At 68.3% G+C, this 113962-nt stretch carries 106 protein-coding genes, 3 tRNA genes and 1 pseudogene (1 of these 110 cut by a window edge); 27 read left to right on the top strand and 83 right to left on the bottom strand.

The features are described 5' to 3' along the window. From ACK5NO_RS06805 to rsmI, 5 genes are all read right to left on the bottom strand, one after another. Positions 1 to 716: the 5' portion of a G5 domain-containing protein gene (locus ACK5NO_RS06805; protein ID WP_416811906.1), read on the bottom strand. It extends 76 nt beyond the left edge of the window; only the first 716 of its 792 coding nucleotides appear in the window; it begins with the start codon at positions 714 to 716; its stop codon lies beyond the left edge, outside the window. A gap of 123 nt (positions 717 to 839) precedes the next feature. Next, on the bottom strand, positions 840 to 1625 hold the full coding sequence (locus ACK5NO_RS06800) for a TatD family hydrolase (protein ID WP_416811905.1): 786 nt from the start codon (positions 1623 to 1625) through the stop codon (positions 840 to 842). 68 nt (positions 1626 to 1693) lie between these two features. Next, positions 1694 to 3490, bottom strand: coding sequence for a methionine--tRNA ligase (gene metG, locus ACK5NO_RS06795; RefSeq protein WP_416811904.1), 1797 nt, complete (start codon positions 3488 to 3490; stop codon positions 1694 to 1696). A 34-nt stretch (positions 3491 to 3524) separates the two neighbouring features. Then, a complete protein-coding gene (locus tag ACK5NO_RS06790) occupies positions 3525 to 4394 on the bottom strand; it encodes a D-alanyl-D-alanine carboxypeptidase family protein (protein ID WP_416811903.1) in 870 nt (289 codons plus the stop codon). After that, entirely contained in the window at positions 4387 to 5241 is an 855-nt protein-coding gene (gene rsmI, locus ACK5NO_RS06785) for a 16S rRNA (cytidine(1402)-2'-O)-methyltransferase (protein WP_416811902.1), read from the bottom strand. Before rsmI ends, ACK5NO_RS06790 begins: the two co-directional genes overlap by 8 nt. Positions 5242 to 5438: 197 nt before the next feature. On the opposite strand from rsmI, the gene ddaH reads away from it, so the two are divergent. The 3 genes from ddaH to ACK5NO_RS06770 all read left to right on the top strand — a co-directional run bounded on the left by ddaH (position 5439) and on the right by ACK5NO_RS06770 (position 9215). After that, on the top strand, positions 5439 to 6308 hold the full coding sequence (gene ddaH / locus ACK5NO_RS06780; RefSeq protein WP_416811901.1) for a dimethylargininase: 870 nt from the start codon (positions 5439 to 5441) through the stop codon (positions 6306 to 6308). A gap of 108 nt (positions 6309 to 6416) precedes the next feature. Continuing rightward, positions 6417 to 7934 carry a dolichyl-phosphate-mannose--protein mannosyltransferase gene (locus ACK5NO_RS06775; protein WP_416811900.1) on the top strand — a complete coding sequence of 506 codons (1518 nt, stop codon included), beginning with the start codon at positions 6417 to 6419 and terminating at the stop codon, positions 7932 to 7934. 78 nt (positions 7935 to 8012) lie between these two features. Next, positions 8013 to 9215 carry an AI-2E family transporter gene (locus ACK5NO_RS06770; protein WP_416811899.1) on the top strand — a complete coding sequence of 401 codons (1203 nt, stop codon included), beginning with the start codon at positions 8013 to 8015 and terminating at the stop codon, positions 9213 to 9215. Positions 9216 to 9462: 247 nt separating this feature from the next. Here ACK5NO_RS06770 and ACK5NO_RS06765 read toward each other — a convergent pair whose 3' ends face one another. Together ACK5NO_RS06765 and ACK5NO_RS06760 are read right to left on the bottom strand one after the other, a co-directional pair. Further along, complete coding sequence (locus tag ACK5NO_RS06765) at positions 9463 to 10428, bottom strand: FKBP-type peptidyl-prolyl cis-trans isomerase (protein WP_416811898.1); 966 nt, start codon at positions 10426 to 10428, stop codon at positions 9463 to 9465. 130 nt (positions 10429 to 10558) lie between these two features. Continuing rightward, positions 10559 to 11020 (bottom strand): Lrp/AsnC family transcriptional regulator, encoded by a 462-nt coding sequence (locus ACK5NO_RS06760; protein ID WP_416812007.1) that lies wholly within the window; start codon positions 11018 to 11020, stop codon positions 10559 to 10561. 173 nt (positions 11021 to 11193) lie between these two features. On the opposite strand from ACK5NO_RS06760, the gene ACK5NO_RS06755 reads away from it, so the two are divergent. After that, positions 11194 to 12276 (top strand): ornithine cyclodeaminase, encoded by a 1083-nt coding sequence (locus ACK5NO_RS06755; protein ID WP_416811897.1) that lies wholly within the window; start codon positions 11194 to 11196, stop codon positions 12274 to 12276. Here ACK5NO_RS06755 and ACK5NO_RS06750 read toward each other — a convergent pair. From ACK5NO_RS06750 to ACK5NO_RS06715, 8 genes are all read right to left on the bottom strand, one after another. After that, positions 12245 to 13207, bottom strand: coding sequence for a lysylphosphatidylglycerol synthase domain-containing protein (locus ACK5NO_RS06750; protein WP_416811896.1), 963 nt, complete (start codon positions 13205 to 13207; stop codon positions 12245 to 12247). The two genes, ACK5NO_RS06755 and ACK5NO_RS06750, sit on opposite strands and share 32 nt — an antisense overlap. Further along, a complete protein-coding gene (locus tag ACK5NO_RS06745) occupies positions 13204 to 14349 on the bottom strand; it encodes a polysaccharide pyruvyl transferase family protein (RefSeq protein WP_416811895.1) in 1146 nt (381 codons plus the stop codon). Before ACK5NO_RS06745 ends, ACK5NO_RS06750 begins: the two co-directional genes overlap by 4 nt. 5 nt (positions 14350 to 14354) lie before the next feature. Beyond that, positions 14355 to 15575 carry a glycosyltransferase gene (locus ACK5NO_RS06740; protein WP_416811894.1) on the bottom strand — a complete coding sequence of 407 codons (1221 nt, stop codon included), beginning with the start codon at positions 15573 to 15575 and terminating at the stop codon, positions 14355 to 14357. Positions 15576 to 15628: 53 nt separating this feature from the next. Then, entirely contained in the window at positions 15629 to 17965 is a 2337-nt protein-coding gene (locus ACK5NO_RS06735; protein WP_416811893.1) for an AAA family ATPase, read from the bottom strand. Between the two features lie 60 nt (positions 17966 to 18025). Further along, positions 18026 to 18799, bottom strand: a complete 774-nt coding sequence (locus ACK5NO_RS06730) for a DUF6544 family protein (protein ID WP_416811892.1) — start codon at positions 18797 to 18799, stop codon at positions 18026 to 18028. Between the two features lie 200 nt (positions 18800 to 18999). Further along, positions 19000 to 19197: a hypothetical protein gene (locus tag ACK5NO_RS06725; RefSeq protein ID WP_416811891.1), complete on the bottom strand. Its 198-nt coding sequence runs from the start codon at positions 19195 to 19197 to the stop codon at positions 19000 to 19002. Between the two features lie 104 nt (positions 19198 to 19301). Next, positions 19302 to 19377: transfer RNA gene (locus tag ACK5NO_RS06720), tRNA-Ala, on the bottom strand. A 45-nt stretch (positions 19378 to 19422) separates the two neighbouring features. After that, the gene (locus ACK5NO_RS06715; RefSeq protein WP_416811890.1) at positions 19423 to 20154 is read right to left on the bottom strand and encodes an SDR family NAD(P)-dependent oxidoreductase; all 732 of its coding nucleotides are present in this window, start codon (positions 20152 to 20154) and stop codon (positions 19423 to 19425) included. 124 nt (positions 20155 to 20278) lie between these two features. Here ACK5NO_RS06715 and ACK5NO_RS06710 point away from each other — a divergent pair, with 124 nt between their 5' ends. From ACK5NO_RS06710 to ACK5NO_RS06700, 3 genes are all read left to right on the top strand, one after another. Continuing rightward, positions 20279 to 20905 (top strand): HdeD family acid-resistance protein, encoded by a 627-nt coding sequence (locus ACK5NO_RS06710; RefSeq protein WP_416811889.1) that lies wholly within the window; start codon positions 20279 to 20281, stop codon positions 20903 to 20905. A gap of 145 nt (positions 20906 to 21050) precedes the next feature. Beyond that, positions 21051 to 23300 carry a glycoside hydrolase domain-containing protein gene (locus ACK5NO_RS06705; RefSeq protein WP_416811888.1) on the top strand — a complete coding sequence of 750 codons (2250 nt, stop codon included), beginning with the start codon at positions 21051 to 21053 and terminating at the stop codon, positions 23298 to 23300. Then, positions 23297 to 24583, top strand: a complete 1287-nt coding sequence (locus ACK5NO_RS06700; protein ID WP_416811887.1) for a glycosyltransferase — start codon at positions 23297 to 23299, stop codon at positions 24581 to 24583. Before ACK5NO_RS06705 ends, ACK5NO_RS06700 begins: the two co-directional genes overlap by 4 nt. A 63-nt stretch (positions 24584 to 24646) precedes the next feature. On the opposite strand, the gene ACK5NO_RS06695 is transcribed toward ACK5NO_RS06700, so the two are convergent. The 3 genes from ACK5NO_RS06695 to glp are packed head-to-tail and all read right to left on the bottom strand — an operon-like array spanning position 24647 to position 27502. Continuing rightward, positions 24647 to 25642: a hypothetical protein gene (locus ACK5NO_RS06695; protein ID WP_416811886.1), complete on the bottom strand. Its 996-nt coding sequence runs from the start codon at positions 25640 to 25642 to the stop codon at positions 24647 to 24649. Between the two features lie 53 nt (positions 25643 to 25695). After that, positions 25696 to 26283: a GNAT family N-acetyltransferase gene (locus ACK5NO_RS06690; protein ID WP_416811885.1), complete on the bottom strand. Its 588-nt coding sequence runs from the start codon at positions 26281 to 26283 to the stop codon at positions 25696 to 25698. After that, a complete protein-coding gene (gene glp, locus ACK5NO_RS06685) occupies positions 26276 to 27502 on the bottom strand; it encodes a gephyrin-like molybdotransferase Glp (RefSeq protein ID WP_416811884.1) in 1227 nt (408 codons plus the stop codon). Before glp ends, ACK5NO_RS06690 begins: the two co-directional genes overlap by 8 nt. Before the next feature lie 99 nt (positions 27503 to 27601). Between glp and ACK5NO_RS06680 the strand changes: the two genes are divergently transcribed. Together ACK5NO_RS06680 and ACK5NO_RS06675 are read left to right on the top strand one after the other, a co-directional pair. Beyond that, positions 27602 to 28228 (top strand): 5-formyltetrahydrofolate cyclo-ligase, encoded by a 627-nt coding sequence (locus tag ACK5NO_RS06680; protein WP_416811883.1) that lies wholly within the window; start codon positions 27602 to 27604, stop codon positions 28226 to 28228. Between the two features lie 10 nt (positions 28229 to 28238). Further along, a complete protein-coding gene (locus ACK5NO_RS06675) occupies positions 28239 to 28439 on the top strand; it encodes an FmdB family zinc ribbon protein (protein ID WP_416811882.1) in 201 nt (66 codons plus the stop codon). A gap of 45 nt (positions 28440 to 28484) precedes the next feature. Here ACK5NO_RS06675 and ACK5NO_RS06670 read toward each other — a convergent pair whose 3' ends face one another. The 7 genes from ACK5NO_RS06670 to manA all read right to left on the bottom strand — a co-directional run bounded on the left by ACK5NO_RS06670 (position 28485) and on the right by manA (position 37979). Further along, complete coding sequence (locus ACK5NO_RS06670) at positions 28485 to 32495, bottom strand: hypothetical protein (RefSeq protein WP_416811881.1); 4011 nt, start codon at positions 32493 to 32495, stop codon at positions 28485 to 28487. 180 nt (positions 32496 to 32675) lie between these two features. Then, positions 32676 to 32748: transfer RNA gene (locus ACK5NO_RS06665), tRNA-Arg, on the bottom strand. Positions 32749 to 32787: 39 nt separating this feature from the next. Then, positions 32788 to 33771: an aldo/keto reductase gene (locus ACK5NO_RS06660; RefSeq protein ID WP_416811880.1), complete on the bottom strand. Its 984-nt coding sequence runs from the start codon at positions 33769 to 33771 to the stop codon at positions 32788 to 32790. Between the two features lie 128 nt (positions 33772 to 33899). Further along, positions 33900 to 34631 carry a C40 family peptidase gene (locus tag ACK5NO_RS06655; RefSeq protein ID WP_416811879.1) on the bottom strand — a complete coding sequence of 244 codons (732 nt, stop codon included), beginning with the start codon at positions 34629 to 34631 and terminating at the stop codon, positions 33900 to 33902. 123 nt (positions 34632 to 34754) lie between these two features. Beyond that, entirely contained in the window at positions 34755 to 35471 is a 717-nt protein-coding gene (locus ACK5NO_RS06650) for a metal-dependent transcriptional regulator (protein ID WP_416811878.1), read from the bottom strand. Beyond that, on the bottom strand, positions 35468 to 36802 hold the full coding sequence (locus ACK5NO_RS06645; RefSeq protein WP_416811877.1) for a UDP-glucose dehydrogenase family protein: 1335 nt from the start codon (positions 36800 to 36802) through the stop codon (positions 35468 to 35470). The genes ACK5NO_RS06650 and ACK5NO_RS06645 overlap by 4 nt, the downstream gene beginning before the upstream one ends. A gap of 43 nt (positions 36803 to 36845) precedes the next feature. Continuing rightward, complete coding sequence (gene manA, locus ACK5NO_RS06640) at positions 36846 to 37979, bottom strand: mannose-6-phosphate isomerase, class I (RefSeq protein WP_416811876.1); 1134 nt, start codon at positions 37977 to 37979, stop codon at positions 36846 to 36848. 40 nt (positions 37980 to 38019) lie between these two features. On the opposite strand from manA, the gene serC reads away from it, so the two are divergent. Together serC and ACK5NO_RS06630 are read left to right on the top strand one after the other, a co-directional pair. Further along, positions 38020 to 39144 (top strand): phosphoserine transaminase, encoded by a 1125-nt coding sequence (serC, locus tag ACK5NO_RS06635; RefSeq protein WP_416811875.1) that lies wholly within the window; start codon positions 38020 to 38022, stop codon positions 39142 to 39144. After that, on the top strand, positions 39141 to 39998 hold the full coding sequence (locus tag ACK5NO_RS06630) for a CAP domain-containing protein (protein ID WP_416811874.1): 858 nt from the start codon (positions 39141 to 39143) through the stop codon (positions 39996 to 39998). The genes serC and ACK5NO_RS06630 overlap by 4 nt, the downstream gene beginning before the upstream one ends. A 91-nt stretch (positions 39999 to 40089) precedes the next feature. On the opposite strand, the gene ACK5NO_RS06625 is transcribed toward ACK5NO_RS06630, so the two are convergent. Beyond that, the gene (locus tag ACK5NO_RS06625) at positions 40090 to 40986 is read right to left on the bottom strand and encodes a DUF3027 domain-containing protein (protein ID WP_416811873.1); all 897 of its coding nucleotides are present in this window, start codon (positions 40984 to 40986) and stop codon (positions 40090 to 40092) included. Positions 40987 to 40992: 6 nt separating this feature from the next. After that, on the bottom strand, positions 40993 to 41376 hold the full coding sequence (locus tag ACK5NO_RS06620) for a cold-shock protein (protein WP_416811872.1): 384 nt from the start codon (positions 41374 to 41376) through the stop codon (positions 40993 to 40995). 175 nt (positions 41377 to 41551) lie between these two features. On the opposite strand from ACK5NO_RS06620, the gene ACK5NO_RS06615 reads away from it, so the two are divergent. The 3 genes from ACK5NO_RS06615 to ACK5NO_RS06605 all read left to right on the top strand — a co-directional run bounded on the left by ACK5NO_RS06615 (position 41552) and on the right by ACK5NO_RS06605 (position 43066). After that, positions 41552 to 42265 (top strand): hypothetical protein, encoded by a 714-nt coding sequence (locus ACK5NO_RS06615; protein WP_416811871.1) that lies wholly within the window; start codon positions 41552 to 41554, stop codon positions 42263 to 42265. 92 nt (positions 42266 to 42357) lie between these two features. Continuing rightward, positions 42358 to 42651 (top strand): WXG100 family type VII secretion target, encoded by a 294-nt coding sequence (locus tag ACK5NO_RS06610; RefSeq protein WP_416811870.1) that lies wholly within the window; start codon positions 42358 to 42360, stop codon positions 42649 to 42651. Between the two features lie 103 nt (positions 42652 to 42754). Next, entirely contained in the window at positions 42755 to 43066 is a 312-nt protein-coding gene (locus ACK5NO_RS06605; RefSeq protein ID WP_416811869.1) for a DUF4031 domain-containing protein, read from the top strand. 74 nt (positions 43067 to 43140) lie between these two features. Here the strand turns inward: ACK5NO_RS06605 and groL are convergent, their stop codons facing one another. The 3 genes from groL to ACK5NO_RS06590 form a co-directional block, all read right to left on the bottom strand. After that, on the bottom strand, positions 43141 to 44763 hold the full coding sequence (groL, locus tag ACK5NO_RS06600) for a chaperonin GroEL (RefSeq protein WP_416811868.1): 1623 nt from the start codon (positions 44761 to 44763) through the stop codon (positions 43141 to 43143). A 294-nt stretch (positions 44764 to 45057) separates the two neighbouring features. Further along, positions 45058 to 45681 (bottom strand): LytR C-terminal domain-containing protein, encoded by a 624-nt coding sequence (locus ACK5NO_RS06595; protein WP_416811867.1) that lies wholly within the window; start codon positions 45679 to 45681, stop codon positions 45058 to 45060. A 10-nt stretch (positions 45682 to 45691) separates the two neighbouring features. Then, positions 45692 to 45985 carry a DUF3263 domain-containing protein gene (locus ACK5NO_RS06590; protein ID WP_416811866.1) on the bottom strand — a complete coding sequence of 98 codons (294 nt, stop codon included), beginning with the start codon at positions 45983 to 45985 and terminating at the stop codon, positions 45692 to 45694. A gap of 178 nt (positions 45986 to 46163) precedes the next feature. On the opposite strand from ACK5NO_RS06590, the gene ACK5NO_RS06585 reads away from it, so the two are divergent. Next, a complete protein-coding gene (locus ACK5NO_RS06585) occupies positions 46164 to 46832 on the top strand; it encodes a uracil-DNA glycosylase (RefSeq protein ID WP_416811865.1) in 669 nt (222 codons plus the stop codon). Positions 46833 to 46842: 10 nt separating this feature from the next. Here the strand turns inward: ACK5NO_RS06585 and ACK5NO_RS06580 are convergent, their stop codons facing one another. The 7 genes from ACK5NO_RS06580 to ACK5NO_RS06550 form a co-directional block, all read right to left on the bottom strand. After that, positions 46843 to 47598 carry a hypothetical protein gene (locus tag ACK5NO_RS06580; RefSeq protein WP_416811864.1) on the bottom strand — a complete coding sequence of 252 codons (756 nt, stop codon included), beginning with the start codon at positions 47596 to 47598 and terminating at the stop codon, positions 46843 to 46845. Between the two features lie 17 nt (positions 47599 to 47615). Then, positions 47616 to 48140 (bottom strand): signal peptidase I, encoded by a 525-nt coding sequence (locus tag ACK5NO_RS06575; RefSeq protein WP_416811863.1) that lies wholly within the window; start codon positions 48138 to 48140, stop codon positions 47616 to 47618. Between the two features lie 12 nt (positions 48141 to 48152). Continuing rightward, the gene (locus ACK5NO_RS06570) at positions 48153 to 48554 is read right to left on the bottom strand and encodes a hypothetical protein (RefSeq protein ID WP_416811862.1); all 402 of its coding nucleotides are present in this window, start codon (positions 48552 to 48554) and stop codon (positions 48153 to 48155) included. A 242-nt stretch (positions 48555 to 48796) separates the two neighbouring features. Then, positions 48797 to 48869 (bottom strand) — tRNA-Thr (locus tag ACK5NO_RS06565). Between the two features lie 110 nt (positions 48870 to 48979). Next, positions 48980 to 49786, bottom strand: a complete 807-nt coding sequence (locus tag ACK5NO_RS06560; RefSeq protein WP_416811861.1) for a DsbA family protein — start codon at positions 49784 to 49786, stop codon at positions 48980 to 48982. Positions 49787 to 49790: 4 nt separating this feature from the next. Further along, entirely contained in the window at positions 49791 to 50330 is a 540-nt protein-coding gene (locus ACK5NO_RS06555; protein WP_416811860.1) for a MauE/DoxX family redox-associated membrane protein, read from the bottom strand. Between the two features lie 113 nt (positions 50331 to 50443). Further along, on the bottom strand, positions 50444 to 52060 hold the full coding sequence (locus ACK5NO_RS06550; protein ID WP_416811859.1) for a serine/threonine protein kinase: 1617 nt from the start codon (positions 52058 to 52060) through the stop codon (positions 50444 to 50446). Between the two features lie 160 nt (positions 52061 to 52220). Here ACK5NO_RS06550 and ACK5NO_RS06545 point away from each other — a divergent pair, with 160 nt between their 5' ends. Both ACK5NO_RS06545 and ACK5NO_RS06540 read left to right on the top strand, forming a co-directional pair. Continuing rightward, positions 52221 to 53384 (top strand): ABC transporter ATP-binding protein, encoded by a 1164-nt coding sequence (locus ACK5NO_RS06545; RefSeq protein WP_416811858.1) that lies wholly within the window; start codon positions 52221 to 52223, stop codon positions 53382 to 53384. 367 nt (positions 53385 to 53751) lie between these two features. Next, positions 53752 to 55197, top strand: a complete 1446-nt coding sequence (locus ACK5NO_RS06540; protein ID WP_416811857.1) for a DUF4032 domain-containing protein — start codon at positions 53752 to 53754, stop codon at positions 55195 to 55197. 52 nt (positions 55198 to 55249) lie between these two features. Here the strand turns inward: ACK5NO_RS06540 and rlmB are convergent, their stop codons facing one another. Genes rlmB through ACK5NO_RS06515 form a run of 5 tightly spaced genes read right to left on the bottom strand, consistent with a single transcriptional unit; the run spans position 55250 to position 59342 of the window. Continuing rightward, the gene (gene rlmB, locus ACK5NO_RS06535; protein WP_416811856.1) at positions 55250 to 56215 is read right to left on the bottom strand and encodes a 23S rRNA (guanosine(2251)-2'-O)-methyltransferase RlmB; all 966 of its coding nucleotides are present in this window, start codon (positions 56213 to 56215) and stop codon (positions 55250 to 55252) included. Between the two features lie 59 nt (positions 56216 to 56274). Further along, positions 56275 to 57696 carry a cysteine--tRNA ligase gene (gene cysS, locus ACK5NO_RS06530; RefSeq protein WP_416811855.1) on the bottom strand — a complete coding sequence of 474 codons (1422 nt, stop codon included), beginning with the start codon at positions 57694 to 57696 and terminating at the stop codon, positions 56275 to 56277. 10 nt (positions 57697 to 57706) lie between these two features. Further along, positions 57707 to 58195 (bottom strand): 2-C-methyl-D-erythritol 2,4-cyclodiphosphate synthase, encoded by a 489-nt coding sequence (gene ispF, locus ACK5NO_RS06525; RefSeq protein WP_416811854.1) that lies wholly within the window; start codon positions 58193 to 58195, stop codon positions 57707 to 57709. Next, positions 58192 to 58863: a 2-C-methyl-D-erythritol 4-phosphate cytidylyltransferase gene (ispD, locus tag ACK5NO_RS06520; protein ID WP_416811853.1), complete on the bottom strand. Its 672-nt coding sequence runs from the start codon at positions 58861 to 58863 to the stop codon at positions 58192 to 58194. Before ispD ends, ispF begins: the two co-directional genes overlap by 4 nt. After that, positions 58860 to 59342 (bottom strand): CarD family transcriptional regulator, encoded by a 483-nt coding sequence (locus ACK5NO_RS06515; RefSeq protein WP_416811852.1) that lies wholly within the window; start codon positions 59340 to 59342, stop codon positions 58860 to 58862. Before ACK5NO_RS06515 ends, ispD begins: the two co-directional genes overlap by 4 nt. 159 nt (positions 59343 to 59501) lie before the next feature. Between ACK5NO_RS06515 and ACK5NO_RS06510 the strand changes: the two genes are divergently transcribed. Then, the gene (locus ACK5NO_RS06510) at positions 59502 to 59969 is read left to right on the top strand and encodes a hypothetical protein (RefSeq protein WP_416811851.1); all 468 of its coding nucleotides are present in this window, start codon (positions 59502 to 59504) and stop codon (positions 59967 to 59969) included. Positions 59970 to 60377: 408 nt separating this feature from the next. Here ACK5NO_RS06510 and pstB read toward each other — a convergent pair whose 3' ends face one another. From pstB to ACK5NO_RS06480, 6 genes are all read right to left on the bottom strand, one after another. Beyond that, positions 60378 to 61157, bottom strand: coding sequence for a phosphate ABC transporter ATP-binding protein PstB (gene pstB / locus ACK5NO_RS06505; protein WP_416811850.1), 780 nt, complete (start codon positions 61155 to 61157; stop codon positions 60378 to 60380). Between the two features lie 18 nt (positions 61158 to 61175). Continuing rightward, positions 61176 to 62156, bottom strand: coding sequence for a phosphate ABC transporter permease PstA (pstA, locus tag ACK5NO_RS06500; protein ID WP_416811849.1), 981 nt, complete (start codon positions 62154 to 62156; stop codon positions 61176 to 61178). Continuing rightward, a complete protein-coding gene (gene pstC, locus ACK5NO_RS06495; RefSeq protein ID WP_416811848.1) occupies positions 62156 to 63151 on the bottom strand; it encodes a phosphate ABC transporter permease subunit PstC in 996 nt (331 codons plus the stop codon). The genes pstA and pstC overlap by 1 nt, the downstream gene beginning before the upstream one ends. A gap of 91 nt (positions 63152 to 63242) precedes the next feature. Beyond that, complete coding sequence (locus tag ACK5NO_RS06490; protein WP_416811847.1) at positions 63243 to 64376, bottom strand: phosphate ABC transporter substrate-binding protein PstS; 1134 nt, start codon at positions 64374 to 64376, stop codon at positions 63243 to 63245. Between the two features lie 155 nt (positions 64377 to 64531). Next, entirely contained in the window at positions 64532 to 65227 is a 696-nt protein-coding gene (locus ACK5NO_RS06485; RefSeq protein ID WP_416811846.1) for a response regulator, read from the bottom strand. Further along, a complete protein-coding gene (locus tag ACK5NO_RS06480) occupies positions 65224 to 66366 on the bottom strand; it encodes a sensor histidine kinase (protein ID WP_416811845.1) in 1143 nt (380 codons plus the stop codon). Before ACK5NO_RS06480 ends, ACK5NO_RS06485 begins: the two co-directional genes overlap by 4 nt. A gap of 143 nt (positions 66367 to 66509) precedes the next feature. Here ACK5NO_RS06480 and phoU point away from each other — a divergent pair, with 143 nt between their 5' ends. After that, positions 66510 to 67169, top strand: coding sequence for a phosphate signaling complex protein PhoU (gene phoU / locus ACK5NO_RS06475; protein WP_416811844.1), 660 nt, complete (start codon positions 66510 to 66512; stop codon positions 67167 to 67169). Between the two features lie 180 nt (positions 67170 to 67349). Here phoU and ACK5NO_RS06470 read toward each other — a convergent pair whose 3' ends face one another. The 23 genes and pseudogenes from ACK5NO_RS06470 to dacB all read right to left on the bottom strand — a co-directional run bounded on the left by ACK5NO_RS06470 (position 67350) and on the right by dacB (position 94565). Next, positions 67350 to 68093 carry a phosphoglyceromutase gene (locus ACK5NO_RS06470; protein ID WP_416811843.1) on the bottom strand — a complete coding sequence of 248 codons (744 nt, stop codon included), beginning with the start codon at positions 68091 to 68093 and terminating at the stop codon, positions 67350 to 67352. A 72-nt stretch (positions 68094 to 68165) separates the two neighbouring features. Continuing rightward, entirely contained in the window at positions 68166 to 69224 is a 1059-nt protein-coding gene (locus ACK5NO_RS06465; RefSeq protein ID WP_416811842.1) for a lactonase family protein, read from the bottom strand. 64 nt (positions 69225 to 69288) lie between these two features. After that, positions 69289 to 69609: a histone-like nucleoid-structuring protein Lsr2 gene (locus tag ACK5NO_RS06460; RefSeq protein ID WP_416811841.1), complete on the bottom strand. Its 321-nt coding sequence runs from the start codon at positions 69607 to 69609 to the stop codon at positions 69289 to 69291. 110 nt (positions 69610 to 69719) lie between these two features. Beyond that, positions 69720 to 69914: a hypothetical protein gene (locus ACK5NO_RS06455; RefSeq protein WP_416811840.1), complete on the bottom strand. Its 195-nt coding sequence runs from the start codon at positions 69912 to 69914 to the stop codon at positions 69720 to 69722. 1 nt (position 69915) lies between these two features. Continuing rightward, the gene (lysS, locus tag ACK5NO_RS06450; RefSeq protein WP_416812006.1) at positions 69916 to 71382 is read right to left on the bottom strand and encodes a lysine--tRNA ligase; all 1467 of its coding nucleotides are present in this window, start codon (positions 71380 to 71382) and stop codon (positions 69916 to 69918) included. 227 nt (positions 71383 to 71609) lie between these two features. After that, positions 71610 to 72509: a carboxylating nicotinate-nucleotide diphosphorylase gene (gene nadC, locus ACK5NO_RS06445; protein WP_416811839.1), complete on the bottom strand. Its 900-nt coding sequence runs from the start codon at positions 72507 to 72509 to the stop codon at positions 71610 to 71612. 227 nt (positions 72510 to 72736) lie between these two features. Next, entirely contained in the window at positions 72737 to 74431 is a 1695-nt protein-coding gene (locus ACK5NO_RS06440; protein WP_416811838.1) for an L-aspartate oxidase, read from the bottom strand. Between the two features lie 143 nt (positions 74432 to 74574). Next, positions 74575 to 79326 carry an endo-1,4-beta-xylanase gene (locus tag ACK5NO_RS06435; protein ID WP_416811837.1) on the bottom strand — a complete coding sequence of 1584 codons (4752 nt, stop codon included), beginning with the start codon at positions 79324 to 79326 and terminating at the stop codon, positions 74575 to 74577. Positions 79327 to 79703: 377 nt separating this feature from the next. Further along, positions 79704 to 80165, bottom strand: a complete 462-nt coding sequence (panD, locus tag ACK5NO_RS06430; protein WP_416811836.1) for an aspartate 1-decarboxylase — start codon at positions 80163 to 80165, stop codon at positions 79704 to 79706. 4 nt (positions 80166 to 80169) lie between these two features. After that, the gene (gene panC, locus ACK5NO_RS06425) at positions 80170 to 81018 is read right to left on the bottom strand and encodes a pantoate--beta-alanine ligase (protein WP_416811835.1); all 849 of its coding nucleotides are present in this window, start codon (positions 81016 to 81018) and stop codon (positions 80170 to 80172) included. After that, positions 81015 to 81899, bottom strand: a complete 885-nt coding sequence (locus ACK5NO_RS06420) for a Rossmann-like and DUF2520 domain-containing protein (RefSeq protein WP_416811834.1) — start codon at positions 81897 to 81899, stop codon at positions 81015 to 81017. Before ACK5NO_RS06420 ends, panC begins: the two co-directional genes overlap by 4 nt. After that, the gene (locus ACK5NO_RS06415; protein ID WP_416811833.1) at positions 81892 to 83595 is read right to left on the bottom strand and encodes a PH domain-containing protein; all 1704 of its coding nucleotides are present in this window, start codon (positions 83593 to 83595) and stop codon (positions 81892 to 81894) included. The genes ACK5NO_RS06420 and ACK5NO_RS06415 overlap by 8 nt, the downstream gene beginning before the upstream one ends. 7 nt (positions 83596 to 83602) lie before the next feature. Then, positions 83603 to 84082 carry a PH domain-containing protein gene (locus ACK5NO_RS06410; RefSeq protein ID WP_416811832.1) on the bottom strand — a complete coding sequence of 160 codons (480 nt, stop codon included), beginning with the start codon at positions 84080 to 84082 and terminating at the stop codon, positions 83603 to 83605. A gap of 132 nt (positions 84083 to 84214) precedes the next feature. Continuing rightward, entirely contained in the window at positions 84215 to 84700 is a 486-nt protein-coding gene (locus tag ACK5NO_RS06405; protein WP_416811831.1) for a DUF3180 domain-containing protein, read from the bottom strand. A 7-nt stretch (positions 84701 to 84707) separates the two neighbouring features. Beyond that, positions 84708 to 86612 (bottom strand): 2-amino-4-hydroxy-6-hydroxymethyldihydropteridine diphosphokinase, encoded by a 1905-nt coding sequence (folK, locus tag ACK5NO_RS06400; RefSeq protein ID WP_416811830.1) that lies wholly within the window; start codon positions 86610 to 86612, stop codon positions 84708 to 84710. 4 nt (positions 86613 to 86616) lie between these two features. Beyond that, positions 86617 to 87462, bottom strand: a complete 846-nt coding sequence (gene folP / locus ACK5NO_RS06395; RefSeq protein ID WP_416811829.1) for a dihydropteroate synthase — start codon at positions 87460 to 87462, stop codon at positions 86617 to 86619. A gap of 3 nt (positions 87463 to 87465) precedes the next feature. After that, the gene (gene folE, locus ACK5NO_RS06390) at positions 87466 to 88089 is read right to left on the bottom strand and encodes a GTP cyclohydrolase I FolE (RefSeq protein WP_416811828.1); all 624 of its coding nucleotides are present in this window, start codon (positions 88087 to 88089) and stop codon (positions 87466 to 87468) included. Further along, entirely contained in the window at positions 88082 to 90202 is a 2121-nt protein-coding gene (ftsH, locus tag ACK5NO_RS06385; protein ID WP_416811827.1) for an ATP-dependent zinc metalloprotease FtsH, read from the bottom strand. The genes folE and ftsH overlap by 8 nt, the downstream gene beginning before the upstream one ends. A 191-nt stretch (positions 90203 to 90393) precedes the next feature. Beyond that, complete coding sequence (locus ACK5NO_RS06380; protein ID WP_416812012.1) at positions 90394 to 90897, bottom strand: hypothetical protein; 504 nt, start codon at positions 90895 to 90897, stop codon at positions 90394 to 90396. A gap of 243 nt (positions 90898 to 91140) precedes the next feature. After that, positions 91141 to 91275: pseudogene (locus tag ACK5NO_RS06375) on the bottom strand (type IV toxin-antitoxin system AbiEi family antitoxin domain-containing protein); the annotation flags it as partial. A 290-nt stretch (positions 91276 to 91565) separates the two neighbouring features. Continuing rightward, positions 91566 to 92102 (bottom strand): hypoxanthine phosphoribosyltransferase, encoded by a 537-nt coding sequence (gene hpt / locus ACK5NO_RS06370; protein WP_416812005.1) that lies wholly within the window; start codon positions 92100 to 92102, stop codon positions 91566 to 91568. 21 nt (positions 92103 to 92123) lie between these two features. Beyond that, complete coding sequence (gene tilS, locus ACK5NO_RS06365) at positions 92124 to 93122, bottom strand: tRNA lysidine(34) synthetase TilS (RefSeq protein WP_416811826.1); 999 nt, start codon at positions 93120 to 93122, stop codon at positions 92124 to 92126. A 30-nt stretch (positions 93123 to 93152) separates the two neighbouring features. After that, positions 93153 to 94565, bottom strand: a complete 1413-nt coding sequence (gene dacB / locus ACK5NO_RS06360) for a D-alanyl-D-alanine carboxypeptidase/D-alanyl-D-alanine-endopeptidase (protein ID WP_416811825.1) — start codon at positions 94563 to 94565, stop codon at positions 93153 to 93155. A 62-nt stretch (positions 94566 to 94627) separates the two neighbouring features. On the opposite strand from dacB, the gene ACK5NO_RS06355 reads away from it, so the two are divergent. Further along, positions 94628 to 95152, top strand: a complete 525-nt coding sequence (locus ACK5NO_RS06355; protein WP_416811824.1) for an inorganic diphosphatase — start codon at positions 94628 to 94630, stop codon at positions 95150 to 95152. 162 nt (positions 95153 to 95314) lie between these two features. Here the strand turns inward: ACK5NO_RS06355 and ACK5NO_RS06350 are convergent, their stop codons facing one another. Together ACK5NO_RS06350 and ACK5NO_RS06345 are read right to left on the bottom strand one after the other, a co-directional pair. After that, positions 95315 to 95839, bottom strand: coding sequence for a hypothetical protein (locus ACK5NO_RS06350; RefSeq protein ID WP_416811823.1), 525 nt, complete (start codon positions 95837 to 95839; stop codon positions 95315 to 95317). A 269-nt stretch (positions 95840 to 96108) separates the two neighbouring features. Continuing rightward, entirely contained in the window at positions 96109 to 97620 is a 1512-nt protein-coding gene (locus tag ACK5NO_RS06345; protein ID WP_416811822.1) for an NlpC/P60 family protein, read from the bottom strand. A 205-nt stretch (positions 97621 to 97825) separates the two neighbouring features. On the opposite strand from ACK5NO_RS06345, the gene metX reads away from it, so the two are divergent. Beyond that, positions 97826 to 99022 carry a homoserine O-acetyltransferase MetX gene (gene metX, locus ACK5NO_RS06340; RefSeq protein ID WP_416811821.1) on the top strand — a complete coding sequence of 399 codons (1197 nt, stop codon included), beginning with the start codon at positions 97826 to 97828 and terminating at the stop codon, positions 99020 to 99022. A 27-nt stretch (positions 99023 to 99049) separates the two neighbouring features. Here the strand turns inward: metX and ACK5NO_RS06335 are convergent, their stop codons facing one another. The 4 genes from ACK5NO_RS06335 to ACK5NO_RS06320 form a co-directional block, all read right to left on the bottom strand. After that, on the bottom strand, positions 99050 to 99619 hold the full coding sequence (locus tag ACK5NO_RS06335) for a hypothetical protein (protein ID WP_416811820.1): 570 nt from the start codon (positions 99617 to 99619) through the stop codon (positions 99050 to 99052). Positions 99620 to 99721: 102 nt separating this feature from the next. Next, entirely contained in the window at positions 99722 to 100270 is a 549-nt protein-coding gene (locus ACK5NO_RS06330; protein ID WP_416811819.1) for a hypothetical protein, read from the bottom strand. A gap of 152 nt (positions 100271 to 100422) precedes the next feature. Then, a complete protein-coding gene (locus ACK5NO_RS06325; RefSeq protein ID WP_416811818.1) occupies positions 100423 to 101091 on the bottom strand; it encodes a hypothetical protein in 669 nt (222 codons plus the stop codon). Positions 101092 to 101224: 133 nt separating this feature from the next. Further along, positions 101225 to 102211 (bottom strand): hypothetical protein, encoded by a 987-nt coding sequence (locus ACK5NO_RS06320; RefSeq protein ID WP_416811817.1) that lies wholly within the window; start codon positions 102209 to 102211, stop codon positions 101225 to 101227. A 220-nt stretch (positions 102212 to 102431) separates the two neighbouring features. Between ACK5NO_RS06320 and ACK5NO_RS06315 the strand changes: the two genes are divergently transcribed. From ACK5NO_RS06315 to cysC, 5 genes are read left to right on the top strand one after another with little or no spacing between them, the layout of a single operon-like run. Next, positions 102432 to 103193, top strand: a complete 762-nt coding sequence (locus ACK5NO_RS06315; RefSeq protein WP_416811816.1) for a 3'(2'),5'-bisphosphate nucleotidase CysQ — start codon at positions 102432 to 102434, stop codon at positions 103191 to 103193. Then, positions 103190 to 104098 (top strand): sulfate adenylyltransferase subunit CysD, encoded by a 909-nt coding sequence (cysD, locus tag ACK5NO_RS06310; RefSeq protein WP_416811815.1) that lies wholly within the window; start codon positions 103190 to 103192, stop codon positions 104096 to 104098. The genes ACK5NO_RS06315 and cysD overlap by 4 nt, the downstream gene beginning before the upstream one ends. Further along, positions 104098 to 105345 carry a sulfate adenylyltransferase subunit 1 gene (locus tag ACK5NO_RS06305; protein WP_416811814.1) on the top strand — a complete coding sequence of 416 codons (1248 nt, stop codon included), beginning with the start codon at positions 104098 to 104100 and terminating at the stop codon, positions 105343 to 105345. Before cysD ends, ACK5NO_RS06305 begins: the two co-directional genes overlap by 1 nt. 16 nt (positions 105346 to 105361) lie before the next feature. After that, complete coding sequence (locus ACK5NO_RS06300; RefSeq protein WP_416811813.1) at positions 105362 to 106321, top strand: sulfite exporter TauE/SafE family protein; 960 nt, start codon at positions 105362 to 105364, stop codon at positions 106319 to 106321. Then, positions 106318 to 107433, top strand: a complete 1116-nt coding sequence (gene cysC, locus ACK5NO_RS06295; RefSeq protein WP_416811812.1) for an adenylyl-sulfate kinase — start codon at positions 106318 to 106320, stop codon at positions 107431 to 107433. Before ACK5NO_RS06300 ends, cysC begins: the two co-directional genes overlap by 4 nt. 19 nt (positions 107434 to 107452) lie before the next feature. Here the strand turns inward: cysC and ACK5NO_RS06290 are convergent, their stop codons facing one another. From ACK5NO_RS06290 to ACK5NO_RS06265, 6 genes are all read right to left on the bottom strand, one after another. Next, positions 107453 to 108055, bottom strand: coding sequence for a hypothetical protein (locus ACK5NO_RS06290; RefSeq protein ID WP_416811811.1), 603 nt, complete (start codon positions 108053 to 108055; stop codon positions 107453 to 107455). 195 nt (positions 108056 to 108250) lie between these two features. After that, complete coding sequence (locus ACK5NO_RS06285; RefSeq protein WP_416811810.1) at positions 108251 to 108562, bottom strand: hypothetical protein; 312 nt, start codon at positions 108560 to 108562, stop codon at positions 108251 to 108253. Beyond that, positions 108559 to 110049, bottom strand: coding sequence for a hypothetical protein (locus tag ACK5NO_RS06280; RefSeq protein WP_416811809.1), 1491 nt, complete (start codon positions 110047 to 110049; stop codon positions 108559 to 108561). Before ACK5NO_RS06280 ends, ACK5NO_RS06285 begins: the two co-directional genes overlap by 4 nt. A gap of 5 nt (positions 110050 to 110054) precedes the next feature. Next, positions 110055 to 111560: a polysaccharide biosynthesis tyrosine autokinase gene (locus ACK5NO_RS06275; protein WP_416811808.1), complete on the bottom strand. Its 1506-nt coding sequence runs from the start codon at positions 111558 to 111560 to the stop codon at positions 110055 to 110057. A 36-nt stretch (positions 111561 to 111596) separates the two neighbouring features. After that, positions 111597 to 111923, bottom strand: coding sequence for a PqqD family protein (locus ACK5NO_RS06270; RefSeq protein WP_416811807.1), 327 nt, complete (start codon positions 111921 to 111923; stop codon positions 111597 to 111599). Further along, positions 111920 to 112885 carry a hypothetical protein gene (locus ACK5NO_RS06265; protein WP_416811806.1) on the bottom strand — a complete coding sequence of 322 codons (966 nt, stop codon included), beginning with the start codon at positions 112883 to 112885 and terminating at the stop codon, positions 111920 to 111922. Before ACK5NO_RS06265 ends, ACK5NO_RS06270 begins: the two co-directional genes overlap by 4 nt. Positions 112886 to 113099: 214 nt before the next feature. Here ACK5NO_RS06265 and ACK5NO_RS06260 point away from each other — a divergent pair. Continuing rightward, a partial coding sequence (locus ACK5NO_RS06260) for an N-acetylneuraminate synthase family protein (RefSeq protein ID WP_416811805.1) occupies positions 113100 to 113962 on the top strand: 863 nt, incomplete at its 3' end.

The raw sequence follows: 113962 nt of genomic DNA, 5'->3' as shown, positions 1-113962 counted from the left end.
CCCCAGCTGATCTGCGTCGCGGGGTTGGTCGCCCAGTCGGCGCCGTGCGAAGCCATCTTCGAACCGGGCAACGACTGCGGGATACCGTGGGCGCCGGACGAGCTGTTGTGGGCAGCCGAGTTCCAGCCGGATTCCTTGGTCCACAGCGCGTTCAGGCACTGCCACTCCGAGCCGGTCCAGCCCTTGATGTTGGCGGCCATCTGCTTGCCCAGCGCGCGGTTGGCGCCGGAGTCGGAGGTCTTGGGGATGCTCAGGGCACCAACGGAGACGACCTCGTCGACGGGCTCGTCGACCACGACGCGGATGCCCGCCTCGCGCTCGACTTCCACGCCGTCCTTCAGGGTCACGGTGTAGCTGACCAGAGCGGTGCCGTCTTCGCCTTCGACGACGACCTCGTCGGTGCCCTCCATCGCGGAGTAGTCCTTCTGCTCGACCGAGTCGTGAGCGATGGGCTCTTCCTCGGTCCGCGTGACGACTTCGAGGTCAGAGGCCCCGGCGGACACGGGCGCGACTTCCTGGGCCACCGCAAGCTCGGTGGAGGTGTCCTCCCGGTCCTGCGCGAAGGCGTTGACTCCCACGGAAGCGAAGGATCCAAAGGCGAACGCGCTCAGCGCGATCGACCCCGCGACAGCGCGAGTGCTGCGCTTGCGCGAGGTGGTGCGTTCACGCACGTCCCTGCGGCCACCGGGGGAGGCGGCCCTGCGTCGATAGCTCACTCGGTCAGGTCCTTTCTCCGGGACGCCAAGGCGCCCGTAACCGAACTGTTATCTCACAGGTCGGGAGCAAAACGCCAGTCCGGACTCTCCCCGCGAGAGCCCATGTCGACCTTCTCAGGCGATCTACCAGGGACCATACAGGTCGTGCGAGGTGTTCCACACCTGGGTGCAAAACTGCTCGAGATCCACGCCCTGGACCCTCGCCACCTCGCGTGCGGTGTGCGCGGCTTGCGCGGGCGAGTTGGGGGCACCCCGGTGCGGATGCGGCGTCAGGAACGGCGAGTCCGTCTCGATCAGGGTGAGCGAGGGGGGCGTCACCGCCGCCGCCGCACGCAAGTGATTCGCGTTCCTAAAGGTCACCGTGCCGGCGAAACTCAGGTACCAGCCCTGCTCGGCGCACACCCGCGCCATCGCCGCGTCACCCGAGTAGCAGTGGAACACCGTGACCTGGGGGGCGCCGTCGCGCATGAGAACGTCGATCACCTCGGCGTGCGCATCGCGGTCGTGGATCTGCAGCGGCAGGCCCAGCTCCTTGGCCAGCGCGATGTGATCGCGGAAGGCCCGCACCTGGGCGTCGTGACCCTCCGGTCCCGTGCGGAAGAAGTCGAGACCGGTCTCCCCGACCACGCGCATGCGGTCGCCGCGCGCGAGCGTGGCGATTTCGGCGAAGGCCTCGTCGTACTGGCCCGCGGCAGCAAGTCGAGCCGCGTCGTTGGGGTGAAGCGCCACCCCGCCGAGCATCGAAGGGAAGCGAGCCACCGCATCGGCCGTCCATCGGGCCGACTCAAGGTCGCACCCGATCTGGACCACCCGGGTGACCCCCGCATTGGCCGCCTGCTCGAGCCGTGTCTCAACGGACAGCGGCTCGTCGCCGGCGGGGTACTCGAGGTGACAGTGATTGTCGACCATGGGCGCGGGAAGTGCCTGCGGAATCGAAGGCCACTCACCCGAGCGACTCGATCGAGAGCGCGCCGAACTCACTCGTCGCCGGAGCGCATGCGCTCGAGCTCCGCCTCCACGATGTCGTCATCCAGCTTGGTGAAGATGGGCGAGGGCTGCGCCACGCGCGTGCCAGGCACCACCTCGCGGCGGTGCCACGTGCCGTGCGCGGACGAGTAGTCGCCCTGGATGACCGGGTAGTGACGGTCGGGCAGGTCGAGGTCTTCGACCTCGTTCATCACCGGCATGGGCGCGAACACGCCCTCACCGCCGAGTGCCTCGTGCACCTTCTGCGACGAATGCGGCAGGAACGGCGCGAGCATGGTGTTGGCGTCCGTCACGAGTTGTGCGGCGACGCCGAGCACGGTCTTCATGCGCTCGGGGTCTTGCGTTTTGAGCTTCCACGGCGCGGTGTCCGCCAGGTACTTGTTGGCCTCACCCACCACGCGCATGGCCTCGGAGATCGCGGCACGCTGACGCTGCCCGCGGATCAGGTCGCCCACGGCTGCGAAGCCGGCCTCGGAGCCAGCGAGCGCGGCACGGTCCACGTCCTGCAGGTCCGTCATCGCAGGGATCGAGCCCACATTCTTGTGCAGCAGCGAGGCCGTGCGGTTGACCAGGTTGCCCCAACCGGCGACCAACTCGTCGTTGGTACGGCGCTTGAACTCGGACCACGTGAAGTCGGCGTCCGAGCTCTCGGGGCCCGCCACCGCGATGAAGTACCGCAGCGCGTCGGGCTGGTAGCGGCTGAGCATGTCGCGCACGTAGATGACGTGGCCGCGGCTCGAGGAGAACTTGCTGGATTCCATGGTGAGGAACTCGCTCGAGACCACCTCGGTGGGCAGTTGCAGGTCGCCAAACTCCGACAGGTTGCCGCCCTTGGTACCGCGACCGTTGGCGGCGAGCAGTTCGCCGGGCCAGATCTGCGAGTGGAAGGTGATGTTGTCCTTGCCCATGAAGTAGTACGACAGCGCGTCGGGGTCGTTCCACCACTGGCGCCATGCGTCGGGCTCGCCCTCGCGACGTGCCCACTCGATCGACGCAGACAGGTAGCCGATGACGGCGTCGAACCACACGTACAGGCGCTTGGAGGAGTTGGACTCCCAGCCCTTGAGCGGGACCGGGATGCCCCAGTCGATGTCGCGCGTCATCGCGCGCGGGCGCACATCGTTCAGAAGGTTGAGCGAGAAGTTCAGGACGTTGGGACGCCAGCCGTGACGCGCGCCCAGCCACTGCGACAGTGGCTCCACGAGTGAGGGCAGGTCGAGGAAGAAGTGCTCGGTCTCGATGAACTTGGGGGTCTCGCCGTTGATGCGTGAGACGGGGTTCTTGAGGTCGATCGCGTCGAGCTGGTTGCCGCAGTTGTCGCACTGGTCGCCGCGCGCGCCGTCGTCGCCGCAGATGGGACAGGTGCCCTCGATGTAGCGGTCGGGCAGGGTGCGGCCCGTCGACGGCGAGATCGCCCCGCGGGTGGTCTGCTCGATCATGTAGCCGTTGGAGTGCACGGCCTTAAACATCGCCTGCGCCACCTTGTAGTGGTTGCCCGTGGTGGTGCGCGTGAACAGGTCGTAGCTCAGTCCCAGCGAGACCAGGTCTTCGACGATCACGCGGTTGTAGCGGTCCGCGAGCTCCTGGGGGCTTACGCCCTCCTGGTCCGCCTGGACCAGGATCGGGGTGCCGTGTTCGTCGGTGCCCGACACCATGAGGACGTCCTCGCCCGCCATGCGCATGTAGCGGCTGAAGACGTCAGAGGGCACGCCAAAACCGGCAACGTGGCCAATGTGACGGGGCCCGTTGGCATACGGCCAGGCGACAGCGGAGAGGATGCGTGACATGGCGCCCATTCTAGGGACCGGACCCGCTCCCCTCTCACTCGTAGTCGGGAGCGGGGTCGAGCCCAAACACCTCTTCCATGGCCGTGATGCCTTCATCGTGCATGGACGTGGCGAGTTCCACGCCCACGTAGCGCACGTGCCACGGCTCGTAGCGGTAGCCCGTGACCTCCTCGGTGCCCTGCAGGTAGCGAATGATGAAGCCGTACTCGTGGGCGTGCTGCGCGAGCCACTGACCCGCGGGCTCCTCACCAAAGCACTCCTTGAGGCGGCACGCCTGCGACGAGTACAGGTCCGCGGCCAGGCCCGTCTGGTGTTCCGAGTGGCCTGGCCGGGCGGAGAAGCGGTCCGCTCGGGTCTGGCCCCAGGTGGACACATAGTCCTGGTAAATGCTCTGTTGGAACCCGAACGGCCGATACGCCGTGCCCATGTTCAAGGAGTGGCCCTGCTCGCTGGCCGCCGCGCGCATGTCCGTCATCGCTTGCGCGGCCTCTGCCGTCATCTGCTGTCCCTCGATGGCGACCAGATCATCAGGGGTGAATCCCTCGGGCTCGAGACCGCGGCGCTTGTTGACGACCACCCAGATCGAGGCGGGGTCGTCGATCGAATGCTGCGTGAGGTCGATCCCTGCCGTGATGCGCCCCACCGCGGTCGCCGTCGGGCTAGGCGTGGCGGCCTCGGGGGCCGTGACGGCGCCCACGGTGGGGGCCGGGGTGGTGGTCGGCTGGGCCGTCACTGTCACGGTGGGTAGGGCCGATGCGTCGGCTGGCTCCGGGGCGCCGTCACCCCACAGGGCCCAGGCACCCGCGACGAGGCCCACTCCGACGAGGCCGTACCCGGTGTAGGTCGCCGCGCGCCTGCGTGTGCGCGCCGCTGGCGCGGTCGGTGCGCGGTGCGCCCTAGGCACGCGCACCGTCCGACTGCGACCGGGCGTCGAGGACGGCGGCGTACAGGTCGCGACGGCTCACGCCGCCTGCCTGAGCGAGATCCGCGACGGCATCCTTGGATCGTTCACCGGCCTCGATGCGGCTCAGCGCCTCGGCGACCAGGGTGTCGACGCTCGGTGCGGACGCGGGGCGACCCGCGACCACGATCACCATCTCGCCCCGGGGCTGCTCCTGACGCGCCCATGCGGCGAGCTCCGCGAGTGCACCGCGCTTGGTCTGCTCGTAGGTCTTGGTGAGCTCGCGGCTGACGGCAGCGGGCCGGTCTGCCCCCAACGCCGCCGCCATCGCCTCGAGGCTGTCCTCGAGACGGTGCGGGGCTTCGAAGAACACCATCGTGCGCGGCTCGGCCGCGAGCGCCGTCAAGGCTCGGGCCCGCTCACCGGCCTTGCGTGGCACGAAACCCTCGAAACAGAACCGGTCGGTGGCGAGGCCCGACAGCGCGAGGGCCGTCAGGACTGCGCTGGGCCCAGGGAGGACGGTGACGTCGACTCCTGCGGCGACGGCCGCCTCCACCAGGCGAAAGCCGGGGTCGGAAACGGTGGGCATCCCCGCATCGGACACCAACACGACAGTGTCGCCCGCGGCGGCGCGCTCGACCAGGCGCTCGGCCCTGTCCGCCTCGTTGTGGTCATGCACGGCGATCAACTCGCCGGCGATCTCGACCTCGAGGCGCCTGGCGAGATCCCGCGTGCGCCGAGTGTCTTCTGCGGCCACCACATCGGCTTGGGAGAGGGCCTGCTTCAGTCGCTCGGAAGCGTCACCGGCATTGCCAATGGGCGTGGCTGCCAGCAGGATGCGTCCGGTCATGGGACCAGCGTCTCATGGCCCACGCATCGGCCCGGCGACGGCCCAGCCGCTGCTCGCCGGCGGCTTGCCCCGGAGCCTAGTCAGCGCATCGGCCCGCAAGAATCCTTCGCTCCACCGGCGTTCGTCGCTCGATCCGTGCGCCGGTTGCTCAGTTTCTTGCGCGCTGGACTTGAGATGCTGAGCGGGAAGGAGGTGGCATGAGCAACCCCACCGCGGCCCGCGAGGCCAGAGCCCTGTCCGTGCTGATGTGTCGTCCCACGTATTTCACGGTGTCGTACTCGATCAATCCGTGGATGCATCCGGAGAACCCCACCGACACCTCGCGAGCGATCGCGCAGTGGGACGCCCTGGTGGCGACGTATCGGGAACTCGGCTTCGAGGTCGACTTCATCGACCCACTGCCGGGCCTGCCCGACATGGTGTTCGCGGCCAACGGCGGGCTCGTCGTGGACGGCCTGGCCTACACGGCTAACTTCCGCTACGACCAGCGCCGCCCCGAGGCAGGCGCGTACGCGGAGTGGTTCGCGGGCGCTGGCCTCACCGTGGCGGACGCGCAGTTCATCAATGAGGGCGAGGGCGACCTGCTCGTGGTGGGCGACGCGATCCTGGCGGGCACCGGATTCCGCTCGACGACGGAGTCCCACGCCGAACTCGCGGGGCTAGTCCGGCACCAGGTGATCCCGCTCACGCTCGTGCGCGACGACTTCTACCACCTCGACACCGCGCTCGCTGTGCTGGATGCGCGCCCCGGCCACGAGCAGATCGCGTACCTGCCGAGCGCCTTCGACGCGGCGAGTCTGGAGGTCCTGCGCTCGCGCTACCCCGACGCGATCGAGGCCAGCGAGGACGATGCGGCGGTGTTCGGACTCAACGCCGTCAGTGACGGACTGCATGTGGTGACCGCGGCCGCGGCGACGCACTTCCAGGCGCAATTGGCCGAGCGCGGCTTCGAGCCCATCGGCGTGGACATGTCGGAGTTGCGACTGTCTGGCGGTGGCGCCAAGTGCTGCACGCTGGAGATCCGCCGCCACCCCTCCACAAGTCAAATGGATCCATTTGCTGAGTAATGACGCGTCCCAACCCCGTCAAATGGATCCATTTGCTGAGTCGAGCGGCACCTCTTCCCCGTCAAATGGATCCATTTGACGGGGAAGAAGGGAACTAGGCTGGCGCGTGTGATCCTGGAAAGAGCCTGGCGCTGGCGCGTCGCCCTGATGGCCACCAGCGTGGGTGTCCTTGCCGCGATACTTCGTCTCGTGGGCCTTGCCTGGCCCCAGGCACTGGTTTTCGACGAGGTCTTCTACGCGCGCGGCGCCTACTCGCTGCTCGCTCTCGGATACGAGGGTGAGTGGGAAGGCGACAACCAGGACTTCGCCAACGGCGACTTCTCCCACCTGACCACGCAGGGCGACTACGTGGTGCATCCCATGGTGGGCAAAATGCTCATCGCACTGGGCATGCGCTGGTTTGGCCCCACCCCCTTTGGCTGGCGCTTCATGGCCGCCGTCGTCGGCATCGCCACCGTCGTCCTCGTCGCGCTGATCGCCCGCCAGCTCCTGCGTTCGACGCTGTGGGGTGGCGTCGCTGGCCTGCTGCTGGCCGTCGATGGCGAGCACATTGTGATGTCGCGCACCGCGATCCTCGACATCTTCCTCACGTTCTTTGTGGTGGCAGGCTTTGGCCTGCTCGTGGTCGACAGGGCACAGACGCGCGCCAAACTCATGCGCGCGGCACACGACGCTCGCAGCAGGCTCGAGATATCGCCCGATGCGCCCATCCCCGGCATGGGCCCTGGCACCGGGATCAGGTGGTGGCGTCTGGCGGCCATCGTCACGTTCGGCCTCGCAGCCGCAGTCAAGTGGTCCGGCCTATGGTTTGCCGCTGCCTTCCTCATCCTGTCCGTGATCTGGGACTGGGCAGACCGCCGCGATGCCAAGGTGGAGCTGTGGTTCTGGGGAGGCTTTGTCCGTGCCATCCCCGCGTTCTTCGCGACCGTGGTGTGGCTGCCCGTGACCTACGTCATCACCTGGTGGCCGTGGTTCGCCACAGACGGCAGCTACAACCGCCACTGGGCGGAGAACAATCCCGGCGAGGGCCTCACCTGGTTGCCCGACTCACTGAACTCGCTCCTCCACTATCACCTGCAGGCGTTCTCCTTCCACGAGGGCCTGGACAGCGCGCACAACTACGAGTCCAACCCGTGGTGGTGGCCCATCCAATACCGCCCCACGGCCTTCTACTTCGAGGACGTGCCCGACGCCGACTGCGGCGCCGAACGCTGCGTGAGCGCCATCCATGCGATCGGCAACCCAGCGCTGTGGTGGGTGGGCACGGCGGTTCTCATCTACGCGATCTGGCGTGTCATCCGCCACCGCGACCTGCTCGCGCTCACCGTCACGGTGGGCGTGCTCGCCGCGTGGATCCCGTGGCTTCCGTACGCGCACCGCACCATCTTCACCTTCTACACCGTTGCGATGGCACCCTTCATGGCGATCATGGTGGCCTGGGCGCTCAAACGGCTCGCTCAACCCGACCGCCTGCGCGGGGCGTTCGACCGCACCGGTGTGATCATCGCCGTAGTCTTCGTCGCGCTCGCCCTCATCCTCGCCGGGTTCTTCCTGCCCATCTGGACGGGCGACCCCATCCCCTTCCGCTACTGGCAGTGGCACATGTGGCTGCCCACCTGGGTGTAGCGCCCTCCCACCTTGCCCGGGCGGGCTCGGCGCGCGTGGCTCACGCGCATCGGCCGTGTGCGCTGGCACCATGAACGCATGGCCAAATCCAACGCCGATGCGCCGCCGCCCCAGTCCGTTCGCAAGGCCGCCAAGGTCAACCACGCGGCCAACGCCGCGCACGACGCGTCGCCACCCGCGTGGGTCAACAAGTTTGTCTGGACGGCGCTGTGGAAGGTCGTGGCGGTCGGCGTGATCGTGGCGCTTGGCGTCGCTATCGTGCTGCAACTCGTGCACCTGCTGTCGCTGCTGCTGATCTCGCTGTTCTTTGCGCTCGCGATTATCCCCGGCGTCGAGGCCCTCACCCGCCGCTTCAACATGCCCCGAGGCGCGGCAGTGGGCATCATCTTTCTCGCTGCACTGACCGTGGTGGTGCTGCTAGTGGCCGTGCTCATCCCCGCGATCGTCGAGTTTGCCAGCACCGTGAGTCGTAACTTCTCCACCTGGATTGCCACCCTCGATGGCTGGAGCAAGGACTACCTTGGCGGCGAGGTGATCGACCAAGAGGTGGCCGAACAGGCCGCCGCGCCCGTGCTGCGCGCGGTCCAAGAGTGGGGCGACAACGTGCTGGGGATCGTCGGCTCCGGGCTGGGCCTGGTGTTCGACCTGTTCACCATCATGACGTTCACCTTCTACTTCGCGGCCGACTTCCCGCGCCTGATGCGCGCGATCATGCGCCGCATGCCCCCCGAGCGTCAGGCTGTGGCGACGTGGGTAGCGCGCACCTCGATCGAGCAGACGGGCGGCTACTTCTATTCGCGCCTGCTGCTGATGCTCGTGTGCGGGTCGGGCGCGTTCCTGGTGATGATGATCCTGGGCCTGCCGCTCGTGTACGCGCTGCCGATGGCGCTGTTCATGGGATTCGTCTCGGAGTTCATCCCGTTTGTGGGCACCTACATTGGTGCGGCGATCCCGATCCTGGTGATGCTCGCCGTCCAGGGAGTGGTTCCTGCCGTGGTGCTCCTGGGCTACGTGCTCGTGTACCAGCAGGTCGAGAACTACGTCCTCAACCCCCGTCTGTCGTCCAAGACGATGGAACTCAACGGCGCGGTCGCTTTCGGTGGCGCCATCGCTGGTGGTGCCATCGCTGGGCCGATGGGCGCGTTCATGGCGCTACCCGTCGCGGCCCTGATCACCTCGATCGCCAAGAACACAGGACGCACCTACGAGGTCCTCGAGGACTCCGACGGCGACGGCCTTTCCGAGCACGAGACCACGCCGCGCGAGGCTGCGGAGAACTAAGCTCTCGTTGCTGGGTGGTCCGCGGGATCTGCGACAGTTCCGAACATCTTTGCGCCGACACGCCGTGGCGTTGGCGCCGTGCGGACCGTGGATCCCGCGTGTCGCGCCGCGAGTGTTCGGAACTGTCAGCAGGCGAACGCGCTAGCGACCCGCGACCCCGTGCCTTGGTGAACTGCGCACCACCCAGCAACGACGAACGCCGGCCACCCCTCACAGGGTGACCGGCGCTTGTCGTGAGCGGGAGTGCTCACTCCATCGTGTCGAGCAGGTCCACCACGAACACGAGGGTCGAGCCACCAGGGATGCTGGAGTTGCCCTCGTCGCCGTAGCCCAAGTCGGAGGGGATCACGAGCAGCACGCGGCTGCCAATGTTCACACCCTCGAGGCCCTGGATCCAGCCGTCGATCAGCATGCCTTCCACGAACTCGAAGGCGGCGGGGTAACCACGCGACCACGAGGAGTCGAAGGTCTCGCCGTCCCACAGCCAGCCGGTGTAGTTCACGGCCACGACGTCGCCCTGCTCGAGCGGCGCACCTTCGCCCTGGATGAGCGTCTCGGCGACCAGTTCCTCGGACTCAGTGGCGCCCTCGAAGGAGATGGTGGGGTCGCCCTCACCAAAGGTGACGGTGGGCAGGCCCTCGGTCGTGGGCTCGACCTCGGTGCCGGTGGCCGACTCGGGAACGTCGGCCATCACGGCGTCGACGGTGAGCGCCATCAGGACGGTGGACTCTTCCTCACTGGTGGAGGTGGTGCCCACGCTCGCGTAGATGATGTCCGAACCGGGCGTCGCGGCCAGGAAGGCGTTGTACAACTCGGGGTCGAAGAGGTTCTCCTCGACGTTGAGGTACTCGGGAGCCTCGTAGGAGTAGGTCGAGTACAGCTCGGAGCCGTCACTTCCGTCGACGATGGTGTAACTCACCTGGATGATGTCGCCAGCCTCGATGAGGTCGCCCTCACCCTCGTTGACGATCCGGGTCGAGGCCGCGGACACGGAACCGGGGGTCTCGAACTCTAGGGTCGGCACACCGGACTCGTCCTCGGTCCAGGTGATCTGCTCGAGCGTCGCGACGTCCGCTGCCGAACCGAAGTCCCCAGACTCGGCCGAGGGGGAGCCGCTCGTGGCGTCGGATTCGGGCTCTGCCGAGTCCGAGCAGCCGGCCAGCAGCAGGGTGGTCGCGGCAGCGGCCGCAACGAAACGTAGGGGCTTGTTCACTGGAAAGTGCTCCTCAGGTGGTTCACGGTCATGCGTCGGCGGATGCGGACACGACCGACGCAGCACAGGGACAACCGATGGGCCGCGCGAAAGGTTCCCGGCGAGTCCGATGGCCCGCCGGGAAATGACCCTATCGCGCCTGCTCGTCCAGCGTGTGCGCTGCATAGGGACCGAAAAGCCGAGACAACACGATGGCGGACCGCGTCGAATCCACCTGCGGCGCGAGCCGCACCTTCTCGAGCGCCACCTCAAGATGCGTCGGGCTCTGCGCTCGAATCCGCACAATCGCATCGGCGCTACCGGTCACGGTGAAGGCCTCGTCGACGTCGGGGATCTGGCTGAGGATCCGGGTGAGTTCTGCAGGCGCGACGGTGCCGCGGCAGAACAACTCGACATAGGCCTCGGTGGAGCGGTTCTCGATCTGCGGGTCGATCAGGGTGGTGAACCCCTGAATGATGCCGTCGGCGACCATGCGGTCAACGCGCCGCTTGACGGCGGACGGGGACAGGCCCACCTCGTCGCCGATGTGCGCGAAACTCGCGCGACCGTCCTCCCTCAACAAGCCCAGGATGCGTCGGTCCAGTCCGTCCACGCTCATCGATCCCCCTCGGATGCTCGTCTGTGCACGATGCGCCACCTGCACGCAAGTTCCGTGCGCCCAGCACCGAGACTACGCAAGGAAGACTCCGTCCTGTCAAGAAACCGGCACGACGTCCTTGCGAGACTGGAAGCAGCACGACAGCACACCGCACACAGGAGGCCCCCATGGTCGAGTTCGTCAGTGTCGAGTCCATGCGCCACTGGGTCGCGCGCGAGGGCGCGGAGCACCTCATCGCCCAGCTCGCCGGCGTCGTCGAGGCCGACCTACGTCGCTGGCGCCGCTTTGAACGCGTCCCACGTATCGCGTCCCACTCTCCCGTGGGCGTGATCGAACTGATGCCCACGTCCGACGGCACTCACTACGCCCTCAAGGTCGTCAACGGCCACCCCGACAACCCAGCGCGGGATCTGCAGACGGTCGCGGCCTTCGGAGTCCTCGCGGACGTCGACACCGGCTACCCGCTGATGATCTCCGAGATGACCATCCTCACCGCCCTGAGGACCGCCGCGACGTCGGCGGTGGCGGCACGCGCCCTCGCCCGACCGAGCGGCCGCAACCTGGCGCTCATCGGCGCGGGCAGCCAGGCGGAGTTCCAGGCACTCGCCATGCGCGCAGCCGTGGGTATCGATGCCGTCACCGTGTGGGACACCGACCCGGCGGCCATGGACAAGGTCGCCCGCAACCTCCACGGAAGCGGCCTGAGGATCCGCCTCGCGAGCAGCGCGGCCGATGCGGTGGCTGGCGCAGACATCGTGACCACCTGCACGGCCGACAAAGCCAACGCCACGGTTCTGACGGCGGACATGATCGAGCCAGGCATGCACCTCAACGCGATCGGCGGCGACTGCCCCGGCAAGACGGAGCTCGACGCACACATCCTTCACGACGCCCACCTCGTGGCGGTCGAGTTCGAGCCCCAGACCCGCATCGAGGGCGAGATTCAGCAGGTCTCTCCCGACTTCCCGGTCACGGCCTTGTGGGACATCCTCACGGGCGACGCCCCTGGCAGGACGGCCGATGCGCAGGTCACCATCTTCGATTCCGTGGGCTTTGCACTCGAGGACTTCAGCGCCTTGCGCTTTGTCAGGGATGCGCTGCACGGCACCGACCTCATGGAGGACATTGACCTGGTGGCCGAGCCTTCCGACCCCAAGGACCTCTTTGGCTACACGCAGGGGTCGCACGCCGGGCAGGAATCGCAGCCAGGCTTCGCGTTCAGCGCGTCGGCGCGGTCCTTGCCAGCGTGACCGCGAGCGCCCAGAACAGCAGGTCGCACGCCGCGGACCACACGCGACTGAGCAGCACCACGAGCGCGGCGGTCGGCGCGGGCAGGATCACCAGCAGCAGCGCCATCTGAGTCGCATCGCGCGTGCCAAGTCCGCTCGGCACCAGCGGTGTGAGCATGCCGACCACGCCGGACAACCCGAACGCCCCCACCAAGAACAGCAGGTCCGCGTAGCCCACCTCGGGCACCACGGAGCGCATGAGCAGCGCATATCCCAACCCCGACACGAGCGCCCCACCGCCGTACAGCGCGAGCGAGTCGCGCACCACGGGCCAGTCCACGGCGACGGAGATGTCGCGCCTCAGCGCGCGCGCCCCGAGCGCCAGCAGTCGGTTGAATACCGGTGGGATCATCGCGACGAATCCCGCGAGCGCACCCGCGACGGCGATCCAGCGCAGCACTGGCGCAATCTCGCCGATCCTCGGGTCCACCGCGAGCATCGCGAGCGATACTGCCGCGACCGCGACCACCTGGGCGGCGGCTTCCACGAGAGTCGACACGGCCAGCCGCGCCTTGGAAATGCCCTGCTCCGCGGCCAGGTAGATCTTGCCTGCGATCCACGGGATGGTGCCGGGGATGTAGCGCGCAAGCCAGGCTTTCGCGTAGATGTCGCCCATCACCCTGAAGCGCGGCAGGTGGTCCGCGCCCAAGCGGGTCAGCACCACGCGCCACACGATCACGCCCAGGTACCGGAAGCCCAGCGCGATCACCGTTGCGGCCGCCATCCAGCCCCAGCCCACCTCGATGTCGTCGAGCGCATGCCAGTCGACGGTCGCGAGAAAGTACCCGAAGGCGGCGACCACGGCCGCATAGAACGCCCACTTCACGGCCGTCATCCAGGGCCGATGCGCGGGCTGGCTCCCACCCTCCGCCGTCACCTCATCCGTGGTCACGGCGCAACCGCCGCGGCAAAGTCGGCGCGCAGGCGCGCCCGCATGGCCGCGAGCGCGGCGGCGGAGCGCTCGGCCTGCGCGGAGTCGTCCACGACGGCGTCCGCCATGGAGCGGAAGTCAGCGAGCGCATCGGCTTCCAAGAGCCGTTCGATGGGGCGGGTGTAGCCGGCCGCGCCCACCTGGTCGGCATAGAGCCTGCCCTTGTCGACGTAAAAGTAGGTCACCGTGGGCACGCCCACGGAGGTCGCGACGATTCCGGCGTGCAGGCGCAACGCCACCAGCAGGTCCGCCCCGGCGTACACGGAGCGCAACTGTTCGGGCCCTAGGTCGTCGGCGGCGAGCACCGTCACGGCCTCAGGGCGCGCGGCGCGGGCCGCGAGCGCCATGGCAAAGTCCGGGTCCTGGCCCATGTGCATGGGGGCGAGCACCACGGCGCCGACCGTCGCGACCAGGTGGTCGATCATGTCGACGATCCGGTCGCCGAGCAGCTGAGCATCGGGCGAGACCTGCTCACGACGCCAGCGGTGGGGCAGCCAGCCGCCCTTGCGGTAGTGGAACCATTCGCGAGGCGCGACGATCGCGTAGCGCGGCGCGGGCCGCTCGACCTCGACCAGGTCGGTTGCGTACACCGCGCAGTCGAAGCTCGCGGTGACCTTGTGGGCGACAACGCCCCAGGCCAACAACTTGTCGCGGGACTCCTCGTCGCGGGTGAGGAACGCACGGCAGCGGCCCACGGTCGCGGCGACCAACCGCCGACTCGACGGCGCCGAGGTGGGCCCGATCCCCTGGAAGACGCCCACGAGGTTGCGGTTCGCCAGCCGCACGGCCGCCATCTTCACGGCCCAATACCAGACGCCCAAGCGGTTGGTGTAGTCCTTGAGCAGCTCCCCTCCGCCCCACAGCACCAGGTCGGCGGACCGCGCGGCGCGCATGAGCCGCACGAGCGCGAACGGCGACAGCGAGTGGATGTCCTGGTCGAGCACACGGGCCCCGTACCAGGCGGCATCGCGCTCTGGATGCTGGGAGATGAGCGTCACCTGCGCGCCCGGCAGAGTGTCCCGGATCAGCCCCAGCAGGCCCGCCGCGATGGCACGGTCGCCACGGTTCGCGGCCAGGTCGGAGTTGATGACGAGCACCTTCACGCCGGTCATCCTTCCACGGCGCGCGCCCTGGTCGCGGCGCGCAGTCGCCCGAGAGTGACCGGCGCGAGGGCTTCCCAGGTGAGGCCCTCGGCCCGCTCGCGCGCGGCCCTCGCACGACTCGCGCGCTGCGCGGCCGGAGCGGTCATCGCCTCGATCAGGGCCGATGCGAGGGCTGGGGCCTCGCCCGCCGGCACCAGGGTCACGACGTCGGCGAGCAGGTCCTGGGCGCCCGAGGCGTCGGAGGCCACCACGAGCGCGCCCCGCGCAATCGCCTCGAGCGCGGCGACGGGCAGGCCATCGGCGTCGCCATCGGAGGCCACCACGGAGGGCACCGCTACCACGCCGGCCTGTGCCTCGATCGCGGCCTTGGCCTGACCGGTCACGTAGCCGTGGAACTGAACCCCCTCGAGGGGTGCGGCGAGCGCCTCGAGTTGCTCGCGCATCGGCCCTTCTCCGCCAAGAAGCAACCGGGCATCGGGGACGGCAGCGCGCACGGCGGGCCAGGCCTCGAGCAGCACGTGAATGCCCTTTTTCTCCACCAGGCGCGCGATCACGGCAACCGTGTGAGGGTCGCCCTCGATCGCGGCGGCGGCGTGAATGCCCATGGGCTCAATGTCCAGGCGCGCGGCGAGCGCCTCGCGCTCGGCACCGTCGAAGAAGGCGAGCAACTTGTCCGCGGTCTGGCGGCTGACGGCCGTCGCGAAGGCCGCGCGCGAGGTGACGCGTCGCACGATCCTGGTGCCCAGCGGTCCCAGGCGGCGCAGCACGGCCACGTCAGAGGCGTGGGTGGTGAAGCCAAACGGCACCCCGGCCCGGCGTGCCACCCCTGCGGCGACGATCGCTTGCGGCGTGAACCAGTGGGCGAGGATCACGTCGGGACGGTGGACACCGACCGCACTCGCGAGCGCGCGCCGCTCCCCCGCAAACAGCATCGGGACCGCGGCGGCCATGGCCTTGTGGGCACGGATGGCGGGCATGATGCCGTGGGCGGTCAAGGTCTCCAGGCGCCGCGGGGCATACCCAAAGCGCTCTTGGGTGACGCGGCTGTCGGCACTTTCGGCGCGCGGCCAGGTCAGGCGGCGCGACACGGGAGTGTGCGGGGCGAGCACGGTGACGGTCACGGCGGGGTCGGCGGCCGCAAGAGAGAGGGCCTGGTCGAGCACAAAGCGCGGCACGGCGTCGGCCTCATGGGCCGGCACCGTGGAGGCGACCACCAGGATCTTCACGGCTCAACGGTAGTGGTTGGCGGCGGTGAGGCAGTGAGGCTCGGGCGGCGACGTCAGGCGGGTGCTTGGTCGGCGACGCGGTCCTCGACCCACCCCAGGAACTCGTGGGCGTCGATCACGGGCTTGCCGTACTCGGCGGCCTTGCGGGCCTTGCCCGACTGCGTGCCGCGCTCGGCGACCACCAGCACGTCGGTGCGGGTCTTGGTGACGGTGTCGACGGGGGCCAGGCCCACGCCGCGCGCGATGGCCTTCATGCGCTCGCGGTCCATGAGGCCGTGGGTAGAGGTCATGACGGTGCCGGTGAAGCACACGCGCGTGCCGGCGCTGAGGAGGTCGGCGATGCTGAGGGGCGCGGCGATCTCGACGGTGGGGTCAAGAATGGCGACCCCAAAGTGGTCCTCAGCGGCGCGAATCCGGTCGAGCACGGCTTGATCGCGGTCGATGACCCTGCCCCAGGCCGTCTCGAGCAGCCCACCGAGCACGGCCGCGGGGTCGTCTTCGGCGGACAAGTTGCCGCCCACGACGAAGCCCTCCGGACCGCCAATGCCGAACTCGCCCGTGGTGCGCGCGAGCAGGTAGCCCCGCCCGCGAGGCAGGGCGCTAAAGCCCGTACCTTGGAGCGCGAGCCGCTCCTCCTTGAACTCGTGCCAGCGGGCGGCGCCGTCACGGATCGCGCGCGCCCGTTCGAGCGCGGTGGGGGCCTTGAGCCGCTCGCGTTCCTCGGCGACGAACGCGCCCACTGGCACCTCGACGCCTAGCGCCATGGGTTCCACGTGACCGTTGCGCTTGAGTTCGAAGTCGATCCACGACAGCGCCTGGTCGATCCCCACGCCCACGGGCACGCGGCCAGCGAGCAGGGGCGACAGCGAGGCCCACGCCTCGGCGAGGACGGGCGCGAGTTGCACGTCCCTTGTGGTGAGGCCGTATTGCGATTGGGCCTCATACAGGTCGCTCGTGGGGTTGACCACCGTGGTGGCCTCGTCGCCATCATCAGTCACCACGGCAATTTCGATCGGTCGCGGACGGTATCGGTCCCCGACGGAACCCACCGTGAGCATCGCCACGTACGCCTCCCCTACCGCAGCGGCGTCGCTGTGCCCGCTGGACGCCAAAAAGCGCCTGATACGCGCATCGGTCTTGAGGTCGCGCGGCAACACGTTGCGCCGCAGTACCAAGCCCTTGAGGCTCGTGCAACGGCTGAGCGCCACGTACAGCTGCCCGTTGGCGAAGGTGCCGCCGGTGAGGTCGACCACGACGTTGTCGAGGGTCTGGCCCTGGCTCTTGTGGATGGTGATGGCCCACGCGAGCTTCATGGGCAACTGGGTGAAGGCGCCCACGATCTCGCGTCCCAGCCCGCTTCCCGTCACCGTGGGCCGGGTGATGTCCCAGGTGTGGGGCGTGACATCGAAGGTGTCGCCCTCCCTGGTCTGGACGCGGGCCACGGGGCCCTCGCGAGTGTCCTTCAGGGAGACGATGCGCCCGATAGTGCCGTTCACCCACCGGTCGTAGGGGTCATTGCTGAGCAGCATCACCTGGGCGCCCTCGGCCAGTTCGAGGACCTCGTCGGTCGGCAATTCGAAGCCATCGGTGTCGCCTGTGAGGCGCCCTCGGATCTTCCACACGGGGGCGTCGAGCCGCTCGAGCATCTGGCGATTGCGGGAACGCACAATCCTGTTGGTGGTGGCCAGGGTCAGCCACATCTCATCGGTGGGCGGCTCAAAGTGGGGATCGGTACGCAGGTTCAGTTCGCGCCTGGCATCCTCCAGCAGGGCGCCCTCGCGCACGGCGTTGAGGATGTCGACCAACTGGGCGTCGCCGTGCTGGCGGAACACGTGCGTGAGCTCGACCAGCCTGAACGCCTGCGAGTCGAAGGACCGCGCGGAGAAAAAGTAGGGCGTGCCGTAGTGGTCGTCAAAGTAGTCGACCTCGTCGTCGCGCACCACGGGAGGCAACTGGTGCAGGTCGCCGACGAGCACCAGTTGCACGCCGCCAAACTGCTGGCCGGGCCGCGGACCAAACCTCTCGAGAGCCGCCGCGAGCGCGTCGAACAGGTCCGCTCGCACCATCGACGCCTCGTCGATGATGAGGACCTCGAGCTCCTTGAGCGTGGCGGCAAAGCGCCCCGGGTAGTACCGCTCCGAACGCACGGACTGCGCACTCACGCTCGGAGGGAACGAGAACAGGCGGTGGATGGTGAAGCCGTCCACGTTGAGCGCCGCAATGCCCGTAGGCGCGACCGTGACGACCCGCCTGCCCGTAGTCGCTAAGAAGTGGCGGATCAGCGTGGACTTACCGGTACCCGCGCGGCCCGTGAGGAACAGGTGATGACCGTCGCGCAGCAACGACAGGGCGCGAGAGAACTCATCCGTGATCTCGAGCGGTGCGCCCATGGTGCTGCCTCGCTTTGCCGTGGCGGTGGTGGACCACAGAGTACGCGGGGCCGCGGCGGCCTAGTGAAAAACGGCCGAGTCGATTTCCATCTCGATGAATGGCTCGCCGCCCTGGTCGAGGTTCCAGCCCGCCTCCATGCGGGCAGGGAGTCGGAAGCCATCACCATCGCGCACACCTTCGCAGCGCACCACAAAGTTGTGCATGGCGAAAGCCCCTCTGTCGGGATTGCCCCAGCGGGGCACTCTCACGGTGCGGAGCAGTCCGTCCTGATCCACGTCGATCTCGACGCCGTGGGCCGTGCCGTCAATGTGGATGTGTGCGATCGCCCGGTGCTCGTCGACCGGGGCCCAGGCAACCGCAGGGTGGAGCGCAGCCGCAGGCGTGAGCACCAGCTCGCTTGCGAGGCGCCCCGCCGCGCTACGCGTGACGTCCGCATCCGATGCGGCCACCACGGGGATGACTCCTCCGAGGCGCCAGCGCATCTGCCCTTCTGCTCGGGTATAGCGATCGAAGCCCGTCACCGCGACAGGGCCGATGCGCGCGCGGGCTGACCACACGAAGCCGACCCCTGCAGCGATCACCTGCCGAGCGGTGTAGGGCCGCCACGCCCCCACCCGGATGCGCCCGTGAGACCCGATGGACGCTGTGGTCGACAGCGGCACCTCCGACGGCACTGAGTGAGAGATCCACCGCTTCACTGGCACGGGCAGCGTGTCGACCACTTGGGCAGCGATCGGACTCAGCGGGTCACGGTGGGCGGCAACCCAGTGCCACTCAGCGGCGATCTGCCGCGCGGCCCGAGGGATGGCAAGCGAAGGTGGCCCCTGATTCACGTTTGCGAGCGTAGCGACGCACCCCATCGACGGTAGGTGCCGAGGTCCCGGGTCCACCACCAGACGGTGAGGGGCGACGAACTGTCTCGTGACGGGACTGGGGTTGACCCCACCCCACTTCGCACTCGCACTCGCGCGAGCACGCCGCCTGCCACCTCGCACACCCCGAATACGGCCGCGGCCTTGCAGTGCTTGCGGCTCTACAGCACGGCCAGGGTGATCGACCCGCAAAGGAGGACGAGAGTCGCGACAAGGATGAAGCCCCACCAGCGACCCGAAGGCATGGGCGGCACGCACGCGACAAACCATGCGACGCCAAGAGCGACCGCGCCAGCCGCCGTGCCCCAGCGATTCGGGCGTTCGATGAAGTGGCCGCGACGAGTATGGATGATGCGCATGGGGCCATGGGTAGCGTGAGCCTGTCAATCACGAACGGCTAGCGGCCTCACGGCTCACTACGCGCGAAGCCCCCGGAATCCGCTGAGATTCCGGGGGCTTTCCTTGGTGGAGCTGAGGGGAATCGAACCCCTGACCTTCTCATTGCGAACGAGACGCGCTACCAACTGCGCCACAGCCCCAAAGTGCTCAGATAGGTTATCACCTGCGGAGCACTGCCCTGCAACTCACTCCCGGTGCACCACCTGCGCGGAGGTCTGGTCGCGCGCGAGCATGAGGATCTGGTCGATGTTCACGTGCGAGGGGCGGGACGCGACCCATGCGACGGCCTCGGCGATGTCCTGCGCCTGCATGGGCGTGCAGCCCTCGTAGACCTTGGCGGCCTTGGCCTCGTCGCCGCCAAAGCGCACCACCGAGAACTCGGTCTCCACCATGCCGGGGTCGATCTCGCTCACGCGCACCGGCTGGCCCAGCAGCTCGATGCGCAGCACTCTGGTGAGGGCCGCGACCGCGTGCTTGGAGGCGTTGTAGCCGCCGCCGCCGCGGTACGGCTCGCGCGCCGCGATGGAGCCAATCGTGATGACCTGGCCGTCGCCCGACTCGATCAGCTTGGGAAGCAGCGCCCGCGTCACCCGCAGGGTGCCCATCACGTTCATCTCCCACATGCGCTGCCACTCGTCGTCGTCCGACTCGGCGATCGAGGCCGTCCCGAGTGCGCCGCCAGCGTTGTTCAGCAGCAGGTCGCAGGCGGGGATCGCATCACAGAAGGTCGCCACGGAGGCAGCGTCCGTCACATCAAGCGGCAGCGCCGTGCCACCGATCTCCTCCGCGAGCGCCTCGAGCCTGTCCATGCGGCGAGCCCCGACCACGACGTGCCATCCCTCCGCGGCGAGAGCCCTCGCGCTCGCCGCACCAATCCCACTGGACGCTCCGGTCACCACCGCCATCTTTGCCGCCATCGCATTTGCTCCTCGTCTCGGCACATCCTTATCCCCTTAAGTATTGCTCCACGGCACCACCACCCACGCTCGCGGGCGTCCACGCGCTAGCCTCGTCCAAGGGGGCACACACCAGGAGGTTCACATGTCTCAGCACGAACGCCCGCAGTACACCGTCGACGGTGTCGCCGTGAACGCCGAACAGCTCGGTCGCGTCGCCATCGGCTTTGCCCGCTCGGTCATGGGCATCCTGGGACTCATCGCGGTTGCGGCAGGTGTCGCGCTCATGGTGTGGCCAGGCCCGACCCTGGTGGTCCTCGGCGCCCTCACAGGAGCCTTCTTCACCCTCACTGGCGTGGTGCGCATCGGCCTGGGAATCTTCATGCGGGGCGTGCCCACCGGCTTCCAAGTCCTCAACGTCATCATGGGCCTGTTCCTGCTGTTCAGCGGCGTCGTGATCCTCAAGAACCTCACCGCCGCGACCGGCGTACTGACGGTGATCGTCGTGGTCCTCATCGGCATCAGCTGGATCATCGAAGGTGTCACGACCCTGCTCGAGACCGGCCGCGGCCACGGCTCGCGATTCGGTTGGGCCCGTGGCGGCATCGCCATCCTCGCGGGTGTCGTGGTGCTCGTGGTGCCCACCTGGTCGGCCATGGCGCTGGTGATCGTCACGGGCGTCTCGCTCGTCCTGCTCGGCCTTGCGGGACTCACCCAGGCCTACCTGCTGGGCAAGGCCGTGCCCAAGGGGCCCGTCACGCTCGACCAGTAAGCGCATCGGCCACCACGGCAGAGGGCCGATGCGCCCGTCACCTGACCGTCACAGTCCGGCAATGCCTGTGCAAAGCCCGCACCGTACCGTCGAGTCATGACCGCGCGGGCCGCCGGCCCGCCAGCGACGGGGACGGAGGGCGGCCATGCTCGAGCACGTCGACCCCTTTATTGGCACCGGACAGACCGACCTGCCTGCCCCAAGCGGGCTGGCCGCGACGTGGTGGTGGCCCAAGCCCCAGGTGGGCAACACCCACCCGGGCGCGACCTATCCGCTAGGGATGGTGAGCGCGTGCGCCTACTCGGGTGGGTATCCCACGGGCTACGGCCCCTACGAGTTGTCCACCGAGGGACTACCGCCGCGCCTGCATGACGGCGACCACGCCTCCGGCTTCACCCACTTTCAACAGTCGGGCACGGGCGCGATCCGCAAGTACTACAACTACTTTCGCGTCACGCCCATGCTCGAGCCGCTCGACGTGCTGGGCCGCACGTGGGACCTCACCGCCGAACAGGCCAGCCCCGGCTACTACCGCGCCACGCTCGACAGCGGCGTGCACGCCGAACTCACGGTAGGCCCCAAGTCGGCCGTCCACCGCTACACCTTCCCCGAGCACTCGGACGCGCGCGTGGTGGTCGATTTCTCGACGGGCGGCCTGGCCATCCCCTACGGCGCCACCGTGCCGCTGCGGGCACACCTCGAGTCGATCGCCCCCGGCATCGCGCAAGGGCAGATCGTGGTCGAGGGCGCGCCGCTGGCCGTGCACCTCGAATGCGACGTCGAAGGCTGGCGCCAGATGCTCTGGTACGACCGTCGCCTGATGCCCGGCGGCACGCGGCTCGACCTGGACCACATCCGCGCCACGACGCTGCGCCCGTTTGGGCTCATGTGGGCCGGCCCGTCGCTCGCCGGACAGACCGTCGAGTTGCGCATCGGCTTCTCGCTGCGCGGAGTCGAGCAGGCACGGGCAAACCTGCGCGCCGACTGCGGTGAGCACTCCCCCACCTTCGAGCACCGCCGCGCCTCGACCGAGGAGCAGTGGCGCGAGCGGCTCGACGCCATCCGGGTCGAAACCGACGACCCGGAGCGCCGCCAGGTGTTCGCCACGGCGCTCTATCACTCGCTCATCAAGCCGTCCTTCGCGGCGGACGAGAGCCCCTTCTGGCCCGCCAAGGGCCCCTGGGTATTCGACGTGTCGACCATGTGGGACATCTACCGCACCCAGTTGCCGCTGCTCACTGCGCTCTTGCCCCACAGTGCCGTCGAACTCGCCAACGCCCTGCTGACCGTCTGCGAAGAGGAAGGCAACCTGCCCATCGGCTATCGGATGGCGCGCGGCTCCGACCGGTTTGGACGCCAAGGCAGCGCGCTCGCCCACACCCTGCTCGCCGACATCTGCCACCTGGGCCTGCCCGGCATGGACTGGGACTGGGCGCTCGTGCACCTCGCCACGGACCTGCGCCGCACCTACGGCGAGGACTTCCTGCTGCGCGGCCACGCCCATCCCATCAGCCACACCCTCGACCTCGCCTTTGGCTACTGGTGCACGCGCCACGTGGCGGCGCTCGTGGGGGACGGTGCGCTGGCCGCCGAGTTCGACGACCTCGCCACCCGCTGGGTCAACGCCTACGACCCCGAGACCGGCCTACTCAAGGACTCCACCTTCTACGAGGGCTCACGCCACAACTACTCCTTCCGGCTGCAGCACGACATGGCCGCGCGCATCGCTCTCGCGGGCGGCGACAACAGGTTTGTCGCGATGCTCGACGAGTTCTTTGGCTACGGAGCCGATGCGGTGGTTCAGCCTGGGCTCCGCCCCTCGGCCGATGAGATGCTCGCCGGCTACGCACTGGGGCGCTTCGAGGGGCTCAACAACGAGCCCGACATGGAGGCCCCGTGGGCCTACCTGTACGCGGGCCGGCCCGACCGCACCGCGGAGGTGGTGCACGCCGTGGTCAACCAGCAGTTCGGGACGGGCCGCGGGGGCCTGCCCGGCAACGACGACTCCGGTGGACTGTCGAGCTGGTACGTGTGGGCGAGTCTGGGACTGTTCCCCGTGGCGGGCCAAGGGATCTTCCTGATCCACCCGCCGTCGTTCCGCTACGCGAGTGTGCCGATGGCGCGCGGCACGCTCACCATCGACACCTCGGGGTTCGTCGAGCCCACGCCTGATGGGGCCGTGCAGTACGTCCAGGCGGTCAGCTTCAACGGGGCCGCCGTGGACGGTGCGTGGCTTCCTGCCACCACGCTGCACGACGGCGGGCGGCTGCACATCACGCTGGGGCCCCAGCCGAGCGACTGGGCAAGGTCGCATCGGCCCCCGTCGTACGGACCCGGCCAGCCACCCGGCCACCCACTCGGCCACCCACCCGGCCCCGCGGAGGCGACGCCATGAGCACTCGACCCTGCCGCAGGCTCATCATCGTGGTGCGCGCCGATCCGGTCATCTGTGGGCACTCTGGGGAGGCACGCAACCTCGCCGAGTCGGCCCTCACCCGCGGCTTTGACGACGTGCGCATCCTCACGTGGCCGCTCGACCGGCTCCAGGAGACCGGACTGCCGCTCAAGCCGCTCGACACGGTGCTGCCCTATAGCCCTGGCATCACCGTCGAGCGCCCCGCGCCCGTGGGCGGCTACAAAATTCCCGACGGGCGCTTCACCGCTGGGCTGGTCGGCAGGCTCGTCGAACTGTTCACCGACGGTGTGCCGACCGTGTGCCTGTCGCTGTACCTGTCGCCACACACGCTCGCCGTCGCAGAGGCGGTGCGCGTGGCGCGCGCGACCGGGCTGCCCATGGACGTCACGACGGTGGCCGAGGCGGTGGGCTCCGACGTCACCTCAGTGGTACGCGCGTGCGTCGAGGACGACCGGTTCGGAGCCGCGGCGCACGTACTGGCCTCGTACCTCGACCATGACGTATGTGTGGCCGTGTCGGAGTACACCAAAGACGTGATCGTCGCAGCGGCAGAACAGATCGACGCTCGCCACGGCACCGCGTTTGCTGCGCAGTGCAGGCGCCGCGTCGACATCTCCTACCCAGCCATCGACACGGCCGCGTACCTGAACCTCGACCCGGCGACCACCGCATCGGCCCTGTCCCGGCGAGGGCTCACGCGCGACGGCTACGTGCTGTTCCTGTCGCGGCTGAGCCTGTCCAAGGGCGTCGCGGATCTGATCGACGGCTTCGCGGCCTCCATGGCGGGGCACTCGATGCGCTTGGTGATTGCCGGCCGCGGCCCCGACGCGGACTACCTGCGCGAGTATGCGCGATCGTCGATGGCCGCCGACCGCATCGTGTTTCTCGACGACGTGGGCGACGAGGAAAAGCCGCACCTCATGTCCGCGTGCGCCGCCTACGCCCTGCCGTCCAAGCCCGGCGACGAGTTCACCGAGACCTTTGGCATCGCCCCCGTCGAACAGATGCTCGCTGGCGGCGGGCCCGTCATCACCTGCGCGACCGGCGGCATCCCCGAGGCCGTGGGCGACACCGCGCTCATGGTCCCCGTGTCCAGCCCGAGCGCGATCGCGGGGGCTATCGACACGGCTGTGCTCGGCATGTCCGATGCGGCACGCACCGCCCATCGCTCACGCGCCCGGGCGCATGCCATGCAGTTCGACCGGACACCGGTGTTTGACCGGCTGTTCGAGAAGGTCGCGGTGGCCGCGCGCACGCGTTGAGGGCCGGACCGGTGTGACTTCCTGACTGACGATCGCGAGAACGCCAGTCGCGAACGCACCGGTTCAGGCAGAGGCGCGGCGGCGGCGAGCGAGGATCGCGTCGAGGGCAGCCGTGGTGGGCGCGGCCTCGTCGAGCTCGTACTTGGCGGTCGAACGCTCGGGAGCGTCGTCGGCGCGCAAGTCGCCCCACCGAGCGGCGCGGGCCTTGGAGGCGTCGTAGTCCTCGTCAGAGATGGGGCGGGCCTCACGCTGACGCACGGTCGGCTTGAGCGTGTAGGCCGGCGCAGGGACGTTGGCAGGCGTCCAGGGGATGCTCACCTCGGGCTCGGCCTCGGGGGCGAGGGGGGCCGGCTGGACCGCTGGAGCCTGCAGCGGGGCCAGGTCCTCCGCAGTGACAATGCGGATGGCCTGGGTCGCGACATCGGACGGCTCCGCATCGTGACCAGCGGCACGCTCGCGAGACACCACCCGCAGGGCCTGAGTCGCGGTCGCGGCGGCCTCAACCTCGCGGGAGACCGCAACCATCTGGGAGTCGGCGCCGCGCTGCGCAGCAGCGGCACGCGAGCTCGAGGCGACCACGCCCACCAGCACCGACGTGGCCAGCGCACCCACCACAGCGGAGGCACTGGCAAAGATCACGAGCGACCACGCGACAACGGTGACGGCCGCGGCGACCAACGCGACGAGCGCGCGGCGGCGGGCCTGCGCGGCGCGCACCGCACCGATACGGGCCTGGTCGCGACGCATGGCGTACTGCTCACGCTGGGCGTGGACGGCAGCCCTATCCAACGGCGTGGCGGGACGAGACATCTGCTCGACCCGCGCATCGGCCCTCAGGGCGCCGGTGCGCAGCAGCGGCACCTCGCCCGAGTCGGTCGACGGGCGGGCGACCACTCGCTCGACACGGTCCGCAGAGGACTTCACCACGCGCATGTCGGACGAGTAGCGGTCGTCGACGCGCACGAGCGCGTACTCGCCCCGTTCCCGCACGCGCTGAGGCAGGACGTAGGCGATCACGAGTCCTAGCGCGATGATCGCGAGCAGTCCTACTGGGGGCATGGCAACGACGGTACGACCCGCCAGGCCGTCAGCGGCGCAGGGCGCGCGGCGTGTCAGGAGCCGTCAGACCAATATCGGCCGATTCGGGGCTCACCTTGAGTCAGGGCAAACACCAGGTGGTCGCGCCATGCCCCGTCAATGAAGAGATACGACGGGCGCAGCCCCTCCTCGCGAAAGCCAAGTTTGCGCGCCACGCGCAGGCTCGCATCGTTCTCCGGGCGCACCGCAATCTCGAGTCGGTGGATGCCCCGCGAGAAGGCGAACTCGCTCGCGAGCGCCACGGCCCGGGGGACGATTCCGCGACCGGCGTGGGACTGCGCGACCCAATAGCCGATGGATGCGCCGCACTCCGCGCCCCACCGGATGCCCGCAACGCTCACGCGTCCCACGAGCGCACCCTCGTACAACACCGCAAATGGGTAGGCGCTCTCCTCGCGCCACTGGCGGCGCTCGCGCCTGACCAGCTGCGGATACGTCACCGGGGCCTCACCCCTGCCCGGCGGAGCAGACGCCTCCCACGGCGCCAACCAGGCACGATGCCGGCGCCGCACCGCCATCCACTCGGTCTCGTCGCGACGCGCGAGGCACCGCAAGGTGATCTCGCCGGCAGTCAGCTCGACCGGACGCACGCGCTCAGCCACCCCACACGGTGCAGCGCACCTCATCGCCCGCGTGGACAATCCGCGGTTCAGGGCCGCTCCACACCACAGCGTCCGCCCCCGAAAGGTCCGCAAGCGACAGGTCCTCGGAGCCGAGCGGCGTCACCGCGAGCGCGCCCGACTCGTCACGGTCAACGATGACGGGCATGCCCGTGACCACTCCCGGCTGGGCGATCCACCGCTTGCGGGCACGGGCCTTGAACGGTGTGCGCTCGACGTTGGGGTGCCCGCACAGCACGCGCACCGCCCGGCGCACGTAGGCCTCGAAACCCATCGCCGCCGCCGCGGGCGATCCTGGCAGCGCGATCACCGGCACCTGACGTTCGCCGACGGTGATCATGCCCAGCCCGTGCCTGCGACCGGGCCGCAACTGTAGGTCGACCACCTCGAACTCGCCCAGGCGCGACAGCACCTCAGCCACGGTGTCCTGGGGTCCGTCCGACAGCCCGCCGGTGGTGATGATCATGTCCGCCCGCACCAGCTGGTCCTCGAGCGCGTCGCGCAACCGCAGGGCATCGTCGGGAACGGCGCCCACCCGGTAAGGCTTGGCGCCAGCCTCCTGGGCCAGCGCGGCAATCATGTGCGTGGTGGCCTCTGGGACGCCTCCTCCGGTCCTCGTCGAGCCAGGTTCGATCAGCTCATCGCCCACCGCCATGACCACCACGCGCGGGACCGGCTGCACGCGCACCCGCACGCGACCGAGCGCGGCAGCAACGGCCACCTGACGCGGGCCCAGCCGGGTGCCCGCCGCGACCAACACCGTGCCAGAAGCCGCATCGAAGCCGGCCGGCCGCACGCCCTCGCCGGGCTGCACCGTACGGGTGATGCCCACCCGCGCCACGCCCCTGTCGGTGTCCGCCAAGGCCACCACCGCATCGGCCCCCCAGGGCACCGGAGCGCCGGACGGGATCCGCGCGGCGGCCCGGCGCACGTGGCGCCGCGGCGAACGCACGTCGAACGTGACGTCGTGAGACACGGCGAGCACGGCCGGACGGTCGGGGCCAGCATCGATAGTGTCCGAGGCGAGCACGGCGTAGCCGTCGCGCGCCGCGACCGGACCCGCAGGCATGGGAGCAGGGGCGATCAGGTCCTCGGCGAGCGTGGCTCCCACAGCATCCGCAAGCAGCACATCCAGCACCTGACCGGGCCTCAGCGCCTGGGCCACGGCATCACGATGGGCGGCCAGGCTGCGTTCAGTCATGGCGCCATTGTCCATGTGTGCAGCAAGACCAGGCAAGCAAGCGACAGATGTCCGGCGAGGGATGCCCACCCGGGACCTCGGACTGACACAATGGAACACATGTCGACGCGCCCCCACGGCACCCGCGCACCGTCGCCCGAGGATGCCAAGGCCCAGTTGCGAGCATCAATCCGCAAAGCACGCCTGCACCGCTCCGAGCGACGTCGCGAGGAGTTGGCGCTGCTGCTGAGGGACTACGTCCTCGCAGTTCCCGAGGTTGACCAGGCACGATGCGTCTCCGTCTACGCCTCCCGCACCCACGAGCCGGGAACGTTGCCGCTCATCGAGGCGCTGCACGCACGGGGCGTGAAGGTCCTCATTCCCTGCCTGGGCGATGGACTCCAGCGCGGCTGGGGCACCTACATTGGCGCCGACGACCTCATCGAACGCGCCCCAGGCCGCCCGCCCGAGCCCTCCGGCGAGTTCCTTCCTGGCGACGCCATCCACAGCGCCGATGTGGTGGTCGTGCCCGCTCTCGCCGTCGACTCCCACGGCACTCGCCTGGGCCAAGGCGGCGGCTGGTACGACCGTGCGCTTGAGGGACTGAGCCCCACGGTCCCGGTGATCGCGTTGACCTACGCTGCCGAGTTCCGCGGGCCAGACGAGCTGCCCCTGCCAAGGGAGGCTCACGACCTCGGAGTGCACGCCGTCATCACGCCACAGGGGCTCACCTCGCTGACCGCGTAGAATAGTCGGCATGCCCACGTACGCTTACGCCTGCCGAGCCTGCGGTCACACCTTCGATGCCGTCCAGTCGATCCACGACGACGCCCTCGAGGCCTGCCCCTCGTGCTCCGGTTCCGTGCGCCGCGTGTTCGGCAACGTCGGCGTGACCTTCAAGGGGTCGGGCTTCTACCGCAACGACTCTCGCGCAGCCGCCAAGTCCTCGACGGACTGACACCGCTTCGACGGCGCAGGGCCCGGCTTAGCCGGCCCCGCTCGTTTACCAGTGCGGCGGGCGCTCGCGCTTGATCTCGTCGTCCCTGCTACTGCCGCCGCGTTCGCCCCAGCCCTCATCCATGTCGTCGCGCGAACGCGTGGGGATCAGCGGGCGGTCGGCGCCTCGTGACGTGACGGGCAAGGTCGGTGGCACCGGGGCTGGCTGATCGTCAGTTGCCTCGTGGGTGGTTTCCACCGCGTCTTCGTGATCCTCAGTTGCCTCGTTGGTGGGGGTGGCTGGGGTGGCGGCGTCGTCGAGGCCGTCCAGGTCCAGCATGCCCGGCACCTCGATCGGTGCCTCGGGCTCGGGCTCGGGCTCGGGCTCGGGGGCCGATGCGGCGGCTGGCTCGGGCTCGGGCTCGAGTTCTGGCTCGCTGTCCTGAAACTCCGCCGCGATCTCGATCTCAAGTGATTCCTGCACCTGTTCGGGCTGGGAGTCCTCGATGGCGGCGATCACCTGCTCGGCGGCCGCGTCGGGGTCCATGAAGACGTCGAGGGTCCACAGCGGCACGACCGTCCAGCCGAGCGCCTCGAGGGAAGCACGCTGCCAACGCATGCGGTCGCGCAACGATGCGGACCCGGCGGGAGCGGCCTCATCGGTGACGACCGCCACCGTGTAGCCACGGTCGCGGGGACCGCCCACGGCCATGGGCACGGCATCCGGTCCGTTGCCGTACCGCACGTGCACGCCGTAGCCCTTGAGCCGCAGACGCTGCGCGACGTCGGCGAGCAGCCAGTCGCTCGGTGCGGGCTCGGGACGCTCGAGTGCGATCGCACGGTCCTGGGCCGCGACCAGCAGGTCGCGCAGGTCATCGACACCCGATCCCTCGGGGGACTCCACGGGCAGCTGGTCCACCGCGAGCGCCGTGAACACGGTCAGCCGTTCCCTCGTGGCGACGAGCGCCTGCACCAGTGCCTCCCGGCCCCACGACTCGCTCAGCGGACCCAGCGCGGAGGGAGCTGCTCCGTGCTCGTCGCAGGCGTAGCCGAGAGACAGCACCACCTCGTCGACAACGGAGCCCGCGACATCTCCCAGCACGGCGACTGGCACGCTTGCGGCGAGACGCGGCGAGCGCTCCTGCAGCCCGTCACGCAAGCGCGCAGCGTGGAGGGCAGAACCCGCCACGACCACGACCGAGCGGCGCGGCAACGACCCGTGCGCGTGTTCGATGTAGTCGACGACCGCGCCGACCTCGGCAGGCGTGGACTCCACCTGGTGCTGCCCCGCCACCGGCGCGCCGACGGCCTCGATGGTTCGCACCTCAAGCGCGCCAGCGCCACCCGCGGCGGGCAGTGCTTCAAGACTGCGCCCGTAGGCGGCCCGGCTCAGCGTCGCGGTCACGCGCACATCCCGCGGCTGCGGGGTCGCGTGCATGGTCACGCGCGGCAACATGGCCGCAAGCGCGGCCACTGCTGACCGGGTCGCGGCGTGCGCGTCGCCCAGCACGACCACCTGCTTGGCGCGCGCGAGGGTGGGCACCAGTTCCGCAAGCGCGAGTGACTCACTCGCCACCACGACGGCAAGATCGAGCGCGCGCGTGGGAGGTGCCAGGCGCGAGACCTGCTCCGCCTTCGCAATCACGACGGGACGTAGCGCCGTCGTGAGTGCTCCAAAGTCGCGCCACAGTTCCTTCACGGACGCCTCGCGCCCTTCGACGAGCGCGGCGAACAGGTCGCGCGCTACGTCGGGATACCGCGCAATGGTGCTACGGCGCCGCTCGGCGGCCGCTCTCATCAGGGGGCCGATGCGCGAGCCCGCAAACGATGCATCGGCGCCTCGGAACGCCTCGACAGCCACTCCCAGCTCGCCGTATTCGGTGAGCGTCGGATCGGACGTCACGATCGCGTCGAAAGCGGCGGCCCACCACGCAAACTCGAGGTCGCGGCGGATCTGCTGCTCGGAGGCGTCGCGGCGGCGCAAGTCGTCGACCAAGTCGCCCAGTCCTGCCGTCACCACGTCCAGTTCGAGTGGCTCGACGACTGCGCTCTCGATGGTGCCCGGCAATCCCTGCGCAAGGCGGTCGAGTTGGGAGATCATCTCGTCCCACGGCAAGGCCGCGATCTCTTCTTCGCCTGCGGCGGCCTCGGCACTCACGCGCAAGGTCTCCCACAGCCGCACGGCCTCGCTCGCGCGCTCGGAGAAGATGTCGTAGTCGTCTGGCACCGTAGGCCAGCCGCCCGCCGAACAGTGCGACCTCCACCGCAGGGCGAGCTCATGCGCGCGCACCAGGTCGGCGTGGAGCGACTCCTTGCCTCGGCCGGGGCGCAATAGTTCGATCGCGCGACGGAGAAGCGCGCGTCGCTCACGGCGAGGGATGTCCACGTAGCGGGCGGAGCTGCGCGGAGCGGTGGCGGCGACGAGGTCGTGCAGCGAGCGGTGGAACACTGCGGGCGAGAAGATCTCAAGGATCTCGCGCAGGTCCTCGAACATCCGCACCTGGTCAATCCACACCAGCATCGATTCGGCCTCGTCGACACCCGTCTCATGGGCCGCGATCGCGGCCTCGGCCCGAAGCTTGGGGACCACGCGACCCAACAACGTCGTGAGAGCCTCGTCGAGGTGGGCTCCCTGCTCGGCCTCGACGGTGGCCTGCCACCACGGCTCGAGCGTCTCTCCGCCGACCTCGGGCTGCGGCGCGGGAGCCACCTGCTCCGGCGCCTCGGGAGAATCGGGCGCGATGGCGACCCGGATCGCGGCGCTGACCGAGGCGAACCCGTGCTCGGCGACTACGGCGCCCGCCTGGGGGCTCAGACGCAGCGTGGTCTCAGGGCTGGGCTCGGACGTGGTCAGGCGCACGATGGCCTGGACCGCCTCGAAGGCGCTCACGCCCCAGGGCCGGTGCGAGCGGTGCAGCGCGTCGAAGCGGCGGTGTAGTTCCGCGCGGGCACGCAGCAAGGTCTCACCGGCGACTCGCAGCGACGCGTCGTCGACCTGTGGCGTGCCCATGGTGATGGACTCCAGCAAGCGCGCGCGTGCATGGGAGTTCCACGACGCCTCAGTGGCGTCAATGACGAGGTCCCCCGCACCCACCGCGCGCAACCGTTCCGCGATCGCCACCAGGGTGCGTTCTGCGCCACCGACCACGCCCACCGTACGTCCCGACGCCGCACCGTCTGCCGCGAGCGCTGCCGCCATGCCCACCGCATCGGCGCCAGGAGGGGCCTGGAGGAACACTTCACGGCCAGTCGCGATGAGGTCAAGCACCGCGAACTGGACGTCATCCAGATCGCCGATCCCGCGCTCGGCGAAGGGGTCGCGGTCACCACGCGGGAAGGCCGGCAGGGGTTCGCCGAGTTGGGCGAGCGCGTCGTGGTCGCCTGCGGCCGCCGCCAAGATGGTCGACCCTGCGATCACGGGGTCGCAGTCGTCCAGGTCGTCGAGCAGGCGTTGCTCGGGGTCGTCGAAGGCGCCCAGCAGCAGCCGGTCGCGCACCTCGAGTTCCGGCCCGAGCAGGTCGGTCAATCCTCGAACGGCCTCCCACAGCGGGCGCGGATCAAAGTCAGCGCCCGTCGATACCTGCGGCAGCGACAACTCGCGGCCCGCCGCCACCGCGCGCTCCCTCAGCAAGGACTGCAGCACCGGATTGAGCGAGGCGTCGTCGCGAAGCGTGACCTGCACATCGTCGGTGCGGAAGCGCTCGAGCCCGATGGGTCGCATGAGTAGAGGCATCTCGACGGGCCGGCCGTCGTCGTGCCAGGCGACCGTGCCGATGACCATGGCTGCCGTCCAGGCCCCGGTGGCGGCCCGGACCTGCTCGGCCTCATCGAGCATGAGCCGAGCGCGGTGCAGTCCCGCCTCGCGCCCCTGGGGATCACGCAAGATCGACGACACCGCGGAGGGCCGGCCGGCGAACAACTGTGCGAGCCCGGAGGGGTGTCCAGCACGAATGTCGATCAGGCGCGCGCTTGCCGCGGCGAGGTCCCGTAGAGGGGAAATGGTGGAGCGGTCGTGCAGCTGCTCTCGCCACTCACGCAAGGCGTCGGCGACCAGCGCGCGCCCAATGTAATCCACCACTCCCCTACGTTATCTGGCGAGCGCTGAGACCGGTCACCACCACGCCGCTGACAAGCGCGCGCCAGGCCCGGAAAGCAAGACAGTGCGCGCCGACTTGTACAGCCGACACGCACCGTTGGAGGGATTGTGGACCCCCATGCGCCTCGCCGTCAAACCGGCGGGCAACAGCGGGCTCCGCAGTGCGCCTGGACAGATTCGAACTGTCGACACCCGCTTTAGGAGAGCGGTGCTCTATCCCCTGAGCTACAGGCGCCAGGGCACATAAAAGCGTACCCGTAGTGACCGCAGCGGGTCACCACCGCGCGTGGACGTACTCCCTCACGCGGTTGTTGTAGATCTGAGCGAGCGCGGCCAGCGTCTCCTCATCAATCGACGGCAGATCTGCCGCGGCGGCATTCGCACGCGCTTGGCCGGGACGCGACGCACCGGGGATGATCGTCGCCGCGCCTGTCTGCGCGATCCACGCGAGCGCAAGCTGCGCAGTGGTCCACCCCTCAGGAGTCAGGGCCGCCACCTCGCGCGCCGCGGCCACCCCTACGTCATAGGGCACGCCCGAGAACGTCTCGCCCACGTCGAACGCCTCGCCGTGGCGGTTGAAGTGGCGGTGGTCGCCCTCGCCAAAGGTGGTGGCCTCGTCGTACCGCCCCGTCAGCAGGCCCGACGCCAGCGGCACCCGCGCAATGATGCCAGCACCCACCTCGTCGGCGGCGGCGATCACCTGTTCGAGCGGCTTGCGCCTGAACACGTTGAGAATGATCTGCACCGTCGCCACGTCGGGATCGCGCAAAGCCGCAAGCGCCTCGGCACAGGTCTCGACCGATACCCCCACGTGCGCGACCCGGCCCTCGTCACGCAAGGTGCGCAGATCGTCATAGGTGCGCGGGTCCTCGAGCACCGCCGTCGGAGGGCAGTGCAACTGCACCAGATCCAAGGTGTCGACGCCCAGGTTCTCGCGCGAGCGATCCGTCCAGCGGCGAAAATTGTCGAGCGTGTACTGGTCGGCTTCATGCGGCTGCGCGCGCCGACCCATCTTGGTCGCCACGGTCAGGCCATCGCGGCCCCTGGCCTCCACAAACTCGCGCACCGCTCGTTCGGAACGACCATCACCGTAAACGTCTGCGGTATCGAAGAAGGTGACCCCCGCATCGGCGGCGGCGTGAAGGATCTCCTGGGCCGTGTCGTCAGCCACCTCGGACCAGTCGGCTCCCAACTGCCAGCACCCTTGGCCGATCAGCGAAACCTCGCGGCCCAGCCGCGGCACCATCGTCGTACGCATGTTCTCACCATAGGCGCTCGGCTCGTCACCGCGTCACTCCTGGGCCGGGCCGATGCACGGGTCGGGAAACGCCGCAGCCGCCGCCCCGGGCTGGGGGACGGCGGCTGCGGTAAGTCGCGTACGGGCGCTTAGCCCGTGACGCGCACGTATGTGGGGTTCGACTGCCAGATCGCGCGGAACTGGATGGTCTTACCAGGCACCGGAGCGTCGATCTGCAGGTTGGGACCCGCGTAGATCGCCACGTGGCCAGGGCTCACGATGATGTCGCCAGGCTGCGGTGAGGACACTCGCGTGCCGACGTTGTAGTACGCGCCGGACGAGCGCGGCAGCGAAATGCCGAACTGGCCGAAGACATAGCTCACGAATCCGGAGCAGTCGAAGCCAGCGGGGGTCGAGCCGCCGCGCTTGTAAGGCACGCCCACATACTTGGCGGCCTCAGCGACAATGGCCGACCCGGAGATCGCGGCCTTCACATTTGCCGACTGTGCCACGGGTCGCGCGTTCGAGCTCGTGCTGGACGACGAGTTCGACGAGGTGGTCGAGCGCGTCACGACAGGTGCCGGCGGCGGGTCCTCCTTGACGTTGATCGTCGGCGACGAGAACTCGAGGTCTGCATCCTCAGAGGCGGTCACGGCGGAGGTGACGGCGGCCAGATCAGTCGCAGCAGCAGCGTCGGACTCAGAAGCATCACCGGGAATAGTGGTGAGCGCCAACGTGTTGGGATCGATAGTGCCGTCAGTGGTCAGGTCTTGTGAGACGAGCGCTGCTGCTGCGGCTCCCGTCAGCGGCACTACGACGAGTGCTGCGCCGGCCGTAGCCGCCACTGCACGCGTCTTGGCGCGCATGTATCCGTACTTCAATGCCACGTTCCTTCCGCACAGCCATCCGGTGCGTCGATGTTGCCGGGATCTCTCTTTCCTTGCGGCTCTGACACGGTGTCAGCGCCCTCCAAGAGGTCCCCGAGGTGGTCTTCCTCAGCCCTACTAGCGGACCACGTTACCATTTCGTGATGATTCGCCAAGTCGAGATTCCACAAACACGTGGCGGGCGGCCTCTCGCGAGAGCGTGAGCTCGCCCCGCTCGGTCGCCAGCGAGACGGCCTCGCCTACCGCGACAATCTCTAGCATCGCCCCTGGTACAAGACCGATCTCGACGGCGGCCTCGAGGAAACCCTGAGCCGCCTGGGGGTTCTCCCCGATACGTATCAGGGTGGCATTCCTCACACCAGAATCTGCGGCAGATTCGAGTGAGGAACCCGTGTTCGGGGCCGAGACGGCGTCGAATCCGAGTTCCTCGAGCGCAGGGATGGGGTTGCCATACGGCGACACCGTGGGCTCATGGAGAAGCTCGAGCAAGCGGCGCTCGACCCTCTCGCTCATCACGTGCTCCCAGCGGCATGCCTCATCGTGGACGTAGGGCAGTTCGAGCCCGATGACGTCGAGCAGGAGCCGCTCGGCAAGCCTGTGCTTGCGCATCACCCGCACGGCCGTCGCCTCGCCCTCGTTGGTGAGTTCGAGCCTGCGCTCGGGCGTGAGCCGCACCAGCCCGTCACGCTCCATACGCGCGATCGTCTGCGACACCGTTGGCCCCGAATGCCCCAACTGCTCGGCGATGCGGGCCCTCATCGGCACCACGCCGTCTTCAATGAGCTCGTAAATGGTCCGCAGATACATCTCGGTGGTGTCGATGAGATCGGTCATGACGACAAGCGCCCCATTCCTCGGTAGCTCCAGCCCGCATCGATCCACGCCTGGGCAGGAAGGCAGTTGCGTCCGTCGATCACGCGCTTGTGCGTCACAGCAGCACCCGTCGCCACCGGGTCGAGATCGCGGAACTCGCGCCACTCGGTTGCCACGATGACGAGGTCGGCATCCTGGACTGCCTGCGCCGGGGTGTCGGCAAAGTGGAGCGTGGGCCACACCGCGCGTGCGTTGTCCATGGCCTCGGGGTCGTGGACGCGCACCTCAGCGCCGCGCAAGTGCAATTGCCCGGCCACATCCAGCGCGGGCGAGTCGCGCACGTCGTCGCTGTTGGGCTTGAAGGCCGCTCCCAGGACGGCAATGCGCGCACCGCGGAGGGATCCGCCCACCTGACGCTCCGCGAGGTCAACCACGTGTTGACGGCGGCGCAGGTTGACGGTGTCCACCTCGCGCAAGAACGTCAGGGCCTGATCGACACCCAACTCCCCTGCGCGTGCCATGAACGCGCGAATGTCCTTGGGAAGGCAACCGCCGCCAAAGCCCAGGCCGGCGCCCAGGAACTTGCGGCCAATCCGCTCGTCGTGACCGATCGCGTCGGCAAGGTCGAGCACGTCCGCTCCGGTCGCGTCGCACACCTCGGCCACGGCGTTGATGAAGGAGATCTTGGTTGCGAGGAAGGCGTTGGCGGAGACCTTCACCAGTTCGGCCGTGGCGAGGTCCGTCACCACGAAGGGGGTCTCGCGCTCGAGCGCCTGAGCGTAGACGCGGCGGGTGACCTCCTCGATGCGGCCCGGATTCTTGGGGTCCACACCCAGCACCAGCCGGTCGGGACGCAGGGTGTCCTCGACGGCAAAGCCCTCTCGCAGGAACTCAGGGTTCCAGCCGAGCTGCGCCTCGTCTCCCACGGGCGCGAGTTCGCGCACCTTCTGTGCCAGACGCGCGGCGGTACCCACGGGAACCGTGGACTTGCCCAGGATGACCGCAGGGCGCGTGAGCATGGGCGCGAGCGTGTCGATCACGGCGTCGACGTACGTCATGTCGGCGCCATAGCCGTTCTTCACCTGCGGCGTACCCACGCCGATGAAGTGGATGTCGGCAAACTCGGCGGCCTCCGCCGCATCGGTCGTGAACCGCAGACGGCCGGACTCCACATGCTTGCGCAACAGTTCGGGAAGCCCCGGCTCGAAGAATGGCACCTCGCCACGGGACAGGCGCTCGATTTTCGCGGCGTCGACGTCGACACCGATCACTTCGTGTCCCAGTTCGGCCATCCCGGCCGCGTGAGTGGCACCCAAATACCCGGTGCCGAAAACGGAGAGTCGTTCGGTCATGCGCTTCAGCCTATCGGCTGGCACTGACGCGCCAGGCAGGACCTCAGGGGACCCGCGCGACCGCCGTGAGGCCCTGCGAACGCACCTCTACCGGGCCATCCGAGTAGGCCACGAAGGCCGCCTGTCCCCTGATCAAGTCGAGCGACCCCGACTCCGAGTGGATACTCGCCGCCCCCTCGACGGCGAGCACAATTCGCGGACCGGCAGGGATCGACGCCTCGCGTGTGACCACTGTCAACGCGAACTCCTCCGCGTCCGTGGTCAGGTGCACATGCCCGTCGCCCTCGGTGCGCTCGGGGCGGCCCGGGGCACAGGGCTCAGTGTGTGACAGTTCGAGCAGGAGCGGCACGTCGATGGTCTTGGGTGTCAGGCCCGCGCGCACCACGTTGTCGGAGTTGGCCATGATCTCGATGCCCACGCCCGACTGGTAGCTGTGCAGCACGCCAGCACCCGTATATATAGCCTCGCCCTTGGCGAGTTCGACGGCGTTGAGCCCCAGCGCGATGAGCGCACCCGAATCGCCGGGAAAACTCCTCAGCGCCGATGCGGCGACGGCCAACGAACTGCCGTGCGGTGCTGCGTCGCCCGCCTCCGCGAGAGCCGCGAGCGTGTGGTCGTCCGCAGCGCCCGCGATGGCCGCCGAGATGAAGTCGTGGAGGTCACCCCTGGCCAACGTTGCGCGCAGCACGTGTGCGCCAGGCGTTCCCAGCTGGCGCAAGTCGTCGGCGATGACGTCGAGGTCGCGTACCCCCGCCAGGATGGTCATGGGCGTGAGCGCCACCACCATCTCGGGCTTATGAAACGGGTCGAGGAACTGGTGCGGCAGCCCACCGGTGCCGCGCTGCTCCCGGGCAAAACCCTCGCGCGCTTGCTCAAGCGTGGGGTGAACCTGAATGGACAGCGGCTTGTGGATCGCGAGGATCTTCAGCAAGAAGGGAAGTCGCGCGCCCCACCGCGCCACCGCATCGGGCCCCAGACATCCTTCGGGGTCCGTGCCCACAAGCTCATCGAGTGGTGCCGGGCCAGAGTGGTTGTGCACTCGAGACGGCGAACTGTCGTGTGCGCCCCACCATGCCTCGGCCACGGGCTGCCCATTGTGACGAATGCCCAACAACTGCGGAATGTCGTGAGTGGTCCCCCACGCGTAATCACGCAGCACGGGAGTGAGGAAATGCATGGGGCCAGTGTGCCAGTCTCGCCGCCACTACAGTGAAGCCATGTCCGACCTCCTCACGATTCCCTCTGACTTGCTCCCGCGCGATGGTCGTTTTGGCTCGGGACCCTCGCGCGTGCGTGACGCGCAGCTCCAGGCCCTCGTTGCTGCGCAACCGGGCGTGCTGGGTACCTCGCACCGCCAGGCCCCCGTCAAGAACGTGGTGCGCTCGATCCGCGAGGGCTTGGCCGCGTTCTACTCACTGCCCGACGGGTATGAGGTGGTCCTCGGAAACGGCGGCTCCACGAGTTTTTGGGATGCGGCCGCCTTTTCACTGGTCGAATCCCGGGCGCAGCACTGCGCATTTGGAGAGTTCGGCGCGAAGTTCGCGTCCGTCACCGACAAGGCGCCTTTCCTCGAGCCGTCCGTGATCCTGACGGCCGAGCCCGGAACGGTCGCCACGCCGCAGCCGTACGACGGCGTCGACGTCTACGCCTGGCCCCACAACGAGACCTCGACGGGGGCCATGGCGCCCGTGACCCGGCCCGAGGGCATTGGCGACGCGCTCGTCGTCGTCGACGGCACGTCTGCCGCTGGCGGCCTCCACCTCGACCCGGCGCAGGTCGACGTCTACTACTTTGCCCCGCAAAAGAGCTTTGGCTCGGACGGCGGGCTGTGGTTCGCCATCGTGTCCCCTGCCGCGATCGCACGGATCGAGCGGATCGCGGCGTCGGGTCGATGGATCCCCCCCACGCTCGACCTCGCGACCGCGCTGGAAAATTCGCGTCTGGACCAGACCCTGAACACCCCTGCCGTCGCGACGCTGGTGATGATGGACGAGCAGGTCCGCTGGCTCAACGACAATGGTGGTTTGTCCTTCGCGACTGGTCGTACCAGCGAGTCCGCGCGCCGCATTTATCAGTGGGCCGACGGTGCTGAGCACGCTGAGACATTTGTCACAAGCCATTCAAACCGGTCGACCGTGGTCGCTACCGTCGACCTGCGCTCACCCCTGGATTCCGCCGCACTCCGGTCGCATCTCAAGGCAAACGGCGTGGTCGACATCGATCCGTACCGCAAGCTCGGACGCAATCAGATCAGGGTGGGCATGTTCCCCGCCGTGGATCCCGATGACGTCACGGCGCTCACGGTCTGCATCGACTGGCTTACGGAGAGATTGGTGCAATGACACAACAGCAGGAAGACCTCGAGACCCAGCGGCCCAAGCGGCGCGCCCTCGGAGCCTTCCTGCTTGGTCTCGTGCCACTCGCCGTGGCAGGGACGGCCGGCTTCGCCGCGTCGCGCCTTCCCGCTGACACAGAGACCGCACGCACCGAGCTCGAGCCGCTTGCCCTGACGGCGGCGGCCCCTGCCGTGGACCAGACGCCCGTCGCGGCCATCGTCGCCCCTGGATCTGCAACGGAGGTCGACCTGAGCGTCGGCGTCCCCAAGATCTCCGTCTCTTTCGAGCCCGAGCCCGAGCCCGAGCCCGTCGTCGCAGTTGCCGCCGCCTCCCAGGCCTCGAAGTCGAACGCCGCGGCCAAGCAGCAGACCGCGAAGAAGTCCGACAGCACTAAGAAGTCGTCGAGCAAGAAGAAGTCGAACTCCGGCTCCACGACTATGACTGCGGCGCAGTACTGCGCGAGCCCGTCGTCACCGGTGGCCGCTGGTGGCAGCGTCAAGGCGCTACTGGCCGCTGCGAACAAGGAACGCGCGCGCATCGGCGCGGCGCCTTTGACGTGGAACGGTTCCCTGGCGTCGGCCGCTGCGTCGTGGTCAAAGTCCATGGCGGGCAAGGACTCAGCTGGTGACGGCAAGCAACTCGCCCACAACCCGAACCGCCCGGGTGCCGAGAACGTCGCCTTCTCGAGTTCGACGGCAGGCATCTCCACGGGTACCGCGGTGGCGCGCGCCCACACCAACTGGATGTACTCACCCGGCCACTGTCAGAACATCATGAACCCCGCCTACAGCTCGATGGGTGCGGGCGTCGCGTCGACTGACAACGGCCAGGCCGTCTACACGACGGTCAACTTCCGCTAACCGCTCTCCTCACCCGTCAAATGGATCCATTTGGCGCAAGGTGAGGCGGTGTTTTCCGGTCAAATGGATCCATTTGACCGGAAGCGCGGCACTACTTGGCCTCGTCAGCCTCCGGTGAGGCGTCCTCGGAAGCCTCGGGCGCATCGGCCGTCTCCGGAAGGGCCGATGCGTCGGCAGGCACCTGCTCGCCCTCACCCTTGTCATCGACCTCCTGGGCAGGGGTCGGCTCTGCAGGTGCCACCGGTTCCGGCACCGCAAGGTCGAGCGCGACCATCGCATCGGAATCGAAGACGGGATTGTTGGCAGGCCACAGGGCCGTGGTGCGCTCCGGCGCTGCCTGAGACTGGCCGCCACAGGCGTGGTCAACAGGGACCACGGTGCCGTCGAAGGGACACCACTTGTTCGCGCACACGCCAAAGTGGAGGCGCAGGGCACCCGACAGGGGGATCACAAACTCGCCGACCGCGCCCTCCGGGCTTGAGGTGTCACGCGCGGTAGCGCCGGCCGCCTGCGCACGGGCGCTCCAGCGCTCCGCCGCCTCGTCGCGCCCCACGGGACCGAGCACGCGCTCGCGGCCCAGACCGAACTCCCAAATCGCGACAGCGTCCTCGTCCTCGTCGTGGGTGACGGTGTAACCGGGCTGCAGGCGCGGGTCCGGGTCGAACCTCGGCACCGGCATGCCGGGTTTGATGTCGCCAGGCTGGACGCGTTCCGCCCACGGCACCCACGGAGGGGACAGCAGCGCGCCGTCGGCGGCCACGAGATGAGCCTCACAGACGGCCGCTTCTTTGCCTCGCGGTGCACGCGAAAGCGTCACCGACCACACCCAGCCCCGGTATCCGGGCAGGGTGCACGCGAACCGGTGCGTGACCAGACGGTCGCCGTCCTTGTGCGCGGACAGGTGCTCGCCGACCGCTTCACGATCGTCGGCCACCTCGACGGCGACCTCGTAGGCGAGATCCGTGGCCTGCTTTAGCACTGCGTCCATGCGGGGTTAGGCCTCCAGTTGGTCGGCGACGGCGCGCAGCACCGCTGCGACCTTCTGCCCCTTCGCCTGGTCGGGGTAGCGGCCGCGGCGCAGCGACGTCGAGACTCCGTCAAGCATCTTGATGAGGTCCTCCACGATCACGGTCATCTCGTCGGGCTTCTTGCGCAGCCCCTGAGAGACGGTCTGGACCGGGTCGAGCACCTCGACGCCCATGGCGGAGGGGCCGCGACGGCCGTCGGCGATCGAGAAGTCCACGCGAGCACCGGGCTTGAGCGCCGTCATCCCTGCCGGCAACGCCGATGCGTGGAGGAACACCTCGTCGCCTTCGTCGCTGGCGATGAAGCCGAACCCCTTGTCAGAGTCGAACCACTTCACTTTGCCGGTGGGCACATCAACCTCGCGTGTATTTCTGGGCGCCGCGGATTCGGCACCGGGCCAGTCTACCGGTCAGGTGCGCGTGGACAGGCTGGTAAGTCACACACCTGCGAGCGGGTTTGGCTCTTTGCGTGCTCCGGTGCACACTGGCACTGTGGTCAGCAGGTCCCCGTCGAGCACTGAGGTGAACATGTCCCCGTCCACGGCCCCGGCCTGGCTGGTCCCCGCCTACTCTCGGGCGGCTGTCGGCGCTGGCGCGACCGCGTCCGGCGCCGCGATCGACGCAGCGGCGTCGCGCCTGATCGACCGGTGGACAGAGCAAGAGCGCCGGTATCACGACGTCTCGCACCTCGTGGACCTACTGCGCCGGGTTGATGAGCTTCATCAGGAGGCGCACAACGTCCACCTGGTGCGGCTGGCGGCCTGGTACCACGGCGCCATTTTCGACGCGGCCCACAGTGCCGCGTACGCCCATCGGGGCGGTGAGGACGAGGCCGCAAGCGCAGAGGTGGCGCGCACGGAACTGACGGCGCTGGGCATCCCTGCGACGGCCGTGGAGTCCGTGGCGGCCATGGTGGCGGGCCTTGCGCGCCACAGTGCTCCCGCGGACAACATTGACGCCGCTGTGCTATCTGACGCCGATCTCGCGATCCTCACGTCCGATCCCCAGCGTTACCGCACGTACCTAGAACGTGTGCGTGAGGAGTACGCGCACATTCCCACCGGTGACTACCTCACTGCCAGGCGCGCCATTGTCGAGCGCCTGCTCGCGCGTGACCGTCTCTACACGAGCCCGCTGGGCGCCGGGTGGGAACGACAGGCCCGCGAGAATCTCACCGCCGAGCGCGCGCGCATCGACCGCGAACTCGCCAAACTCGCGGAGTTATCCACAGATTCAGCGTGACCCCTGCCGGGTTCGGGTGACGGAACCTAGCGTCGAGAGCACGCGCCGACCGGCGCCTGCGGCTCGCCGCTCACCGTCTGAAAGGACCCGTCATGACCCGCTATCACGTCGATGCCGCCGAGGTCGCCTCGGCCTCGGGGCTCGCCGCCCGCTCGTCCGACACCATCCGCGCTGAGGTCGCGGCGATGCTCGGCCACCTCACCGCACTGCAGGGCACCTGGCAGGGTGGCGCCGCGACGGCCTTCGCTGGCGTGCTCGAGCAGTGGCGCGCCGCGCAGGCGCAGGTGGAGACCGCGCTGGACTCCATCACCGTCGCGCTCGGCCAGGCCGCCACCGAGTACCAGAACGCTGAGGACAGTGCCTCGCGACTGTTCAGCGTGCGCTAACCCAGCCCGCGCATCGGCCCTCCCTCCCCGTCAAATGGATCCATTTTCCTCGTGAAGGGTGGGGCCGATGCGCCGGTTGCCTGCCGCACGTAGGCTCGGCCGGGTGACGGTCTACATTGATCCGCCGCTGTGGCCGCGCCACGGCACCACCTGGAGCCATCTGGTGTCCGATGCGAGCCTCGATGAGCTTCACCGCGTAGCGCGGCAGGCCGGTATCCCCGCCCGCGCGTTCGACCTCGACCACTATGACGTGCCCGCCGAGCGCCGAGACGCGCTCATCGCACTGGGCGCGGTCCCCGTCAGCGCAGGTGAACTGATTCGGCGCTTGCGAGCGTCCGGGCTACGGGTGACGGCTGCCGAGCGCCGTCCTCACGCGACCCAAGCCCACCCTCACGATGAAAATGGATCCATTTGACGGTGGAGTGGGCAGACGCACGAAGGCCCCCGGGAGTGCTCCCGGGGGCCTTCGCGGCTGTCAGCGTGCTGGACTTAGAAGCCCATGCCGCCCATGTCGCCGCCACCGGGGGCGGTCGGCTCGGGCTCGGGGATGTCCGCGACGACGGCTTCGGTCGTCAGGAACAGGCCCGCGATCGACGCAGCGTTCTGCAGCGCGGAACGGGTCACCTTGACCGGGTCGTTGACACCAGCGGCCAGCAGGTCCTCGTACTCACCAGTCGCGGCGTTGAGGCCGTGACCGACCTCGAGGCCCTTGACCTTCTCGACGACGACGCCACCCTCAAGGCCGGCGTTGACGGCGATCTGGCGCAGCGGCGCGGTGATCGCGGCCTCGACGATGCGAGCACCAGTGGCCTCGTCACCCTCGAGCTCGAGCGCGGCGAGCGCCACGGTTCCGGCCTGGATGAGGGCCACGCCACCACCGGCGACGATGCCCTCTTCAACGGCAGCCTTCGCGTTGCGGACGGCGTCCTCGATGCGGTGCTTGCGCTCCTTGAGCTCGACCTCAGTGGCCGCGCCCGCCTTGATGACGGCCACGCCGCCGGCGAGCTTGGCGAGGCGCTCCTGGAGCTTCTCGCGGTCGTAGTCCGAGTCCGAGTTCTCGATCTCGGCACGGATCTGGTTCACGCGGCCAGCAACCTGGTCCTCGGCGCCAGCACCATCGACGATGGTGGTGTCGTCCTTGGTGACCACGATCTTGCGGGCCTGGCCCAGCAGCTCGAGGCCAGCGTTCTCCAGCGACAGGCCAACGGCCTCGGAGATGACCTGGCCACCCGTGAGGATCGCCATGTCCTGAAGCATCGCCTTGCGGCGGTCACCGAAGCCGGGCGCCTTGACGGCGACGACCTTGAGGTTGCCGCGCAGCTTGTTGACCACGAGCGCCGCGAGGGCCTCGCCGTCGACGTCCTCGGCGATGATCGCGAGGGGCTTGCCGGCCTGCATGATCTTCTCGAGGACGGGAAGCAGGTCCTTGAGCGAGGAGATCTTGGACTCGACGAGCAGGATGTACGCGTCCTCGAGGACGGCTTCCTGGCGCTCGCCATCGGTCACGAAGTAGGGGTTGAGGTAGCCCTTGTCGAAGCGCATACCCTCGGTGAGCTCAAGCTCGAGGCCAAACTGGTAGGCCTCCTCGACGGTGATGACGCCTTCCTTGCCGACCTTGTCCATCGCCTCGGCGATGAGCTCGCCGATCGCGGGGTCACCAGCGGAGATACCAGCGGTAGCAGCGATCTGCTCCTTGGTCTCGATCTCCTTGGCGGACTTCAGCAGCTCGGCGGTGACGGCCTCGACGGCCTTCTCGATGCCCTTCTTGAGGCCAATCGGGTTGGCGCCAGCCGAGACGTTGCGCAGACCCTCGCGCACGAGCGCCTGAGCGAGCACGGTGGCGGTGGTGGTGCCGTCGCCAGCGACGTCGTCAGTCTTCTTGGCGACCTCCTTGACGAGCTCCGCACCGATCTTCTCGAAAGGCTCGGACAGCTCGATCTCCTTGGCGATCGAGACGCCGTCGTTGGTGATCGTGGGGGCGCCCCACTTCTTCTCGAGCACGACGTTGCGGCCCTTGGGGCCGAGGGTGACCTTGACGGCGTCTGCGAGGGCGTTCATGCCCCGCTCCATACCGCGACGGGCCTCCTCATCGAAGGCAATCATCTTTGCCATGGGTGTCTATTCCTCTTTCGATGAATGTGGTGTCGAACCGCCCGCGACGGACGGCGTCGGTCACGTGCGTTCCTGTCACGCACGGCCCGATCGCCTCGGTTCAACAAGCCTGTGTTTAGCACTCTCGCATCGAGAGTGCTAAGGCCGATTCTGGCACTCTCCCCCGTCGAGTGCAAACCGCAACTGCCGCTGTTCGCCCGGGGCTAAGCGCCGTCATCCGGCCGATGCGCGAACGGCCTGGCAAGGCACGTCCCACGACGTCCACTCGCCTGCGACCAGGCGGCGCGAACCGGCTCAGGCGCCGGGTGCACTCGCGAGCAGGACCTCGATCTCGGCGCCGCCAGGGGTGTCCCCCTGCTCGACGGCGTCGATGCCGAGCTGATCCGCGACGTCCTGCGCGGTGTCGGCCAAGCGGTCTTCGCTGTACATCACGACGTTGTCACCACCGGGGATGAGCGACGCGGAGATGTTGTTGGCTTCAAGGTTGGTGTAGCCGGCGTCCTCAAGGATGGCCTGCTGCTCACCAGCGATGCCCTGGATTCCGGCGCCGTTGCGCACGTGGATCTGAGCGTCGTAGAGGACGACAGGTTCGGGCTCGACCGTCTCGGTCGGCTCGGGGGTGGGCTCTTCGCTGGCCGTGACCGAGGGCTCCGTGGTGGGCTCGGGCGTGGTGCCGGTGGTGGGCTCATCGGTGGGCGTCACCGTCACGGTGGGAGTCGTGGTGGGCTCCGGGGCGTCGGGGGTGGTGTCGCGCCACAGCCACATGGCCAGCAACAGGGCCACCAGTCCGCCGGCGATCAGCGCCAGCAGTGGCGGCAAGATTCGTGACCACCACGGTCGCGGTGCACGGTGGACACCCACAGGGCCGCCCTCGGCAGCCATCTCGTCGAACTCGTCGCGGGGGTATTCCTGTGCCACGGGCGCAACTCTAGCGAACGGCGCTCATGTCGAGCGCACGCCCGGCGCGTCCCCGCTGGCGTGCCGCGCGCATGCGGCGCAGGCGCTTGACGAGCATCGGGTCAAAGGCGAGCGCGGCCTGCGTGTCGATGAGAGCGCCAAGTACCTGGTAATACTGCGTGCTCGACATCGAGAACAGCTCGCGGATGGCGTCTTCCTTCGCCCCCGCGTGCTTCCACCATTCGCGTTCGAAGGTCAAAATCCCGGCGTCGCGCGCGGACAGCTCAGTCGACTCTGGCGTGTCGATGCGTGCGGGTTCGCCCATGGATTCCTCCTTGTGTCGCTCCCACCTTACTCGCGAACTACATGCGTGTCATTCCCCTCCCCCTCCCGTCAAATGGATCCATTTTCATCGCGTGGGGCCGCGCCCGCCCCGGTCAAATGGATCCATTTGGCTTGGGAGCGGGGGGTGCGAGGGTGCGGGGCTGGCCTAGGGTGACGACATGCCCTCGCTGGAACACGTCGCGCCCGACTGGGCCAGGGCACTGGCGCCAGCGGCACCCGGCCTCGAGCGCATCGGCGCTTTCTTAGACGGCGAGCGAGCCGCAGGCCGCGAGGTCCTTCCAGCGCCCGAGGCGATCATGCGCGTGTTCGCCACCCCCATGGCCGCTGCGCGGGTCCTCATCGTGGGCCAGGACCCCTACCCCACTCCAGGCGACGCCGTGGGGCTGAGCTTCTCGGTCGCCGCCGGGCATCCCATGCCGCGCTCGCTGCGCAACATCGCCCGCGAACTGCACGACGACACCGGCGAACTGCTCACCGACGGCGACCTGAGCCACTGGGCAGACCAGGGCGTGGTGCTGCTCAACAGGGTGCTGACCGTCCAGGCGGGCGTCGCCGGCTCCCACCGGCGCCAAGGCTGGGAGGACGTGACGGAACTCGCCATCAAGGCCTTGGTCTCACGGGACGGCCCGCTCGTGGCCGTGCTGTGGGGGCGCGACGCGCAGTCGCTCGCACCGTCGCTGGGCAACGTGCCGCGTGTCGTCAGCGCTCACCCGAGCCCACTGAGCGCGTCACGCGGGTTCTTCGGATCGCGTCCGTTTAGTGCCGTGAACGCCTCGCTTGTCGAGCAAGGGGCCACGCCCATCTCGTGGGGCACACCCTGGCCTTGAGCGGTGGCCGCTACTCACACAGCATCGTGCCAAGGGACTTGCCGGCCGCATCGGTATAGCTGAACGACCCGCTCTTCTCCCCCCACGACGGATTCGCCGGCATGACGACCAGCTGAGGCAGGTTCGCGCACGAGAACCCCGGCGCGATGGCCACCGAGTTGTAGGAGCCCACCCCCACCGGTTCAATCGCGGGGAACACCTCGGTGTCCCCCAGGTCAAGGTGGACCCGCCAGGACGGGGCGCTGGTGGTCGCGCGGAAGTACACCTCGGCTGTGGTGGAGCCGTCACTGCTCGTCCAACTATTGACACCCGAGATGGTCAGGGAGCAGTCGTCACCCGTGGGCACGCCTGACGCATCGACACCCACGCAATAGTGGCGCTCGGCGTCGCCTTGCCACGACACGGGGAAGATCCACCCGCCCAGGCGGGCCACGGCGGTGGTCGCGAGCGCCTGATCAAAGCCGCCCACGTCGACAGTGGCGCTCCCACTGGCCACAGCGCCGATGCTGCCTGCAGCGAGCACGGATCCGTCGCCCGAGTGCAAGAACAGATCGAGGGTAGTGCCCTCGCAAGCGGTGGGCACCCCCGCAAGGGTCACGGTTCCACTGCCCGAGGCCGATGCGCTCATCACCGGCTCGCCTTCCAGCACCGACTCGGCGCAAGCAGAGAGCTCGTACTTTTCGACGTGAGGAGCGGCTACCACCGTCAGACGCGCGGCGTCGGCGTCAACAAGGCCCGCATAGAAGGCCGCCAGGAGGACTGCCACGACGAATGCCGCCTTGATCACGACGCACGCTCCGCGGGTATCTCTTGGACTCGCGTGGAATCGGGCCACACTGCCATGACGACCGCAGCAAGGATCATCCCCAGCCACAGCGTGGGGCTAGCCAGCCAGTGCAGGATCGCCCCCAGATAGGGAATGTGTACCCGCACCACGCCCACCACTTCACTCCCGGTGGGGGTGAACGGGTCGGTGAAGTCATTGTTGTCGCCCCTGACCTCCCAGCCAGAGGCGTCCCCGCCGGTCACCCGATGGACCACGAGGGCACCGTCAAAGCCCGGCGGCTCGTACACGATGACGTCGCCCACCTCGGGCTGTCCTGCCCGCGCCAGTACAAGGTCTCCTGCGGAGAACGTCGGCTCCATGGAGTTGCCGACGACCAGCACCATTGACGTCTTGCCGCCGATGGGAACCGGCCACAGGAACCACACCAGAAAGGCGATCGCTGCCCACGCAACGGCGCTGCGGAGCAGGCTCACGCGCCAGCGCGCGCGTCGCGCGCCGGCAGCGTGCACCTGAACTGTCATCGCCTCACCCGCCTAGCCGATGATGACGGTGGCCTCACCTAGGTCGGTCTCGATGTTGATGCCGAGCTCGGAGGCGTCGAAGGTAAAGGTCCCGCCTGCGACGGTGCCGCTGGTCGACAACAACTCGACGGCCTGGGCGCCCTTGAGGGAGACCGCGATGGGCTCGCCAGTGCACGTGTCAGCGATCCCCGTCACGGTGAGCGCGTCGATCGCGTAGATGTCGCCATGCTTGGAGTACGAGTAGTCGACGGCCACCCCGTCCGTGTCGCACTGCGCGAACGTGTCCGCACCGATGGCGACTTCGTTCGAGGCACGCACGTTGAGTTCCGCGGCGGTCGCGAGCGTCAGCCCCGCGACGCCGAGCACGGCGAGGGCCACGGCAGCGCTCTTGCGCTTGCTCTGGTGTTCTGACATATCGGAGATCCTTCCCTGAGGGCCGGGATCTGACCGCGGGATCGCCGCGATCAACACCCACGGCGATGTGGCTGCTGAGGGGACGCATGTGCTTAGCGCCGCCAGCACCCGTGGCGCGGGTTTCGCGCGCACGTTCACTCATTTTCAACAGGGGCGAAAGGTGGCATTTTGGGACTTCAGTCCCACCGCCGCGGCGTGTCGCGATGTGCCCATTTACCAGCGGTTAAAAGGAGAAACCAGAGAGCTGACAGCGGGACTCGAACCCGCAACCCCCGTATTACAAGTACGGTGCGCTACCAATTGCGCCATGCCAGCACACGACTGACGTCGCGAGAGCAGGATACCCAGCCCGCGCATCGGCCGTGAACGGGAAGTGGCCCCGCAGAGGTGTCTGCGGGGCCACTCCAAACGTCGTACGGGTCGCGTTACTCCTGCGACTCGATGTGCGCCTTGAGCACACCCTCCTCGAAGAACGGCACGTCTGCCTGCAGCAAGATGGTGCGGTCAAGCATGATCGTCGGCGTCGCCGTGCGCTGCTCCTGCTCCGCGAAGTCCTGCGAAGCCTGGTCGGTAGCAGCGATGACCCACTTGGTGAACTTGCCATCCTCGAACGTCGCAGCGACGTCCTCGGGCACACCCGCAGTGATGGCGATCTGCTCGATCTGCGCGTCGGACAGGCCCTCAGTGTTCTCCGCAGGCTGGTTCGCGTACAGCGCGGCCGAGAAGTCGAGGTAAGCCTCGGGGGCGGCATCCGCGACCGTCGCGGCGGCGTTGGCAGCGCGCGTCGAGTACTGCGTACCCATCGAGTAGTAGTCAAGGATCGCGAGGGGGTGGTAGTAGACGGCAACCGTGCCGGCCTCACGCATCGCGTTGATGTCCTCGGCGTTGATCTCCTCGAAGCTGCCGCAGATGGGGCACATGTAGTCCTCATAGACATCCAGGCGCTGCACGTCAGTGGGGACGTCCTCACCCACCACGCCGCCCGTGCCCACGGCAATGCCGCCCGTGGCGTCGGCACCGGCGGGTGCCACGACGTTGGGGTCATCAAGACCTGGAATCTTGCCCGACTGGACAATGAAGTAGACGATGCCGCCGAAGATCGCGAGCACGGCCACGGCACCCACGATGATGCCGACCATGGTCTTGCGTTCCTGCGACTTGACGTTCTTTTGTGCCTGCGCGCGCGCGGCAGCCGCCTTCTCGTTCTTGGGGGCGCCGTTCTTCTTGGACATGGTCCTACTTCCTCGAGTCGTTCGGGGTTGAGTGTACTGACGCCTCCTCGGGCGCCTGAAGTGCGGGGGCGGGCGACATCCAGCCGTCCACCGAGAAGCGACTGCGCGGCCAGATCGCCAGGAAGGTGCCCAGCGCGATGAAGCCCAGCCGCTCAAGCACGTGGCTGGGGTAGTTGGTGGTGCCAGCTTCGACCTCGCCGCCGCCGCCAAAGCAGCCACAGTCGATACTCAAACCCGTGCTCCACGCCCAGATCACGCCCGTAAGGAACGCCGCCATCATTGCGAGCCAGATGATGCTCGCCGTGCGCGTGAACAGCCCCAGGAGCAACAGCAGTCCCAGCGCGATCTCTACGTAAGGAAGCATGGTGCCCACGAAGGGCACCACCGACTCCGGCAGCAGTTGATATGCGCGCACCGCGCGCACTGACTGCGGGATGTCTTGCAGCTTCGGAATGGCGGCCGCGAAAAGGATGCCCGCCATCGACAGCCTCACGACCAGACTCAGCCACGGCTGCACTGCCGCGAATCGGCCTACCTTCGCCATCGATATGTCCCCTCCGGACGCCTAAGCATCATCAGTTCGCGCGTGCGCGCGTTCCCGTTGCCGGGCCAACGTACAACACCAGGACGGCGTTCCACCACGGCCGGCCACGGCCACTACTGCGGCAGGTCCGGGGCTGGCCACCACCACGGACCGGCGTGGGCATACACGCTCGCCGCGACCACCGCGATGCCCGCCAGGGCCACCACAGTCCAGGCCGCAGCCACGCCCCGTGTGGGCGCGAGGGCATCCGACACTCGGTGTCCCCCCTCACGGGTCGCCGCCATCCACGGCCCCCACCACAGCACGACCGCCGCGACCAGTCCGCCGGCTCCGAGCGCCACCGCATGGCCCCACGTCTGGCCCGCGACGGTGCCACTCGCGAGGCGCTCGGTACTGACCAGCCACCACCCAATCGCCGCCACGCCAGCGCCCGCCGCGCCCGCGAGCAGAGCCGCGGGCAGCGTCTCGGCCGCGGCACGCAACAGGTGCCACGGCAGGCCCAGGGTCTGCAAGGCCGCATCTCCCTTGCGCTGGCCGCGGCGCACGCGAGCACCGTGCAATCCGAGCGCACGGCGCTGCACACCTCGCACCAGGATCGCGCTGACCACGAGCGCAAAGTACGCAAGGAACGGCGCAAGGGCAGCGGCGGCCCCAAAGGCCACCGTCCACGAACCCACCATGAGGTGATGGCGTGGGGCACGTTCGATCTCGATGTCCGCAGAGCTGGGCTCGTCCTCATCCAGCGGAACGTCGCCGGACAGGGGCGGCGAGGGGACCGATGCGGGTGTACCCGTCGAGGTCGGCGGCGCCTCGACGTCGTAGACCGCCGTGGGGTCGGCCGCGTAGTCGACGCCCGAATACTGGGCTGTCATCACCGCCGTCGCGGCGATGCCAGGAGCCACCGCGGTCGGGGCGAGTTGCGATCCCTGGGCGCCGTACAGGACCGTGGTCGCGCCCCTCAGCGCGGCAACCACATCGCGCGGGGCGGGCCTACCGCTGATGTCACGGCCCAGCGCTGCCCTGAGCGCATCGGCCCCCTGAACGACGGGCAAGGTGACGTCCGTTTCCAAGGTGCGCGAGATGGCGCCCGTGCCCGACCCGAACGGCGCCTTACCTGTCATCGTGTACGCCACGGTCGCCGCCCACGACCACCGGTCGGCGATAGCGCCGGGCTCCGCGCCGTCGATCACCTCCGGCGCGACGTAGCCCGCGGTGCCGGAAACCAGGCCGTCGCGGGTCAGCCGAGGGTCGTGCTCGCGGTGGGAGAGCCCAAAGTCAATCAGCACTGGCCCGGCAGGGCTCATCATGATGTTCGACGGGGTCACGTCACGGTGCACCACGCCCGCCTGGTGGACCGCCTCAAGCGCCGATGCGGTGCGGTCCGCGAAGTCCGCGAGCGCCTCGCCCTCGAGCGGCCCGTGGTCCTGAATGTGCTGCCACAGGCTCACGCCGGGGATGTACTCGAAGACCACGAACGTCTCGTCGCCGTCCAACTCGGCATCGAGGATCTGCGGCACTGCGGGGTGGCGCAGCGACTGCAACGCATGAACCTCACGCTCAAGTCGTTGGGCAGCCACGGCGTCTGTCCGAGCGTCGACGAGCTTCAACGCGGCCGTCGCGCCGCCATCGTCGACCACCCTGTAGACGGCCCCAGAGCCGCCCCTCCCCAGGGTCGATACGACGGTGTACCCACCAATGTCGTCGCCCGGTTCCCGCGTCACGCCCACCATGCACTCACGCTACCGTGACCGACTTGGACTCACTTGCGTGCTATGGCAAGATGGGGGCACTCGCCGCACACCCGTGCGGCGGAAAGTGTCACTGTGGACACCACATCGGCACTCTTCACTACGGATCGTCCGGCACGTACCTGCCGGTGAAGGGACCATCATGGCCAGCGTTACTTATGACAAGGCTTCGAGGATCTACCCCGGGACCGAGCGTCCTGCTGTGGACCAGCTCGACCTTGAGATCGCCGACGGCGAGTTCCTCGTGCTCGTCGGCCCCTCCGGTTGCGGAAAGTCGACCTCCCTGCGCATGCTCGCGGGTCTCGAGGACATCGACGCGGGCTCGATCCGCGTTGGCGACCGCGACGTCACCCACGTGCAGCCCAAGGACCGCGACATCGCGATGGTGTTCCAGTCCTACGCGCTTTACCCCCACATGACCGTGGCCGACAACATGGGCTTCGCGCTCAAGATCGCCAAGGTCGACAAGGCTGAGATCCGCCAGCGCGTTGAGGCCGCTGCCAAGATCCTCGACCTCACCGAGTACCTGGACCGCAAGCCCAAGGCTCTGTCGGGTGGTCAGCGCCAGCGTGTCGCCATGGGCCGCGCCATCGTGCGTCAGCCCCAGGTGTTCCTCATGGACGAGCCGCTGTCGAACCTTGACGCCAAGCTGCGTGTCCAGACCCGTACCCAGATCGCCGCTCTGCAGCGTCGCCTGGGCACCACCACCGTCTACGTGACCCACGACCAGGTCGAGGCCCTCACCATGGGTGACCGCATCGCGGTCCTCAAGGACGGTCTGCTCCAGCAGGTGGGCACCCCCCGCGACATGTACGACGCTCCCGCGAACGTCTTCGTCGCCGGCTTCATCGGCTCGCCCGCGATGAACATCGGCACCTACCAGGTGTTCGACGGTCACGCTCAGGTTGGCCGCGCCAAGGTGGCGCTCGCTCGCGAGGCCGTCTCGGCGCTCAAGGCCGAGGACAAGAACCACGTGGTGCTGGGCTTCCGGCCCGAGTCGCTCGACCGCGTGGCCCCCAACACCGAGGGTGCCATCCCGGTGCAGGTCGACGTCGTCGAGGAGCTGGGCTCCGACGCGTTCGTCTACGGCGAGGTCCCGAACGAGTTCGGCGGCGCCGAGGACGTTCACTTCTCCGCTGGCGACTCGCAGGTCATCGTCCGTATCGACCCCCGCGACGTGCCCAAGAAGGGCGACACCGTGTGGGTCTCGATCCGCGAGGGCGAGCAGCACGTGTTCTCCGCCGCGTCCGGCGAGCGCCTGTCCGCTGAGGTGCACACCGACGCTTCGGCTCAGCACAAGGCCTAAGCGCTAGAACGCTCAGAAGGGGCGGTCCCGGTTCACCGGGGCCGCCCCTTCTGCTGTCCCTGCGCCCTCCTTGCGCCCTCCTTGCGCCCTCCTTGCGCCCTCCTTGCGCCCTCCTTGCGCCCTCCTTGCGCCCTCCCTGCGCCCTCGCCCCGGTTGATACCCGTCTCGACAGGATCTGGCACGCCCCGGCGCGCCAGATACCCACGGGCGCGCCCGGGCGACCCGCCCACCCAAGCCTCACGCGCATCGGCCCTGAGCCGGGTCACCCGGCCTCAGGCGCACTCACGGGTATCTAGCACGCGCGCACCGCGTCACAGACGTCGAGACGGGTATCAACAGCGGGAGGCGGGCCGGATACGCTGGCACCATGCCTCTGCATATCACTGGAGCCGCTGACGCCGCCTTGATCGAGCTGCCGTGGGACATGCCGCTCGAAACCTGGCCCGAGGAGCACATCGCGGCCCTGCCCAGAGGCCTATCGCGGCACGTCGTCAGGTTCGTGCGCCACGGTGACGGGGTCATCGCCGTCAAGGAGACCAACGCGGAGATCGCCCACCGCGAGTTCACCATGCTGCGCGAACTCGAGAAGCTCGACGCCCCTTGCGTGCACCCCGTCGCCGTGGTCACTGGCCGCACCACCCGCAGTGGTGAGCCGCTGTCCGCCGCGCTCATCACCGAACACCTCGCCTACTCCCTGCCCTACCGCGCGCTGTTCGCGCAGGGCCTGCGGCAGTCCACTCTCAAGCGTCTGGTGGGGGCGCTTTCCGTGCTGCTGGTGCGCTTGCACCTGTTGGGCTTCTACTGGGGCGACGTGTCGCTGTCGAACGCGCTGTTCCGCCGTGACGCCTCGGAGTTCTCCGCGTACCTGGTGGACGCCGAGACCGGCGACCTCCACCCGCGCCTGACTGATGGCCAGCGCGAGCACGACCTCGACATTGCCACCACCAACATCACGGGCGAGTTGCTCGACCTCCAGGGCTCGGGCGACCTCGACGACAGCGTCGACCCGCTAGAGATCGGCGCGCGCCTCGAGAAGCGCTACCGCAAGCTGTGGACCGCGCTCACGGAGACGTCGACCCACACCTCCAACATTCGCATGCGGGTCGCGGAGCGGGTGCGCCAGCTGAACGATCTGGGGTTCGACCTCGACGAGATCGACATGCAACAGACCGAGGACGGCACTGCGATCTCCATCCGTCCCAAGGTGGTGGACGCGGGCTTCCACCAGCGCCGCCTGATGCGCCTGACGGGCCTCGACGTGCAAGAGAACCAGGCCCGCCGTCTGCTGAACGACCTCGACGAGTTTCGCGCCTGGCACGACCCGGGTCGCGAGGAGTCCGCGGCTGCGCACGAGTGGCTCACCCACATGTTCGAGCCCACCATCCGGGCGGTGCCGCGCGACCTGCGCGGCAAGCTCGAGCCTGCCCAGGTGTACCACGAGGTTCTCGATCACCGCTGGTATTTAGCAGAGGCGGCAGGTCACGACGTCGCAATGCCCGTCGCGACGGCGTCGTACGTGCGCAACATTCTGCCCGGCAAGGCCGACGAACACGCTGTGCTGGGCCGCTCGATCGCCGAGATGACCGCGGAACTCCCGGCCCTCGCGCTCGAGCACGGAGAGAACTACGAGGCACGCGACCCCTACATCAACGACAACACCTACGCCTGGGGCGGCGTCCCTGAGCCCGAGATCGCCGAGGCTCCTACGGTGACGCGCCGCTCCACGCGCATGCCCGTCACCGAAACCCCCGTGGTGCCGGGGCGCGACCACACAACCGCTCCCACGCCTCCCACTGCGCCGTCCCCTCTCTAAGGGGACGGCCAGCAGGGCCGATGCGCGGGCTGGCCGCGCCGGGTGCATGGGCTTAGCGCAGCGCGCGGCGGGCTTCGTACAGGGCGATCGAGGCCGCGACGGAGGCGTTGAGGCTCTCGGTGTCGCCCGAGATGGGGATCGACACGATCTGGTCGCAGGCCTCCGCGACAAGGCGCGACAGGCCGGAGCCCTCGGCGCCCACGGCGATGACGAGCGGGCCGTCGAGCAGTTCGGAGTCGCCTATCTCGACCTCGCCGCCGGCGTCCAGGCCCACCACGAAGCAGCCGGCCTTCTTGTAGGCCTCGATCTGACGAGTGAGGTTGGTGGCACGGGCCACAGGCAGGCGTGCGGCCGCGCCCGCGGAGACCTTCCACGCAGCCACGGTCACGCCAGCCGCGCGCCGCTCGGGCACCACAATGCCGGTGGCGCCGAACGCCGCGGCGGAACGCATGATCGCGCCCAGGTTGCGCGGGTCCTGAATGCCGTCGAGGGCGACAATGCGCACGGGCCCGTCCGAGTCGGTGGACAGGAAGTCGTCGGGGTCGGCGTACACATACGACGGGACCTCAAGCGCGACTCCCTGGTGCGGGCTGCCACCGGCGTAGCCGTCGAGGGTGGCCTTGGTGACCTCGTGGACCTCGATGCCGTGTTCGACGGCAAGCGAGACGATCTCCGTCACGCGGTCATCCGCGTCGATCCGGTTGAACACCGACAGGCGGTGGGCCGGCATCTTCATGCGCAGCGCCTCGAGGACGGAGTTGCGTCCGATCACGAGTTCCGCGGAGCCGGAGGTCCTGTCGCGCGGCGTGGAGCGCTTGGCCTGCTGAGGCTTCTTCGCGGCGTCCGCCTCGGCGCGCTTCTTTGCCTTGTACGCCTTGTGATTGGGCCGGTCCTCGGCCTTGGGGGTCGGGCCCTTACCTTCGAGGGCGCGCCGTCCGTGGCCCCCGGTGCCGACCTGGGCGCCCTTCTTCGAGCCTGCATTGCGCGTCGCGCCGCGGCGCCTTGAGTTTCCAGCCATGGACTTAAGGGTAGTCGCGCACCCGGCCAGCGAGCGCATCGGCCCCGACGCCGAGCGCACTACCCCTCAGCGGCGAGCGACCAGCGAGCCCCGTCGGCGGCGTCCTCGATGACGATGCCCGCCTGGGCAAGGCGGTTGCGGATCGCGTCAGCGGTGGCCCAGTCCTTGGCCGCACGCGCGGCGGCGCGCGCCTGGATGTCGGCCTGGACCAGCGAGTCGAGCGCGGTCATCGCCGCCCCCGCACCAGAGTCGACCCCGGCCCACTGCTCGCTCGCGGGGTCAAGGCCGAGCGCGTCGAGCATGGCCCGTACGGACAGCAGCGCACTCGAGAGCGCCTCGTCGTCACCCGCAGCGAGCGCGGCATTGCCGGCCCGCACCGTCTCGTGGACGTGCGCAAGCGCACGCGGCACGGACAGGTCGTCATCCATAGCCTCAACGAAGGGCGCGGGAAGCTCGGCGGCGGCCACCGCATCGGCCGTCAGCGTGCCCACCCGCTCAGACCCGCGTGCCACAAAGCCCGCGAGGCGACCCCAGGTCGCCGCAGCATCCTCCATGGTCTGGTCGGAGTACTCGAGCATCGAGCGGTAGTGGACCTGGGCGAGCGCGAGCCGCAGCGCAGGCGCCGGGTAGCGCGACAGCACCTCGGTCACCAGCAGGCCGTTGCCCAGCGACTTCGACATCTTGGCGCCCGACTGCGTCACCCAGGCCGAGTGCATCCACAGCCGCGCGAACGCGTCGCCCGCGGCGCGCGACTGCGCTTGCTCGTTCTCGTGGTGCGGGAAACGCAGGTCAAGGCCACCGCCGTGAATGTCGAACTCGCTGCCCAAGAACCGGCGCGCCATGGCCGAGCATTCGATGTGCCAGCCAGGACGCCCCCGACCCCAGGGCGAGTCCCAGGCGGCGTCGGCAGGCTCGCCAGGCTTGGCGGCCTTCCACAGCGCAAAGTCGCGCGGGTCGCGCTTGTCGTCGGCAGGCGCATCGGGCGCGGGCGTGAGGTCCTCCAGCGCCTGGCGCGTGAGGGTGCCGTAGTCCGCGAAGGAGCGCACGTCGAAGTACACCGAGCCCTCATGCGAGTAGGCGTGTCCGCCATCGACCAGTGCCGCCACAAGCGAGATGATCTCGGGGATGTTGCCCGTCGCGCGGGGTTCCGCGGCCGGGGGCCTCACGCCCACTGCCGAGTAGGCCGCCTGAAACTCGCGCTCAAACGTCAGGGCCCACTGCCACCAGGGCACGCCGGCGTCGGCGGCCTTGGCGAGGGTCTTGTCGTCGATGTCGGTGACATTGCGCACCATGGTCACGTGGTGGCCGGTGCGCTCGAGCCAGCGCTGCAACACGTCGAAGGCGACGGCGCTGCGCAGGTGGCCCACGTGCGGACTTCCCTGCACCGTCGGTCCACACAGATAGATGCCGACCTTGCCTGGCTCGAGCGGCTCGAAGGCGCGCTCGGTGCGGGTGGCGGTGTCGAACAGGTGCAGGCTCACGCGTGCCAGGCTACCGGCCCTCGACCGGGAACACGAGCGCCGTCGCGATCGCGGCAATGCCCTCGCCGCGGCCCGTGAGGCCCAGCCCATCCGTCGTGGTCGCGCTGACCGTCACGGGGGCGCCTGCGGCGGCGCTCAGTGCCGCCTCCGCCTCGCCTCGCCGCGGCGACAGTTTGGGGCGGTTGCCCAGGATCTGCACCACCACATTGCCGATCTCGAAGCCTGCCTCGCGCACGCGCCTGGCGGTCTCGGCGAGCAGCGCGGCACCTGCCGCCCCCGCCCACTCCGGCCGATCCGTGCCGTAGTTCGAGCCCAAGTCGCCGAGCGCCGCCGCACTGAGCAGTGCGTCGCACGCGGCATGGGCGGCGACGTCGCCGTCAGAGTGCCCGCTCAGCGGCGTCTCGCCGGGCCAGGTCAGACCGGCAAGCGCAAGGTCGCCGTCGCCCGGCTCACCAAAGGCGTGCACGTCGACACCGATTCCGGTGCGTGGGATGGTCACGGTGCCTCCAACTGGGCTGCGATGGCGATGGCCAAGGGAAGGTCCGATGCGCGGGTCACCTTGAAGCCCCACTCGTGGCCGTCCACGGCCACCACTCGGTACCCCAGTTCTCGCGCCAGGCTCGCATCGTCAGTGGCGCCTGCCGTGCCACGCCGATGCGCATCGAGCGCAACCGCCGCCCGGAACGTCTGGGGGGTCTGGACGGCGCGGAGGGCCTCGCGGTTGACTGCGTCGCCGAGCACTCCGTCCCTTCCCGGAGCGCCCACAAGGGTGTCCACGACCGGCACCACGGGGACCGCCCCGTCGGCGCCCTCACGAACCGCCGCGATGGTCGCAGCCATGATGGCGGGGTCCTGGAAGGCCCGCGCGGCGTCATGGATCAACACGATGTCGTCGTCGGCGAGATCGAGCGCGGTCAGGCCAAGCGCGACGGAATCCTGCCTGGTCTGACCCCCGGCGACGACGGTCGCAAGGCCGTCAACAGCCTCGACGAACGCGCCAAGGTGAGCCGGTGGCGCGGTGACCACCACCGCATCGGCGATCTCACGGACGCGCGCGACTGCCCAGGCGACGAGCGCCCGGCCCTCGATGTGGACGAGGGCCTTGGGCACGTCGGCGCCCAGCCGGGAACCAGAGCCGGCGGCCGTGACGACCGCCGCGATGGTCACGAGGCGAGGACCTCGTCCAGCCGGGCCTCGGCGGTAGGCTCGTCGCACTTCTCGGCAAGAGCAAGCTCGCTCACGAGGATCTGGCGTGCCTTGTGCAGCATGCGCTTCTCGCCGGCCGAGAGGCCCTTGTCCGTGTCGCGACGCGACAGGTCACGCACCACCTCGGCCACGCGGATGACGTCGCCGGAAGCGAGCTTCTCCACGTTGGCCTTGTAGCGGCGCGACCAGTTGGTGGGCTCTTCGATGTAGGGCTCGCGCAGGACACCGAAGACCTTCTCGAGGCCGGCCTGGTCGACCACGTCGCGGACGCCGACGAGGTCTACGTTCTCGGCGGGAACCTCGATGGTGAGGTCTCCCTGGGCCACCTTGAGCTTGAGGTACGTCTTTTCCTCGCCCCTGATGGTCCGCTTCTTGATGTCCTGGATCTGCGCCGCACCGTGGTGCGGGTAGACGACGGTCTCGCCGACGGCAAAGTTCATTGGAGGTTGAGCCCTTCTTTGAGTAAACCCCAGTCTACCACCGCGACACGCCGCAATAACAGGGCTTCTGAGTGTTGTCCAGCACCGACGCGCCGGTGGAGCCAATCCGCCTGGCACCGGTATTCTTAGGCGCGTCCCCGTGAAAGGAAGTCCCCCGCCGTGAAGCCCTCCATCGCCGCAGGCGCCGTCGCGACCCTCGCCGCCCTCGCCCTGACTGGCTGCTCGTACGTGAACCCGATCACGACGAAGGACAACTATGCGGCGTCTGACGGCGTCCAGGCCGTGACCGGCGAGATCGAGGCGCTCAACCTCCTCATCATCGCCGAGGGCGCTGACCAGCCGGCCACGTTGATCGGCACGCTGTACAACTCCTCCGCGGAGGACATTGAGGTCCAGATCTCCTTCGACGGCGCGACCAACACCACCGTCACGGTGCCCGCCCGCGGCGACTCCCGACTCGGGCCCGACGGCGACGCCACCGAAGTCGCCGGCACCGCCACCGTGATGCCAGGGCTGATCGCGCCCACGGTGCTCGTGACGCAGGAAGAGGGTCCCATCACCGCGCAGGTTCCGGTGATGGACGGGACGCTGCCGGAGTACCAGGCAGTCATCGACGCGATCGGCTAGTCCCGAGGCTCCGCGCGCCGGGGCGGTAGTGCTCGAGCGTCCTCTCCACTTCTCGAGCGTCGCGTGGCGGTTCGTCACGCACGCGTGACCCACGGGGCGTGTGGGACTTGTGTGAATGCCCAGGCGCCACCCGAGTCCCGCGCGTCACGGCTGCGTGAAGAACCGCCCACGCCCACGCTCCGACACTTCCGAACATCGGGCGCGCGACACTCCGCGTCCCCACCGCTTCGAGGCAAACCTCGCCTGCGTGTCGCGGGCACATGGTTCGAGAGTGTCAGGTGGGCACAGGGCAGGTGGGCACAGGGCAAGTGGGCACAGGGCAGGCGTCGAGGACAGCGCGCACACAGGCGCCCGGACCTCGCGAGGCCACGGGGTGCACCGCACGCCCGTAGACCTCACTTGCCTCGATCAGCCGAAACGGCCCGAGATGTAGTCCTCAGTTGCCTTCTCGGAGGGGGTGGAGAACATGGTCGCCGTGTCGTTCATCTCGATGAGCTTGCCCGGCTTGCCCGTGCCAGCGATGTTGAAGAACGCGGTGCGGTCAGACACACGCGCGGCCTGCTGCATGTTGTGAGTCACGATCACGATCGTGTACTGGTCCTTGAGTTCCTGCATCAGGTCCTCGATGGCCAGCGTCGAGATGGGGTCTAGCGCGGAGCAGGGCTCGTCCATGAGCAGCACGTCGGGCCTGATCGCGATCGCGCGGGCAATGCACAGGCGCTGCTGCTGACCGCCGGACAACGACGATCCGGGCTTGTCCAGGCGATCCTTGACCTCTTCCCAGAGGTTGGCGCCGCGCAGCGAACCCTCGACGAGGTCCTCGGCGTCCGAGCGCGAGATGCGCTTGTTGTTGAGCTTGACGCCCGCCAGCACGTTCTCCGCAATGGACATCGTGGGGAACGGGTTGGGCCGCTGGAACACCATGCCCACGTGGCGGCGCACCGTCACGGGGTCGACGTCTGATCCGTACAGGTCGACGCCGTCCATCAGCACCTCACCCTCGACGCGCGCGCCGGGGATGACCTCGTGCATGCGGTTCAGGGTGCGCAAGAAGGTGGACTTGCCACAGCCAGAGGGGCCGATGAACGCGGTCACCGACTTGGGCTCGATCGCCAACGAGACGTCTTCGACCGCGAGAAAGCTGCCGTAGTAGACGTTCAGGTTGTTGATGTCGATGCGCTTGGTCACGAATGCTCCGGTTCTGGCTCAGCGGCCGGTCTTGGGGGAGAAGTACTTGGCGATCAGGCGAGCAATGAGGTTGAGGCTCATGACGATGAGGATCAGCACCAGGGCGGCGGCCCAGGCGCGATACTCGGTGATCTCGCCGATGCAGGTCTCGGTCGAGCAGGGCAGCAGGCCCTTCTCGTACTCGGACATGATGTAGACCGGCAGGCTCATCATGCGACCTTCAAACAGGTTCCAGTTGAGGGAGTCGGCGACGCCGACGGCCACGAGCAGCGGCGCAGTCTCGCCGACCACGCGTGCGATGGCGAGGGTGATACCCGTGGTGACACCCGCGATCGAGGTGCGCAACACGACCTTGAGCACCGTGAGCCACTTGGGCACACCCAAGGCGTAGGACGCCTCGCGCAACTCGTTGGGCACCAGGCGCAGCATCTCCTCGGAGGAGCGCACCACGACCGGGATCATCAGCACCGACAGGGCCACAGCGCCGACGATTCCCAACTTGGTGCCGGGCCCCATGGTGAGCGCGAACAGCGCGTACGCAAACAGACCCGCGACGATGGACGGGATGCCGGTCATGACGTCCACAAAGAAGGTGATGGCCTTCTTGAGCCAGCCCTTGCCGTATTCCACCAGGTAGATGGCCGTGAGGAGACCCACGGGCACCGAGATGACGGTCGCGGCGATGGTCATCATGACCGTGCCGGTGACGGCGTGCATGATGCCGCCATACGGCGCCTCGGATCCGAACACCCCGCGCATGGTCTGGTTGAAGAACTCGAGGTTGAAGCCCGCGTCGAGACCCTCGGCGTCGGAGATGAAGAACCGGTCAAGGCCCTTCATCACGACCGTGGCGGACAGCCACACGAGCGGGATCAGCGCGACCACGAACGCCGCGTAGATCACGACCGTCATGGCCGAGTTCTTGATCCTGCGCGAGCGGGAGATGCTGCCCAGCGGGGAGACGGCGGTGGCGCGGGCGGGAGCGTGAGTGACAGACATCAGTTGGCTCCCGAGAACTCACTGCGGCGCGACACAATCCAGCGCGCCAGCATGTTGACCAGCAGGGTGATGACGAACAGCGCCAGGCCCATCGCGATCAGCGAGTTCACGCCGAGGGCGTTGGCCTCGGGGAACTGCAACGCGATGTACGCGGCGATGGTGTTGTGCTGGCCGGGCTGCAAAATGTGGGCGGAGTACGTGAGGCCGGGCCCGATGATCATGAGCACCGCCATGGTCTCGCCGAGCGCTCGACCCAATCCCAGCATCGTCGCTCCGATCATGCCGGAACGTCCAAACGGGAACACGGCCATCTTGACCATCTCCCAGCGAGTGGCGCCCATGGCGAGGGCCGCCTCCTCGTGGAGCTTGGGGGTCTGGAGGAACACCTCGCGGCTCACGGCGGTGATGATCGGGATGATCATGATCGCGAGCACAATGCCGGCGGACATCGCCACACGACCGGTGAAGATCTGGCCGTTCTCGGGCGCCGCGAACAGCGGGATGAAGCCCAGATTGTCGGCCAGCCACTGGTAGAACGGCTGGAGCGTGGGCACGAGCACCGCCACGCCCCACAGGCCGTAGACCACCGACGGCACGGCGGCCAGCAGGTCGATCAGGTAGCCCAGTCCCTGCGCGAGCCGGCGCGGCGCGTAGTGCGAGATGAACAGCGCGATACCGATCGCGACGGGAGTCGCGAGGATCAGCGCGATGATCGAAATCAGCAGGGTGCCGTAGATCAGGTAGCCGATGATCTCGATGAGGCTCTGGCCCTGATCAGGCTTGATGAAGGACACGGACTCGCCCAGCTCGGCGGCGCCCATGGTGATCGCTGGCCAGGCCTCGGCGAGCAGGAAGGTGGCCACTGCGGCGAGGGTGACAAGGATCAGCGCACCTGCCGAGGTCGACAGGGCCGTAAAGAACCGGTTAGCCGATGCGCCGGGATGAGTCCCGTAGTCTTCCTCAGCCGTCGGTTCCGACGACGTGGTCTGGGTCACGCGCGAGTCTCCCTCGATGTTGCGTCTTGCGTGGCATCAGCAGTGGGCCCATCCGTGTCGGATAGGCCCACTGCCAATGTAGGGGAAAGGGTCAACCCGCTGCGATCTCGTCGAGGATCGCGGTGATCTGGGCGCTGAGCTCGGCGGACAGCGGCGCGGATCCGGCGGCGGCCGCGGCCTCCGCCTGGCCCTCCTCCGAGGCGACGTACTTCTCGAACTCGGTCACGAGCGCCCGCTCGGTCTCGTCGTCGTACTGCGAGCAGACGATGTGGTAGGAGACCAGGGTCAGCGGGTAGGCCGACGAGTCGGTCGTGGTGCGGTCGATCGCGTAGGCGAGGTCGTTGGCACCGTTGGCCTCCTCCGACAGGGGCGACGCGGCGATGATGTTGGCGGCGGCCTCAGGCGAGAAGGGGACGTATTCCTCGCCCACCTTGATCGCGACGGTGCCGAGGGTGTCGGCGCGCGAGGCGTCGGCGTAGCCGATCGCACCGGGGGTCGCCTTCACACCGTCCACGAGCGCCGAGGTGCCGTCGAAGCCCTGGCCGGTGGCGTCGGTGGTGGGGAACTCCTTGGAGGCCTCGTGGGTCCAGGCGCCGTCAGAGGCCTGCTCGAGGTAGTCCGTGAAGTTCTCCGAGGTGCCGGACGAGTCCGAACGGAACGCCGTGGTGATCGACTGGGCGGGCAGCTCGACGCCCTCGTTCTGGGCCGCGATCGCCTCGTCGTCCCACGACGTGATCTCGCCGTTGAAGATCTGCGAGATGGTGGCGGCGTCGAGGTTGAGCGAGTCGATGCCCTCGAGGTTGAAGATCACGGCGACAGGCGAGACGTACATGGGCAGGTGGTAGGCGCCACCGTCGCCGTCGCACTGCTGCACGGCCTGCTCGTACTCGGCAGCCTCGAGCAGACCGTCGGAGCCGGCGAAGGGCACGGCGCCCGAAAGGAACTGCTCGATACCGCCGCCGGAGCCCACCGGGTCGTAGCCCACGGTCACGTCGGGGTTGGCCAGCTGGAACTTGGCGCGCCAGGCGTCCATCGCGGACTCCTGCGACGATGCGCCCGCGCCCTGCAGGTTGCCCGAGAGGCTCACGGGGGCCTCGGACTCGGTGCCGGCGACGGTGGGCTCGTCGGACGAGGCGGGCTGCTCGTTGGTGGGCGAGCAGGCGGCCAGGACGAACGTGAGCGCGGCGGCAGAGGCCACGGCACCGGTACGCATTGCAATCTTCACAGTCGAGCTTCCTCACTAGGTAGATCGGGTCCCGGCTCCGTGCCGGACAATCTCCAAGGTAGGGAGGGCAGGTAACGGGCCACAGGGGCCAGCCTGAACTCTGGGTGAACGTTCCGTGAACGCGCCAGCGAAGGCGGCGCTCGGTGGCCGAACCGCTACGGCTCGAACGTGTATCCGACGCCGCGGACCGTCTGGATCAACTGGGGGTCGGAGGGCTCCGCTTCGATCCTGCTGCGCAAGCGCTTGATGTGCACGTCGAGCGTCTTGGTGTCGCCAAAGTAGTCGGCGCCCCACACCCGGTCGATGATCACCTGTCGTGGCAGCACCCGGCCTGCATTCTGCGCAAGGAGGTGCAGCAGCGCGAACTCCTTGGGAGGCAGCGACTGCGACTCACCGTCGCGGGTGACGGACAGCCGCTCGGGGTCCATCGTGAGACCGGCGACCGTGAGGCGCTCGGGCTCGTCGGGGATGCCCTGCGCAGCGGTGCTCTGGCGACGGAGCAGCCCTCGCACCCGCGCGACGAGCTCGCGTCCCGAGTAGGGCTTGGTCACGTAGTCATCCGCGCCCTGTTCGAGCCCAATGATCTTGTCGACCTGGTCGTCCTTGGCCGTGACCATGATGATCGGCACGTCGGAGCGCTCGCGAATGGTGCGGAACACCTCCTGCCCGGACATGCCCGGCAGCATGAGGTCCAGCAAGATCACGTCGGCACCATCGCGGTGGAAGGCCTCGACCGCCTGCGGGCCGGTCTCCGCCAGCAACACCTCGAAGCCCTCGCGATTGAGCAGGTACTTCAGGGAGTCGCGGTACGACTCCTCGTCCTCGACCACGAGCACGCGTCCCTCGGTCATGACTCCTCCTCGTCGGCCTTCGCCGCCTGGTCCGTCCCGCCGTCCACGGCGAGCCTGATGGTGAAGGTCGAGCCCACCTGGGGCTGCGACCACAAATCAACGGTGCCCGAATGCTGCAACACCACGTGCTTGACGATGGACAGGCCCAGGCCAGTCCCGCCCGTGTCGCGCGAGCGCGCGGGGTCGGTCCGGTAGAAGCGCTCGAAGATGCGCTCCTTCTCCTCGGCAGCGATGCCAAGGCCCTGGTCAACCACGGCGATGCGCGCGATGCCGTCCTCGACGGCGAGGGTCACGGTCACGTGCTTGCCAGACTCGGAGTAGTTGATGGCGTTGTCGACCAAGTTGCGCAGCGCCATGACCAGCAGGTCGCGGTCGCCCATCACTTCGGGATGCGCCGTGACCTCCGAGACCACGGTGATGTGCTTGGCGTCTGCGGCCACCCTGACGGCATCGAGCACCTCGTCGACCACGCCGGCCAGGTCAACGGATTCGTACTCCATGACCGACTCGCCGCCCTGCAGCCGGGAAATCTCGATGATCTCTTGGATCAGCTTGGTCAGCCGCCGGGTCTCCTTGCGGATCTTGCCAGCGAACTTAGTCACCATCTCGGTGTCGTCGGGGTTGTCCTGAATGGTCTCGGCGAGCAACGACAGCGCCCCCACCGGAGTCTTGAGCTCGTGCGACACGTTCACCGCGAACTCGCGGCGCGTTGCCTCCGCGGCACGCTGTTCGGTGTTGTCATTGGCGACCGCGAGCGCCAATTCGTCGCTCAAAGGGGTGACGCGCACGTGAACGATGCTCGACGTGCCGAGCACCCCCCTACTGATCTCGACATCGTCCTCAACCGGCGCATCGGCCCTCCAGGCCCGCTCCGCCAAGTCGGCCACCCCGCTGTGGAGCGCCCCGTCAGGGCGCGAAACCCCGAGCGCGGCAGCCACCGTGTTCGAGAAGGCGCTGCGGCGGTCCCGGCGCACAATGACCGCGCCGGATTGCAGCACGGACAGCACCTCGCGGGTGCGGTGGGGCACCAGTGTGCGCGCCACCACCTCATGCGCGGTGCGGTAGCGCTGCCAGGCAACGCCCACCCCCACGCCCACCACGAGCGCAAGGGCGACCAGCAGCCATTCTTCGGGGGTCATGGGGTCACAGTAACGAGCATGAATGCAGTTCACCCAATGTTCAGCATGCGCACCGATTGTTCACCGGTGAGCGCTCGCACCAGCGCTGTTCGCGTGGGTGGCGATGCCACACTAGGGGGGACGTACCACCGCTTAGGAGAAGCATGCGCACCCTGTTCACTGCAGAGATGTCAGAGCTCGCTGGCGACCTGGTCGCGATGAGCCGCCACGTCGAGTCCGCGATTACCCGGGCCTCCGAGGCCCTGCTCACGCAGAATGTTGAGCTCGCTCAGGCCGTCATTGCCGACGACGCCAAGCTCGACGACCTCGAGGAAACCGTCGACGAGCGCTGCGTTCTGCTCATCGCCCAGCAGCAGCCCGTGGGGCTCGACCTGCGCACCATCATTGCCTCGCTGCGCATTTCCGCGTCGCTCGAGCGCATGGGCGACCTGGCCCAGCACATTGCCGAGTCGGCCCGCCGCGCCTACCCCGAGTCCGCGATCCCCGCGGAGCACCTCGAGATCATCGAGGGCATGACGGTCGCCGCCAAGAAGGCTGCGTCCGAGGTGGTCGCGCTCATGGAGACCCGCGACCTCAACACGGCCGCGGGCATCGTGTCGGACGACGACGACCTGGACCGCCTGCACGCCCAGGCCTACGCGACGCTGCTCTCGTCTGGCTACTCGGGTTCGACCCAGGAGACGCTCGACATCAGCCTGCTCGCCCGCTACTTCGAGCGCTTTGGCGACCACGCCGTGGGTGTCTCGCGGCGCATCGTCTACTTGGTCACGGGTGACCACCGCGGCAACCGCCCGCGCATCTGACGCCTCCCGCTCCCACCTCTCACGAGGAAAATGGATCCATTTGACGGGAAGTTGCCCACCCCCGCACCGGTCAAATGGATCCATTTGACGGGAAAGGTGTGGGGCCCCCGCCGAACGAATCGGCGAGGGCCCCTGCCGGCCACGCAATGAGAGGGTGACCGAGCGTCCTGACTTCTGAGGTTACTTCTTGCCCTGGTTGGCGACGGCCTGGATGGCGGCCGCAGCAGCATCGGCGTCGAGGTAGGTGCCACCGGCCTTGACCGGCGCGAGAGTCTCCTCGTCGAGCTCGTACACCAGCGGGATGCCGGTGGGCACGTTCACGCCCACAATGTCGTCATCCGCGATGCCGTCGAGGTGCTTGATGATCGCGCGCAGCGAGTTACCGTGCGCGGCGACCAGCACGGTCTTGCCCGCCTTGAGGTCGGGGACAATCTCGCCCTCCCAGTACGGCAGCGCGCGCTCGAGCACGTCCTTGAGGCACTCCGTCTTGGGGGTGTCCTCACCGGCGTAGCGGGGGTCGCCCTCCTGAGTCCAGGGGTTGTCAGCGGAGATGACCGGCGGCGGCACGTCGTACGAGCGACGCCACGTCATGAACTGCTCCTCGCCAAACTGCTCGAGGGTCTCGGCCTTGTTCTTGCCCTGCAGGTCGCCGTAGTGACGCTCGTTGAGGCGCCAGTTGCGCTTGACGGGGATCCAGTGACGGTCCGCGGCGTCGAGCGCGAGGTTCGCGGTCATGATGGCGCGACGCAGCAGCGACGTGTGCACCACGTCGGGCAGGATGCCCTCGGCCTTGAGCAGCTCGCCGCCGCGCTTGGCCTCGCCCCAGCCCTTCTCGTTGAGTTCGACATCCACCCAACCGGTGAAGAGGTTCTTGGAGTTCCAGTCGCTCTCGCCGTGGCGGAGCAGGATCAGTGTGTAGGTCATGCTTTCAGCGTAGCGCCGATGCGCTGGCACGGGCTTGGGCCGCGGGTCCTACCGCTGGGGTTGGCCCAGCGTTCAGGCGGGGCACGCGCATGCGGCGCTCGGTAGCAGGGCCGATGCGTGTGCAAGCGAGGCGGCGAAGCCCACCTCTGGCTCAGGAGGCAAGGCAAGGACGTCCGCGAGCGCATAGGTGCGGGCCTCGTGGCCGCGTTCGACCGCGACGTGCAGGTGCTGGTCCGTGACCGCAAAGTGGCGCGGCCAGTGGCCGACGTCGAGGCTCGTGCGGTAGCGCGGCATGCCTTCTGGCGACAGGTCGAACAGCGAGATGACGTCGGGGCCGCGCACTCCGAGCAGCACCACGTCCTCGTGGATGAGGATGTGCGAGTCTGCCGGGCCGGAGTCGCTCGTGCGGTTGGGAGCCGTGGTGGAGGGGAGCTCCTCGATGAGCTCGGCCGTGGCGCTCGGGCCGTCCCAGCGCAGCACCCGCAGGTGGCTGTCGAGTTCGCAGGCAACGTAGATGAGGTCTGCGCGCACCGCGAAGTGGCGCGGTCCGGAGCCGCCCGGCAGGGTCGCGGCGATGCCGTCGGCCTCAAGCAGGCCGTCGGGCTGCACCCGGTAGCGGCGCAGCTCGTCCGTACCGAGGTCACACACGAGCAGGTGCTCTCCCCCGGGGGCGTAGCCCGAGAAGTGCGCGTGCGGGCCCTCTTGGCGATCGGCACGAGGGCCGGAACCCGCGTGCGGGAACACCTGTGTGGGACTCGCCTGCACGGGCACGCCGTCCTCGTCGAGCGCGATGACGGCGAGATCGCCGCTCGTGTAGTGCGCGACGTACAACGCACTGACGTCGCGCGCGAGCAACAGATGACAAGCGCCCGGGCTGCCGGTGTCGACGTTCGCGATCACGGCGGGCGCGGCGGGGTCAGACACCTCGACCACGGCGATCTGGCTGGTGGGCAACTCCGACACGACGTATAGGAGCGGACGCATCGGGTGTGCAACCACGAAGGCAGGCGATGGCAGCAGGACGGCCCTATCGAGGCCTGCCTCGCTGGAGCGCCACAGCGCTTCCCCCAGCCCGGCCTCGGTGCCGATTCCAGCCTCGGGAAAGGTGCCCCACCACACGGTGTCAGTCATACTCGCCTCTCTACAGCACGACGACCCCGTCCCTTGCGGGGCGGGGTCGACGCGTGACGTCTGGTCAGTGAGCCGCCGCGTAGGCGTCGCGAATCTCCGTGGAGATGCGACCGCGCTCGGAGATGTCGTAGCCGTTGGCCTTAGCCCACGCACGAATCTTCACCGAGTCTGCCCTGCGCGGCCGACCCGCGCCGGCTGCACGCTTCGAGGACGAGACGCGACGCGCCTTCGCCTTCCACCGCGCGAAGTCGGCCCTCAACTCGGCCGCGTGTTCGTTGGACAGATCAATCTCATACGCGACATTGTCGATCGAGAAACTGACCGTCTCGTGGGCTTCACCACCATCAAGGTCGTCAACGAGGACAACCTGAACCTTCTGTGCCATCATGCTCCTTTCCCGAGCGAAACCAGACTCACACAATGTGCGGTTTGCGTCAATTGGGGGCAGCTGATTCGCAGGATTTTCTCAGCGAACTGCGGGAAAGGGAACCCGATTCAGGTCTCGCGCGTTGGACCTTCCTCGGTGCCCACAATCGGAGCGTCCGATTGCATTTGCTCGTCTTCGATAGCGGCGAGCGCAGCGCGCTCATTGCGGTCGGCGCGCACGACGGCGCGCATCACATACCAAAACAGCAATCCCACGGCGATGCTCGGAATGAGCCCCACCGCGATGGCCTGCCAGGCGCCCATGTCAGTCCTCCGTGGGCTTCACAAGCGGGAACGTGATGGTCTCGCGAATGCCCAGGCCGGTGAGGGCCATGAGCAGTCGGTCGATGCCCATGCCCATACCGCCCGACGGCGGCATGGCGAACTCCATCGCGGTGAGGAAGTCCTCGTCGATGGGCATTGCCTCGTCGTCGCCTTGCGCTGCCATGCGGGCCTGCTGCGCAAAGCGCTCGCGCTGAATGACGGGGTCGACGAGTTCCGAGTAGGCCGTGCCGAGCTCGAATCCCCGCACGTAAAGGTCCCACTTCTCGACGATCCCGGCGTGCTCGCGGTGGTCGCGAGTCAGCGGGCTGGTCTCCACGGGGAAGTCGCGCACAAAGGTCGGAGCCACGAGCGAGTCGGCAACGTAGTGCTCCCACAGCTCCTCGACCAGCTTGCCGTGGTTGATGCGCTTGGGGTCTACCGAGACCTCCACCGCGTCGCACAGCGCTTGCAGTCGCTCGACCGAGGTCTGGGGAGTGATCTCCTCGCCCAGCGCATCGGACAGCGAGCCGTACATCGTCAGCTCGGTCCACTGGCCGGAAACGTCATACTCCGTGCCGTCCGCAAGGGTGACAACCTCGGTGCCGAACACGTCGCGCGCGGCTCCCTGGATCAACTCGCGGGTCAGAGCCGCCATCGTGTCGTAATCGCCGTACGCCTCATAGATCTCGATCATCGAGAACTCGGGAGAGTGTGAAGAATCGGAGCCTTCATTCCGGAAATTGCGATTGATCTCGAAGACCTTCTCGATACCGCCCACCACGGCACGCTTGAGGAACAGTTCCGGCGCGATTCGCAGATACAAGTCGATGTCGAAGGCATTCATATGAGTCTTGAACGGACGCGCCGCGGCGCCGCCGTGCTGCGTCTGCAACATAGGCGTTTCAATCTCAATGAACCCGCGCCCGTGCAGGCTCTCGCGCAGGCTGCGCATCATGTGTGCGCGATTGCGCACCGTGTCACGCGCGAGCGGGCGCGTGATGAGGTCGACATAGCGCTGGCGCACGCGGGTGTCCTCGGCGAGGTCCTTGTGCAGCACCGGCAGGGGGCGCAGCGCCTTGGCGGCGATCGCCCAGGAGTCGGCGAACACGGACACCTCGCCACGGCGCGACTTGATGACGCGGCCGTGGGCGTACAGGTGGTCGCCCAAGTCGACATCGGCCTTGAACGCGGCGAGCGAGTCCTCGCCCACCTCGGCCAGGCTCAGCATGATCTGCAGTCGCGTGCCTGCGCCGTCCTGAATGGTCGCGAAGCACAGCTTGCCCGTGTTGCGCACAAACACCACGCGCCCGGCGACGCCGACGACGTCCTGGGTCTCCTCCCCCGCCTCGATCGCATCGTCGTACTTGGCCCGCACATCGGCGATCTCGTGGGTGCGTCCCACGCCCACGGGGTAGGCCTCGCCGCCCGCGGCAATGATGCGGTCGCGCTTGGCGCGACGCACGCGCATCTGCTCGGGAACGTCGATGTCAGGGGTCTCGGGCGCTTCAGTCACGCCTACCAGGGTACCGGCGCGCTCGCTCCCTTCACTGCGAACCAGGTCCCACCGCGACACGCCAGCGGAACGCACGGTCCCACCCACCTCTCCCGCGTGTCGCGCGTACCGCGGTTCGCAGTTCACGAGGGGGAGGTGGGGACGATCGACAGACCGGCCGATGCGGTGGCTCGCGCCCGCTGCTAGGCCAGGTCGAGCGCGACGTCCACGATGGGGCTCGAGTGGGTGAGGGCACCCACCGACATGAAGTCGACGCCCGTCTCGGCAACCTCGCGAGCGCGCTCGAGGGTGAGCCCGCCGGTGGCCTCGAGGCGCACCTGACCCACCTGGGGCTCGAGCTCGCGGACCTGGCGCACCAGGGAACGCATCGCGTCGAGGTCCATGTTGTCGAGCATCAGGAACCGGGCGCCGGCGTCGATCGCCTCGCGCGCCTGCTCGGGCGACTCGACCTCAACCTGGACAGGCACGTCAGGGAAGCGCTGCGCGACCGCGTTGACGGCGGCCGTGACCGAACCCGCGGCGTGGATGTGGTTGTCCTTGATCATCGCGCAGTCGTGCAGACCGATGCGCTTGTTGACTCCCCCGCCCACGCGCACCGCGTACTTCTCAAGCTCGCGCATGCCGGGCGTGGTCTTGCGGGTGTCGAGCACGCGCGCGCCGGTGCCCTCGAGGGCATCAGCCCACCGACGGGTGTGCGTCGCGACGCCGGAGGCCCGCGACAGGAAGTTCAAGATAGTGCGCTCCGCAATGAGGATGACGTGGCCGGCTCCGGAGATGTCCGCCACGTGAGCACCTGCGCTCAGCCGGTCGCCGTCCGTCGCGCGCAGCTCGATCACGGGGGTGGGCAGGCCCAAGCGCTCCGCGACCTGGCCCAACGTCTCGGTGATGACGGGGATACCCGCAATGACACCGTCCTCGCGCATCACGATCGCGCCGCTGACCTGCGTCGACGCGGGGATCGTGGCCTGGGTGGTGACGTCGCGGCCGGGCTCGGAGCCCAAGTCCTCGTCGAGGGCCTCGCCAATGGCAGAGGCGAGCCAGGAGGCTCGCAGCGAACGGTCTTGGGGTCGATCTTCAGGCATGCTCACGGCCATCAAGCGTAGCCCGCTCGCACTAGGCCCTTGTCACATGTTGGTCACGATTCTTGCGCCTATCGACGCGCCCGCGTGACGTATGTCACACTTGGGGGCGTGCGACCGCGCGCATCGTGTTGATCGCGGCGCAAGTCGCAACGTGGCGCTGGGGGGCGGGGACGCGGCGGCGCCCGTGGTGAACACCGTTCACTTCGGGTCGCCGACCGCGTGCCACCTCAGCCCAGCTCGAGCGGAGCCCGCTGCACCTGTAGCTCGCCATCCCCGTCGAGACTGGCGGCGAGGCGCACAGCAAAGCGCGCATCGTCCCTGTCGGGGAAATCGGTGCGCAGGTGCCCACCGCGCGTCTCCTCGCGCGCCAAGGCGACCGCTACCAGGGCGGATGCTGCCGTCAGCACGTTGGAGGTCTCCCACTCCGCAGTCTGCGGCATGGCACGCGCGGGCGTCTCCGTGTGGAACCGACCCATGAGTGCGCCAAGCCGCTCTTGCGCGCGCACCAACCCCTGCTCGTCGCGGACGGGCCCGGCTCCACGGTGGGCGATGGTCTGAATCTGGGCACGAGTGGCGGCAGGCACCAACGACGCCGGGCCGGGCCGGGTCACGGGTTCCAGTTGTCGCACCAGGCCTTGGGAGACGGCCGATGCGGCATCGGCTGCCGCTCGATACGCAAAGACCAGCCCCTCGAGCAGGGAGTTCGACGCCAACCGGTTGGCGCCATGAACGCCAGTGCAAGCCGCCTCCCCGACGGCGTACAGGCCCCTCAGCGTGGAGCGGCCGCGCAGATCAGTGAGGATGCCGCCCGAGTGATAGTGCTGTGCGGGGGCCACGGGGATGAGGTCCTCGGCCATGTCGATGCCGCGCTCCGCGAGTCGCTGCCAAATGGTCGGGAAGCGCTCCTTGAGGAATCCCCTGCCGAGGTGACGGCAATCGAGGAACACGCTATCGGCGTCCTCCTCTGCCATCATCGCGACGATTCCCTTGGACACCACGTCGCGCGGTGCAAGCTCGGCCATCGCGTGGCGTTCGAGCATGAACCTCTCGCCCGCACCGTTAAGCAGGTAGGCGCCTTCGCCGCGCACCGCCTCCGAGATGAGCGGCTGCTGTCCGCTGGCCGCCGAGCCCTGCCACAGCACCGTCGGGTGGAACTGGATGAACTCCAGATCGGCCACGGTGGCACCTGCACGCATGGCCGCGGCGAGCCCGTCCCCCGTGGCCGAGGCGGGGTTGGTGGAGCTGCGGAACACCTGTCCAATGCCGCCAGTGGCCATGACGACCGACTTCGCGAGCGCCGCGCCCACGCCGTCGCGGGTGCCCTCGCCAATGATGTGCAGCGTCACGCCACACACTGGGCCCGGACGTCCGTCGCCGTCGGGAGTGGCGGTCAGCAGGTCGACCACCATCGCGTTTTCGATGACCTCGATACCCGGGTCGGTGCGGATGGCCTCCAGTTGGGCGACGAGTGCGCGGGAGATCTCGGCGCCGGTCGCGTCGCCACCCGCGTGCGCGATCCGGTCGCGGTGGTGGCCGCCTTCGCGCGTAAGCGTGATGTCGCCGTTGGGCCCGGTGTCAAAGTTGGCGCCGCGCGCCACGAGCTCCCGCACGCGGTCGGGCCCCTCGGTGACGAGCGCCGCCACCGCCTCTTCTGAACACAGGCCCACACCCGCGGCGAGCGTGTCTTGCAAGTGCTCGCGGGGAGTGTCCTCGGGGTCGAGTGCCGCAGCGATTCCGCCCTGAGCCCACACGGTGCTGCCCGAACTCAGCGCACCCTTGGTCACCAGCAGCACGCGGTTCACTTTGGCGCGCAGTTCGAGGGCCGCCGTGAGCCCGGCAACGCCGGACCCGACGACGATCACGTCCGCGGTGATGGTCCACCCCGGCTCGGGGGCGGACAGGCGACGCACAAAACGGGTCATGCGCACAACCTATCGGCCCACGGTCCTGCGCCAGATTCCGGGCAACGCGGGTATCAGGCGCGCGCTCAAGCGCGGAATGACGTCGACACGGGTATCAACAGGTGGGGGCCGGTTGATACCCGTGTCGACGCGATGAGCGTGGTTCAGGTGAGCCTGATACCCGTCTGGCCCACGGTGCGGCGCTCCCCACCCCGCACCCGCGCGACCGTGAGGCCTCCGAGCATGAGCAGCGCCACCGCCACGAGAGCCAAGGAGCCCCAATCGTCAGGCCCGGTGCTCGACAACCCGCCGCTGACCGCCGGCAGAATCTCGATCGACGCCCAGCCAATAAGCGCCCCATCAGAGTCGTAGACGGCGAGCGTGTGCGAGCCAGCGGCGGTGTCCGCAGGAATGGTCACCTGGAACGCGCCCGCCGCGTTGGCCGCGGGTGCACCGATGAGCGTCGGCTCCGAGTACAGGTAGACCTCGACATCCTGCTGCGCCCACGCGGAGCCCAGCGACACCGTGATGGTCTGCCCAGCGCGCGCCCACGACGGTGCAGAAATCCCGCCACGGGGCCGCTCGGTCACCTCATCCTCGTCGAGCGGGCCATTGTCGTCGCCGCCACCGTCGCCAGGTTCAGTAGGATCGACAGGGTCCCCAGGATCCACCGGGTCCACCGGGTCGACCGGGTCCACGGGATCCACCGGGTCGACATCGGCACCCAGCAATTCCGTCACACCCCAGCGGGCAGTGGACTGGTACCCAGCACCGCTGGGGTCCGCCCAGTTGCGGATGGAGTGGCGAGCCCCGTCGGCAGCATCGTTCACCTGGAAGTCGACGCCATGGAATGTACCCTCGCCGCCGTACTCAAGCAGGCTGATCGCCGCCTCGACCACGTAGCCGCCGTCCACGACGGTCACGGCTGACTGCACCCGCGCCTGCTGGAACGCCTCGTCTCCGGTGCCGAACGACACGGCCCCGTTGGCGCCAATCCGGATCTGGGTGTCGTCATAGCGGTACGAACCGTTCTTCGCGTTGCCCGGATCCACGTAGATCTCCACGGAGTCTTGCGTCCACGGGTCGGATCCGCTCGAATCCACGACCGGGTCGGCGACCTCCGCGAGCACGTAGAGCGTCTGCCCCTTCCACAGTGTGCGGAACGTGCCGATCGCGCCGTCCGTCCCCGAGACCTCCTTGGCCGTCGTCACTGGCGCGGCGTCACTCCAGGCGGAGTCCACGGCGCCGTCAATCTCAGGAGCACTCTCAGCCAGCGCCGTTCCCACGATCGACAAGGGCTCCACCAAGGTGACGGTGCCCGTCACCCCTGCGGAATTCCATCCGTCCGATACGCCGTCCGAGACCGTGCGCACGTCCACCTGCACCTGGTCGCCCACCACGGCGCCATCGAGCGGCAGGTGAGCGACCACGTGGTAGCCGCCCGAGCGTTCGGCGACCACCGCATCGGCCCCACCGGAGACGGCACCATCGCGTCCCACCGTGTACGTCTCCGAGCCCACCACCAACTCGACGCCGTCGCCCGAGCCAGCCGACGCATCGTCCACCGAGACGAACACCGTCAGGTGATCCTGGGTCCACCGGGTCTGGAACTGTCCATTCGAACCGGCGGGCAGCAGCGGCAGTTGGTCCCAGACGGCCGATGCGGTGGCGAGAGCATCGAGCGCCACGTCGCCTTGGAAGGAGTTGGCCGTGCGCAAGGGGGCCGGCAAGTCGCCTCCGACGATTCCGTAGTACGCGGGCTTGGCCTGGTAGGAGTCATCAAAGACCAGCGGCCCACCGCTCGAGTCCCGCCACGAACGCGAGTCGATGAGTCCCCAAATGGTGGCCGAGTACAGGTCGTGCGCGCGGAAGATCTCGAAGGCCCGCTCGTAGTAGTAGCCCTGATCGATGAACTTGGCCTGGGACTCGGGCGTGCCGGTCGTGACGTCGAGTTCGGTGACGGCCTGCATGAGCCCCAGAGCCGCGAACTGGTCGAGCGTGGCGCCGAGCTCCTCAACCGGGAAGGACAGGTTGACGTGGAACTGGTGCCCAATGCCGTCGATGGGCGTCCCCGCGGCGATCAGGCGCTCGATGAGGGCCTCATAGCGGGCGCGCTTGCCGGACTGCTCGGTGTTGTAGTCGTTGATGAAGAGCGCCACGGGGCGACTGTCACCGGCGACGGCGTAGGTGCCGTTGAAGGCCTGATCCGCGTACTCGAAGGCGTAGCGCACATAGTCCTCGCCCAGGATCCGGTACCACTCCGAGCGGCGCATGCCGTCCGCATACTCGCCCGAGTCCGAGATGACCTCGTTGACCACATCCCAGGCCGTTAAGGGGTTGGTGTCGGACCCGAACAGGCCGTACTCGTCAGAGAGGTACTGCGCGATGGAGAAGATGTGCTCGCGCATGCGCTCCTTGAGAATCGCCTGGTCTGCGGCGGAGTCCGTAAGGGGGCTGCCGCTGCTGTCCGCGAAGAACCAGTCGGGTGTCTGGCTGTGCCACACGAGCACGTGGCCGTACACCCGCAGGTCATTGTCCTGAGCGAACTGCATGAGGACGTCCGCGTCCGCGTGAGGCGTGAACTCACCCTCGGCGTTGTACCAGGCCTCGGGCTTCATGTGGTTCTCGGGGGTGATCTGATCGAAGTGCTTGAGCAGAAGTTCCTGCGCCGCGCCGGCCGTCTCGCGGCTGTCGATCGCGACGCCCACGGGGAAGTCGACCGTGTCCTTGATGGGCGTCAGGTCCTGAATCTGGGCCGCGTCCGGAATCTTGATCGACACGTTGTCGACGTAGAAGTCCGAGGTATTGCCCGCATTGCCCGAGTCATAGGCGGTCTCGAAGTACAGCACGCCTTGGTCGAACTGCGCGGGGGTAAACGTTGCCGTCACCTGCGTCCAGCCTGCGTTGGTGATGCCCGTGAATTGGCCGAGCGTGTCGTAGGAATTCGACTCGCCGACGGTGCGCTGCAGCGTGAGCCACACGTCCCCGGCCGGCTGCCCCTCGCCCATGCGCACCCAGGCACTGAGCTCGACGCTCTGGCCGGGTTCAAGGATGCCCGTCACCTCGACGGCCAGGCCGTCGCCCTGATGGTCGCGGCCGGTCACAGCGGCAGACTGGCTGCCGTGCTGGGCGTAGGTGTCAACGGCAGCCACCGTGTGGTCCGTGTCGCCGCCCTGACGCGCAACCCAGCCGTCGAGTCCGTCCTCGAAGCTGGTCTCAAGCAGCACCGTGCCAGCGGCGGTGGGGGTGCCCTGGGGAAGGGTGAACGTCCACCCCTCGTCGAGGCGCTGCGCGACCACCTCCTTCACGGCGTTGACGGTCTTGGTGCGGTCACCGCCACCGTCGTGCACCAGGACCACTTGGCCGGAACGTTCCGGGCTGATGGCCGCCTGAAGGTTGGCGGTGATCTGATCCTGCGTAAGGTTGTCGTCCCAGTCGGAGATGGTGTTGACGACCGCCAGAGGCTGCATGCCGAGCTCCACCGCGACCGCGGCGGTGTTGCCCCAGGCCGCGTTGGGCGCACGGAAGAACGGCACCGCCGCTTGGGGGTCGCCCAAGGCCTCGCGAATGATCGCGAGGTTCTCCATCATGTCGTCCGCCGCTTGCTGGTCCGTCAGGGCGTCCATGGAGCCGTACCCGGTGGAGTGATTGCACAGAACGTGCCCCTCGGCCACCATCCGCTTGAGCAGGTCAATCTGCTCCTGGGTCTGGATGTTCTGGCCAATCACGCAGAACACCGCAGCGATGTCGTGCTCGGCAAGGAAGTCGAGAATCTGACCGGTCTCCCCTGGGTTGGGGCCGTCGTCGAAGGTCAGTGCGGCGTAGTAGCCGCCCGCGTCGGGCGCTTGCGCCGTCGACACCTGAGTCGCCGTAGGCGCGCTCGCACCGCCAGGAACGAACCCGTCGGGGATCACAAGACCGTCACCCGAGTCGCCGCAGGGCGCACTGACGGTGATGTCGTCGACCTCGTAGTCCTGGGTGGTCGACACTTCGAGCGAGATCTTGGCGCTCGCCGCGCCCGCACCGAACGTGTGGGTGCCGCTGATGGTGGTCCACTCCCCTGCGGCCACGTCCGCAACGTTGCCGACCCAGACGTACTCGTTGGACGCTCCAGGCTCATTGGCGATGAATCGGACCGCCGCTTGCTCGTTCAAGCGCACCCGCGCGCTCACCGTGTAGACCACGCCCTCCTCGTACGCGCCGACCGCTGACTGGATGCCCTGCCAGGTGTCGGTCCGGCCGGACACCACCGCGACACTGTTGGACGCATCGGCGCTATCGGTGACGACCGTCACCGTGGCGTTGTTGGCCTGCCAAGGGGCGAGCGCATCGTCCTCAAAGTCGACGGTCTCGAGCGGCAGGCATTCCTGGGACTCGCCGCCGCCGGCGGGCTCGGCGGTCTTGACCACGAGGATGTCGTCGACCAGGTACGTATACGGGGCCGATGCGCCCTCCACCGTGATGGCATCCGTGCCCAGGTAGAGGTAGGGGTCCGCAGCATCGGGCGTCCAGGTGCCGGTGACCGTGGTCCACTCGTGGGTGACGGTGGTGTTGCCGATCCAGTCGTAGCCAGAGTCGCGGCCCACCAGGCGCATTCCGGCCTGCGCGGCGGGGGCGTCGTCTGCCAGGCGCTGCCGCAGGCTGATGTCGTTGGTGGCGCCCTCCTCCAGCACGCCCGCGTTGGAGCGGATGCCGTCGTAGTCATTGGCGCGCTCGGCGATGGACAGGTAGGGCTTGTCGTCGTTGACAACCGTCGCCGTCGAATCGCCGTTGGCCGACCAGTTCTCGAGCCCGTCCGAGAAGTCGACGTCCGACACCGTCTGTGGTGCGGCGGTAGCGGCGGGGGCGGTGAGGCCCATCGTGGCGATCAGTGCGAGTGCGGAGGCGGATGCCCACCCGCGGGTGCGTAGCTTCATTGGTGCTCCCTGGACGCTTGTGGCTGCGCTTCTTTGCGACGGCGCTGCGGCATCCGGGCCGCGTTGCCCCACGTTCGAAAACGATATCGGTAACGATTTCTAGGTCAACAGGGGACGGCGTTTTCGATAATGCGAGCGTTAACAGTCCCGGCACTTTCGAAGCCGGCGGCACGCTTCGAAAGTCAGTTTCTCTCCGGTGCGTGCGGGGAAAGGGTGCGCGCGGCGTCAGCGGATGCCCGTGCTGCTCGAAAGCGCACGACACGGGTATCAGGCGCGCGCGGAAGCGCGGAATGACGTCGACACGGGTATCAACAGGTGGGGGCCGGTTGATACCCATCAGAACAGGATCTGCACGCAGCGAGCGCGCCCGATACCCGTTAGGACTTGAAGGCTTCCCAGCCGCGCGCGTGGAAGTCGTGCACGGGCACGCCCGAACGCTCCAGCCCGTAGCCATCGGGCACCGAGCCAGGGTCGTCGCACTCCTGCACAATCCGGTTGTCGGCGTCGACGAACACCACGTGCGGCTCGAACGTGCGCGCCTCGGCGTCGGCGAGCATGCCGTACGCGATCACGATGATGATGTCGCCGGGGTTGACCAGGTGAGCGGCAGCGCCGTTGATGCAGATCTTGCCGCCACCGGGCTCGCCGGGAATCGCGTACGTCGTCAGGCGCGAGCCGTTGGTGACGTCGACGACGTCCACCTGCTGGCCGGGCAGCAGGTCTGCGTGCTCCATAAGCTCGGCGTCGATGGTGATCGATCCCACGTAGTGCAGGTCCGCCTGTGTCACTGTCGCCCGATGGATCTTCGAGATCATCATGGGGCGCTGAAGGCTGGTCATGGGGTCATTCCTTGCCGATGGTTACTGTCACATTGTCGATGAGCCGCGTCGCGCCCACATGAGCGGCGACGGCAATCACCGCCTCTCCACGGTAGTCGCCCGCGAGGGGCGCCGCTGACCACGGGTCGAGCGCCTCGAGGTAGTCGACGGTCACGTCGGCCGATGCGCGGGTCGCCTCCTCCATGACCGCTCGCCCTGCCGCGACAACAGTGTCGACGCTGAGACCATTCCGGGCGGCGTCACGCGCGGCGAACAGGGCACGGGACAGCGACAGCGCCGATGCGCGCTCGGCCGCACTGAGGTGCACATTGCGCGACGACTTCGCCAGGCCGTCCTCGTCGCGCACGGTCGGCACGCCCTCGATCTGGACTGGCACGGCGAGGTCGCGCACCATGGCCCGCACCGCGATCACCTGCTGCGCGTCCTTGGCGCCAAACAACGCCACATCCGGCTGCGTCAGGTGCAGCAGCTTGAGCACCACGGTGAGCACGCCATCGAAGTGCCCGGGCCGGTGCGCGCCCTCGAGCACGTCTCCGATCGCTCCCGCACTGACGGTCACCACGGGCTGCGCGGGGTACATCACCTCGGCAGACGGCGCGAACACCGCGTCGACGCCGAGCGGTTCGAGCAGCGCGAGGTCCGCCTCGAGCGTGCGCGGGTAGCGCTCGAGGTCACCGGGGTCGTTGAACTGCAGCGGGTTGACAAAGATCGTGACGATGACCTCGTCGGCGACCTCGCGGGCCCGGCGCACGAGCGCCAGGTGGCCCTCGTGGAGCGCTCCCATGGTCATGACGACGGCTCGGGTGCGCGCGTCGCGGGCGGGCAACGCGGCGGAAGAGGTGGCAAGAATCACGGGTCGACTCCCAAGGTCGCGATGATGTCGGCATAGGCCGCAGGGCCGATGCGCCTGCCGGCCAGTGCGAGATCGGCAGTCGCGCGCGCCATGGCTCGGTAGGCAAACAGGGTTTCGGGCTGGTCCGCGAGCGCGGCCAGGTGGGCCGCTACGGTACCAGCGTCACCGCGCACCACGGGTCCGGTGAGCATGGTGACGGCACCAGGGGCGTCGCGCACCGCACCGTCGACGGAGGCGTGCACAAGCGGGCCCAGGACCTTGCCTGGATCCTCGATGCCGATGCGTGCCAGCGTGGCGGCAGCCTGCGTCACCGCCGTCACCACGTGGTTGGCTCCATGCACCAGCGCCGCGTGATACGCCGCGCGGTCGTGGTCGGCGAGCACGAGTGGCTCGCCTCCCATCTCCACCACCAGCGCCTGGGCGATGGGCAAAATGGGGGCGGGCCCCGACACGGCGAACGTCGCATCGGTCAGGCGGGAAAGGTCCATCGAGGTGCCGGTGAAAGTCATCGCGGGATGGATGGCGAGCGTGAGAGCGCCAGCCGCTGCCGCATCGGCCAGTACCTCGGTGCCGTAGCGGCCGGAGGCGTGCACCACGATCTGGCCGGGGCGCCAGGCGCCAAGCGATGCGAGCCCGGCAGCGACCGCGGCGATCGAGTCGTCGGGGACCGTCAGCAGCACCAGGTCCGCGGCGGCGACCACGCCTTGGGGCTCCTCGTGCGCGGCCTCGGGCAGCAACGCCTCGATGCGGGTGCGGGACTCCTCAGAGATGCCCGAGGCGGCAACCACCTCGTGACCCGCGCGCGCAAGCGCGGCCCCCAGGACCGCCCCCACTCGGCCGGCTCCGATGACGCCGACGCTGAGGCGGCCTGGCTTAGTCACGAATACCCACCGCGCTCATCCACTGCTCGGGGGTCTGGCGGTGGCGACGCTCGGCGGCGCGCCGGGTCTGGGCCTCAAGCAGCTCGCGGGCGTCGGCGAGATCGAGGTGGGCTGCCACGGGAATCACGGGGCCGTTGGTGGAGTGCACCGCGAAGGACGCCAACCCGCGTCGGCGCTCGAGCGGTCCTTGTGACAGCGCGAGCGACTGGGTGCGCTCGTGGGGCACGACGAAGACCTCGCGCACCAGGCGTCCGCGCCTGATCAACAGCGCGCGCTCGGTGGCGCGCACGCCGCGCTGTCGCCACTGGATCGGGTCGAGTAGGCGAGCGCGCCGCGGCGAAGGGGTGAAGCCACCCTGGTCGCCCACGCCCGACAGTGCGAGCGAGATGGTGCCAGCGGGATCGGGGTCGCCCAGGTCGGGCAGCACGAGCCACAACGCAGTCAGCGCATCTTGGCGCGTGCCCACGGGCAGCAGGGTCGACACCCGCTCGGTGTCGTCCTGGTAGCCGGCCACGTTGATGGTGACGCGCCACCAGTCCTTACGCCGCCACAGCAGCGACTGCTCGAGGCGCACCGCCTGAACTCGACCCGGCGGCACGGTCTGGCGACGGGTCTCGAGCAGGCCGTGACGCAGGCGAATGCCGTCTTCGGCAAGGCCCGCCGTGAAGCCAAAGCCCGACGACAGCCGGGACCAGAAATAGCCCACGAGGCCGAACACGGCAGGGAGGAGCCCTGCGGCTCCGCCCGTGACGATCCCCACGAGAAGACGCTCGATGTCGTCAGAGACGATCAGCACCACGCCGCCGACGACGATAGGTAGCGACACGAGCCACACTGTGGGCCACGACATCGCGATCGACGCGAGCAGGCGCCCCAGCGGGACGGCGTAGAGCTGACGCTCCTCGGCGGCGGGCACCTCGGCGACGCCGGCGGGCATGCCGACCACGTCACGCAGCGACGAGCCGGCCGCATACGTGTCCCCCGCTCGGTTGATACCCGTCTCAACAGGATCCGTGCCGGTCGGTGCGCCCTCGATACCCGCGTCAACCGGATCGAGCGCTGAAGGCGAGCCAACAGCGCCCGCCTCACCCGCATCGGCCATACGCTCAACGACCGCCTCAACCGAAGCGTCGGCACCGGCGGCCTTGGCGCGCTTGACCCCCGCGGCGATCACGAGCAACTCGTTGCGGATGGCCTCGGCGTCACCCAGACGCAAGTACTCCAGCGCGATCCCGGAGCCCTCGCCGCCCGCGACCTCGATCTTGAGCGAGGCGAAGCCGAAGATCCGCGCGAGCAGCGGCTGCACGACATCCACCGCCTGAAGCCGGTCGAGACGCGCCTGTTTCTGCTGCTTGAAAACAATGCCCTTGCGCTGCTGGATGTCCTCGTCTGCCAGGCGGAACTCGTTGAACTTCCACTCCAAGTAACCGAAGCCAAGCACGAGCGCCATGACAACGACGATTCCCACGGCGAACCACAGGATGGACCGCGTGGCAAAGCGCGCAAGGTCCTGCAGGCCCTCATCGGTGCCCCACCAGTTGGGCAAGACGTTGTACAAAGCGATGGACACGGCCACACCCATGACGGCCCAGCCGCCCAGCAGCGGCGACACGGGGTGCAGGCGGGTCCACTCACGCGGAGCGCGGTACAGCACCTGCGGGCCACGCTGAGGGATCGAGGGAACGGGATCGCTCACAGCAGTCTCACAGCCCCGCGAGCTTGGCTTCGCCACGCGAGGTGAGGCGATCGCGCAGGCGCGCGGCCTCGGACTCGGGCACACCCGAAATCGACGCGTCAGTTCCCGGCGAGGCGGTGTGCAGCTGCACGCTCGCGATGCCGAAGGCGCGCGAAATGGGTCCGGCCTGCACCTCGACGTACTGCATGCGGCCGTAGGGCACCACGGACACGGTGCGCCACAGGCGGCCCTTCTTCACGACCAGGTCCTCCTCGCGCTCGACCCACGCGTGCGCGGTGACCTGACGGACGATGATCCACGACAGCCACGCGCCCAGCAGCAGGATCGTCGCTGCCGAGATGTACACCCACTCGGAGGTCAACGCGCTCAGCACCACCAGCCCGATGATCGGCACCGCAAGCCACAACCACAACGTGATGATCCGAGCGGGGATCAGCTTGCGGGAAACGTAATGCCAGTCGGTGCCGTCGGGCTCGAACAGAGTCATACCGTCCAGTGTGCCAGGAGCAAGGCTTGCGACAAACGGCACCGGGCCCTACGCCGTCTCTCTCTCCCCCCCCCCTCGAACGGCGCACCCCTGTCGGGGCCGGCGCGCCGGCAGCCGTCACGTGGGCAGTCGTCACGCGGGAGAGGCGTCGGGAGCCTTGCGCTTGCCCTCGTCTGCTTCGCCGTCGTCGGTGTGGCGGCACCAATGCTCGGCGATCAGCCCCGCAACCATCATCACCAGCGCGCAGCCGGCCGCGATGAGCGCCGTGATGGCGACCTCGCGCCGCGGCCCATGCGACCACGACTCGACCAGTCCCAAGGCGTAGCCGCCGCACGCTCCCGCGATGATGACGCCCACATAGGCGCACGCCTGCGCGTACACGGCGATGCGCGCGGCCTTCACCCCTTCGAGCGTGGGCCGCTTGCCCTTGAGGTACTGGCGCACGTGCCAGCCCCACCACAGCGCCAGGACTCCCGCCGCGACACACACGGCATCGAAGCTCCAGGGCACGGCCAGCGGGGTGGCACCCGAGCGCTCCATGGCGGCGGTCACCAACCATGAGAGCACGAGGGATGCCAGGCCCAAGAGGCCCAGTCGCTGCCAGGTGAGATGTTGCACTGGTGACCTATTGCGACGAATCAGCGCCGTTGCTCTCCGGGGCGGGCGGCGGGGTCTGACGCATCACGCCGAACGACGTGCGCGTGGGAACGGTTCCGGTCGCCGGGGGCGCCGACGCGGCACTCGCCTGGTCACCCACGGGCGCCCACTGCGGTGGGGCCGATGCGGGGGCAGCCGGGGCGACGTCCGGCACCGGGGCGTTGGCTGACCACACCGGCGAGGCGGGGGCAGGCGTGGGCGCTACCGGGGCAGGCGTGGGCTCAGACGTGGGCTCAGCTGCGGCCGCCGATCGGGCGAAGAAGGCCGATGCGTCAGCTGGCCCACTGCTCGCCGCGGAGGTTTCGTACGGGGAGACCGGGGTCTCGTACGGCGACACTGGACGAGGCGCGCTCGCCTGTTCGGCTGCGGAAGCGAAGCCCTGCGGCTCCGGCGCAGGCGCAAAGCCCTGCGGCTCGGACGCGGGCGCCGGCTGGAAGGTGGGGCGCGACACGGACGGCTCCTGCGGAGCGGACGGTGCCTGGGGTGCGCTGGCCGCCGCGCTGGGAACGCTGAACGTGGGCACGTCGTCGGCCGGCGTGGGCTCGATCGGGGCTTCAGGCTCCGACGCGGCCTCGGGCTGCGACGCCGGCACGTACTCGGTGGGCACGTACGAGGTCGGCACGGACGGCACGGTCTCGTACGCGGGCACCACGCTCTCCGGCGGGACCTGCTCGGGAGCGACGACGGCATTGGGATCGGCCTGCTCAGGCGCGGAAGGCTCCGCCGGTGCGGAAGGCTCCTCAGGAGCCGAAGCCATGACCGCTGCAGCGGCGACGGCTGCCGCGGGGGCGACCCCCGCATCGGCCGTCTCAACGACGTCCTCGCGCTCGGCGACCTGGTCGGCGACCGGGGCGGCCTGCGGGGCCTGGACCCAGTCCGCACTCGCGAGGGAGACACCGTCGAACTGGGCGGCGCGCGCGATCTCGACGATCGAGCCGTGCGGCTCGAGTACGGCGTCGCGCTCCATGGCCACCCACGGCAGGATCACGAATCCGCGCTGGTGCGCGCGGGGGTGCGGCAAGGTCAGGTCCTCGGTCTCGCCCGTCACGCCGTCGAATGACACGATGTCGAGGTCGAGCGTGCGCGCAGACCCGGGAACGGTGCGGTCGCGCCCGTGCACCATCTCGATGCCGTTGATCGCGGCCAGCAGTTCGCGCGGGGCGAGCGAGGTCTCGATGCGCACCACGGCGTTGAGGTAGTCGGGCTGGGCGGCGCCACCTTCAGGGGCCGAGCGCACCAGCGGCGACACCGCGAGCACGGACACGCCGCTGACGCGGTGCAGCTCGGCGAGCGCCTCGCGGAAGGTCGGCTCGACCTCACCCAGGTTGCCGCCCATCGCGATAAGAGCACCCACGGGCTGCGCGGGACGCACGTCCATGGCGTCGCGGGCGGCGTGGAAGCCCTCGGGGGCGCCCGGGTCGTCTGAGAATCCCGCCGACGAGCCGATGCGCTTGTCAGCCCACAGCGTCCCGTCATTCAGGTCACGGCGAATAGTCACCGTCACGTCCTTGAACTCGACGTGCAGCGGAGCCTGGGGCTTGTGCACTGTCACGTCGACGCACTGCACACCGTCGAACTCGAGGATCGCGCGCGCAATGTGTGCGGCGACCGCCTCGATGAGCTGGTAGGGCGACCCGGCCAGCACATCGGCCGTGCGGTCGGCCAGGTCGGAGTAGTTGATGGTCTTGGCGAGGTCGTCGCCCTGACCAGCGGCCCGAGTGTTGACGTGCGCAACCACATCCGCGTAGAAGAGCTGTCCCCCTTCGCGCTCGTTGGGGTTGACCCCGTGGAAGCCAGCAACGCGGATACCCTTCACCGCGATCTGGTCCAGCTCAATGCCGTCCTTGACGTACGGGCGCATGTGCACTGTCATGTCCTCACTCTTGCGCGAATGTGGCGTTCTGCCAAGCAGAGACCACGTTGATGGCGTCGCGGGCCGCGCGCGCGTCATGCACACGCACCGCCCAAGCACCGTGGAGGGCGGCGAGCGTCGTCACGGCGGTGGTGGCATGTTCGCGCGCGGCAGGGTCCGCACCATCCACTCCGTCGCGGGCGATCGCTGCCCCCAAGAATCGTTTGCGGCTCGCCCCCACGAGAATGCGCGGTCCCATTCCGCGCAGCACGTCAAGCCCGGCGAGCAGCGTCCAATTGCTGTCGCCCACCTTTGAAAACCCCAGGCCGGGGTCGAGGATCAGGCGCTCAGCCTTCACCCCAGCGGCCTGCAAAGCGCCGATGCGCTCGCTGAGTTCCGCTGCCACCTCACCCACGACGTCGGTATAGACGTCGAGGTCGTCCATCTGTGTCGAGTGCGCACGCCAGTGCATGGCGACGTAGTCGCAGTCGAGCGCCGCGACCGCGGCAGCCATCTCTGGATCCGCGAGCCCGCCAGAGACGTCATTGACGATGCACGCGCCGGCCTCGACGGCCGCGCGTGCCGTCTGCGCACGCATGGTGTCGACGCTCACCGCGATACCTCGCGCGGTCAGCGCCTTCACGACGGGCACCACTCGCGCCTGCTCCGTCTCAGCGTCCACCCGCTGCGCACCGGGGCGCGTGGACTCCCCACCCACGTCGATGATGTCCGCACCCTCCCGGGCGAGCTCGAGCGCCCTGGTGACAGCCGCATCGGCGCTATCCCAGCGACCGCCGTCGCTGAAACTGTCAGGGGTGACGTTGAGGATGCCCATCACGAGCATCCGGTCCGCCCTCGGCACTGAGGGCATCCGTTATCGACCCACGATCAGGCTCATGGCCTCTGCTCGGGTGGCGCCGTCGCGCATCACGCCGCGCACCGCGCTGGTGACCGTGCGCGAGCCAGGTTTGCGGATGCCGCGCATCGACATGCACAGGTGCTCGGCCTCGACCACCACGAGCACGCCACGCGCACCCAGGTGCTTGACCAGGGCATCGGCGATCTGGGTGGTGAGGCGTTCTTGGACCTGTGGCCGGCGCGCGTAGACCTCGACCAGGCGGGCGAGCTTGCTGAGGCCGGTGATGCGACCGTCATCGCCCGGGATGTAGCCCACATGCGCGACGCCGTGGAACGGCACCAGGTGGTGCTCGCACATCGAATACAACTCGATGTCCTTGACCAGGATCATCTCCTCGTGGCCCAGCTCGAACACCGTGCTGAGGACCTCGCCCGGGTCTTGCTGAAGGCCCGCAAAGAACTCCTCGTACGCGCGCGCGACGCGACCGGGTGTGTCCTTGAGGCCGTCGCGGTCCGGGTCCTCGCCGATCGCGAGCAGCAGCTCGCGCACGGCCGCTTCGGCACGCGCGTGGTCAATCCCGGCCGATGCGCCTGCACGCGTGGGCTCGACGTCCACCGGCGCGTGGGTCGGGTCAGCCATCGGACTTGGGTGCGTCAGGCTTCGGCGCGTCCTGCTTCGGCGCGTCCTGCTTCGGTGCGTCCTGCTGGGGTGCGGCAGGCGCCTGCTCAGCGGGCGCATCGGCGCTGCTGGCCGTTGCCCCCGGCACGGCGGCCGGTTCGGTGGGGAGCGTGTCGACGGGCTCCTCCTTGGGCGGCGGCGGGGCGGTGACGGGCTTCTTGCGCGGGGCGACCTTGGGCGCCCATTCGCCGCTGACCCAGTGCTTGCGCTTGGGGGCCTTCTTGACCTTGGCGAAGATCTCCGCGAGCTCCTGCTCGCCCAAAGTCTCTTTTTCGAGGAGCTCCTCAGCGAGGGCGTCGAGGATGGCTCGGTTGGCCTGGAGCGCCTTCGTGGCCTCCTCCATCGCGGCATCCATCAGCGCGCGCACCTCGCGGTCGACCACGGCGGCCTTGGCCTCCGAGTAGTCGCGGCCATGGCCCATGTCGCGGCCCAGGAACATCTCGCCGGAACTGCCCGACAGGCGCACGGCGCCAATGTCCTGGCTCATGCCGTACTCGGTCACCATTTGCTTGGCGATCTCGGTGGCCTGGGAGATGTCGTTGCTGGCACCCGTCGAGGGGTCGCCGAACACGAGTTCCTCGGCTACGCGCCCACCCATCGCGTACGCGAGGTTGTCGAGCAGCTGGTTGCGGGTCTTGGAGTAGCGGTCCTCCTGCGGCATCACCATCGTGTAGCCCAGGGCGCGGCCGCGCGGCAGGATCGTCACCTTGGTGACAGGGTCCGTGTGGTTCATGGCCGCCGCCACGAGCGCGTGACCGCCCTCGTGGTAGGCCGTCACGGCCTTGTCGTGGTCGTTCATCACGCGGGTGCGCTTCTGCGGGCCGGCGATGACGCGGTCGATCGCCTCGTCGATCTCGCGAGGGCCGATGAGCTGCTCCTCCTTGCGAGCCGTCAGCAGCGCGGCCTCGTTGAGGACGTTCGCGAGGTCCGCGCCCGTGAAGCCGGGCGTGCGACGTGCCATCGCGGCGAGGTCAACCTCGGGGGCGATGGGCTTGCCCTTCGCGTGCACCTCGAGCACCTTCTGGCGGCCCTTGAGGTCGGGAGCCTCGACGCCCACCTGGCGGTCGAAACGGCCGGGACGGAGCAGGGCCGGGTCAAGGATGTCGGGGCGGTTGGTCGCCGCGATCTTGATGACGTTGGTCTTGACGTCGAAGCCGTCCATCTCGACCAGCATCTGATTGAGGGTCTGCTCGCGCTCGTCGTGACCGCCACCCATACCGGCGCCACGGTGACGGCCGACGGCATCAATCTCGTCCACGAAGATGATCGCGGGAGCGTTCTTCTTGGCCTGCTCGAAGAGGTCGCGCACGCGGCTCGCGCCCACACCGACGAACATCTCGACAAAGTCGGATCCGGAAATGTGGAAGAACGGCACTCCCGCCTCGCCCGCGACTGCGCGCGCGAGCAGGGTCTTGCCGGTTCCCGGAGGGCCGTACAACAGCACGCCCTTGGGGATCTTGGCACCCACGGCCTGGAACTTGCCGGGGTTCTCGAGGAACTCCTCGATCTCCTTGAGCTCCTCCACGGCCTCGTCGACACCGGCAACGTCGTCGAACTTCACGGTCGGGGTGTCGGGCGTCACCATCGACGCCTTCGACTTGCCGAACTGCATGATGCGACCGCCGCCGCCCTGCATGCTGGACATCAGGAACCAGAACAGACCCACGAGCAACAGGATGGGCAGGAACGTGAACAGGATCGACGTCCAGATCGACGTGCGCGCAATATCGGAGTCGTAACCCTGGTCGAGGTCCGCGCTCACAATGGCATCGACGATCTGCTCGCCCTGCGGGCCCACATAGAAGAACTCGACCGAGCCGGGCAGATCAGCCCAATCCTCGGGAGCGTCCTCCGGGAGCTTGGTCGCGAAGTCCTCGGTCAGGCCCAGCTGCACGCGCTGGTCCCCATCGATGATCTTGGCGTTGTCCACCAGCCCGGAATCGAGCAGCTCGAGACCCGCCGAGGTGTCGACCCGCTTGGTGCCAGGCGAGAACAGGCTGGGCACAAGCCAGCCGATCAGCACGGCAAACAGCACGAGCATGATGATGAAGCGGAGATTGAGGACCTTCTTCATGGTGCTCTAGAGACTACGCGAGTGCTGGTGCGCGCCGTGAATGGTTTCGCTCATGGCTTGCCTGGTGCGACCGCGGTGGGCGCTGTCGGACGGCCCCGCATCCGTGCGCCGACCGCGACCCCGGCTACCCGCCTGCGCCATAACCACCCGCCCCGACAGTTTCGAACATTTGCGCGCGAGACACCCCGGGTTCAGCGGTCCCAAGGTCGCGACACGCGGGCGGCGCGATCCAGATTGTTCGAAACTGTCGAGGTGAGCCGTCCCAGACGGAACAGCACAGCCTCCACATCTGTCACGATTTGCTGCGAGTCCCGGATCACATCCATGAACGTGTAGCGCAGCGTCGGCATCCCGAGGACGATGAACCTGCGGTCACGCGCGCGATCACCCGCGAACGCCGCAGCGTTGGAGTGGTACGACCTCCCGTCGAGCTCCACCACCACCGCGCCTTCGACGACGAGGTCCACCCGGCCGCCGTCACCATCTGCCCGCTGCGGAACCACTCGGAATCCTGCGTCAACCAAGGCCGCACGCGCGTAAGTCTCTGAGATTGACTCGGCGCGCGCATCGGCCCTCGCGATCAGCCACCGCCGTCGCTCGAGCGTTCCGTGCTTCAACGCTGACAGGTCGCCCGGTGAGAGTCTGCCGTCACGTAGCGCAGCATCAATGAGTGCGAGCTGAGCTCGAGGCTCCAAGCAACGTGCCGTGGCGTCAATGTGCTCGATGAGCGTGTGCTCTTGATCCCGATGGAGGCGGACCTCGGAGATGGGCCGCGATCCGATCACACCACAGCCCCGGTCCCGTGGGACCTGCAAATGGACCCGTGTCGGGCTGGGGAAAACCGGCAGCCCGGCCTCGACGCACGCGGACACGCATGCGAGTTGCGCCCGAAACACGAGGGCAAGCGCTGCCTCACGGGAAGTACCAGGGAGGACGAAGCACCCCCGGTGAGGCCGGTCTACATCTCCACGTCGCAGCGCGTCAAGGAGTGCCCCGCGAGATACCCCACGGCGCTCCAAGTCTGCCCAGCGACCTACGCCGCCCGTCTGCCGCAATGCCCGCACCGGATCCATGGCATCAGGTTCGCGACCGGCGACCCCTCACCGCCGTGGAAGCAGGCGTCACCTGTGGACGGAGAGGACCACACCACGCCTGGGGACTGGCCCACAACGGCTGCAAAACCGACAGTTCCGAACATCCTGGACGCGACACGCCGTGACTCACGCCCCGAGTGCACCCATCGGGCGGCGTGTCCGAATGGGAATGTTCGAAACTGTCAGGGGGCGGGGCGACGAGGGGAGGGGGCGAGACAGCGCCGGGACGGGGCGTGGGGCACCACCAGGGCGGCGCCCGCTCCCCGGGCCTACTCGCCGTAGACGCGCGGGTTGAGGATCGCCACGAACGGCAGCGTGCGGTACGACTCCGCGTAATCCAGGCCGTAGCCAACGACGAACTCGTTGGGGATGTCGAAGCCCAGGTACTTGACGGGAACGTCCACCTGGACGGCGTCGGGCTTGCGCAGCAGCGACGCCACTTCGACGGACGCGGCACCGCGCGAACGCAGGTTACCCAGCAGCCAGTGAAGGGTGATGCCGGTGTCGATGATGTCCTCGACAATCAGCACGTCGCGGCCGGTGAGGTCCGCGTCGAGGTCCTTGAGGATGCGCACCACGCCGGAGGACTTGGTGCCCGAGCCGTAGGAGGACACGGCCATCCAGTCCATCTGCACCTGGGGAGGCAGGCGGCGCGCGAGGTCCGCCATGACCATGACCGCGCCCTTCAGGACGCCCACGAGGAGCAGGTCCTTGCCCTGGTAGTCGGCCCGAATCTGGGTGGCGAGGGAGTCGAGCTTGCGAGAGATTTCGTTCTCGCTGACGATCACCTTGGTGAAGTCGTCCATGTCGAACTGGGCTTCCACGCGCTACTCCTTGGACCGGTTGCTGGGGCTGGCGATGACCAGCCTTCCATACTCGCGGCGGGCCTCGTACCCGCCGGGCAGCGAGACGGCACCCTGGCCGCGGAAGTCGGTGATGAGCTGATCGACCGCGACCACGTGCGCGGCGGTCAGCGGCCCGGCGCCACGGTTCTCGGCGAGCATCTTGATCATGCGCGAGCGGATGGCGTCGGGCAGGGCGGCGAGCATGTCGCAGCGCCATTCATCGTCGTTTTGGGACGGGGCCGCGCCCATCGCCGACCGCGCTTGCCTGTCCAGTTCGTCGGCGTCGGCTTGGAGCAGAGCGGCTGAGCGGGCAAGGCCGGACACCACGCCGGGCCCGAGGACGTCCACAAGCGCGGGCATGACCTTGGTGCGCAGTTGGGAGCGCTTCGGGCCTTCGGGGTGCGAGTTGGTGGGGTCGTGCCAGGGGTCGAGCCCGAGCGCCTGGCAGGCCGCGACGGTGTCCTTGCGCCGCAGCGACAGCAACGGCCGCACAATCCGGCCGCGCCGCGCGGGAATCCCGGACAGGGCACGCGCGCCCGACCCACGCGCGAGCGCGAGCAGCACCGTCTCGGCCTGGTCGTCCATGGTGTGGCCGGTGAGCAAGTGGGGGTTGAGCCCGCCTTCGGCGTCGATGCGGTTGTTGAGCGCGAGGTAGCGCGCATTGCGGGCCGCGGCCTCGAGACCGCCCTCGCGCCCCACGACGACCTTCTCGACAAAGACCGTGTGGATCCCGGCACGGCGCACCTCGGCCGCGGCACGCTCGGCGACGGCCGCGGAGTCCGCCTGCAGCCCGTGGTCAACGATGATCGCGCCGGTCAGATAGCCCTCTTTGCGGCCCACGTAGCCGGTGGCAGCCGCGAGCGCGAGAGAGTCGGGGCCGCCGGAGCACGCGACCCACACGCGGGTGCCGATGTCGCAGCCGTCAAGCGCCTGGCGCACCGCGTTGCGGACGGCGGCGACGGAAGGGTGGGGGCCGGTCATGGCCGCACCGCATGCGTCACACGCGCAGTCCTATCCGTCACACCCACATCCTGCCAAAGTGTTGACGAACTCGTCGAACGCAGCCTTGGGCCGCGCCTGCCCGTAGGGCATCCCGTCGGCGAGGATCGCGAAGGCGAGCAGTCGCCCATCGGCCGTTTGGACGGTGCCCGCGAGCGCGGTGACACCGGTGAGCGAGCCCGTCTTGGCACGCAGCGCGCCGGCTGCCGTCGTGCCCTCGAAGCGGGTGCCGACCGTGCCTTCGAGTCCCCCAACGGGCAGCCAGTCGAGCAGGTCTTCGGTGGCGGGTGCCTGGAGGCCAGCGACGATCGCACCGGTCAAGTGGATGGGCGCGATCCGGTTGTTCTCGGAGAATCCTGCGCCGTCGAGCAGCACGAGCCCGTCCACAGGCGCACCGATCCCTTCCAGCCCGGCGATGGTCGCCTCAGCGGCGCCGGTGGGGGTGGTCGGGCGCCCGGTCTCGAGCGCATGCACCAGCGAGACCACCTCGGCAATGGTGTTGTCCGAGTCGCGCAGCAGCAGGAACGCAACCTCCGACAGGGGCGCGCCTTGCACGCTTGCCACCTCGAGGGCCGATGCGGGTGAGGCCGCGTGCGCCGGTTCACCGACCGTGACACCCAGGTCGCGCAGCGCCGCCGCGAAGTCGTCTGCGGCCGCGAGCGAAGGGTCGTCCCAGCGCTGGGCGTAGTGCTCGTCGGTCGTGCGGGCGACGTCCACCGCGAGACCGGTCGTGGGGGCCAGGTATCCCTGCTGGCTCGCATAGGCGGGCCATTCGGGGTTGAGCGGCTCGGCCTCGAATGCCGTGTCGTCGACCGCGAGCGTCACCTCGCCGGTGAGTTCATCGCCCACGGTGGCGACCACAGCATCGGCGAGATCGGCCAGCCCGGCCCAGCCATTCGCATCGTCCCCCTCGCCGTAGTGGCCCTCCCCCGCCGCGAGCAGCATGTCGCCGCCTGCCACGAGCGTGAGAGTCTGGCTCGCCGCATCCCAGGTCGCGGCGGTGGTCATCGTGTAGTCGGCGCCCAGGTCAGCGACGGCGGACAGTGCGGTGAGCAACTTGGTCGACGAGGCGGGCACTTGAGTGTCCGCCGCGGACACATCCGCGAGCACCTCACCGGTCAGCGCGTCCAGGACGGACACGTTGGTCGACTCCCCCGTGCGCTCGTCGCTACGGACCTGCTCCGCTGCTTGCTGGAGGGCCGATGCGGAGGGCACGGGCGCATCGGCGCTCAAGTTCCGTGCGGGTGACGACGGCGCGGGCGAGGCCGTGACGGCCGAGGCGGCCAGGAACGGTGCCGGCGCGACGGGCTCGGGCTGGGCGGTGATGAATCCGGGGACCTTGTCGTAGGCGTCTGCCACGATGTACGCACCGCCGCCAACGACGAGCACGGGGACCATGACTCCCGCAATCAGCCTTCCGCGCACACGCCACCTCCGGACATGGGTCACACTAGTACCCAGTAACCGTCACCGATGCAAGGACTGCCATGGAATTCGACGTCACCATCGAGATCCCCAAGGGCTCGCGCAACAAGTACGAGGTTGACCACGAGACTGGCCGCATCAGGCTGGACCGCATGCTCTTCACCTCGACTCGCTACCCCGACGACTACGGCTTCATCGACGGCACCCTCGGTGAAGATGGTGACCCGCTCGACGCGCTCGTGCTGCTCGAGGAGCCCACGTTCCCTGGCTGCCAGATCCGCTGCCGCGCGCTTGGCATGTTCCGCATGCGCGACGAGGCCGGCGGCGACGACAAGGTGCTGTGCGTGCCCGTGGGCGACCAGCGCGCTGCGTGGCGTCAGGAGCTCACCGACGTGTCGGACTTCCACCGTCTCGAAGTGCAGCACTTCTTCGAGGTCTACAAGGACCTCGAGCCCGGCAAGTCCGTCGAGGGTGCGCACTGGGAGGGCCGCGAGCGCGCCGAGGAGGAGATCCGCCGCTCGTTCGAGCGCGCCAAGGGCACCTCGTTCGAGTTCATGAACCCGCTGGTGCCGCCGCCGGCGCACTAGTTCTCAGCTTCACACAACAGGGCTCGCCGTTCGCGGCGGGCCCTGTTGTGTTGTGCGCGGCCGCGGGCGGGATGGGCGCTAGGCGCCGCGGGACCCGGCATGTCGCCTACGGTCCGGTTCGTAGTTTCAGCGGGCCCCGCCGGGCCGATGCGGTGGCAGGGCTTAGTCGGCCGCGTACAGCACCGGGAGCACCAGCGAAGACGAGAGCGCCGGCCGGTTGCCGGTGGCACGTCCGTGGGCGCGGATCTCAAGGCGGCTAGGCGCCGTGTCGCTCGTCAAGCCGAGTCCCAGTACGACCTCAGTGCTCCCCTGCGCCTCGATGGCGCCGTCGTACGACAGGGTGACCGCCGCATCGGTGTCGATGCGCAGCGCCTCAAAGGTCCAGCCGGGTGTCTGGGAGAGCCAACCCGCGTGCGCCTTGCCTGTGTCGTCGAACGTCACACCGGGGACTTCGAACGTGACGCGCACGGACTCCAGCGGTGCCACTGCGGAGCCTTCGTTGAGAATCATGAGACTCACGACAAGGGCCCGCGGTTGGCCGAGCACTCCGTGCTGTGCGAAGGACTCCTCGCGCACCAGGCGCACGGTGCCGGGGTCGAGCGCCGACATCGCGGGGCCGGGGGTAGACCGCACCACGCGGATCGCTTGCTGGCGCCACTGGGCGGCGGGTGACGGCGGTGCGGGCATGGCTCCTCTAAGTCAGGTGGGGGTGAGTCATCTATGAGAACACAGCCTGCAAGCGTTTACGGACGCATAGGTCCCATTCGCGCGGGTGGTGTGGTCCACTGCACACCCCTTCCCGTCAAATGGATCCATTTGGCCGGTCGGGCGCGGCTCAGTTCACAGCAAATGGATCCATTTGGTCGGTTGCGCACGGCTCAGTTCACAGCAAATGGATCCATTTGACGGGGAGCAGGGAGCAGGGGGGAGCAGGTGGGAAGGGCAGGCGCGGGGCTCTACGGGCGGCCGATGTAGGGCATCATGTCGCCCACAGCCCAGTTGTACATCGAGCGAGTCTGTGCGGGCTTGCCATACGTCTGGGCTTCCATGATCATGCCGTTGCCCACGTAGATGGCGACGTGATAGATCGCCGAGGCGTTCTTGCCCGAGCCCCAGAACACCAGGTCGCCCTTGCGCAACTGGCTGTAGGGCAGCAGCGTCACGCCCGCGTACTGAGTGCGCGAGGAACGCGGGATCGAGACCCCCGCAGAGCGCCACGACGCTGACGTCAGGCCCGAGCAGTCGTAGGCAGGCCCGTTGCCACCATAGGCATAGGCGGCACCCTTGAGGGTCAGCGAATAGGAAGCGGCCGATGCGCCCTGGCTAGCGCTCGACGACCACGAGTTCCCGGGGTCGGGAGTGGGGTCAGGCTTGGTCGTCTCGGTGGGCTTGGGCTCCGGCTCGGGCTGCGAGGTCTCGGTTTCCTCGGGCTCCGGCTCGGTGGTCTCGACGGGGTCGGGCGTCTTGGTCTCGTCCGGCTTGGGGGTGGTGGTCTCGTCGGGCTTGGGAGTGGTGGTCCCACCAGAGTTGGCGCCCGAGTTGCCCGAGTTACCACCCGTCTGGTTGCCGGTCTGCTGGCCTCCAGAGGACGAGCCACCCGATGACCCGGTGTTCTTGTCCTTCTCTGCCTGCGCGGCCTCTTCGAGTCGCTTCTGCTCCTCCTCGAACTGCGCCTGCTGGCGCTGCTGGCGCTCGACCTCGAGGCCGGCCTGGCGCTCCTCTTCGAGTTCGGTGGTGACGCCGCGCAGCTCGGCCACGCGGGCCACGGCCTCCGTGCGCGCGGTGGCGGCATCGGCGACGGCGGTCTCCGCGGCGGAGCGCGCGTCTTGCGCGGCCGTGAGCGCTTGCGAGGCATTCGCTTCGGCGGACTCGGCCGTCGCGGCGGCGGTCTCGGCGTACTCGCGAGTGGTGGCGGCCACGATCTCGGCCGCCTGGACCTTCTGCACGGTGAGGTCGGCGTCGGTCGAGGCGCGATCGATCGCCTCTTGGCGCTGGATCACGTCGTCGAAGCCGTCGGCGGTCACCACTGCCTCGAACTCGCTGAACCCGCCGGCGTTGCGGTACGACGCCATGGCGACGTTCGCGAGCGCCTGCTTGGCGTCGGCGAGAGACTGGTCGGCCTCGTCGGCGCGCTTGTTGGCGGCGTACAGCGAGCGCTGAGCCGAGACGTTGGCTTCTTGGGCCTCGTGGTAATCGACATCCGCCAGGCGCGCCGCAACATCGGCCTGGTGGAGGGCGTCCTCGAGCTGAGCGATCGCGGCGTCGAGCTGCGCGACTCCGGCCGCGGCGTCGGAGGCGGCCGCGCGAGCAGCGGCGATCTCGTCCTGACCGGGGTAGTCGGCGGCGTTTGCGGGAGTAGGCACCGACGTGAGCACCACGGCGCCCAGCGTTGCGAGCAACCCTGCGGTCACGGCGCGAGCAAACGCGCGCGCATCGGACACTCCTGCCACCAGGACGTTCCGTGCCATCGTCCGCGTCCTCCACAACATCGTCACTCTTGTCACACGTGTCACATGCGACTCACCTGTCAGATAGTAAACGCATTCAGGCGACGCGGCTACCCCCTGTGACCAACCGGTCACGGCGCGCGGGGCGGCCACCGCCGCTCGCCAGTGCACGGCGTAGGACCTCTCGCGTGCGTGCCCGCGCCACCACGTGCAATATCGTGGCCGCATGGATGACGACGGCATCGAGACGGACGCCTGGGCCGCTGACAAGGGGCCGGGCGCCGGTGCGCCCATTCCCGCATCGGCCGCGTGGCGCGAAGGCGACCACCCTGGACGGCGTCAGTTCCTCATGCTGGGCGACCTGCCCCTCGAGGCCGACCCCCTGGGCACACTGCCCAACGTCACCCTCGCGTACGAGACCTGGGGCGAACTCAACGCCGCCAAGGACAACGCGGTGTACATCGCGCACGCACTCACGGGCGACATGCACGTGTGGGGCCCCGCTGAGCCAGGCCACCACACCGGCGGCTGGTGGAACGCGATGGTGGGCCCTGGCCGTCCCATCGACCCCGAACGCCACTTCATCGTCTCGGCCAACGTCATTGGCGGTTGCCAGGGCACCACCGGCCCCGCGAGCGCACACCCCGAGGACGGCAAGCCGTGGGGTTCGCGGTTCCCCTACGTGACGATGCGCGACATGGTGTCCGCAGAGATCCGCCTGGCAGATCACCTGGGCATCGACCGCTGGCGCCTGATCGCCGGCCCCTCCATGGGCGGCATGCGCGCCATCGAGTGGACCGTCATGGCTCCCGGTCGCGTGGGCGCAATCGCACCCGTGGGCTCGACCGCCGCCGTCACCGCCGACCAGATTGCGTGGTCCACGACCCAGTTGGCCGCCATCGCGGCCGACCCCAAGTTCCGCGGCGGTGACTACTACGACGCTGCCGACGGCGACGGGCCGCACGTGGGCATGGGCATCGCGCGCATGATCGCGCACACCACGTACCGCTCCGAAAGCGAACTGGCCGAGCGCTTTGGCCGCTCCTACCAGGGCGACAGCGACCCGCTGGGCAAGGGCGGGCTGTTCGCGATTCAGTCCTATCTGCAGCACCACGCCCGCAAGCTCGCGCGGCGCTTTGACGCCAACAGCTACGTGCGCCTGGCGCAGTCCATCCAGTCACACGACGTGGGCCGCGGGCGTGGCGGCGTCGAGACGGCACTCGCGCAGTACCGCGACGCGGCGCTCGTCATCGCCGTCGACTCTGACCGTTTGTACCCGCTCAAGAATTCCCAGCGCCTGGACGCCGCAATGTCCGGCTCCAACGGCGTCAAGGTGGTCCACTCCCCCGTGGGCCACGACGGGTTCCTGGTCGAGTCGGGCCAGCTCAACGCCTTCATGGAGGAGTTCGAGCGCTCGCTGTAGGGCCGATGCGCGGGCCGGCTCCCGCAACTACGTCCGGGTGAGGCTGCCGGTGCCCGGGCCACCGGTATTGGGCACGATGATCACGAGCGGCGTGGTGGAACTCGAGTCAGGGTCCGGCACGTGCATCGCGATCGGGCCACCGAAGACGTCGTTCGCTTGATACGTGACGCCGTCAACCACAATGGGGTCCGCGATGACCGAGTACGACAACTCGTAGTCGCCCGGGGGTATATCTTCGATGATCACCTCGTAGGCGTCGCCACTTTGGTGAACAACAATGGAAACGGGCTTGGAGTAGGTGTTGACACCGTCAGAGACCGTGAGAGTGAGGGTCGCGGGGATCTCTGTGATGCCAGCGGCCTGCCATTCGCTCAGCCAGGCGTAATAGGCGGAAATCTCCAGGCCCACGCTGTTGGGGCTGGAGCCCCAGCCCACCCCCGCGGCACTCGAGGACACGATGATCGCGTCGCCGTCGATGGTGGTGGACGCCGCGGCTTGCGGTACTCCTACGGCCACGATGATCGCGGGGGTCGCCCAAGCTGTGCCCACCAGCACGCGTCGTCGCGAGATCTCTTGCTTTGAGTCGGACTGTGTCATGGTGCCGCTCCCATCCATCCGACGGCCACGCTATGCCTGGTATATCGCCTCAGTCAAACAAAGCGTTTCGTGTGAACGTGCGCCTGGGCACACGCTGCGGGGCTACGACCCCAACGTGCACTGATCGTGACCGTCGTAGCCGCTCACGGTCACCGTGGCTATGTCAGACGACGAGGTCACGGTTCGATAGACCTTGCCGTCCACCAGCATCTGCGCAAAGGCAGACAACTGGAACGAGTATGTCCCCGGCCACACACACGTGAGCTCGGCGCTGGGCACTGTGCCGAACTCCGCATTGGTGACGCCTTCCCACGCAAACCACGAGGTCTGGGCGATCGTCCCCACGTCGGGGGCGCCGGCCTCATACCCCGCCGCCACCTGGTCAAGGCGTCCGTGAAGCCGGTAGTGGACGGTAGCCGTCTCACCGGCAGGCCACCCACTCGTCCACTTCAGCCCCAGTCCAGCCGTTCCTCCCACAGTGCCACCGGCCGTGTGCCAAATGTTGAGGTGGGTGAACTTCACCAGGTCATCCTCGATGAAGATCACCTCGCCCTCAGGCTCGATCGAGGCGGCCGCGGCCGGGATTGAGGTCGCCACGACGATCGCGGGCGCGGCCCACACCGCACCCCCGAGGACGCGGCGGCGTGACATGGGGGCTTGCAGCATGAGGGCCTTTCAGGGCATGGCAATGCCGCCCTGGGCAGGCGACAGTTCGCGGTGAGTTGCCCAGTGAACGTTTCTCAAACGCCCGCCGCCTAGGCCGTTGGTCCCTCAGCAGGGCCATGGGGCCGATGCGCGAGCGGCTACACGCAGCCCGTCTGCACCACTGTCACTCCCGACACCACGATGTCGTCATTGACATCGACGGTCGGGTCGAGCGTGAAGGTCAGGCGCACGGTCACCGTCTCACTGTGTGCGGCAGCGAACACCCCGGCGTACGACTTCTCGCCCTCCCAGTTGTAGTGAGTCGTGTAGCCGTCGCGCTCATCGGGGTATGGCACTCCTGTGCTCGACATGATGGCCGTGATAGGGCTCGCACCTGCCGACGAGACGACATCGACGTTGAGGCTCTGGCGTGCTCTTCCCACGGACGAGATGCCTGTGCCGGTCTGGGCCTTTACCGCGACGGAGTACACGGTGCCCGTACGCGCCGGGAAGGTGTACAGCGCCGTGACCACCGCTGGCGCGCTGGACGAGGAGTTGTTGTCCCACGAGTTGAAGCCACCCGCACCGAGCCACCCGGTCTGATTCTCGTTGGTGGCGATAGCACCCGACGTGACTGACCAGGAGCCTTGCGTCAGGACCGAAACGTTGCCGTTGTCGTCTGTGGTGCAGGCATCCGGAGCCCCGGTCGAGGCTGCGGCCTGGGGTGCGGCAAGGCCCACGAGCACCACCGGGGTGGCCCAGGCGGTTCCCGCCAACACTCGACGTCGGGACACGCTGCGGGCAGAAACGTTGCTGTGCGTAGACATACTCGGATTTCCTCAGCTGCTGGCACCGCGTGTGCATGCGCGAACGCGCGCGGCGAGAAGCACCATATGAGACGACGTACCGCGCCGTCTATGACGCATGTCACACCAGGCGCGCCCCTCGCGCGCCCCGCCGCTAGAACTGATGGGTCAGCGCAGCGACCGCCCCGCTCGCCGAGGGCGAGGGGCCCTGGACGGTCACGGTGTAAGGAGAGCCCGCCTGGCCCGGCCTGCGCGGCACCTGCCACGTGAACTGCGCGCTTGACCCCGGGGCCAAAGTGCCCGTGGAGCCGGCCGCCCCACCGGTATACGCGAACTCGAACACGGTCGTCCCCGTCTGATCGCGGCGACCAACAAAGCCCCAAGGCCCGCTGCGCACCACGCCATTGCCTGGCCGCACGTGGCTGCTCGGCACACTCACCAGCGCCGTCAGCCCCACGACTGGCGCGCTCAGTTCTGGAGAGCCGTGTGTGACCGCGCCACGGAACTCCTGGATACGGTCGGTCACCCACGGATTGCCAGAAGCGGCGGAGTCATGCTCGCCAAGAGTCTGGGTCTGCGGCCCCCACTCCCAGCCGAGCGTCGCGTAGGGGCCGACGCTCGCCGTCGCGGGAGCGGTCGCCACGGGGCGGTGGAGCGATGCTCCGACAGAGGCCACGGAGACGTCAAAGTGAGTACGTGAGTCTGCCTTGGCGATCTGCACCACGAGCGGCGCTGCCGCGGCACCACTGGCAAGGGTGCCGCTCCATTGGAAGTCAAACTCGGACCACCCACCGTTGATCCGCACAGGGCCCACGTAGGTCCAGCCTGCGCTAGCTGCGGGCGTCCCGGCCACAAGGCGAGACGAGGGCACGGACACCGTCGTGATGATGGCTTCAACGGGCGCGGCCGAGGCCGAGCCGGCATAGGCCGTCGTGACGTTGACCGTGAGCGTGGTCGAACTCTGGTGTGCGCTGACAGCGCCGAGCACCATGGACCCCGCCTCCTCCAGGGTGCTGGCCGCCGCCTGAGGCGCCGCGAGTCCCACCACGATCGCTGGCGTTGCCCAAGCGGTGCCCGCCAGGACGCGCCGCCGCGAGATCTCGTGGGCGCTCGCCAATGGCGCTGGCTCGACTGTCGACATGCTCTATCACTCGCGTCATCTTGATGGCGACCGCCGCCACAGGGAGCGGCCGATCCCGGGAACGATCAGGGGTTTCACATCACATTTTGGCACCTGAACTGGCCCCTGTTGTCCCTGCCTGCCTGCCCAGCCGCCACTGTGCGGCTGGCTCGCGGCAAATTCTCAGATTCGGTTGGTACGCTCGCGCCGCAAGGGGGAAATCGACGCGAGGAGTTCAAGCATGGTGATGTCCGATGCGGCAGCGGCTGCCGCCATCGCCCGCGACGCGGGCGATGTGCTACTCGCCGTTCGCGACGGCTTTGACGACAGCGTCGAAGGCAAGGCCCGCGGCAAGGCAGGTGATGCGGCCGCGCAGGAGCGCATCGCAGCCATTCTTGCCGAGCGTTTCCCTGACGACGCTGTGCTGAGTGAAGAGGCCACGGACTCCGACGCCAGGCTCAGCGCCAACCGGGTGTGGATCATCGACCCGCTCGACGGCACCCGCGAGTACGCCGAGGGCAGCCCGGAATGGGCAGTGCATGTGGCGCTGTGGCAGGACGGCGACCTGACGGCGGGCGCTGTGGCGATCCCTAGCGAGGACCTCGTCCTGGACACCGACAGCGTCACCCCTCCCCCCGCATCGGCCGGGCGCTTGCGTCTCGCGGTGAGCCGCTCACGCCCGCCCGAGATCACCGAGGCCGTGCGAGCCGGGCTCGACGCTGAGCTGGTGCCGATGGGTTCAGCCGGCGTGAAGATCGCGGCCGTGATCCGCGGCCATGTGGATGCTTATGTCCACGCTGGCGGCCAATACCAGTGGGATTCCGCGGCCCCCGTCGCCGTGGCACGTGCGGCTGGCCTGCACACCTCTCGCATCGACGGATCGCCCCTGCTCTACAATGACGCAGACCCGTACCTACCCGACCTGATCGTGTGCCGCCCCGAGCTCGCGTCGAAGATCCTCGACCTGATGACTGGGAACACGGACCGTGGAGATCTCTCATGACCCAGCCCACCCATGCGCTGAGCCAGCTCGACGCCCTCGAGGCGGAAGCCATCCACATCATTCGCGAGGTGGTGGCCCAGATGGAGCGCCCCGCCCTGCTGTTCTCGGGAGGCAAGGACTCGATCTGTCTGTTGCACCTGGCGATCAAGGCGTTCGCGCCGGCGCAGGTGCCTATGCCCGTGGTCCACATCGACACCGGCCAGAACTTCCCCGAGGTCCTCGAGTTCCGCGACCGGATCGTGGAGGAGTACGGGCTCAACCTCGTCGTGGGCTCGGTGCAAGAGGCCATCGACAAGGGCCAGGTGCGCGAGGAGCCCAACGGCTCGCGCAACCGCATCCAGACCCCGGTGCTGCTCGACACCATCGAGAAGAACAGGTTCGACGCCTGCATGGGCGGCGCCCGCCGCGACGAGGAGAAGGCCCGCGCCAAGGAGTGCGTGTTCTCCTTCCGCGACGAGTTTGGCCAGTGGGATCCCCGCAACCAGCGCCCCGAACTGTGGAGCCTGTACAACGGCAAGGTCCACATGGGCGAGTCGATTCGCGTGTTCCCGCTGTCCAACTGGACCGAGCTGGACATCTGGGACTACATCGGCTCCCGCGAGATCGAGGTGCCGTCAATCTACTTCTCCCACGAGCGCGAGGTGTTCCTGCGCGACGGGATGTGGATGGCGTCCAACGAGTTCGCCGTGCCAGGCGATGCCGACGAGGTCGTCATCAAGAAGGTGCGTTACCGCACCGTGGGCGACGCCACGCTGACCGCCGCCGTCGAGTCGGACGCGGACACCGTCGAGAAGATCATTGAGGAAACCGCAGCCACGCGACTCACGGAGCGCGGCGCTACCCGCGGCGACGACCGCGTGTCTGAGGCCGCGATGGAAGACCGCAAGAAGGAGGGTTACTTCTAATGGACCTGCTGCGCTTCGCCACCGCCGGCTCCGTGGACGACGGAAAGTCCACGCTCATTGGCCGCCTGCTGTTCGACTCCAAGTCGATCTTCGAGGACCAACTCGAATCCGTCGAGGCCGCCTCCAAGAGCCGCGGCAACGAATACACCGACCTGTCGCTGCTGACCGACGGCCTGCGCGCCGAGCGTGAGCAGGGCATCACCATCGACGTGGCCTACCGCTACTTCGCAACCCCGCGCCGCAAGTTCATCATCGCCGACACCCCCGGCCACCAGCAGTACACCCGCAACATGGTCACGGGCGCCTCGACGGCCAACCTCGCGATCATCCTCGTGGATGCGCGCAAGGGCCTCACCGAGCAGTCCCGCCGCCACGCGACCATCGCGTCCCTGCTGCGCGTGCCGCACATTGTGCTGGCCGTCAACAAGATGGACCTGGTGGACTGGTCGCAGGAGCGCTTTGAGGAGATCTACCGCGAGTTCTCGCAGTTCTCCTCCAAGCTCGTCATCCCCGACCTGACCGCGATCCCGCTCAGCGCGCTGCTGGGCGACAACGTGGTCGAGCGCTCGGAGAACATGCCCTGGTACGGCGGCACGAGCCTGCTGCACCACCTCGAGCACGTGCACATCGCAAGCGACCGCAACCTGCAGGACGTGCGCTTCCCCGTCCAGTACGTGATCCGCCCCCAGCAGTCCAACGCGCGTGACTACCGCGGGTTCGCTGGCCAGGTCGCGAGCGGCATCCTCAAGGTGGGCGACGAGGTGATGGCGCTGCACAGCGGCCTCACGACCAAGATCGCCGCGATCGACAGCCCGAGCGGCCCCGTCGACCAGGCCTACCCTCCTATGTCGGTGACGGTGCGCCTCGAGGACGAGATCGACATCGCTCGGGGCGACATGCTGTGCCGGCCCGGCAACCACCCGCAGCCCACGCAGGACGTGGAGGCGATGATCTGCTGGATGGATCAGGACGCGCTGACCGTGGGACGCAAGGTGGGAATCCTGCACACCACGCGCCAGGCCCGCGCGATGGTCAAGGAGATCACCTACGAGCTCAACGTCAACACGCTTCACCGCGATGTCGACGTGCACCAGCTCAACCTCAACTCCATTGGGCGCGTGAAGTTGCGCGTCACCACGCCGCTGCTGCTCGACGACTACGACGACAACCGCACCACGGGGTCGTTCGTGCTGATCGATGAGGCCACCAACCGCACCGTGGGCGCGGGAGTGGTGCGCGACTCGTGAGGGCTGCGCGCTAGCCATGGACATCGGCCTCCTTGCCGTCGCCGTCCTCATCGGCGTGGTCGTGGGGCTCACGGGCATGGGTGGAGGGGCCCTCATGACCCCGGCCCTGGTGTTCTTCTTCAACATTCCCCCGCTGACGGCCGTCTCCTCGGACGTGGTCGCCTCAGCGGCCATGAAGCCGGCCGGGTCATGGGTGCACATCAAGAACGGCACCGTGAACTGGAAGCTCGTACGGCTGCTGATGTACGGGTCGGTGCCGGCTGCCTTTGGCGGTGTGCTGATCGCACACGCCATGGGTCCAGGTCCCGAGGTCCAGTCGTTCGTCAAACACGCCTTGGGCGTGGTGCTGATCATTGCGTCGCTGGGACTGGGTGCACGGGCGTATCTGCGTCTGCGCGAGTACGCAATGAACCGGGATGGCCGTGCGGCTCCACTGCCCCGCGAGCGTCCCGAGGTGGTGCCGCGCCCGGTTCCGACGATCATCGTCGGCGTGATCGGCGGGCTCATGGTGGGCCTCACCTCCGTGGGATCTGGCTCGCTGATCATCATTGCCTTGATGGCGCTATACCCCATGCTCAAGGCCAACCAACTGGTGGGCACCGACCTGGTGCAGGCCGTCCCGCTCGTCGTGGCGGCCGCCATCGCTCACCTCATGTTCGGCGACGTGGACTGGTCCGTGACGCTGCCCATCATTGTGGGTTCCGTCCCCGGCACCTACATTGGCGCGCAGCTGTCGTCACGCGTGAGCGGCGGGATCGTCCGCCGGGCGCTGGCGATGGTGCTGTTTGTCGCCGGTCTCAAGATGATCGGCGTCTCCAACGAGGTGACCTTGCTCGCGATCGTTGCCGTCGTGGTGGGAGGGACCCTCGCGTGGGCGTTGATCCGACGCTCGCTTGGCTTCCCTTTCTTCATCTGGCAGGCCAAGCGTGCCCGCAAGGCACAGCAGGCCCGTGACACTGAGAAGGAGGCGTCGTGAACGAGATCCGTCTGAGTGCGCTGCAACTGGGCGAACTCGAACTCATGCGTGCGGGAGCTTACGGCCACGCCCTGCGCTACGACCTGCCTGGCAAGGGGTCACACAGTGCCACGTTGCTGGTGCCCGGGACGGTCGCATCGGCCGGTCTGACCCTGCTCGATACCGAGGCGACGCCCATCGCGAGGGTGAGGGTGCTCGAGACGTTGCCAGGCGATGCCGGCACGTGGGTGGGCGGCCTGGTCGAGGTGCTCCGCGAGCCCGCCGCGCCCCCTTTCGCGGGGCTACGGCCCACTGCCGCCACCGCGCCGGTGTCAGACGCGACGCTCCTGCTGGGCAGGCGCCACGGGCGCCTGGACGGCACCGTCATCGTTGTCGATAGCGCCGATGCGCACGCACTCGGGCAAACCGTGCGCGGCTTGCGTACGGATGGGCTTGACGTACGGGTACTTCCCGAGCCCGCCGCGGCACACGTGTCTGGCGCGGACCGCACCGAACTGCTCGAGCACCTCGCCTCCGTCGTGTTTGCCTCGAACGTGCGAGTGATTCGCGGCGAGGCGGCTGCTCCTGGCGAGGGCTTGGTGGTGCTGTTTACCGGGCTGTCGGGATCGGGCAAGTCGACCATTGCGCGGCAGGTCACGCGTCGCCTGCGTTCGGAGACAAGCCAACGGGTGACTCTGCTCGACGGCGACGAGGTGCGCGCGATGCTCTCGAGCGGCCTGGGCTTCTCTCGCGAGGACCGCGAACTCAATGTGCGCCGTATTGGCTGGGTCGCTTCGCAGATTGCCGCGCACGGCGGGATTGCCATCTGCGCTCCCATTGCGCCCTACGAGTCCATGCGGGCGGAGATGCGCGAGCTCGCCGAGCGGGTGGGCCGGTTTGTGCTCGTGCACGTCGCCACGCCGCTTGAGGTGTGCGAGGCGCGGGACCGCAAGGGCCTGTACGCCAAGGCGCGCGCGGGCGAGATCAAGGAGTTCACCGGGATCTCCGACCCGTACGAAGAGCCCACCGACGCGGATGTCGTGGTGGGTCGTGACGGGTCCTCGCCCGAGGCGGCCGCGTCACAGGTCGTGGCGCAGCTCCTCGGGACGCATGAGGGGTCCTACACGATCTAGCGTGCCCGGATCCGTCCGGTCAGGCGGGCACGGTGAACGGGATCGCCACGGAGTAACCGCCCACGACCGCGCCTGCGTTGTTCGACGCGCGTGACGAGATCACCACGTTTGCCACATCCGTGCTGAGCGGGATGGAGCCCTTGCGGACCACTTCCAGAACCAGCTCGGGGATGTCCCACTGCCGGTTCGAGGCAAAGGTGTACTGCCACACGCTGCCCGACAGGACGGGGTTGCCTGCGAGCGTCCAGCCCTGCAGGTTGGCCGGCGCAAGCGGCAGCCCGGTGCTCGCATTTGTTGCCACGTACGCGGCAGGCAAGCTCAGCACAAGGGTGTGAGCGGAGGAGGACGAGAAGCCATTGGCGGGCGCAGTGAAGGTGGTGGTGGTGCGCAGGTGCAGGCGCAGGTTTGCGGCTCCCGACCAGTCCATGCGGAAGGACGAATCGCCCGCGGCGGTGCTGCCACCTGGATTGGTGGGGCCGGGGTTTGTTGAGGCCGCGGCCTGCGGGGCCGCGAGGCCGACCAAGATCGCAGGTGTCGCCCAGGCAGTGCCTGCGAGCACGCGGCGGCGCGACACACCACCGTGGTGCGGGCTGGTCGAAGGGGACAGTTCAGCAGTGGCCATCGGAAAAACTCACTTCCGCCCGGCGTGGAACGCGTTCCCGTATCTCGGGCCGCGCAGGCCGCTTTCGCGGCCCACGTGCGCAACGCCACTTCCAGGCTACGAGTTGAGACACGCCAGTTGAGCAGTTGTGACGCAGGTCACTGTTACCAGTATTGAGAGTGTTCGTTCACATCGGACACGAACCCCAAAACCGGACTACGGGGCGGGAGAAACCTCGACGATGCGGCGGTCCACCAGCGCCCCGAGCACCTGCCTCACGGCCTCCCCTGGCTCGACCCCCTCCGGCAGACCAAACTGGTCGAAAAGCCGGACAGTGAGTTGGGCTACGGTCCTGGGTTCGTGGAGGGTCTCCAGGACGACGGCGCCCGCAATCGATGACAGCAGGGTGAGGTCGGAGCCGTGGAGCACCAGCACCTCGCCGTCGCGTTCCAGCGCATCATCCGCAACCGCCCGCACCAGCGCATTGCTGGCAAACTCGAGTGGCACGGCCCCCTGTGCGAATGTCACGCGACTCCCTCCTCCAATGGCGGCCGCTCGAAGGCGCCGCTGATACGCCCATCTGCAGGCTCGTCGAGATGGAACGCTTCCAGATCCTCGTCACTTCCGGAGGCGAGCAGGGGCACCAACGGCGCCAACTGCTCGACCTGGCGGTAGCTGACCTTCCAAATCCCGCCAGCGTTCTCCACCAGTTCCGCGAGAGTGTGCAACATCCGCGGCAGGCGCGGAAGGTAGCTGGTCTGCTCCGCGAGGGAGGTCAGCCCCAACAACAGCGGCATGCGGGTCACTGACGGAACGGGCGGGGCGTCTTCGCCCCGGTCGAGCAGGACGATGCGCGCCAGCCTCAGGTGGTCAGGAACCTTGACCAGCTCGAAGTCCTCAGCCGGCGCTTGGGTCTTGATGCGCTTGCTCGGGTCGGTGATGAGGGACAGCGGCTTGGGATACGGCACCACGCTGCCGTCAAACTGCACGGCCAACGTCTCATCGGTCACGTAGCCGTAGTGCTGGCCGAGCGTACGCGCGAGGGTGGTCTTGCCCGTGCCGGAAGGCGCCACGAAGGCGACCACGTTTCCGTCGGCATCCGCGAGGCCTGCGGCGTGCAGCATCAGCATGCGCCCCGCGCGGGCATCGATCGCCCGCACGGTCACGGCGGACGACAGGAAGTGCATCGCGTTCTCGATGGTCGCATAGACCAGCCAGCCCTCGGCGCGGGCGGCTGCTGCGGCCTCAGGGTCCTCGATCACCGCGAGCGGGACGACCACCTCGGGCTCATCGTGGGGGGTGGCCGCCAGCAGGCGCTTCCACGCGACATCCACCGCCATCGCCAGCGCCCACGGCGTATCGCCATGGCACACCACGCGCACGGAAACGCCAAACGCCCACAGGTCCTTGAGGTGGTCCTCCTTGACCACGTCAGGCATCTGGTCTGGAGTCGCGGGCAGCATCGCCTGCCAGATGGTCGCGATCCAGAAGGCGGAGCGTTCAATTTGGTGCGCGATAGCCGGCGCCTGGGCGATCTGCTCGTCCTCAGTCGGCAGGTCAAAGTCGTCGTCGAGTTCGCGGCCCTCGAGCCTGTTGCTCAGCAGAGCCGGGTGTTCTCTCAGTGGCCCGATCGCGACAATGTGCTCGTACAGGTAGAAGATCTCCGACAACGAGAAGATGCGCTTGGCGGCCGAGGGGAAACGTGCCAGAGCACGGTCGCGTGCGGTGCGCTCGCCGCAAATGATGATGTCTGCGTGCGCCACCATCTTGCGCGTCACCGCGCGACTGCGGAACGCGGAGGCATCGACACCCCGCCCAGCGAGCACTTCCAGCGCGATCGGGTACACGGGTTGGCCGGACTCGCCGCTGAGCCCCGCTGAGGTCACCTCGATGAGGTCGGGGCCGATGCCGCGCGACTCGAGTTCGCGCCTGAGCAGCAACTCACCGGCCGGCGCCCTGCCCTGCCCCTCGTGATCGATGAGGAGGACGCGAAACGGAGTACCGGGAGCAATCATGGTCGCTACTTTCCGTCAGTATCCACGGGAGGCCACATGGTGTGGCCGGCGGACGTCTGGCCAGCAGGGGCGCTGGCGCCGGTGGTGCGGGCGTGGCGGGGGCCGGCAGGCGCATCGGCCCTTTGCTGCTCGGGCCGATCGGCGCTGTATTCGTACTCGTAGCCGTAGTAGGGGCGATAGGGACCCTTGCGCGAGACGTTGTTGAGGATGACGCCGAGCGCACGGCCCTTGACCTTGTCCAGGCTCATGAGCGCACGGTCAAGCAGGTCGATGGTGGTCTTGCCCGCGCGCACCACCACGAGTGCACCATCGGTGCGGGCCGTGAGGATGGCCGCATCGGTGACCGGGATGAGCGGCGGGGTGTCGATGAGGATGATGGCACGCGGGTCCAGGGCGCCGAGTGTGGCGCGCATGGTGGTCGACCCGAGCAGCTCTGACGGGTTGGGAGGCACCGTGCCTGCGCCCAGGACAGTGAGCAGCCCGGTGGGGCCGTACGGCTGGAGCACGTCATCGAGCGTGGCGCGGCCCACGAGCACGTCCGTCAGGCCGATGCCGGGGACCAGTCCCAGGTAGTCGGCGAGCCGGGGGCGGCGCAGGTCGGCGTCCACGAGGACGACGGGCTGGCCGGACTCAGCGATGGCCTGTGCCAGGCGGATGATGATGGTCGACTTGCCGTCCCCGGGCAGCGAGGACGTGACCACGATGATACGCGGCGGGTTGTCCACGTCCATGAATTGCAGGTTGGTGCGCACCTCACGGATGGACTCGACGGTCGCGAAGTCGGTGCTCGGCGCGGTCGCTCCCTTGGAGGCGATCGCCTTGTCTGACGGCACCGTGCCAATGACGGGGAGGTCGAACTCCTTCTCGATGCTCGCGGGGGTGCGCAGGCGGCGGTCGACGGCGCCGCGGACGAGCGCGTAGGCCACGCCCAGCGCACCACCCACCAGGATGCCGAGCGCCACCGACAGCTTGGTGTTGGGGAACGTCGGGAAGCTGGGCAGCACCGCCGAATCCAGCGTGCGCAGCCCCACCACCGAGGTCGACGTGGCGGGCAGGTCCTCGGCGGATTCCGCATCGTTCTCGAGCACCTCGACGGACAGAATCATGCCGTCCACCCAGGCCTCGGCGAGTGCCCGCGCGTCCTCGGGCGTGCCTGCCTCAGCGGTGACGCGTAGCACGGCGGTGTCAAGCGGGTTGGACACGGAAATCTTGCCTACGAGAGCCTGTGGGGTCGTGTCGAGGCCGAGTTCTGCGATGGCGTACTCGGCGACGGTGCGCGACTCCGCAATGTCCACGTAGGACTTCACACGCGACTTGGCGTAGTTATCGCCAATCATCGCCGTGCCCAGGTCCTGACTCACACCGGTCGTGATGATGGCCGACGCATTGGCCGTGTAGACCTTGGTCTGCGTGAGCGTCCAACCGAAAGCAAGCAAGGCTCCAGCGAGGGTGAACAGCGTGATCGCAATCCAATGCGTCCGCAGCACCCGGGCGTAATCCGACAGCTCCATCGGCGCTCCCTCGCTGACTCCGACCTCGTTGTCAGGTTACGTCACGGGTGTGTCATCGCTGGAATTCTCAGGTCCCAGTGTGACCAATCCGTGGTGGTGTAGGTCACTTACAAAGGACTCGACGTCTGCGGCGACCTGGTCCCGTGGTGCTTGGTACTCGTCGGCGAGCTCGTCGATGATCTGGTCTTGCGTACGCGTGCCGTCGATGAAGTTCCAGATGGCGAAGGACGTGCCCTCAAAAATGTATGGGGACTGCTGCTCCTTGAGGCGCGGGAGGTTGAGGACCACCGTGTAGGTGTCGTGGTCGACATGGGCGAGGCCGGGAGTTTTGTGTAGCACCGATGCGCTGGCTGGCTCGGTCATTCCTTGTCCCCCTCTCGCTTGAGGAAGGACTCCTCGGTGAGGCCGCGCTTGGCGCGCCACTGGGCGCGCAGGGCCGCGGGGAAGGCTCTCGCTCCCCTGCCAAGGCGTGCGAGCCGGGCCCTGGTGAGTGCACGGCTGCCCGGGGCGACCTCGGGGTGATCCAGGCGGAGGTCGCGCTCGGGCGGCCAGATGCCCCGCGCCAGCAGGCGTGGGCGGTCCTTCCAGGGGCTACGGCGGATGAGGATCCAGTACTGGCTCGTGAGCGCACCCTGTCCCGCGGTGCGTTCGCGCCAGCGGTCCAGGTCTGGATTCACGCCTGATGGTGTGGGGGGAGGGAGCTCGAGCCCCAGTTGGGAGAGGAGCGGGCGAGCAGTGTCGACGGCGCCGGTGGCGACGGCGAGGTCGATGAGGTCCTGGCGCTCTGGGGCGCCCATCTTGGGGATCACGTTGTCGATGAGGTAGCGGAACTCCTGCGCGTGGCGGCCTGTTTGAGCGGGAGTCCGCAGGGCATGGAGCGCTTGGATGAGGATCGCGGCGGAGCGGTCGACGATGGGGACCTCGACCGCCGCGATCTCCATGGTGGTGTGGCGCCGCCACAGTTCGTCGAAGACCTCCTGCGGGTCACCCAGGAAGCCCGGGAAGGTCCAGTGGACGTCGATGTCGCACGGCCAGTCGGGGTGGATCAGCGTGGTGGAGTGCTGGACTAGGTCGTGGACGGTGTCCGAAAGTTCACGCTCATGCCAGCCGCACGCAGCAAGCTCGGCGAGGTAGGCGTTGAGCCGGGAGGGGTCGACCCAGACATCGGCATCGGCACTGGTGCGGGGTGAGCGGATCGCGTGGTGGTCACTAACCCGACCCTTGAGAGTCAGCACGCGCACCTGGCCTCGTCGTGCGAGGTCCGCGATGAGGCCTGTAGACACCGCGAGTGCATCGGCTTGAGGGAACGGATGAGATTGGCACACAGCTTGACGCTATCTGAATTGACCCAGCCCACCAGTACTGATCACTACGGACCTGATCCGCGCCTCTAGGAGATCTGCTAGCCCACCGGAGCCGGTAGCAGCGAGTTTTGCAGCACCATGGATGCGCACTAGCCTATTTTCTGCATCCGTACGCCTCGCTACAAAAGTGGGACCATGCCTCGCGGCCCGTTGCCGCCCTTTGAAAGGTATCTCGTTGTCTGATTCGGTGAAGATTGGTGATGTCGCGATCGGAGACGGGCTTCCCGTCTATGTGATCGCTGAGATCGGGTTAAACCACAACGGTTCGGTCGAGAACGCGAAGAAGCTCATCGATGTGGCCGTTGAGGCTGGAGCGCAGGCGGTGAAGTTCCAAAAGCGCACCCCCGACATCGCCACGCCTGAGCACATGAAGGCCACGCCGCGTGAGACGCCGTGGGGCACGATGACGTACCTGGAGTACCGCTACAAGGTCGAGTTCGAGCAGGCCGAGTACTCGGAGATCGACGCGTACTGCAAGGAAAAGGGCGTGGTGTGGTTCGCGTCTCCGTGGGACGAGCCCAGCGTGGACTTCCTGGAGTCGATGGATACGGTGGCGTACAAGATCGCCTCCGCGTCGGTCACTGACCTGGGGATGCTGCGCAAGATCAAGGCCACCGGCAAGCCCGTGATCCTGTCAACCGGTATGTCGACCATCGAGCAGATCGACACCGCGGTGGAGACGCTGGGCAAGGACAACTTGATCATCCTTCACGCCACGTCGACGTACCCGCTTCCCCCCGAGGAGGCGAACCTGCGCATGATCGACACCCTGAAGGAGCGCTACGGCGTGCCGGTGGGCTATTCCGGTCACGAGCCGGGCCTGCAGATCTCGGTTGCCGCTGTCGCGCTGGGTGCCGTCGCGGTGGAGCGTCACATCACGCTGGACCGCACCATGTGGGGCTCGGACCACGCTGCCTCGCTTGAGCCCAAGGGCTTTGAGAACCTGTGCCGCGACATCCGGATCATCGAGCAGGCCATGGGCGACGGCGTCAAGAAGGTCTTCCCTGGCGAGCTCGCGCCGCTCAGCAAGCTCCGCCG

It is taken from the genome of Demequina sp., from assembly GCF_047975725.1.
Taxonomy (GTDB): domain Bacteria; phylum Actinomycetota; class Actinomycetes; order Actinomycetales; family Demequinaceae; genus Demequina.
Note: the sequence above shows the minus strand (reverse complement) of the source record. Positions and strands in the feature narration are given on the sequence as shown.

Excerpts from the sequence above, each read along its gene's own strand:
- ACK5NO_RS06800 (WP_416811905.1), bottom strand. The coding sequence starts at position 1,625 with ATGGTCGACAATCACTGTCACCTCGAGTACCCCGCCGGCGACGAGCCG.
- metG (WP_416811904.1), bottom strand. The coding sequence starts at position 3,490 with ATGTCACGCATCCTCTCCGCTGTCGCCTGGCCGTATGCCAACGGGCCC.
- rsmI (WP_416811902.1), bottom strand. The coding sequence starts at position 5,241 with ATGACCGGACGCATCCTGCTGGCAGCCACGCCCATTGGCAATGCCGGT.
- ddaH (WP_416811901.1), top strand. The coding sequence starts at position 5,439 with ATGAGCAACCCCACCGCGGCCCGCGAGGCCAGAGCCCTGTCCGTGCTG.
- ACK5NO_RS06770 (WP_416811899.1), top strand. The coding sequence starts at position 8,013 with ATGGCCAAATCCAACGCCGATGCGCCGCCGCCCCAGTCCGTTCGCAAG.
- ACK5NO_RS06755 (WP_416811897.1), top strand. The coding sequence starts at position 11,194 with ATGGTCGAGTTCGTCAGTGTCGAGTCCATGCGCCACTGGGTCGCGCGC.
- ACK5NO_RS06735 (WP_416811893.1), bottom strand. The coding sequence starts at position 17,965 with ATGGGCGCACCGCTCGAGATCACGGATGAGTTCTCTCGCGCCCTGTCG.
- ACK5NO_RS06725 (WP_416811891.1), bottom strand. The coding sequence starts at position 19,197 with ATGCGCATCATCCATACTCGTCGCGGCCACTTCATCGAACGCCCGAAT.
- ACK5NO_RS06715 (WP_416811890.1), bottom strand. The coding sequence starts at position 20,154 with ATGGCGGCAAAGATGGCGGTGGTGACCGGAGCGTCCAGTGGGATTGGT.
- ACK5NO_RS06710 (WP_416811889.1), top strand. The coding sequence starts at position 20,279 with ATGTCTCAGCACGAACGCCCGCAGTACACCGTCGACGGTGTCGCCGTG.
- ACK5NO_RS06705 (WP_416811888.1), top strand. The coding sequence starts at position 21,051 with ATGCTCGAGCACGTCGACCCCTTTATTGGCACCGGACAGACCGACCTG.
- ACK5NO_RS06700 (WP_416811887.1), top strand. The coding sequence starts at position 23,297 with ATGAGCACTCGACCCTGCCGCAGGCTCATCATCGTGGTGCGCGCCGAT.
- ACK5NO_RS06695 (WP_416811886.1), bottom strand. The coding sequence starts at position 25,642 with ATGCCCCCAGTAGGACTGCTCGCGATCATCGCGCTAGGACTCGTGATC.
- glp (WP_416811884.1), bottom strand. The coding sequence starts at position 27,502 with ATGACTGAACGCAGCCTGGCCGCCCATCGTGATGCCGTGGCCCAGGCG.
- ACK5NO_RS06680 (WP_416811883.1), top strand. The coding sequence starts at position 27,602 with ATGTCGACGCGCCCCCACGGCACCCGCGCACCGTCGCCCGAGGATGCC.
- ACK5NO_RS06675 (WP_416811882.1), top strand. The coding sequence starts at position 28,239 with ATGCCCACGTACGCTTACGCCTGCCGAGCCTGCGGTCACACCTTCGAT.
- ACK5NO_RS06660 (WP_416811880.1), bottom strand. The coding sequence starts at position 33,771 with ATGCGTACGACGATGGTGCCGCGGCTGGGCCGCGAGGTTTCGCTGATC.
- ACK5NO_RS06650 (WP_416811878.1), bottom strand. The coding sequence starts at position 35,471 with ATGACCGATCTCATCGACACCACCGAGATGTATCTGCGGACCATTTAC.
- ACK5NO_RS06645 (WP_416811877.1), bottom strand. The coding sequence starts at position 36,802 with ATGACCGAACGACTCTCCGTTTTCGGCACCGGGTATTTGGGTGCCACT.
- manA (WP_416811876.1), bottom strand. The coding sequence starts at position 37,979 with ATGCATTTCCTCACTCCCGTGCTGCGTGATTACGCGTGGGGGACCACT.
- serC (WP_416811875.1), top strand. The coding sequence starts at position 38,020 with ATGTCCGACCTCCTCACGATTCCCTCTGACTTGCTCCCGCGCGATGGT.
- ACK5NO_RS06630 (WP_416811874.1), top strand. The coding sequence starts at position 39,141 with ATGACACAACAGCAGGAAGACCTCGAGACCCAGCGGCCCAAGCGGCGC.
- ACK5NO_RS06625 (WP_416811873.1), bottom strand. The coding sequence starts at position 40,986 with ATGGACGCAGTGCTAAAGCAGGCCACGGATCTCGCCTACGAGGTCGCC.
- ACK5NO_RS06615 (WP_416811871.1), top strand. The coding sequence starts at position 41,552 with ATGTCCCCGTCCACGGCCCCGGCCTGGCTGGTCCCCGCCTACTCTCGG.
- ACK5NO_RS06610 (WP_416811870.1), top strand. The coding sequence starts at position 42,358 with ATGACCCGCTATCACGTCGATGCCGCCGAGGTCGCCTCGGCCTCGGGG.
- groL (WP_416811868.1), bottom strand. The coding sequence starts at position 44,763 with ATGGCAAAGATGATTGCCTTCGATGAGGAGGCCCGTCGCGGTATGGAG.
- ACK5NO_RS06590 (WP_416811866.1), bottom strand. The coding sequence starts at position 45,985 with ATGGGCGAACCCGCACGCATCGACACGCCAGAGTCGACTGAGCTGTCC.
- ACK5NO_RS06585 (WP_416811865.1), top strand. The coding sequence starts at position 46,164 with ATGCCCTCGCTGGAACACGTCGCGCCCGACTGGGCCAGGGCACTGGCG.
- ACK5NO_RS06575 (WP_416811863.1), bottom strand. The coding sequence starts at position 48,140 with ATGACAGTTCAGGTGCACGCTGCCGGCGCGCGACGCGCGCGCTGGCGC.
- ACK5NO_RS06570 (WP_416811862.1), bottom strand. The coding sequence starts at position 48,554 with ATGTCAGAACACCAGAGCAAGCGCAAGAGCGCTGCCGTGGCCCTCGCC.
- ACK5NO_RS06560 (WP_416811861.1), bottom strand. The coding sequence starts at position 49,786 with ATGTCCAAGAAGAACGGCGCCCCCAAGAACGAGAAGGCGGCTGCCGCG.
- ACK5NO_RS06555 (WP_416811860.1), bottom strand. The coding sequence starts at position 50,330 with ATGGCGAAGGTAGGCCGATTCGCGGCAGTGCAGCCGTGGCTGAGTCTG.
- ACK5NO_RS06550 (WP_416811859.1), bottom strand. The coding sequence starts at position 52,060 with ATGGTGGGCGTGACGCGGGAACCGGGCGACGACATTGGTGGGTACACC.
- ACK5NO_RS06545 (WP_416811858.1), top strand. The coding sequence starts at position 52,221 with ATGGCCAGCGTTACTTATGACAAGGCTTCGAGGATCTACCCCGGGACC.
- ACK5NO_RS06540 (WP_416811857.1), top strand. The coding sequence starts at position 53,752 with ATGCCTCTGCATATCACTGGAGCCGCTGACGCCGCCTTGATCGAGCTG.
- rlmB (WP_416811856.1), bottom strand. The coding sequence starts at position 56,215 with ATGGCTGGAAACTCAAGGCGCCGCGGCGCGACGCGCAATGCAGGCTCG.
- ACK5NO_RS06515 (WP_416811852.1), bottom strand. The coding sequence starts at position 59,342 with ATGAACTTTGCCGTCGGCGAGACCGTCGTCTACCCGCACCACGGTGCG.
- pstA (WP_416811849.1), bottom strand. The coding sequence starts at position 62,156 with ATGTCTGTCACTCACGCTCCCGCCCGCGCCACCGCCGTCTCCCCGCTG.
- ACK5NO_RS06485 (WP_416811846.1), bottom strand. The coding sequence starts at position 65,227 with ATGACCGAGGGACGCGTGCTCGTGGTCGAGGACGAGGAGTCGTACCGC.
- ACK5NO_RS06480 (WP_416811845.1), bottom strand. The coding sequence starts at position 66,366 with ATGACCCCCGAAGAATGGCTGCTGGTCGCCCTTGCGCTCGTGGTGGGC.
- phoU (WP_416811844.1), top strand. The coding sequence starts at position 66,510 with ATGCGCACCCTGTTCACTGCAGAGATGTCAGAGCTCGCTGGCGACCTG.
- ACK5NO_RS06470 (WP_416811843.1), bottom strand. The coding sequence starts at position 68,093 with ATGACCTACACACTGATCCTGCTCCGCCACGGCGAGAGCGACTGGAAC.
- ACK5NO_RS06465 (WP_416811842.1), bottom strand. The coding sequence starts at position 69,224 with ATGACTGACACCGTGTGGTGGGGCACCTTTCCCGAGGCTGGAATCGGC.
- ACK5NO_RS06460 (WP_416811841.1), bottom strand. The coding sequence starts at position 69,609 with ATGGCACAGAAGGTTCAGGTTGTCCTCGTTGACGACCTTGATGGTGGT.
- ACK5NO_RS06455 (WP_416811840.1), bottom strand. The coding sequence starts at position 69,914 with ATGGGCGCCTGGCAGGCCATCGCGGTGGGGCTCATTCCGAGCATCGCC.
- lysS (WP_416812006.1), bottom strand. The coding sequence starts at position 71,382 with ATGCGCGTGCGTCGCGCCAAGCGCGACCGCATCATTGCCGCGGGCGGC.
- nadC (WP_416811839.1), bottom strand. The coding sequence starts at position 72,509 with ATGCCTGAAGATCGACCCCAAGACCGTTCGCTGCGAGCCTCCTGGCTC.
- ACK5NO_RS06440 (WP_416811838.1), bottom strand. The coding sequence starts at position 74,431 with ATGACCCGTTTTGTGCGTCGCCTGTCCGCCCCCGAGCCGGGGTGGACC.
- ACK5NO_RS06435 (WP_416811837.1), bottom strand. The coding sequence starts at position 79,326 with ATGAAGCTACGCACCCGCGGGTGGGCATCCGCCTCCGCACTCGCACTG.
- panD (WP_416811836.1), bottom strand. The coding sequence starts at position 80,165 with ATGACCAGCCTTCAGCGCCCCATGATGATCTCGAAGATCCATCGGGCG.
- ACK5NO_RS06410 (WP_416811832.1), bottom strand. The coding sequence starts at position 84,082 with ATGACTCTGTTCGAGCCCGACGGCACCGACTGGCATTACGTTTCCCGC.
- folK (WP_416811830.1), bottom strand. The coding sequence starts at position 86,612 with ATGACAGTGCACATGCGCCCGTACGTCAAGGACGGCATTGAGCTGGAC.
- folP (WP_416811829.1), bottom strand. The coding sequence starts at position 87,462 with ATGCCCTCAGTGCCGAGGGCGGACCGGATGCTCGTGATGGGCATCCTC.
- folE (WP_416811828.1), bottom strand. The coding sequence starts at position 88,089 with ATGGCTGACCCGACCCACGCGCCGGTGGACGTCGAGCCCACGCGTGCA.
- ftsH (WP_416811827.1), bottom strand. The coding sequence starts at position 90,202 with ATGAAGAAGGTCCTCAATCTCCGCTTCATCATCATGCTCGTGCTGTTT.
- hpt (WP_416812005.1), bottom strand. The coding sequence starts at position 92,102 with ATGGACGACTTCACCAAGGTGATCGTCAGCGAGAACGAAATCTCTCGC.
- tilS (WP_416811826.1), bottom strand. The coding sequence starts at position 93,122 with ATGACCGGCCCCCACCCTTCCGTCGCCGCCGTCCGCAACGCGGTGCGC.
- ACK5NO_RS06355 (WP_416811824.1), top strand. The coding sequence starts at position 94,628 with ATGGAATTCGACGTCACCATCGAGATCCCCAAGGGCTCGCGCAACAAG.
- ACK5NO_RS06350 (WP_416811823.1), bottom strand. The coding sequence starts at position 95,839 with ATGCCCGCACCGCCGTCACCCGCCGCCCAGTGGCGCCAGCAAGCGATC.
- ACK5NO_RS06345 (WP_416811822.1), bottom strand. The coding sequence starts at position 97,620 with ATGGCACGGAACGTCCTGGTGGCAGGAGTGTCCGATGCGCGCGCGTTT.
- metX (WP_416811821.1), top strand. The coding sequence starts at position 97,826 with ATGGATGACGACGGCATCGAGACGGACGCCTGGGCCGCTGACAAGGGG.
- ACK5NO_RS06335 (WP_416811820.1), bottom strand. The coding sequence starts at position 99,619 with ATGACACAGTCCGACTCAAAGCAAGAGATCTCGCGACGACGCGTGCTG.
- ACK5NO_RS06330 (WP_416811819.1), bottom strand. The coding sequence starts at position 100,270 with ATGTCACGCCGCCGCGTCCTCGGGGGTGCGGTGTGGGCCGCGCCCGCG.
- ACK5NO_RS06325 (WP_416811818.1), bottom strand. The coding sequence starts at position 101,091 with ATGTCTACGCACAGCAACGTTTCTGCCCGCAGCGTGTCCCGACGTCGA.
- ACK5NO_RS06320 (WP_416811817.1), bottom strand. The coding sequence starts at position 102,211 with ATGTCGACAGTCGAGCCAGCGCCATTGGCGAGCGCCCACGAGATCTCG.
- ACK5NO_RS06315 (WP_416811816.1), top strand. The coding sequence starts at position 102,432 with ATGGTGATGTCCGATGCGGCAGCGGCTGCCGCCATCGCCCGCGACGCG.
- cysD (WP_416811815.1), top strand. The coding sequence starts at position 103,190 with ATGACCCAGCCCACCCATGCGCTGAGCCAGCTCGACGCCCTCGAGGCG.
- ACK5NO_RS06305 (WP_416811814.1), top strand. The coding sequence starts at position 104,098 with ATGGACCTGCTGCGCTTCGCCACCGCCGGCTCCGTGGACGACGGAAAG.
- ACK5NO_RS06300 (WP_416811813.1), top strand. The coding sequence starts at position 105,362 with ATGGACATCGGCCTCCTTGCCGTCGCCGTCCTCATCGGCGTGGTCGTG.
- ACK5NO_RS06290 (WP_416811811.1), bottom strand. The coding sequence starts at position 108,055 with ATGGCCACTGCTGAACTGTCCCCTTCGACCAGCCCGCACCACGGTGGT.
- ACK5NO_RS06280 (WP_416811809.1), bottom strand. The coding sequence starts at position 110,049 with ATGATTGCTCCCGGTACTCCGTTTCGCGTCCTCCTCATCGATCACGAG.
- ACK5NO_RS06275 (WP_416811808.1), bottom strand. The coding sequence starts at position 111,560 with ATGGAGCTGTCGGATTACGCCCGGGTGCTGCGGACGCATTGGATTGCG.
- ACK5NO_RS06270 (WP_416811807.1), bottom strand. The coding sequence starts at position 111,923 with ATGACCGAGCCAGCCAGCGCATCGGTGCTACACAAAACTCCCGGCCTC.